We start from the raw sequence: 112625 nt of genomic DNA, 5'->3' as shown, positions 1-112625 counted from the left end.
TTCCGACGGAGCCGAGCTGCACGGATCCGACCTCGCGCGAGCCGCGCTGCAGGCGGCCAAGGAGCAGTCCCAGGGCAACCGCCGCCGGCCCAAGCGGGGCAAGTCTCCGGCCGGTCGGCGCAGGCGCCGCGGCTGGTCCGGTCCGGGCGCCGACGATCGCGATCCGCAGCCGCTGGGCAGGCTGGCCTCCAGGCTGGCCACCGACCACGGCTGGACCGACCGGCTCTCCGGCGGTCAGGTCTTCGCCCGCTGGACCAGCCTGGTCGGCGGGGACATCGCCGAGCACACCAAACCGGTCGCGCTGAGCAATGCGGAGCTGACCGTGCAGGCCGAGTCGACCGCCTGGGCCACTCAGCTGCGCCTGCTGCAGCGCCAGATCATCAAGCGGATCGCAGATGGCGTGGGCGACGGCGTGGTCCGGCGGATCAAGGTGCAGGGCCCGGCCGCGCCGAGCTGGCGGCACGGTCCGCGGCACGTCCCGGGCCGCGGACCCCGGGACACCTACGGCTGAGCCGACGCTCGCGCGAGTCCGCGCAGGAAGCTCGCGGACCCGCTCGCGGGTCTCGGATGGTGTCCTGATCCGAGTTATCGGCTCTGTGAGGAATTCAGGGGTGTCCTTGCCGCACTTCTGTCCGGGACGACCAGTAGACTGGAGCGGTGGGCGTGGCATCCGCGAGTCGCCGCGTTCCCGGCATCGCGCACCCAGCCGCCGTCGAACCGCCGGTCAAGGTCGTGCGCCGGAACGCCACCCGCAGCCGTGCCCACTTCGGTCGGCGCCCGTGCGCGGCCGCCGCTGGCGGCCTCCGGGCTGCCCGATCACCCGACACACAGCCGGTTCGAGGAGACACCGAGGCCCGTGGCAGCGAAGAAGAACGAATACAGCGCGTCGTCCATCACCGTTCTTGAGGGCCTGGAGGCCGTCCGCAAGCGGCCCGGCATGTACATCGGTTCCACCGGTGAACGCGGCCTGCACCACTTGGTGCAGGAGGTCGTGGACAACTCGGTCGACGAGGCGATGGCGGGCTACGCCAGCAAGGTCGAGGTGACGCTGCTGGCCGACGGCGGCGTCCGTGTCACCGACGACGGCCGCGGCATCCCGGTGGACATGCACCCGGTGGAGAAGAAGCCGACGCTCGAGGTCGTGCTGACCGTGCTGCACGCGGGCGGCAAGTTCGGCGGCGACTCCTACGCGGTCTCCGGTGGTCTGCACGGCGTCGGCGTGTCCGTGGTGAACGCGCTGTCCACCGCGCTGGAGGCGGAGGTCTGCCGCGACGGGCACGTCTGGCGGCAGCGCTACGAGGACTCCAAGCCCGTCACCGAGATCCAGCAGGGCGAGGTCACCAAGAAGACCGGCACCACGATCACGTTCTGGGCCGACGGGAACGTCTTCGAGACCACCCGGTTCAACGCGGAGACCATCTCCCGGCGGCTGCAGGAGATGGCGTTCCTGAACAAGGGCCTGACCATCGTGCTGCGCGACGAGCGCGCCGCCGAAGAGGACGAGGCCGGGCAGGACGCCGACGGCAGCTCGGCGCGCGCGCAGGAGCGGACCTTCCACTACCCGGGCGGTCTGGAGGACTTCGTCAAGCACATCAACGCGACGAAGGACCCCATCCACAAGAAGGCCATCGCGTTCAACGCCGCGGGCAACGGCCTCGAGGTGGAGATCGCGATGCAGTGGAACTCCGGGTTCAACCAGTCCGTTTACACCTTCGCGAACACGATCAACACGCACGAGGGCGGCACCCACGAGGAAGGCTTCCGCGCGGCGCTGACCAGGGTGGTCAACGCCTACGCGAAGGAGAAGAAGCTGCTCAAGGACAAGGACGGCAGCCTCACCGGCGACGACGTCCGCGAGGGCCTGGCGGCGATCGTGTCGGTGAAGGTCGGCGAGCCGCAGTTCGAGGGGCAGACCAAGACCAAGCTGGGCAACACCGAGGTCAAGTCGTTCGTGCAGACTGCCGCGTTCGAGTGGCTCAACGACTGGTTCGACCGCAACCCGGCGGACGCCAAGACGATCATCAACAAGGCGGTCGGTTCGGCGCAGGCCCGGATGGCGGCCCGGCGCGCCAAGGAGCTGGTGCGCCGCAAGAGCGCGATGGACATCGGCGGGCTGCCGGGCAAGCTGAAGGACTGCCAGTCGAACGTTCCGGACGAGTGCGAGCTCTACGTCGTGGAGGGCGACTCGGCGGGCGGTTCGGCCAAGGACGGCCGGGAGTCGCGGTTCCAGGCGATCCTGCCGATCCGCGGCAAGATCATCAACGTGGAGAAGGCGCGGATCGACAAGGTCCTCAAGAACAACGAGGTCCAGTCCATCATCACCGCGCTGGGCACCGGCATCCACGACGAGTTCGACCTGTCCAAGCTGCGCTACCACAAGATCGTGCTGATGGCCGACGCCGACGTGGACGGCCAGCACATCCGGACGCTGCTGCTGACGCTGCTGTTCCGGTTCATGCGCCCGCTGATCGAGAACGGGCACGTGTACCTGGCCCGCCCGCCGCTCTACAAGATCAAGTGGCCGCGCGCGGAGCCGGAGTACGCCTATTCCGACCGGGAGCGCGACGGCCTGCTGGAGGCGGGTGCGGCGGCCGGTCGCCGGCTGCCGAAGGACGACGGGATCCAGCGCTACAAGGGTCTCGGCGAGATGAACCCGCAGGAGCTGTGGGAGACCACGATGGACCCGTCGAGCAGGCTGCTGATGCAGGTCTCGCTGGACGACGCCGCCACCGCCGACGAACTGTTCAGCGTGCTCATGGGCGAGGACGTGGAGGCGCGCCGCTCGTACATCACGCGCAACGCCAGGGACGCCGGTCTGCTCGACGTGTGACCCGACGTCCGGGTGGCGACCAGCCGGGTCGCCGCGCCCGCGGCACCTGCGCCGACGGTGCGCGGGACACCTGGCCCGCGCCGCGGCGCCGCCGGAACACGCTGACCTTGCCTGAAAGGAATCTCTACTCGTGACGGAAATCCTGCCGCCGGAACACGGCCGGGTCGAACCGGTCGACATCCAGCAGGAGATGCAGAACTCCTACATCAACTACGCGATGAGCGTGATCGTCGCCCGGGCGCTGCCCGACGTGCGCGACGGCCTCAAGCCGGTGCACCGGCGCGTGCTCTACGCGATGTACGACTCCGGGTTCCGCCCGGACCGGGGTTACGTCAAGTGCTCCCGCGTCGTCGGCGAGGTGATGGGTAACTACCACCCGCACGGCGACTCGGCGATCTACGACGCGCTGGTGCGGCTCGCGCAGCCGTGGGCGATGCGGCACCCGCTCATCGACGGCCAGGGCAACTTCGGCTCGCCCGGCAACGACCCGGCGGCGGCGATGCGCTACACCGAGGCGCGGCTGGACCCGTTGGCGATGCACATGCTCGCCGACATCGAAGAGGACACCGTCGACTTCTCGGACAACTACGACGGGCGCACCCAGGAACCCGACGTGTTGCCGGCGCGCATCCCGAACCTGCTGGTCAACGGCGGGAACGGGATCGCGGTCGGGATGGCGACCAACATCCCGCCGCACAACCTGCGGGAAGTCGCCGACGGCGTGGTGTACCTGCTGGACAACCCCGAGGTCGACGACGAGACGCTGCTCGAAGAGCTGATCAAGCTGATCAAGGGCCCGGACTTCCCGACCCGCGGGCTCATCATGGGCACCAACGCGATCGCCGATGCCTACCGCACCGGGCGCGGGTCCATCCGGATGCGGTCGGTGGTCTCGGTGGAGGAGGACGCCAAGGGGCGGACCTCGCTGGTCGTCACGGAGTTGCCGTACCAGGTCAACCCGGACAACCTGATCGAGAGCATCGCGACGATGCACCGGGACGGCAAGATCTCCGGCGTCTCCGACATCGCCGACGAGTCCAACAGCCGGCGCGGGATGCGCATCGTCATCACCTTGAAGCGGGACGCGATCCCGAAGGTGGTGCTCAACAACCTCTACAAGCACACCCAGCTGCAGACGACCTTCGGCGTGAACATGCTCGCGCTGGTCGAAGGCGTGCCCCGCACGCTGCGGCTGGACCAGGTGATCCGCTACTACGTCAAGCACCAGCTCGAGGTCATCGTCCGGCGCACCCGGTACCGGCTACGCAAGGCCGAAGAACGGGCCCACGTGCTGCGCGGGCTGGTCAAGGCGCTGGACGCGCTGGACGAGGTGATCGCGCTGATCCGCCGCTCGCCGACGGTGGACGAGGCGCGCACCGGCCTGATCGGGCTGCTGGACGTGGACGACGTGCAGGCCAACGCGATCCTGGAGATGCAGCTGCGGCGGCTGTCCGCGCTGGAACGGCAGAAGATCGTCGACCAGCTCGCCGAGCTGGAACGCGAGATCGAGGACTACAAGGACATCCTCGACCGGCCGGAGCGGCAGCGCGCGATCGTGCGCGACGAGCTGATGGCGATCGTCGACAAGCACGGCGACGACCGCCGCACCAAGATCGTGCCCTACGAGGGCGAGGTCTCCATGGAAGACCTCATCGCCGACGAGGACGTCGTCGTCACGATCACCCGCACCGGCTACGCGAAGCGCACCCGCACCGACCTGTACCGGGCGCAGAAGCGCGGCGGCAAGGGCGTGCAGGGCGCGCAGCTCAAGCAGGACGACATCGTGTCGCACTTCTTCGTGTGCTCCACGCACGACTGGATCCTGTTCTTCACCAACAAGGGGCGGGTGTACCGGGCGAAGGCGTACGACCTGCCGGAGGCCAACCGCACCGCGCGCGGGCAGCACGTGGCGAACCTGCTGGCCTTCCAACCGGACGAGCACATCGCCCAGGTCATGCAGATCAAGGACTACACCGCCGCGCCGTACCTGGTGCTGGCCACCAAGAACGGGCTGGTCAAGAAGTCGAAGCTGACCGACTTCGACTCGAACCGCTCGGGCGGCCTCATCGGGGTGAACTTGAAGGACGAGGACGAGCTGGTCGGGGCGGTGCTGTGCTCCACCGACGACGACCTGCTGCTGGTCTCCGCGGAGGGCCAGTCGATCCGGTTCCACGCCACCGACGAGGCGCTGCGCCCGATGGGCCGGGCCACCTCCGGCGTGCTGGGCATGCGGTTCAACCGCGGCGACGAGCTGCTCGCCATGGGTGTCGTGCGCGCCGGGCGGTACGTCCTGGTGGCCACCGACGGCGGCTACGCCAAGCGGACGCCGATCGACGACTACCCGGTCCAGGGGCGCGGCGGCAAGGGAGTGCTGACCATTCAGCACGACGACAAACGTGGGAGGCTTGTCGCGGCGCTCATCGCCGACCTGGACGATGAGCTGTACGCGATCACCTCCACCGGCGGTGTCATCCGGACGACCGCCAAGGAGGTTCGCAAAGCGGGCAGGCAGACGAAGGGGGTGCGTCTGATGAACCTGGGCGACGGGACCTCGGTCGTGGCCATCGCGCGAAACGCCGACGAGGCCGCCGACCCGGACGCCGCCGGGCCTGGCCCCGAGCCGACGAAGTAGCGACACGCCGACCACGATCATGAAGGATCTCTCGTGACCACTTCCGACAAGCCGGAGCGTCCGGAGGGGCATTCGGAGCAGCCGGACGCCGAGCGCAACAGCAGCCAGAACTCCCCGCACACCTCGGTCATGACCGGTGAGGACGGTGCCGGGTCCGGTGCCGCGGACTCGGCGGCCACCGGCGGCGACGGGGAGACCTTCGACGGCACCGACGTCCCGCCGCCGTGGCAACGCGCATCGGCGACCGGCGATGGTGCGGACGGCACCGGCTCCGATTCGGCCGCCACCCAGGCGAAATTCGGCGACGAGCAGGAAACCGTGCGCACCGAGATTCCCGGGCAGGGCTTCGACGGTTCCGGGCGCACTTCGGTGTCGTTCGGCGCCTCCGCGCGAGCCGGTGCGCAGGCGAGCGCCAGCGCGCGCAGGCCGAGCAGGGGACCGCGCCGGGCCAGCCTGCAGATCAAGCGGCTCGACCCGTGGTCGGTGTTGAAGCTGGCGCTGGTGCTCAGCGTCGCCATGTTCTTCGTGTGGATGATCGCGGTCGCCGTGCTCTACGGGGTGCTCGACGGCATGGGCGTGTGGGACTCGCTGAACGGCACGTTCACCGAGCTCACCCAGCCGGAGAACGCGGCAGCCGAACTGATCAGCGCGGGCCGGGTGTTCGGCGTCGCCTCGATCATCGGGGCGATCAACATCGTGCTGTTCACCGCGCTGGCGACGGTCAGCGCGTTCATCTACAACGTGGCCGCCGACTTCGCGGGTGGCGTCGAGGTCACGCTGTCCGAGCGGGAGTGACCGGCCGGGGGTGGCGGCCCGCGGTCGCCACCCCCGCCGAACCGCCGGGACCCCCCGCTACGAAGGCCGCCCGGCGTCCTGTAATCTTTGAAGCACACCAAGGGCCTATAGCTCAGACGGTTAGAGCGCTTCGCTGATAACGAAGAGGTCGGAGGTTCAAGTCCTCCTAGGCCCACTTTCCTTGAGGAATCTCCCTCGCCCGCGGTCGCGGGCCGTGCGCTAGGAGGCGACCGGAAATGAAGAAGCTGCTCGCACTCGCCGTCGTTGCTGGTGCCGTGCTGTTCGTCGTCCGCCGCAACCGCGCCGCCAAGGCCGAGGCCGACCTCTGGCGCGAGGCCACCGCCGGCGAGGTGTGAGCCGCTCGCGGCGCACCGGCACGTAAGGAACCAACCGGCGACCACGTCGAGCGCTCGCCCGCGCGGTGAGCCCGCCGTGGTCGCTGTTCATTGCGGACGGGCCTTCGCTAACATCGGAAAGCCGCCGGACGTGCGTGGCCAGGTGCGACCGGCACCACCGGGGACGTAGCTCAATTGGCAGAGCACCGCCTTTGCAAGGCGGGGGTTAGGGGTTCGATTCCCCTCGTCTCCACTCGATCGGGGGCGTGTCTGCTCGGCGGGCACGCCTTCGGGTTTTTTCGATCTTCGTCGTGTTTGTGCGGGGGGCCGAGCCCCCGCGCCCCCGGCCGGAGGGCTGCGCCCCCGGACCCCCATCCCCGGCCTTGTTGGTGGGTTGCGTTGGGTTGGCCTGTGTCGGTCTCGGTCGGAATTTGCCGCTTTGGCCGGATTCGCTGGGGCGGTCGGATGACCGGGCGGGTGGGATGGATCGGCCGGACCGTCGGGGGCGGGCGGATCGGGTGGAAGTTGGCTGGGGATCTGGATTCGTGAGTTCGGCTTTGCGGGCCTGCGGTGTGAGTCCGGCGGGTTCGTCAGGTGGTGTCGACTTGCTGTTCTGGGGTTTTCGATGAGTGGAATGGTGGGGATGGTCCGGGGGCTGCTGGGGGGCACGATGCTTCGGCAACGGACGCGGTGATCAATCGGGCCGCGCGAACCCGACGGGGGTAGCGATGCCGAACCAGCGCAGCGCCGAAAGATCCGGGTACGCCCGTTGGGTCGTGCCGCTGTGCTGGAGCGCGGTGCTGCTCGAGGGGTTCGACGTCGTCGTGCTCGGCAGTGTGCTGCCGGTCCTGCTCGACCAAGGGCAATGGGGACTCACGCACGCCTCCGGCTCGCTGGTCTCCACCGCCGGGCTGATCGGCATGACCATCGGCTCGCTCGCGATCGGCACGATCACCGACATCATCGGGCGGCGCAAAGCGCTGCTGCTCGCGGTGATCGGCTTCTCGGTGTTCACCGCGCTGTGCGCCGCGGCCCCATCGGTGCTGATCTTCGGGCTGCTGCGGTTCCTCGCCGGCCTCGGGCTCGGCGGCTGCGTGCCCACCGCCATCGCGCTGGTCACCGAAAACGCCCGCGCCGGACGCGGCAGCGGCGCCGCCACCACGCTGATGACCGGCTACCACGTCGGCGCAGTGCTCACCGCCTTGCTCGGCATCGGGGTGCTGCCGCTACTCGGATGGCGGTGGATGTTCCTGATCGGCGCGGCACCCGCGCTGGTGCTGGTGCCGCTGATGTTCCGATACCTGCCGGAATCGTTGCCGTCGGACCACGGCGGCGGAATGCGCGGTGGACTGGCCAACGTCGCCTCGCTGCTGCGAGGAGCCTTCGCGCGCGACACGATCGCCTTCTGGGTCGCCTCGTTCATGGGGCTGCTGCTGGTCTACGGGCTCAACACCTGGTTGCCGGAGATCATGCGCGCCGCCGGCTACCCGCTAGGAGCTTCGCTGGGACTGCTGCTGACGCTCAACGCCGGCGCCATCGCCGGGCTCGTCATCGCAGGCCGGATCGCCGACCGGGCGGGAATCCGGCCGGTCACCATCGGCTGGTTCGCGGCGGGCGCGGTGTTCCTCGCCGCGCTGAGCATCAAACTTCCCGGAGCAGGCGTGTACCTGGCGGTGTTCATCGCGGGCTGTTTCGTGTTCAGCGCCCAAGTGCTGGTTTACGCCTACATCGGACGGGCCTACGAGGTCTCCACCCGAGCGACCGCCCTGGGCTGGGCGGCAGGAGTCGGCCGGATCGGCGCGATCTGCGGTCCGTTGCTCGGCGGCGGACTGCTCACCGCAGGCATCGCTTACCCGTGGGGCTTCTACGCGTTCGCCGCGGTGGGGGCGCTGGGCGCGATAGGGATCGCGGCGGTGCGCCGGACCACCGCCGAACCCGTGGCGGGTTGAACGAACCGGTGCGGCTGCGCCGCCGAACGTGCACGAGGCGGGCGCCCGTGCGGGCACCCGCCTCGTACCGAGCATCAGCGGTCCTGGTCGGAGCCCAGCGCGTCGGACCGTCCGCCGAGCTGGCCGTCCCGCACCGGGCCGCTGCCGTTGCGGGACAGCCCGTCCTCGTGCGTCGGGAAGTCCTCGGCATCGGCCACCGGCAGCTCCTCCGGACGGCGCGACAACGCCACCACGGCGATCCCGGCCAGGCCCGCCAGCGCCAGCAGCACCCACGGCCACTTCCGCCGCGACTTCGGCGCGGGCTCGATCCGGGCGGCGAGCTCCTTGCGCGCCACCTCGGTGTTCTTGGCCAGCCGCTTGCGCGTCTTGGCGGTCTTCTTCTCCCAGTCCTTGCGGGCCTTCTCCCACTGCTTGCGGGCCTTGCGGCCGCGATCGGCCAGATCGTCCCTGGAAAGACCGGTGGCCTTCTGGGTCAGCAGCTCGGGCAGCTGCTCCGCGGACAGCCCGTGCTCGGCGAGTTCCTGCTCGGCCCTGGCAATGGCCTGCTTGCTCGCGGCCCGGCCGGCCTTGCCCGCGCGCACCGCGCCTTCGCGAGCGCTCCGCACCCCCGTGCCGACCGCTCTGCCCACGTTCTCACCAGTTCGGGCCATCGCCTCCACCTCGTCCATCGTGTGCCTCCTTGGCCGGCGTTCGCCGGTCGCCTTGCCGCGCCGGAGCCGCTCCGGCACGTGACGATCACCCCCAATACTGCACCCAGCCACGTGGTTCGCGCTTTCCGATGGCAGGATGGGCGTGTGGCTGAAGACAACGGATCGCTCGTCGGGAAGACCGTGACCGCGACCCTGCACACTTCGCAGGGCGACATCCGCGTCGACCTCTTCCCGAACCAGGCGCCGAAAACGGTGGGCAACTTCGTGGGGCTCGCCGAGGGGACCAAGGAATACAGCAACCCGAACGCGCGCGGGGAGCGTTCCGGGCCGTTCTTCGACGGCGTGATCTTCCACCGGGTCATCGACGGTTTCATGATCCAGACCGGCGACCCGACCGGAACCGGGCGCGGTGGTCCCGGCTACGACTTCGAGGACGAGTTCCACCCGGAGCTGCAGTTCGACCGGCCGTACATGCTGGGCATGGCCAACCCGGGCCGCCCGAACTCGAACGGCTCGCAGTTCTTCATCACGGTGGCGCGCACGCCGCACCTGAACTACAAGCACACGATCTTCGGCGAAGTGGCCGACCAGGAGTCCCGCGAGGTCGTGGACGCCATCGCGCACACCGCCACCGGCCCGCAGGACCGTCCGATGAGCGACATCGTGATCGAGAAGGTCACCGTGGAGCGCGGCGAGTCCTGACGTGAGCACCCCGCCCGGCCCCGCGACCGGCCCGGAACAGGCGGCGCAGCAACCGGCCTGCGTGCGGCACCCGGACCGGCCGACCGGACTGCGTTGCGTGCGCTGCGAGCGCCCGGCCTGTCCGGACTGCCTCCAAGAGGCTTCGGTCGGTTACCAGTGCGTGGACTGCGTCGCGCAGGGCCGGAGCCGGGGTCGCGAGGCGGTGACCGTCGCAGGCGCCCGGCTGGCCAGCCGCCCGATCGTCGTTCCGGTGCTGATCGCGTTGAACGTGGCGGCCTTCGTGGCCACCGCGGTGCAGGCGAAGAGCATCCAGAACAACATCGACTCGCAGCTGTTCGACACGTTCGCGATGTGGCCGGTCGGTGTTGCGGGCGGCGAGTGGGTGCGCCTGATCAGCTCCGGCTTCCTGCACTTCGGGCCGATCCACCTGCTGATGAACATGATCGCGCTGTGGGTGATCGGCCGCGACCTCGAGCTCGTGCTCGGGCGGCTCCGGTTCACCGCGGTGTACCTGCTGTCGCTGCTCGGTGGCAGCGTCGCAGTCTTCCTGTTCGGTGACCTGGGGTCGCCGGTCGCCGGCGCTTCCGGTGCGGTGTACGGCCTGATGGGCGGGATCGCGCTCGCAGCGCTGCGGCTGAAGGTGAGCCTGCGGCCGGTGCTGGTGGTGATCGCGCTGAACATCGTGTTGAGCGTGACGATCCCGGGGATTTCGCTGCTCGGCCACCTCGGTGGTCTGGTGCTCGGCGGGGCTTCCACCGCGGCGCTGGTCTACGCGCCGCGGAACCGGCGGGTGCTGCTGCAATCCGCAGCGCTCGGGGCGTTGCTGCTGGTGTTGATCGCCTTGCTGATCACGCGGGATCTGCAGTTCGGGCCGGTCAGCTGCTTCAACGGTCGCTGCTTCGGGGCGTGAGCCTCAGCGGCGCAAACCCTCGATGGCCTCGGCGACGTCCTCCGGATCTTCCCCGAGGTCGATGCGGCCGAGCACGACCAGCTCCCCGTTGTCCCCGTCCAGCTCCAGGGTTCGCGCCGACCGCCCGAGCCGCTGCCTGCTGCGGACGTGGACCTGGATCCGCGACCACGGGTGGTGCCGGGTCCGGCCGAGCCCGCGCAGCGTGATGCCGGACTCGTCGGCCCGCAGGCGCGGCCGCGCCAGGCTCACGTAAGCCGAGGCGGTCGCCAGCACGAGCGCGAGCACGGCCACGAACAGCCGGTCCGTCGCGCTCTCGGTCAGCCAGCACCACCACGCGGCGGCCGCGGTCAGCAACCAGCCGCAAACGACGAGACCGATCGGCGTGGACCACTCGCGGGACGAATTCACAGGCACCCCCGCAGTCTGCCGCACTCGGGCGCCGGGGGAGTTATCCACAAGGGTTGTCCACAGTGGGGATGACTTACACGCGTGTGATTCCGCGGCCGCACCTGCGGCCGACGCCGCTGCCTGCAGCTTCGCGCAGTGCCGCCGCGCGAGACGGAGCGGTTCCGGTGCGGGTCAGCGCCACTTCATCGTCATCAGCAAGCCGACGATGATGAAGGCGAAGCCGACCGCGAAGTTCCACGCCTCCAGCTCCCGCATGAACGGGATCTGCGGACCGGCGAGGTAGTTGACGACCAGCCACAGCAAGCCGATCAACATCATCCCGAACATGACGACCAGGTAGATCGGGTGGGACGGGCCGACCGACTTCGCCTGCACCGGCGTGCGCCGATCGGCCGCCGGGGTGTACGAGTCCTTCTTGCGGACCTTCGACTTAGGCATGTTGTCCTCGTCGTGCGGGTCGGCGGCGCTCGCGCCTGCGCGGGGTCTGCTGACAGCGCCGCGGAAACGCCCGATGGCCGCTCGCGCGATCGGCCGTGCTGGTCCCGACCGCGATTCCCGGCGAACCGGGCGGGGCGGAACCGCGAACGGCGCTGCTCGTTGTCCATCTACACGTTAACGCAATTGCGCATCCGACCGAACACCCCTTCGCCGGTGCTGATCAGGTCGTGTCGAGAGGAGACCGTGTCAACCTCCGAGGTCGCAGAGTCCCCGCCGCCCGATCGGCGGCCCGAGCGGGTCGGCAAGGTCGTCCGAGGATGCGGAGAGGTGCTGATCACCTTCGGTCTGGTGCTGCTGCTGTTCGTGTTCTACGAGGTGTACGTAACGGACTGGTTCAGCGCTCACCGCCAGGCCGAGGCGGGCAAGCGGCTCCGCGAGCGGTGGCAGCACGGGCCGGCGCAGCAGCCTGCCGTGGTGGACGGCGACGGGTTCGCCGAGCTCTACATCCCCGCGCTGGGGCACGACTTCCGCTACACCGTGCTGGAGGGGACCGATACCCGGACGCTGGCGAACGGCCCCGGGCACTACACCGGCACCGCGCTGCCCGGAGAGCAGGGCAATTTCGCCGTGGCCGGGCACCGGATCGGGCGCGGTGCGCCGTTCGGCGACCTCGACCAGCTGCGCTCGTGCGATGCCGTGGTCACCGAGACCGCAACCGACTGGTACATCTACCGCGTGCTGCCGATGCAGGGCGAAGCCGCCGGCTGGAACCCTGCGCACGATTCGCGGTGCGGAGGCGTCGCGCCGATCGGCGGACCCTATGCCGGAGTGGCCGGCCGAGACATCGTGCGCCCGGACCAGGGCGAGGTGATCTACCCGGTCCCCGGGAAACCGCGTGAGCTGCTGCCGCGCTCCCAGCAAACCCGGATGATCACGCTGACCACCTGTCATCCGCGGTTCTCCGCGGCGCAGCGGTTGATCGTCCACGGCGTGCTGGTCAAGCAGTACCCGAAGGAACCGGCGCAGCCGGAACTGCGCCCGCCCGAGTTGGAGGAGTCCTGATGTACGCCTGGGTCTGGCGGCAGCTGCCGGGACCGCTCGGGGTCAAGATCGCGGAGGCGGTCCTGCTGGTGCTCGCGGTCATCGCACTGCTGCTGTTCGTCGTGTTCCCGTGGCTGGAACCGAAGCTCCCGTTCAGCGATGTGACCACGGTCTGAGCCCGCCGAAATCCGTGGACGCCGCCGGTATGGTGGCCACGTGCGCGTACTAGTCGTCGACAACTACGACAGCTTCGTCTACAACCTCGTCCAGTACCTCGCCCAGTTGGGCGCGGAGTGCGTGGTGCGGCGCAACGACGCGGTCACCGATGCCGACGTCGAAGCCGCCGACGGCATCCTGCTCAGCCCCGGCCCCGGCACGCCGGACCGCGCGGGCCGGTCGGTGGAGCTGGTGCAGCGCTGCGCCCGCGACCGGCGACCGCTGTTCGGTGTGTGCCTCGGGCATCAGGCGATCGGCGCGGCTTGGGGCGGCGTGGTCGAGCGGGCGCCGGTGCTGCTGCACGGCAAGACCTCGATGATCGAACACTCCGCAGCGGGCGTGTTCGCCGGATTGCCGCAGCCGTTCGTCGCCACCCGTTATCACTCGCTGATCGTGCGCGCGACGACCGTGCCCGCGGAGTTCGAAGTCACCGCGCGCACCGCCGACGGCATCGTGATGGGGATGCGGCACCCCGAGCTGCCGCTCGAAGGCGTGCAGTTCCACCCCGAGTCGGTGCTCACCGACGGCGGGCACCGGATGCTGGCGAACTGGATGGCCGCGGCCGGGCACCCGGTTCCGGCGGAGCTGGTGGACGAGCTGGAAGGCGAGATGCGCGCACTCGCCGCCGCGGCGCACCGCTGAGCTTGATCATTCGCGAGTCCCTGCGCTGGGGCGAAGGCGGTTCCACGTGAAACCGCCGGATCGCCGGCCGCGCAGCACGCGGCCCGGCCGAGCGCACTAGGCACGCAAAAAGGCGCCGCCGCGACCCTGCGCGGCGGCGCCTTGAAGTTTTCGATCAGTCGAACGGCGGGAGCAGCCCACCCGTGGTCGGCGGATTGCTGCCGCTCGGGCTGAGGTCGTACTCGCCGATCTGCAACGTCACCGACTGGTTCTTGCTGATCTTCTGACCGGCCGACGGTGAACTGCCGAGCACCTTGTCGTCCATGCTCGTGTCATTGGTCGGCGTCTTCTGCTCGTTGATCGAGCCGTTCCAGCCGAGCTTCTTGAGCTCGGCTTCCGCCTCTTCCTTCGACTTGCCGGTCAACGATGGCATGGTCAACTGGGCGCTGTTCGAGACGACCAGGGTGACCTCGGCGTTGCGCTTGACCTGCGTGCTGCCGCTCGGGTTCTGGTCGATCACCTGGTTGCCGGGCTGCTCGGAGTCGCGCTCCTGGCGCTTGACCTTGAAGCCCGCGCTCTCCAACGTCGCCTTCGCCTGCTCGTAGGGCAGGCCGACCACGGTGGGCAGCAGCGTCTTCGGGATCTCGGCACCGATCGTCACGTTGATCGTGGTGCCCTTGGCCACGGAACTGCCCTTGTTGTCCCACTCCACGATCCGGCCGACCAGGCTGGAGTCCTCGACCGGGGTCTCCTTGTCGTCCAGGCCGATGCTCAGCCCGGCCTGGGCCAGCAGCTGGGCTGCCTCGTTCTTGCCCTTGCCGTAGATGTCCGGCACCTGGACCATCTCGGGGCCCTTGCCCTCGCAGAGGTTGATCCGCGTCTGGCTCTTGAGCACCATCGCGCCCGGCGGCGGGTCCTGCTTCATGACGTGACCGACCTGGTCCGCGGGCGAGAAGCAAGGGGACGTGTCGAAGTGCCAGCCCTGCGAGTTGAGCTGCTCGCGCGCTGCGGCCATCGTCATGCCCTGCACCGGTGGCACCGCGACCTGCTTCGGTTGCTCCGGCCCGCCGAAGATCCCGGTCGCCAGCCAAGCGACCAGCGCGAACACCGCCACGCAGGCGAGCGTCACCAACGCGATCAGCCAGTTCCGGCGGCCCCTGCCCTGCGGCGGGTCGTCGTCGACGACCGCGGTCGTGCCGGTGGGACGGTCCCCGGAACGGTGCCTGCCCGGGGTGAACACCTCGGTGTTGGCAGGCGGGGGAGCCATCATCGAGGTGCGCTCCTCCTCCGACATGACCATCGGAGCCTTCGGGCGCTGCCCGGACAACACCCGCACCAGGTCGGCGCGCATCTCGGCGGCCGACTGGTAGCGGTTGGCCGGGTTCTTGCTCAACGCCTTGAGCACCACCGCGTCCAGCGAAGCGGGCACGGTCTGGTTGACGTCCGAAGGTTTGCGCGGATCCTCCCGCACGTGCTGGTAGGCCACCGCCACCGGCGAGTCACCGGTGAACGGCGGCTCCGAGGCCAGCAGTTCGAACAGCACGCAACCCGATGCGTACACGTCGGAGCGGGCGTCCACCGACTCGCCGCGCGCCTGTTCCGGGGACAGGTATTGCGCCGTGCCGATCACGGCGGCGGTCTGCGTCACCGCCGCTTGCCCGTCGGCGAGCGCGCGGGCGATGCCGAAGTCCATCACCTTCACCGCGCCGGAGCGGGTGATCATGATGTTGGCCGGTTTGACGTCGCGGTGCACGATGCCGTGCCGGTGGCTGAAGTCCAGCGCAGCCGAAGCGTCCGCCATGACCTCCATGGCCCGGCGCGGCGTCAGCGGGCCCTCGGTCTTGACGATGTCGCGCAGCGTCCGGCCGTCCACGTACTCCATGACGATGTACGGCAGCGGCCCGTTCTCCGACTCCGTCTCACCGGTGTCGTAGACGGCGACGATCGCCGGGTGGTTCAGCGCCGCGGCGTTCTGCGCTTCCCGGCGGAAGCGCAGCTGGAACGTGGGATCGCGGGCCAGGTCGGCGCGCAATACCTTGACCGCCACGTCGCGCCCCAGCCGGATGTCCCGGCCGCGGTGGACCTCCGACATACCGCCGTACCCGAGGTTGTCCCCGAGTTCGTAGCGGTTGGAGAGAAGTCGCGGTGAGCTCATCGATGCGTCGTCCCGATCCTTGTCAATGATCGTCCCATCATGCCGACCCGCAGTCCGCTGCCGATCGCCGCCGGATGGTGGCGCCGACCTGCGTGGTGTGTCCCCGTTCCGGCTGTTCCCGTCCTGGTCGGTCCGACGGCGGGAACGATTCCGAACGCCGGCCGCGAAGGCTCCGGTGACCGGCTCCCGGCGCCCGCACGGCGCGCGTGGTCACGACCGGAATGCCGTAGCGCAGTCTGTCTGATCCATCCCGAAGAATCCAGGAGCCTCAGCTCGTCGGCGCACCGACGCGGGTCCACGCGAGTGGCCCCCATCGTTGCAGAGCCGACTGCCGCGGTTCCCGGTACCGCCTTCGGAGTTGCGCCGGTGCGCACGGTCTCGATTCGACGCCGCCACCCCATCGCACCGAGCAGCGGCGAGCCGGCGGCGACGGCCATCGTGCCGGGCATGAGCAACCAGCTCAGCCAGCCGATCAGCACGACGACGATCACGCCGAGCAGCGCGAGCACCACCCACAGCGCGGCCCGGGAACGGCGCTGCGCGGAAGCCTGCACCGGGATTCCCGAAGTCGGGGGCCCGGACTGCTGGGCGGCCGCTGGCAGCTGCACCGACCCCGGGGGATACGTGCCGCCGAGCTGTCCGCCGGGAAGTGCGGGCTGCCCGACATGCAGCGGGGGCACGCCTCCGGAGGGTGCCCCCACGTTCCTCGGTGGTGGTTGCTGCGGCGGGATGCCCAGCGCCGCAGGCGTCGGTAGCGGTAATCCGGCCCGTACCGCGGCCACCGCGGCGGCGAACTCGCCGCCCCCGCCGTAGCGGCGCCGGGGGTCCTTCACCAGCGTCGCTTCGAGCAACGCCCGCACCCCCGGCGGCACGTCCGGCGGCAACGGCGGCGGTAGCTCGCGGATGTGCATCATCGCGACCGTGACCGCGTTGTCCGACAGGAACGGGCGATACCCCTTCAAGCACTCGTAGCCGACCACCGCCAGCGAATACACGTCGCTGGAGGGGGTCGCGTCACCGCCCAGCGCCTGCTCCGGGGCGATGTAGTGCGCAGTTCCCATGACCATTCCCGAACGCGTGACCGGCGCGGCATCCGCCGCCTTCGCGATGCCGAAGTCGGTGAGCTTCACCGTGCCGGTCGGGGTGATCAGGATGTTGCCGGGCTTCACGTCGCGGTGCACCAGGCCACGCTCGTGCGCGGCCTGCAAGGCGTTGCCCGCCTGTTCCAGCATGTCCACGACGTGCTCCGGGGCGATCCGGCCCTCGCGGGCCAGCACCGCCGCCAGCGGCTCGCCCTCGACCAGTTCCATCACCAGGTAGGCGGTGTCCTCCGGCCCGTCCGGGATCGCCGCGGTTTCGCCGTAGTCGTGCACGGCGGCGATCCCCGGGTGGTTCAGGGAGGCGGTGGTGCGCGCTTCGGTGCGGAAGCGGTGCAGGAACTCGGCATCCCCGCACAACTCCGGCTTGAGCACCTTGATCGCGACCGTGCGGTCCAACCGGACGTCGACGGCTTCCCACACCTCGCCCATTCCACCCACGGCGATCCGCAGGCCCAAGCGGTACCGCTCGGCGAGCAACTGGCCGGAGGTCAGCACTGATCAGCCACCTCCCTGCAAGCCCGCGCGGATCACCTCGCGGCCGATCGGGGCGGCGATCGAACCACCGGTCGCCTCGGCGCCCTCGTCGCCACCGTTCTCGACGATGACCGCGACCGCGATCTGCGGGTCCTCAGCGGGCGCGAACGCCACGTACCAGCCGTGCGGCTTGTCGCCCTCGTCGCCGTGCTGGGCGGTGCCGGTCTTGGAGGCGATGTCGACGCCGGAGATCTTGCCGGAGCCCTTCGTGTACTTCTCCGACTGCAGCATCATGTCCTTGATCTGCCGAGCGGCGTTCGCGGACACGGCCTGGCTCATCTGCTCCGGCTGCAGCTGGTCCATGACCTCCATGTCCGGCGCCCGGGTGCTCTTGACCAGCTGCGGCTTCATCAGCTTGCCGTCGTTGGCGATCGCGGCGGCCATCATCGCGTTCTGCATCGGGGTGACGCGCACGTCGCGCTGGCCGATGCCGCTCTGGTACAGCGAGGCGGGATCGGACATCGGGCCGAGGTCGGACTTGGCGACCTCCATCGGGATCTGCAGGTCCTTGCCGAACCCGAACTTGCCTGCGGTTTCGCGCAGCTTGTCGGCGCCGACCTTGCCCGCGACCTCGGCGAACGCGGTGTTGCACGAGTGCGCCAGCGCCTCGGTCAGCGTCCCGCCCTTGCAGGTGTTGCCGCCGTAGTTCGGCAGCTGCGTGTTCGTGTTCGGCAGCGTGATCGACGAGTCGCGGGTGACCGGGCTGTTCGGCTGGTAGCCGCTGTCCAGCGCGGCCGCCGTGGTGATCAGCTTGAAGGTCGAACCGGGCGGGTAGATCTCGGAGACCGAGCGGTTGCTCATCGGCGAGCCCTCGGCGTTCTCCTGCGCCTTCCAGTGCTTCGCGGCGACGTTGCGGTTGTGCGAAGCCAGCGGGTTCGGGTCGTAGGAGGGCGCGTTGGCCATGCTCAGGATTTCGCCGCTCTTCGGGTTCAGCGCCACCACCGAGCCTTGGTAGCCCTTGCTGGTGAGCTGCTGGTAGGCGGTCTCCTGCATGGCCGAGTCGATGGTCAGCTCCACGTCCCCGCCCGCGGGGTCGCGACCGGTGATCATGTCCGAGAGCCGCCCCAAGGCCATGCTGTCGTCCGAGCCGTTGAGGATCTTGTCCTTGGCCCGTTCGATGCCGTTGGAGCCGTGGGAGGCGGAGTAGAACCCGGTCACCGGCGCGTACGCCGGCCCCTTCGGGTAGGTGCGCAGGTACTTCAGCTCGTCCGGGGTCTCCACCGAGTTGGCCACGGACTGCCCGCCCGCGATGATCTGCCCGCGCTGGTGGGAGTACTCGTCGTAGATCGTCCGGCGGTTCTGCGGGTGGTCCCGCAGCTCACCGGCCTGGATCACCTGCACGTAGGTGACGTTGCCCATCAGCAGCAGCACCATCGCCATCATGGCCATCGCCACCCGGCGCAACGGCTTGTTCATCGCGGACGCTCCACCAGCTCGGTATGTGCTTCGGCGATCGGCGCCTGCTGCTGCTTCGGCTTGGCCGGAGTCTGCGGTCGGCGCGCCGCGTCCGAGATGCGCAGCAGGAACGCGATCAGGATGTAGTTCGCCAGCAGCGAGGAACCGCCGTACGCCAGGAACGGCGCAGTAAGGCCGGTCAGCGGGATCAACCCGGTGACACCACCGGCCACCACGAACAACTGCAGGGCGAGCACGAACGACAGCCCGCCGCCGAACAGCTTGCCGAAAGAGTCGCGCACCGCCAATGCGCTGCGCAGACCGCGCATCATCAGCATCAGGTACATCATGAAGATCGCCATCAGGCCGACCAGCCCGAGCTCTTCACCCAGCGACGTGACGATGAAGTCGCTGAACGAGAACGGCACCCGCTCGGGGCTTCCGTTGCCCAGGCCGGTCCCGCCGATGCCGCCGTAACCGAGGCCGAACAGCGCTTCCCGGAGCTGGTAGACGGTGTCGTCCTCGCTGAGCGGATTCAGCCAGCCGTTGACCCGGTCCTGCACGCGGCCGACCAGCTGGAACGCGAGGAAGGCACCCCCCGCGAACAGCGACAGGCCCAGCACCACCCAGATCGCGCGCTCGGTGGCGATGTAGATCATCACCAGCACGATGCCGAAGAACAGCAGCGACGTGCCCAGGTCCTTCTCCAGCACACCGATGCCGATCGCGGCCGCCCAGGCCACCAGGATCGGCATCAGGTCGCGCGGTCGCGGCAGCTCCACGTTCAGGAACTTGCGGCCGGCCGTGGTGAACAGGTCGCGCTTGGACACCAGGAACGACGCGAAGAAGACCATCAGCAGGATCTTGGCGAACTCGCTGGGCTGCACGCCCAGCGGACCGATCTTGATCCACAGCTTCGCGCCGTTGGCCTCGGAGATCGCGCTCGGCAGCACGCCGGGCAGCGCCAGCAGCGCCAGACCGACGAACCCGCAGGTGAAGCTGTACTTCGCCAGCAGCCGGTGATCCTTGACGAAGATCAGCACCAGCAGGAACAGCACCAGGCTCAACGTGAGCCACACGATCTGCCGGATCGTGTAGCTGCTGCCCGATGCGATGTCGATCCGGTGGATCATCACGATCCCGAGCCCGTTCAGCAGCGCCACCAGCGGCAGGATCAGCGGATCCGCGTACGGCGCCCACTTGCGCACCGCGAGGTGCGCGCCGCCGAACAGGGCCAGGTACGCCGCGCCGTAGTAGAACAGCTGGCGCGTGACCGTGTTCTCCTGGCTGATCTCCACCAGCATGATCGCGACCGTGACGATCGCCGCGGAGAACACGAGCATGGTCAGCTCGGTGCCCCGGCGGGTGTTGCCCCGCGGAGCCGGAGCCGACCCGTGGGTCTCGGAGGCGGCTTCCGGCTGTGCCATCAGCTCACCGTCCGGCAGGTGACACCGGGAGTCTGCTGCACCGAGACCAGCGGGGTGTCGGTCGGCGACGGCGGCGGGCTCGGCGGTGACGGCGGCTGGCCCGGTGCGGTGGACGTCGCCGGGGCGCCCGGAGGCGTGCTCCCGGGCGCGGGGTTGTCCGCCGGTGGGGGAGTGGGCTGCTGCGGCGGTTCCGGCTTCGGCTCCTCGCACTGCGGCAGCAGCGAATTCATCCGCAGCCGCCGCATCGACTCGCGAGCCGCTTCCAGCCCGTTCACATCAGTGATCCCGCTGCGCACGTCGGTCCGGCGCGCCTCCTGCAGGTCGTTGATGCCGATCGGCTTGCAGTCGGCCGCCGAGCCCTGCGGGCAGGAGTCCTCCACCTGCCAGCGCAGCGACACGCCCAGCGCACTTCCCTGCAAGCCCTGGAAGATCACCACGTCGTCGGCCTGGTTGACGCCGATGTAGTACTGGTTGAGCACCCACCAGCGCCCCACCAAGGCCGCGATGACCAGCACCGCCAGCACTCCGCAGGTCACGAGCAGCGCACGCAGCCGGCCTCGCCGGTGCGTGCGTTGGTCAGGAGGGGGGGATGTGTCGTACCGCTGCTGCGGCTGCTTCGGCAGCGTCGCCGCGCTGGCGCGGGCGGCCGAAGAGTCCGGCTGCGGATCCTCCTCTCCGACTCCCGCGGCGCCCCCGACGATCGGGGCGTCCTCGCCGAATTCGACGTCCACCACGTCGGCGACGATCACCGTGACGTTGTCCGGGCCGCCGCCGCGCAGCGCGAGCTCGATCATCCGATCTGCGCACGCCTGCGGGTCGGCGATCCGCAGCGCCTCGGCCATCGTCTCCTCGCTGACCGGGCTGGTGAGGCCGTCCGAGCACAGCAGGTAGCGGTCGCCCGCACGGGCCTCGCGCACCGCCAGGCTCGGCTCCACCTCGTGGCCGGTCAACGCCTTCAGCAGCAGCGAGCGCTGCGGGTGGTTGGCGGCCTCCTCTTCGGTGATCCGGCCTTCGTCGATCAGCGACTGCACGAAGGTGTCGTCGTGGGTTATCTGGGAAAGCTCGCCGTCGCGCACCAGGTAGGCGCGGGAGTCGCCGATGTGCACCAGCCCCAGCTTGCTGCCCGCGAACAGCACCGCGGTCAGCGTGGTCCCCATCCCGTCCAGGTCGGGATCGTGCGAGACCAGCTCGGAGATCGCACCATTGCCGGACAGCACTGCCTGCCGCAGGTGCCCGAGCAGGTCGTCGCCGGGTTCGTCGTCGTCCAGCGGCGCCAGCGCCGCGATGACGACCTTGCTGGCGACCTCACCGGCGGCATGGCCACCCATGCCGTCCGCGAGGGCGAGGAGTCGTGGGCCGGCATAGACCGAGTCCTGGTTGTTGGAACGAACCAGGCCGCGGTCGCTGCGGGCTGCGTAGTGAAGGACGAGGGTCATGAGCGCAGCTCGATCACCGTCTTGCCGATTTTGATCGGAACGCCGAGCGGGACCTTGGAAGCTCCCGTGACCTTCGCCCGATCGAGGTATGTGCCGTTAGTAGAGCCTAGATCTTCCACGTACCAGTCGTTGCCGCGCAGCGACAACCTCGCGTGCCGGGTCGACGCGTAGTCGTCGTCCAGCACCAACGTGGAGTCGTCGGCTCGGCCGATCATGATCGGCCGCCCTTCGAGCGAGATGCGCGTGCCCGCCAGCGGGCCGTGCGTCACGACCATCTGCCGTGGCGCCTTGCTCCTGCCGCGGGCCTGCTTGCTCGACGTCTTGCCCGCCCCCGGCATCGACACCCGCATGCCGGAGGCGGAGTACAGATCGGAACGAACCACGCGAAGCGCGGCCAGCACGAACAACCAGAGCAGGGCGAGGAACCCTGCTCTGGTCAGCTGAATAACCAGCTCTGGCACTTGTTGTGAACGCTCCTACTCCGTCGTCGGAGCCAGGCGACCGGGAACCGGTCAGCCCTGGCTGCGGAACACCAGGGACGAGTGGCCGACGCGGACCACGTCCCCGTCCGCCAGCTGCCAAGTCTGCACCGGCGTGCCGTTCACCGTGGTGCCGTTCGTGGAACCGAGGTCCGCCAGCATCGCCGACATGCCGTCCCAGGTGATCTCGATGTGCTTGCGCGAGACGCCGGTGTCGGGCAGCCGGAACTGCCCCTCCTGGCCGCGGCCGATCACGTTGGAGCCGTGCTGCAGCGTGTACGAGCGGTTCGACCCGTCGTCGAGTTGCAGCGTAGCGGTCAGCTGGCGCTGGTCCGGATACCCCGGAGCGTTCGGCGGGTAGCCACCGGGCTGGCCGAAGCCCTGGTCGAAACCGGGCTGCGGCTGGCCGAAGCCCTGGTCGTAGCCCGGCTGCGGCGGCTGGCCGAAGCCCTGGTCATAACCGGGCTGCTGGCCGTAGCCGGGGTCGTAGCCCTGCGGCGGCTGCGCGTAACCCTGCCCGTAGCCCTGGTCGTAGCCCGGCTGCTGCGGGAAACCGCCAGGAGTGCTCGGCGGGTAGCCCCCGCCCGGCTGCGGCGGCTGGCCGTAACCCGGCTGCGGCGGCTGGCCGTAGGGGTCGTAGCCGGGCTGCGGCGGCTGGCCGTACCCGTAACCCTGGTCGTAACCGGGCTGCTGGCCGTAGCCGGGCTGCTGGCCGTAGGGGTCGTAACCCGGCTGCGGCGGCTGGGCGTACCCGGGGGCCTGCTCGTAGCCCGGCGGCTGCTGCCCGTAGCCGGGCTGCTGGCCGTAGCCGTAGTTGGGGTCCTGGCCGTACTGGTTCTGCCCGTAGCCCTGGTCGTAGCCGTACTGACCCTGCTGGCCGTACGGATCTCCCTGGGGATAGTGGCCTGGTGGCTGGCTCATGGGTCGGTCTCCTGCGGTACGAGGGGTGGCCGTCCGACGTTTTACATCGGGGTCGACGGACGACTTGATACGAAACTGTCCCGTGTGCAGCGTCTCAGAGCGCTCCAGGGAGACTACGACGTCACCATATGTGTCCCACCCCTGCTCTGTGAGGTGCTCCTGAACGCAGTCGGTGAGGAGGTCGATAACCCGGTCCTCATCACCGGCGAGCCGCTCGTGATCCGACGGGCTCAGCAGCACGGCGTAGTGGTTGCACGCCAGCAGCCTGCCACCCGCGAGCTCGCGCAACTGCATGTCGGCTTCCCGCTGCAAGTCCTGCGCGACCTCTTGCGGGACGACCTTCCCGCCGAACACACGCGCGAAGCCATTGCCGACCATGCCTTCGAGCCTGCGCTCGAAGCGCTGCACGAGGCCCACGACAATCCCCTCCACACGTACGACTCCGACGACCATCGTATCTGGGTCAACGGGGCGGGACACCGCCCAGTTCCCAACTCGTCGACCCCCTGCCGAAAGTCGTTTGCCGCGTGGTGCTAATGTTCTTCTCGCCAGCACGACGGCGGGCCGGTACCAACCAGGTGCAGCGGACCCCCCGGTGCGAACGGCCGGAGCGGGCAAGATAAGCTTCGGACCGAGCCACGGGCGAGTGGCGGAATGGCAGACGCGCACGGTTCAGGTCCGTGTGTCCGGAAGGACGTGAGGGTTCAACTCCCTCCTCGCCCACTCGAAAAGGCCCTCGGCTGCTGCGCCGGGGGTCTTTTCTCGTCGTATTGGTTGGGGGACCGAGTCCCCCAAGCCCCCTGCGGTGCGGCTGGGCGCGTTTCGCGGGCTCCTTGCGATTGGGACGGTTCCCGGTCTGGGTGGGGGACCAGCCTTCGGCGGTCCTGGGGGACCGGCCTTCGGCGGTCGGTGGGGGTGCTCTGGTGGGGTTTTCGGGGGTGAGACTTTCCTCAGCTTTGGACGAGTGGGGAAGGTCATGGTCGCGGTGCGGGTAGAAGGTGGCGTTGTGCTGGGTTTGGTCGAAGTCGAAGAGGTGGCCCGGAAAGCGCACGCCGGCCAAGTGGACAAGGCCGGTCGGCCGTACGCGGAGCACCTGGCGGCGGTCGCGGCGGGGGTCATCTCCGCCGGCGGCGACGACTGCCAGATCGCTGCCGCCTGGCTGCACGACGCGGTCGAGGACGGCGCGGTCAGCCCGGAATGGCTCGCACGCGCGGACCTGTCGGAGCGCACCAGGAGCATCGTGCTCGCCTTGACCAGGCGCGATGGGGAGGATCAAGCCGAATACGCCCGGCGGATCCTGGCGACTCCCGGCGCACTGCTGGTCAAGCGATCAGATCTCGCGCACAACGCCGACCCGCAGCGGCTCGCCGAACTGGATGCGGCGACCGCGGGGCGGCTGGCCCGCAAGTACGCCGAAATGCGGGAGTTGCTGGGAATCGGGAGCTGACTCAAGCGTTCCAGGTGACTTCGCACGGTTGGTGCGGCCGGACCGCCGACGTGCACTCCGGACAACGCTGGATGATCGACTCGGCGTGTCCGCCGCCCGCGAACGGGATCTTGATCCAGCGGTTGCAGACGGTCGGCAGCAACTGGCCGCCGGGGAACGTCCCGGGTGCGAACTCCACCGCGTGGCGCACTCGCGCACCCGGTCCGACCAGCCAATACACCGTTTCGCGCATAGCGCCTCCCCACGCCGCGGTCCGGTTCGGACACGCTAACGGCGCGACCCGCACCTCCACAGGTATCGGTCGAGTGAACTGAACAGTTTCGGATAGTGCCCGCGGGCATGACCGGCCCGGCCGCGGGTAAGCCGTCGACGACGGAGAAAGGAGCCGGTTTGCGCAGTTGGGAAGAACTGGGTCTGCACGCCGAGGTCGAAGGCCCGGCGGACGGTCCCGCGCTGGTCCTGTCGAACGCGCTGGGAGGCACCCGCGAGATGTGGGGATCGCAACTCCCCGCCCTCACCGAGCACCACCGCGTGGTGCGCTACGACCAGCGCGGTCACGGCTTTTCGCAGGCGCCGCCCGGCCCCTACCTGCTGGAGGACTTGGCCGAGGACGTGCTCGTGCTGCTGGACCACCTGGAAATCCGGTCCGCGTCGTTCGCGGGTTCCTCGCTCGGCGGCATGATCGGGTTGTGGCTGGCCGCGCACGCCCCGGACCGGATCGACACGCTGACGGTGTGCTGCACGTCGGCCTGGCTGGACGGGCGGGAGACCGAGCTGGACCGCGCGCGTGCGGCGCGCGAGCACGGCACCAACGAGCTGGTCTCGCCGACCATCGAGCGCTGGTTCACGCCGTACTTCCGCGAGCACCACAGCGTGGAGACCGCCGATTACGCGGCGATGATCGCGGGCACCGACGACGAGGCGTACGCGCTGTGCTGCGAGGTGATCGCGCACGCCGACCTGCGCGCGGACCTGCCCGCGATCAGCGCGCCGACGCTGGTGATCTCCGGCGCGGACGATCCGGCGACGCCGTCGGAGCACGGCGCCGCGATCGCGGACGGCATCGGCGACAACGCCCGCCTGGAAGTACTGCCGCACGCCGCGCACCTCGCCAACGTCGAACGCGCCGCGGACTTCGACCGGTTGCTCACCGGGCATCTCGCCGTCCGGCCGTGAACTCGCCGGGAAACCCGGTGCCCGCGTCGGAATCCGGGTCTTGGCCGGGGGCGGGGACTGTGCTGGGCTGGACCTTGCGCGGGCGGAGTTGATCGGGTGACGCCGTCCGGTGGTTTCGCCGCGGGAGGTTCGATGGCGGGCAACAGCCGGGATGCCGGGCGGTCGGTGACGGCTCGCGCGTTGAGCGTGCTGACCGCGTTCGACCTCGAGCACAGCCGGCTGACGCTGACCGCGATCGCGCGGCGCGCGGGAATCCCGCTGGCCACGGCGCACCGGCTGGTCGGTGAGCTGGAGCTTTGGGGCGCGCTGCAGCGCGACGCCGACGGGCGCTACGCGATCGGCCTGCGGCTGTGGGAGATCGGGATGCTCGCGCCGCTGAACACGAGCCTGCGCGACGCCGCGCTGCCGTTCATGCAGGAGCTGTGCGAGACGACGCGGGAAAACGTGCACCTCGCGGTGCGCGATCGCTGGGATGCCGTGTACGTGGAGAAGCTGACCGCCCCTCGATCGGTGTCGATCGTTTCTCGGACGGGTGGCAGGTTGCCGCTGCACAGCACCGGAGTCGGCAAGGTGCTGCTGGCCCACGCGCCGGCCGTCGTCGTGCACGAGTACTGCGAGCAGGGACTTGCCCGGCACACCCCGTACACGATCACCGAGCCCGGGCGGTTGGGCCGTGAGCTGCACGCGGTGCGCAGCCGGGGGTTCGCGCAAACGTCCGAGGAGATGACGCTCGGTAATTGTTCGGTGGCGGTGCCGCTGCGGGCCGGGGACGGGGCCGTGATCGCCGCGCTCGGGCTCGTCGCACGCAGCGTCCGCGCCGAGCCTTCCAAGCTGGTCAAGCCGTTGCTGCCGGCGGCGGAGGCGATTCGCAGGCGGCTGCTGGAACAGTCTGGGGCGCACTCCGGAGTGGGCTGACCGGTGATCGGCGCAGGAAGGCTGACGCCCCTTCCGTGCGTCACCTGATTGGCCGCACCGCCGGGCTGAAGTCGGCCAACCGCTCACCGACCGGTCACCGACCGCCCAGCGCCGCCGGTCGCAGGAACACCGCGACGGCGCAGAGGAAACGGCCGGGACCTGTTTTAGTCGAACTGCCCGGCCGGGATGCACATCCGCCGGGTGCGCAAGCGCTTTTTCGCGGACGGTCAGCGCATCGAGGGAGGCGGGGAGCCGTGACCGGAATGCCGGGACGTACCACGGTCGACAACGAGGTCCGGGTCTGCTCGGCCCAGGTGCGGTCGCCGCTCGAATTACCGGCCTCCATCGGCAAGCTCTCGACGCTGGCCGCGGACGCGCTCGGCTGGGCGGGCAGTGTGCTGCCGCCGGTCAAGATGCTGGGCAGGCACGTTGTCCCGGTGGCCGAGCTGGTCCCGGACGCGCACGCCGAGCGGCTGTGCTTCGGCAGCGAGCCGGTGCTGGACCGGGCCGAGATAGCCACCTGGGTGTGGCCGGAGATGGACGGGCGGGTACCGCCGCCCGGAGCGCACCTGGCGGGGATGCTCGCCCCGGCGCGGCACTGGCGGACCGCGCTGACGGCCGCGGTGCCGTTCGCCCGGTTCACCAGCACCGCGATCGTGGTGCCCAAGAGCGTCACCGACGCCAGCGACTTCATGTCCACCTGCCTGATCCGGGCTCGGCAGTTCGGCGTGGCGGTGCTCAGCGCGGACTCGGAGAACGTGCAGGTCCAGCTGCCGGGCAGGTCGTTCGCGGACGCGCCGCCGATCGAGCACACGGCCGTTTCCCGCTGGGTCAACGAGGTCGTCTACCAGCAACTGCTCTGCGCCGAGGCGCCGGCGCCTTCGCGCAGCTGACGCAGCCGCAGCCGAGCCCGATCTGTGCGCGCTGCCGCGGTGCGGTCATAGGGTGCTGGTCATGCGAGTCGTGGTAGCCGGAGGACATGGAAAGATCGCCCGACACCTGACGCGTCGGCTGGCCGACCGGGGTGACGCGGTGACCGGGTTGATCCGCAATCCGGAGCACGCCGACGACCTGCGCGCGGACGGCGCGGAACCGGTGGTGCTCGACTTGGAATCGGCCGATGCGGACACGCTGGCCGGTCACCTCGAAGGCGCTGATGCCGCCGTGTTCGCCGCGGGCGCCGGTCCGGGCAGCGGCGTGGCCCGCAAGGAAACCGTCGACCGCGGCGCTTCCGCGCTGCTGGCGCGCGCCTGCGAGCAGGCGGGCGTGCGGCGGTTCGTGCAGGTCAGCGCAATCGGTACGGCGAATCCGAACCCGCCGGACGTGGGTGAGGTGTTCGGCGCGTACCTGGATGCCAAGCGCGCCGCGGAGCAGGATCTGCGCGAGCGGGACCTGGATTGGACGATCTTGCGTCCCGGCATCCTCACCGATGATCAGCCCACCGGGCAGGTGTTGCTGACCACGGAGCTGCAGCGGGCGGAGATTCCGCGCTCGGACGTGGCCGCGGTGCTGGTCGCGCTGCTGGACGAGCCGAAGTCGACCGGCCACGCGCTCACCTTGATCAGCGGTGCGACTCCCGTCGCGGAGGCGGTTCGCGAGGTCGTTTCCTGAAGCTCGGTGAGCGGGCCGCGCGAATGGCGCGGTTCGCTCACCCCGGGCCGAGGACCCGGGCCAGGTAGGGATTCGCGAACAGGCCGCCCGGGTCGAGTTCGGTCCGCAGTCGGCGGAAGTCGTCGAAGCGCGGATAGCGCTGCTGCAACGCGGCCGCGTCCAGCCGGTGCAGCTTGCCCCAGTGCGGCCGCCCGCCCACCGAGTCCACTATGGACCAGAAGGCGTCGAACCAGGCGCGGTGCGGCATCCCGGCGAACTGGTGCACCGCCACATAAGCCGTTTCCCGCTGGTGCGCGGTGGACAGCCAGATGTCGTCGGCAGCGGCGACCCGCACTTCGACCGGGAACATCACGGGCTCGGCGAGCCGGTCGGCGGCGGTGCGCAGGGCGGTGAGCACGCCGGGCAGCTCGGCGCGCGGGATCGCGTACTCCGACTCGACGAAGCGCACCCGGCGCCGGGTGACGAACACCTTCCGCGCGACGTCGCTGTAGTGCCGGGCCGACCAGGTCGCGGCGCAGAACCGGTTGAGCGGCCGGACCAGGCCGGGCCACGCGCGGCCGAGGTGGCACACCGCGCCGAAGGCCCGGTTCTCCATCAGCTCGTACTCGAAGAACTCGCGCACCCGTCCCAGCGGCTCGGGGTGCCGACCGGCGGGCAACCGGTTGTTGCGCTTGACCAGCGTCCGGCGGCTGTGCGGGAACCAGTAGAACTCGAAGTGGTCGTTGCCATCGGCCAGCTCGTCGAACCGCGCCAGCACGTCGTCCAGCGGTTCCGGGTGCTCGTCGGCTTCCAGGTCGAACGCGGGTACGCAGCGCAAGGTCACCTTGGTCAGCACACCCAGCGCGCCCAGGCCGATGCGGGCGGCGGCGAACAGCTCGGGGTTCTCGGTGGCCGAGCAGCGGCGCAGCGTCCCGTCGGCGAGCAGCAGTTCGAGTCCGGCCACCTGGGTGGCCAGCCCGCCGAGCGCGGCTCCGGTGCCGTGGGTGCCGGTGCAGATCGCGCCTGCGACGGTCTGCCGGTCGATGTCGCCGAGGTTCGGCAGCGCCAGTCCGAGCTCGGCCAGTTCCCTGTTGAGCCGGTGCAGCGGTGTGCCTGCGAGAACGGTGACGTGCGGTGGGCAGGCGTGCTCGATGCCGCTCCACTGGCTCAGGTCGAGCGCGAGCGCGCCGTCTGCGGGCGCGCCGACGCCGGTGAACGAGTGCCCGCTGCCCAGCGGCCGGACGGTGCGCCCGCCGCGCGCGGAGGCGATCAGCAGTTCCGCGGCGTGCTCGGGGTCGCGCGGCCGGGCGGTCGCGGCCGGGTCGCGGCTGACCGTGCGCGCCCAGTTCCGCCAGCTCGGCGTCGTTCGGGACATCCGCGTCCTCCTCGCCCGCGCGGATCGAGCCGCGCTGAGCCAGAAATTATGTGAAAGAGATTCACTTAACAACCCCCTTCGCTTACGGTGTGTCAGGTGGCGAGCAACCGCACCGCAGCATCGGCCCGCGCTGCCGACCTGGACCGGGCGACCGGCGAACTCGACCCGCCGTTCGCCGTCGCCGACCTCGAAGCCTTCCGGCGCAACGCCCGCGATCTGGCCCGCCGGGCGCACGGCACCCCGATCCGGATCGCGACGAAGTCCGTGCGCTGCCGCGAACTGCTCGAGCTGGCGCTGGCCGAACCCGGATACGCGGGGTTGATGGCCTACAGCCTGTCCGAGGCGCTCTGGCTGCACCGGGCGGGCACCAGCAACGACATCCTCGTCGCCTACCCCACCACCGACCGCCGAGCGTTGCGCGAGCTCGCCGCCGATCCGGCCGCGGCCGCCGCGATCACGATCATGGTCGATTCCGCCGACCACCTCGACTACGTCGATGCCGCGACCGGCTCGCGCCGTCCGGACCTGCGGATCTGCCTGGAACTGGACGCTTCGTGGCGGCCGCTGCCCGGCGCGCACGTGGGAACGCGGCGCTCCCCGGTGCACGGAGTCCGCGCAGCGCGGCGGCTCGCCGAGCACGTCGAACGCCGCAACGGTTTCCGGCTGGTGGGGATGATGGCCTACGAAGGCCAGATCGCCGGGCTCGGCGACGCCCCACCCGGTCGTCCGCTGGCAGGCCGGGTGCTGCGCTGGATGCGCCGCCGGTCCGCCGCGGAACTGGCGGAACGCCGCGGCGAAGCGGTGGCCGCGGTGCGCGGCGTCGCGCCGCTGGAATTCGTCAACGGCGGCGGAACCGGCAGCCTGGAGATCACCGGCACCGAGCGGGCGGTCACCGAACTCGCCGCGGGCTCCGGGCTCATCGGCCCGACCTTGTTCGACGCCTACAGCACGTTCCGGCCGCAGCCCGCCGTGCTGTACGCGCTGCCGGTGGTGCGCAAGTCCGCCGGCCGGTTCGCCACGCTGTTCAGCGGCGGCTACATCGCTTCCGGACCGACCGGGCCGAGCCGGGCGCCGAGCGTGCACCTGCCGCCCGGGCTGCGCCTGACCGCGGCCGAAGGCGCCGGTGAGGTGCAGACCCCGGTCGCCGGGGCGGCCGCGCGCGGGTTGCGGCTCGGTGATCGGGTGTGGCTGCGGCACGCCAAGGCGGGCGAACTCGCCGAGCGGTTCACGCACTACCACCTCGTCGAGGGCAGCACGCTGCTCCGCAGCGCGCCGACCTACCGCGGCGAGGGCATGTCGTTCGGCTGACCCGGCGGCAGCCGGTTCGCCAGGTAGCCGCGCACCAGCTCCTTCGCCTCGCTGACCAGCTCGGCGTCCCCGGCGGCGTCGCGGCGGAACGCGAGGTTGAGCACCGCGTCCGCGGCCTCCACCGCGACCGACAGCGGAAGTTGCAGCTGCGCGCCTTCCAAGTCGAATTCCTTGGCCAGCAGCGCGGTCAGCTTCTCCGCGATCACCGCGTTGTTGTCCTGGGTCTCGTCCAGCAGCCGCAGATCCACCACGTCGCCGAAGTGCAGCCTGCTGAACGCCGGCACGTCGCGGTGCATGGTGATGTAGACGTCGATCACCGTGTCCACCGCGTCCCACCAGTGCTGCAGGTCGGCGGTGGTGAACCGCTCGGAGATCGCGGCGACGAAGCGGTCCAGGTTGCGCTGCGTCAACTCCTGCACGACCGCCCGCTTGTCCGGGAAGAACTGGTACAGCGAGCCGACCGCGACACCGGCGCGTTCCGCGATCAGCGTGGTGGTCACCCCCTCGTAGCCGAGCTCGTCGATGAGCTCGGCGCAGGACTCCAGCATCTTCTCCACCCGCTGGGTGCTGCGCTGCTGTACGGGCCTGCGGCGGAGGGGGGCGACTTCGGCGGGCAAGGCGACTCCTTGATCACATGTGCGGACCGTCGCGGGCTGGACGTCGGCGGTGCTGACGATCCCGCTGCGGAGGGTCCCGGTGGCCGACCCGGACCCCGCGTGCTCGGCATCCTGGCGGCCACGAGTGGCGCTTTCACATCTTCCCAGCAACCGGGACCCGTCCGGCTCGCTGGATCTCTTCAGCTCCCGGGCGGTTCCAGCACCGCCAGGTGCGGCCGGCCGGCGGCCGCGCAGCTGGTGAAGCGGCGTGCGCGGATGGCCGGACGCTGCCGTGGCGGCTGGGCAGGCGGTCGGTCTGACTGGTGCGTCCAGATTCGGCCGATCACGTGCAGTGTGCCGCTCGCGCCGGTGCGGCGGGGCGGGGACATGCCGGGGCCGGTGTCGACCGAAGGGGTGGCTTCGCGCGGCCGCGTCCCGCTCGGTGGAACACCTGTGCCCGCGTCAGGCAATTACCGACATAGTGTCGCAGGTCACCCTGGATGGGTTGGAGTTACTGCGTGGCGTATGCATTCGGTCACATTGCTGGCGCACATAGTCACTATCTAGCGTGAGGCGAAGCCTCCCGGTCGCCAACTGGTGTGAGGCGGAACGTCCCGAGCTGTGACGGAAAGGTGATCGTGAGCTACTGCGGCGTCGCGCCCCGTTCTCCCCGTTCCCGAATGCCCTGCACCCCGGGGAACGCCGCCGTCCGGCAGGTCCACCCGTCCCCACCGTCCAGAGAACTCGCCGCGGGCACTTGCCGCCCCGTCACCGGGGGCGTCCCCGCGCACCACCAGTTCGCCCGGTGACCGCGCGAACGCCGGTCTCCCGGCCGGTCCCGACACCGCGAACAACACCGGAGCAGTCCCGCCGCGGCCTTTGGGCGCCGTTGTGCGCTTCGGAAGCGGACGCGATGTTGCAAGCAGGCGGCTACACCGAGCGCGTCCGCTGGTCCGCGGGTGAGCTCCGGCTGGTCGGTTCCCGCGGCCGGGGAGTGCCGCTGGGCGCCGAACCCGCCTGGGCCGACCTGTTCCGCGCGCTGGTCCGCTGCCGGTCCAGGCGCACCCGGCACGATCCGCGTTGGCTCCGGCGGCTGAGCAGGCAACTCCCCGGGCCGGCGCCGGATCTTCCAGCAGCGGACGGCTTCGCGGCAGTGGTGCGCACGGATCCGGTGCTGCGGATGCACTGCGCGGTGCTCGCCGCTCGCGCGGAGCACGCGGAGCCGAGTCCGCAACACCCGGAGCACCCCGGCGGAACCATCGCGGCCGGGTCGCGCGCGCTGGTCGAGCCTGGCCCGGACGGTGCTCCGGCGTTGCTGAAGCTGCTGGTGGACAACCGGTTCGAGCACCGCGAGCACGAGTTCGGGTTCTTCCTCGAGCGCTTCGTGCGCCCGGCGGTGCGCGCTTTCCGCATCGCACTGGAGCAGCACCGCGCGGTGCTGTTCGCGGGCGAGGACGCGCGGCCCGCCTTCGAGCTCTCACCGGAACTCGCGGTCACCGGCCGAGTCGTGGCCACCGGCGTGGTCGCGGACGCCCACCCGGTCGCCGTCGCGCGCGGTGCGCGGTCGTTGCGCGGTGCGCTCGACGAACTAGGCGCCGCTTTCGACCGCATCGGATACCGGCCGTTCGCCGCGGAATCCGCGCGCGCGGGGATCGAACGGGTGCTCACCGAGGAGTTCCGATACCTGCAGCCGCGCACCGCGCGGCTGCTCGGGTCGGTTGCGCAGTTGCGGCCGTTCGCGCACACCGTCGAGTCCGAACAGGACGAACTGCTCCGGCACGTGCTGCACCAGGTGCAGGAGCGCACCCGGAAACGGCGGTGGGACCGCTCGTTGCCCCAGCCCGCGGTGGTGATCGACCTGGACCTGTGCGGCATCGTGCCGTTGCGCCGCACCGTCGAAGCCACTCGCGCGATCGCCGGGCCGCGGCCGGGCGCACCGGAGGGCATACCGGAGCTCGCCGGCCCGGACTCGCTGCCGGTGCTGCCGACCTGCGCCGAAGCCACCTGGCAGCGGTTCGTCGAGCTCAGCGGGCTCGGCGCGCAGTATCCGGCGGTGGACTGGCCGGCGGTGCACACCGAGTTCTCCCGCGCTCTAGCCCGACCCCGGGAACTGCTGCGCACCGACGTGGTCAACGCGGGCCTTGCCCGGTTCGCGTGGGACGTGCGCGACGCGGGCGGCCAGGTCGTGTTCTGCACCGGACGCGACGAGCAGTTGCGCGAGCACACCGAGGCGGTGCTGGCGTCCGCGGGCGTGCCGACCGCTCCGCTGCTGTGCATGCCGGACGGGAAGGCCGAGGCACTACCGGAACTGCGCGAGCTCGACGTGATCGCGGTGTTCGGCGACCAGCGGGAAGGCCGGATCGCGCTGGGCGAGGCGTTCCCCTCCGCGTTGACCATCCGCGTGCAAGTCCCCGGACTGGTGGCCGAACGCGAACAGCCGCACGCGCAGCGCGCGATCGCGACGTTCGAGACGACGCCGCGCGCGCCCGCGCCCGGTCCCCGGTTGTCGCACACGCACTCGCTGGAGGAACTGCAGATCGGCGAACTGCGGGCGAACCGGTCCGCGCAGGACTGGGCCGTCCGGCTGGACCACGCGGAATCGCTGGAGGTGGTCCGGTCGGTGCGTGCCGACGCCGACCGCGCCGCCGACCGCCTCGCGAGCAGCGCGCGCAGCACCTTCGCGCTCGACGAACCCGGAACGCAGGAGCAGCGGGTGGAACGCACCTTGCGGGCGCTGCACCACGTGCTCACCCGCAAGCAGTTCCGCAAGGGGGCGCGCGCGAACTACCAGGTGGCCGACCTGCGCCGCGACGCCGAACCGTTCGTGCGCGGCGACCAGCCGATCGACGTGGTGCTGCTGGGCTTCCCGGTCAAGCAGCACCTGAACGGGCTGAAGGCCTCCGGGCCGCTGCCGGACCTCGCCGAGCTGGGCTCGCTGCTGCGGCTGCGGGAGATGCACCGGGCGGCGAGCGCTGTGCACCCGCCGGGGCTGCGGTTCCGCATCCTCACCGACGGCAGGCACTTCCGGCCGCGGCCGGCGTCGATCACCGGTGCCTACGTCCGGAAGCTGCGGGAGTACGCCGAACTGGCAGGCATCGCCGAGGCTTGCGCGATCGAAGAGGTGGACGCGGCCGCGGCACGCAGGATCGGCGGCGACCTGACCGCCGAACGCGCGGTCCGCGCCGCCCGCTACCGGCGGCTGCTCACCGAGGCGTTGCGGGGCCTGGACATCACCGACGACCCGCTGCGCACCTTGGACAGCGCGCACGCGCGAGCGTCCGAAGTGGACGATTCGGTGGCGCCCGCGCTGGTGTTGTTCCGGGAAATGCTGATGTCGCTGGTGTACTCGGTGCCGCTGCCGGTGCCCTCCGGGATGCGGCGCGGCACCTGGGCGCGGCTGGTGTATTCGGACGTCTACGACCTCGCGGGCAGCGCGGTGCCGCCCGCGGTGCGGCAGGCGCGCGCGGACGTCCTGCGCCGAGCCTGGCACATCGTGATCCGCTACCTGGCCACGCTGCGGGTCGACGAGGAACTCGGGTACGAGGAGATGTTCCCGAACCGGATCCGCCTCACCGTCAGCGCCGCGCGCCGCGGGCGGTGCGGGTTCACCTACCTCGGCGGTTCCGGCCTGTTGCCGTGGCAGGGGACGGGGGCGGTGGATGCGCGCGGAACGGTGGGTGCGGACTTCGCGGTTTCCTTGCAGGACCAGGGATTCGTGCCGGTCTACTCCGCGCTGCTCGGGCCGCGCCAACCGTGGTTCGCGGTGCCCGCCGGGTGCACCGTTCCCGGGCGCGGGGAGGTGCGGCTCGATCCCGAACTGGTCGCCCGGGCGCGGCTAAGGCGCAAGTAGCGCGTGGTCGTGCGAAATAGAAAGGCCCCGGCGCCCATCCGGGGAAACGGACGCCGGGGCCCCTCGTCCACTCCGGTCCCCTTCGGGGATAGGGGACCGGAGCCGTTGGAATCCGCGAACCGGTACCGGTCGGGGGAGGGGAGTTGCTCAGCACCGGCCCGCGGAAGACTGGGATGTCCACTGTGGAGTTTTTCCTACGTGGTGGCCGGCGACCACGCCGTGGTCGGGGGAGCACGGCGGAGTGCGCCGGCCACCAGGCGGTTGCTCGGCGGCGATCCGGTTCGGGGAGGGAGTGGTGCTGACCGGACCGCGCCGAGGCCGCCGGCCTAGGGCACCGGCGCGGCCGGGCGCAGCTCGTGCGCCGGGCGCTGGTGCCTGGCGGGACGGGGTGCGAGGGCACCGGCGACCAGGTGCTCGTAGGCCGAGCGCCACACCGAGCACGGTGCGCTGCGGGGGCGCCATCGGGTCGAGCACTCCGTGCAGTTGCCCTTGTCGTCGGTGTCGTGAGCGGCCAGCAGCGTTCGCCACCCCTCGGTCAGCCGAGGGAGCTCGGAACGCGCCACGGACAGCAGGGACGGGGCGTCCGCGCGGTTCGCCAGCTCGCTCAGCACGTCGAGCCGCTCCCACACCGCGTTGCGCAGCACCTGACCCAATACCTCGTCCACCGAAACGTCACCGTCACTCTCTCGCCTGCTCAGCGGCCTTCCGCAGTGCGTTGCTCAACTCGCCGACTCCGTCGGTCGACAGCACCACGGTGCGGCCGGGCGGTCCGACGAGAACCACCCTGTCCCGGTTGACCAGCACGGTGAGGTAGCGGCGGATGTGCAGCACGTCGCGGCACAGCACCCGCCACCAACGGCGGCGGCCGGCAGTTCCGGACTCCGGTCCGGCCTGCGCGGGCACCGGGACGCTGCCGGTGGGCTCCGCGCCGGACCGCGGGTCCGACTCCTTGATGCCGTCCACTGCCGATCGGGTTCCTCTCCGTACTCGGTTGCTTACCGATGACTAGATTGGAACGGGTCGGCCGCGGGCGGTAGCGGGTAGGCGACGACCGGCCCGACCGCGACGACGAACGGTCGGCGGAGTTCACCTCGGCCGATCACCTTTGCCGAATCGCACTTCACCGCTTTGTCGAAGTGCCCTTACTCTGCGATCGACGCCCGTGCAGAGCGTGAGGGGTCTAAATGAACACCATCGGTTCGAACGGCTCGCTCGTTACACCCGACGTGTGGAACGAGCGAAGGATGCGGGACGCGTTGGCGGCCCGGAACGTCAGCGAGATCTACCGGCAACTGCGCCGGGTCGGCGTTTCGCAGCGCCAGATCGCCGCATCGACGGGCCAGTCGCAGTCCGAGGTGTCCGAGATCCTCAAGGGTCGCCAGGTCATGGCCTATGACGTGCTGGCCCGCATCGCCGACGGGCTCGGAATACCGAGGGGGTACATGGGCCTCGCCTATGACGGGGCGACGGCGATGAGGGTCGCGAACTCCAGCGACCCCCAGGCTGAGGAGGACGAGTCGGTGAAGCGTCGGAAATTCCTGTCCCACGCCGCGGCGGTGACCATGGGGGCAGCGGTCTTCGGTGCCGAGGAGAGCACCTGGGTGCCGAGCAATGTGCAGACGCCGGCCCCGGGGCGCATCGGCATGACCGACGTGCAGCAGATCCAGGCGGCGACCAAGGCGTTACGCGACCTGGACTACCGCTACGGCGGCGGCACCTGCCGGGACGCCGTGGTCGCCCAGCTTTCCTGGGCGCAGCAGCTGCTGGATGCGAACGCATCCGACCAGGTCAAGCAGAAGCTCTACGTGTCGCTGGCGGACATGCACAGCCTCGCCGGGTGGACTTCGTTCGACACCGGGCTGCTGGATCCGGCGCGCGGGCACTTCGGCAAGGCGCTGGAGTTCGCCAAGCAGGCCGAGGACGACAGCCTGGTGGCCAGCGTGCTGTACCGGATGGGCCGCGTCTACCTGCACTACCAGGAGCCGAACGAGGCGCTGAAGCTGTTCCAGCTCGGCCAGATCGCCGCGCAGGAGTCCGGTTCGGCGCTGACCGTCGCGGTGCTGTGCGCGAACGAGGCCTGGGCCTACGGCATGTTGAACAAGCCCGACCAGGTGCAGAAGATGGTCGGCCGCACCAAGGACGAGTTCGCCCGCGCGAACGTCACCGAGGCGCCGGACTGGGTGCGGTTCTTCAACGAGAACGACCTGCACGGGATGATCGGCTCCGCGCACGACGCGCTGGCCGTGTTCGACCCGGACCGGTACGCACCGCTGGCGGTGGCCGAGACGATCAAGTGCAACGAGGCGTACGGCGCGGACATGCAGCGCACGCACGTGTTCGGGCTGAGCTTGCAGGCCACCAACCACATCCGGGCCGGCGACCTGCAGCAGGGCATCAAGGTCGGGCGGCAGGCGCTGCAGATCGGCGAGCGGGTCAAGTCGGCCCGGGTCGCCGACCGGATCAAGCCGCTGCAGGTGGAGGCGGGCAAGCACCGGATGAACTCCGATGCCCGGGACCTGTCCGAAGAGATCCGCCGGTTCCGCGAGACGTGAGTCCGGTGAGCGCGGGGCCGCCGCCCCGGAAGCAGGCCGCTGCGGCGGCGGTGCGCGGCCGCACTCCGATGGGTTCTCGATGACGTCGCGCACCCGTGCCGCGGAAGGCCGCTACACCCGGCCGAAGCTGGCGATGGCGCTGGCGGAGATCTGCGCCGCCGCGGGGTTGGACCCGCGCGGGGCGAAGCTGGTGCGGTTCGTCAACAACGGGGTGTTCCTGCTGCGGGAGCATCCGGTGATCGTGCGGATCGTGCTGGCTCCGTCGTTCTCCTACCGCGCGGTCAACGTTGTGGAGGCCGGTCGCGTGCTGGCCGAGCACCAGGTGCCCGCGGTGCGGCTGCTGCCGGGAGTTGCGCAGCCGGTGCGCGCGGGAGGGCATCTGGCGACGCTGTGGCAGGCGGTGCCGGAGGTCGGCCCGGCGCCGGGCGGTAGCGACCTGGGCGGGTTGCTGCGGCAGGTGCACGCGCTGCCGGTGCCGTCCACGTTGCCCGAATGGCGCCCGATGGAAGACGTGCGCAGGCGCATCGCGGACGCGGAGGAGCTGGACGCCGCCGACTGCGCGTTCCTGCAGCACTACTGCGACGACGTCGAGGAGCGGTTGGGACGGCTGGAGTTCCCGCTGGCCCGCTCGGTGGTGCACGGCGACGCGCACCTCGGCAACCTGATCGCAGGTCCGGAGGGGCCGCTGCTGTGCGATCTGGACTCGTTGTGCGCTGGGCCGCCGGAGTGGGACCTCACGCCGATGGCGGTCGGCATGTTGCGGCTCGGCGCACCGCCGGAGCGCTACCGGGAGCTGGCCGCGGTCTACGGCTTCGACGTGACGGCCTGGCCGGGCTTCCAGGTGTTGCGCGACCTGCGCGAGCTGAAGATCACGGCCAGCGTGCTGCCGATCCTGCGCAGCAATCCGGGTGTGCGGGAGCAGCTGCGGATCCGGCTGCGTTCGATGCGCGAGGGTGATCGCACGGTGCAGTGGGAGCCGTATCGCTAGGAAGTTGATACGTACGATCGGGCGAACTTTGTCGACCCAGGTTGTTCGTGCGGTGATTCTTGGTGAAAGACGTGACCCTGGCGTGGTAGTCAGACGTGGATGTCGGCGGCTGTTGGGGGGCCGAGTGGACGGATCGGGCGGAAGGGCCGCATGGCTGCGGCGGATGGGCCGGAAGGTGACGCTGCGCGGCCGCAAGGCGCTGCACTCCGCGCGAGTGCTGGACGACGTGGTGGACACCGAGGTCGTGCTGGTGCCCGGGCTGAGCGAGCAGGCGCGGCAGCGCGCCGTGGATCACCTGGCCGAGCTGGTGATGCTCAGCCACGCTTACCGGATCTATGCCGATGGCCGGATCAGCCGGCGTGAGCTCGCGCGGCGCGGGCGCGGTGCCGTGGGGCGGCTGGAGACGCTGCAGATGCCGACCGCCCAGCAACTCACCGAGCGCGAATGACCGTTCGGCGACAGGGCACGGACTTTCGCATCGCGGAAGAATCGGGTCCGATTCGGCGCGGCTGAAGCTCTGCGCGCCTGCCGGGGCCGCCGATGATCGCACGGTTCGCGGCGCAGTGCTCGACTCTAGTTCGCGCTGCGCCGCGTCATACCGCCGAACGTGCCAGTCGGAGCCCGGCGGATCAGCCCTCGTCGGTCGGCTTGCCCAGCCGCAGCGCCAGCACCAGCCCGGCGACGACCAGCACGACCGCACCCGCGATCCACGGCCAGATCGGCATCGCGCCGCCGGAGTGCTGCTGCGACCCGTCCGCGGCGGCCGGTGGCGGGGCCGGGGTGCCGCCGCCGGGTTCGGTGAGCGTGAACGACACCTTGCCGGGCACCGGATGTCCGTCGTTGGACAGCACCCGGTAGCCGACCGTGTAGACACCTGCCGGACCGAGCGGGCGCACCGGCGCGCTGACCGAGTTGCCGGTCACCCGCACCTGGCCGTCGGTCCAGTAGCTGCCGTCCGGCCCGACGACGTTGACCGTGTTGTAGCCCTCGCCCGCGCGCACCGGCTGGTCGAAGGTCAGCCGCACCTCGCCGGGGCCGGTGGCCAGCTGTGCGCCCTCGGCCGGGTCGCTTCCGACCAGCGTGTTGTGCGCGGCCGCCGGGCCGGCAAGGCCGAGCAGTGCGGTGCAGGTCAGGGCCGCGGTAGCCAGCAGCCGCCTCATGAGTCGGCCCGCCCGCGCCGGCCGCGCAACAGTGCACCGATGCCCACGCCGAGGCCGAGCGCGCCGACGAGCAGGCCCGCGCCGCCGAGCACGCGCGCGGTGTCGTCCGATGCGGGCGCGGGCTCGCCGGAACTCGGTGCGGCGCTGTCCGCGGGCGCGCCGTGGGAGTGCTCCTCGGTCGCGGGCAGCAGTTGCAGGCTGGGGGCCGGGCGCTCGGGTTCGGAACCGTCCGGTCCCTGCGACTGGTCCCAGCGCACCACTTCGCCGCTGTCGTAGGTCTGCTCGGCGGGAAGCAACACCTCGCCGGTGTCGGTGGGCAGGGTGCCGAGGGTCGCCTCGAACTCCTCGAACTGGTCCGGGGCGATCCTGGTGCCGGGCCGGGCGGTCCAGGTGATGCCGGAGACGGCCTCGGTGACCTCGGCGCCCGCCACGTTGACCGGCCGGTCCAGCCGCACCTTCTGCACCTGCGCCGTCCAGCCGGGCAGCGGGCGGGTGCGCACCGAACTCAGCGGGTGCTCCAGCGGTAGCGCCACGTGCACGCGGACGGTGCCCGCGTCCGGTCGTTCGTTCGGCACCCGGAAGGTGACCTTCGCGGTGCCGCCTTGCTCGGCTTGTTCCGGCTGCACGTGGACGTGCGCGGTGGCGGTGCCCGCGCCGGCGAGGGCGCTGAGCCCGATGGCTGCGGCGGTGACCGCGAGCCGCGCGGCGGGTCTGGATTCGTTCATGGTCTTCGGGACTCCTTGCACTGCGCGAGTGCGTTCGCGCGGATATCGCGCTGAGGACACATGTCGGAAACGATCGGACGACGTTCCTTGATCTTTGTCGGGAATTCCGCCCGCGGGTTCGGAGGGCCGCGCGAAGCGTGAATTCTCGGGTGGATCAATTGCCCGAGCAAACGAAAGTTCTCGGTGGGCACGCGGCACGTCCGCCACGATGTCACCGATCGTAACGGCGAGGGCTTTTCTCTCGGACGGGTGAAGACTAAGGTTCCATCGGCTACGAAGCGTGCAGGATGATCCGGATGCCTGCGCGCCGTGGCTCGCAGCACCGACGGGGCGTGGATCGAGGACGCGGAGGCCGTGCCGGGCGCTTCGCGCGTTCCCGGAGGATCCCCCGCTGCCTGGAGAAATACCCGAAATGCGAGCCGCCTGGCTCCCAGTGCACCTACAATGCGAAATACCCGTCGCCTGCGACGGGCGAGCGCCGAACCGGCGGCGGCGAACAGAACAGCGATCACGGTGGGGCTCCCGGGGCCGGGAGTTGAGCCACCGGAGGCCGGGTGCGTTGCTACGGACAGTGACTCCGTGGCGGCCGCCGGGACCGGACTGCGCAGCCGGCGCCGAGCGCCTCGTGCATGGCCGGAATTGGTCGCCACGGCGGCCGAGTCTAGATGTCGGTTCGGCCACGCTCAGCGCAGGCGTGCTTGCCTTGATCCGCCGAATGGGTCACGGTTTACGGGTTGCAGACGGCCGGAACCAGTTCCTGTACGAGCAGGTTGTGACAGCTGAATAGGTCCCGGCGGTCGTGACATGAGGACGGAGAGGAGGGGGCGTCGCGAGTGGGCGCCGGTACCTGTGTCTACTGAAACAGATCAAGGAAGGGGTGGCTCGGCCGCATCGAGCCATCCACCGGAGCTATCCGGACAGTCCCAGTTCATCGAGAAGCCGAGGACCGACTGGGTCGTCTTCGGCACCACCGCGGCCATCATGTTCATCCTGGTGGCCTGGGGTGCGCTGAGCACCAATTCGCTGAAGGCCTTCGCGGACGCCGCGCTGGACTGGCTGGTGCTCAACATCGGCTGGGGCTTCGTGCTGGCCGCGACCGGTTTCGTCATCTTCGCGCTGTTCCTGGCGTTCAGCCGGTACGGGCGCATCCCGCTGGGGGAGGACGGCGAGAAGCCGGAGTTCAGGACGGTGTCCTGGATCGCGATGATGTTCAGCGCCGGCATGGGCATCGGCCTGATGTTCTACGGCGTCAGCGAGCCGTTGTCGCACTTCACCGAACCACCGCCGGGAACGGTGGCGCCGGAGTCCGACCCCGCGGTGAACACCGCGATGGCGACTTCGCTGTTCCACTGGACGTTGCACCCGTGGGCGATCTACGCGGTGGTCGGCCTCGCCATCGCCTACAGCAGCTTCCGCCGCGGCCGCAAGCAGCTGATCAGCGCGGTGTTCCTGCCGTTGATCGGCAAGCGCAACGCCGAAGGCCCGCTCGGCAGGCTGATCGACATCCTCGCGCTGTTCGCGACGCTGTTCGGCTCCGCGGCATCGCTGGGCCTGGGCACCCTGCAGATCCAGGCGGGGATGCAGGCCGCCGGGTGGATCGGCGCGACGAGCAAGATCCTGCTCGTGGGGATCATCGTCGTGCTGACGATCTGCTTCATCCTCTCCGCGGTGTCCGGTGTCGCCAAGGGCATCCAGTGGCTGTCGAACATCAACATGGTGCTCGCCGCGCTGCTGGCGATCTTCGTGTTCGTCGTCGGCCCGACCGTGCTGATCCTGAACCTGCTGCCGACCTCGCTGGGCGCGTACATCAGCGACTTCGGCGACATGGCCTCCCGCGCCGGAGCGACCGGCGGCGGCGAGATGCACGAGTGGCTGTCCACTTGGACGATCTTCTACTGGGCGTGGTGGATCTCCTGGACGCCGTTCGTCGGGATGTTCATCGCGCGGATCAGCCGCGGCCGCACGATCCGGCAGTTCATCGGCGGCGTGATGCTGGTGCCCAGCGTGGTCAGCCTCGTGTGGTTCGCCATCTTCGGTGGCGCGGCCATCGGCAGCCAGCAGGCCGGGCAGAACCCGGCCGGCAGCGGTGAGGCCGAGGCGCAGACCTTCTCCGTGCTGGAGAACATGCCGTTGTCCGTGATCACTTCGGTGCTGGTCATGGTGCTGGTGGCGATCTTCTTCGTCTCCGGTGCCGACGCCGCCTCGGTCGTGATGGGCACGCTCTCGCAGCGGGGTTCGATCGAGCCCAGCCGCTGGGTGGTCATCTTCTGGGGTGCCGCCACCGGTGCGGTCGCCGCGATCATGCTGGTGATCGGCGGGAACAACGCGTTGGAAGGCATCCAGAACCTCACGTTCATGGGCGCGCTGCCGTTCGCGATCGTCATGGTGTTCCTGTGCGTCGCCCTCACCAAGGACCTGCGCAGCGACCCGATCACGCTGCGCGACGAGAAGGGCGCTGAGGTCCTCGAGCAGGCGGTCATCGCGGGCACCGAGGAGCACGAGGGTGACTTCCAGCTGGTCACCACGCCCGCCGAGGACGAGGGCGAGGAAAGCGGCGACGCCGGGAATTCGGAGAAGAACGGTTCGTGAGTTTCCTGGACTACGTCGCCTCCAGGTGGCAGCAACTGCTGGTCGATTCCTACCAGCACGCCAGCATGGTGGTGCAGTGCATCCTGCTGGCGACCATCGTCGGCGTCCTGGTCGGGGTTGCGGTCTACCGCAGCCCCGCCGGGGCGGCGGTGGCCACCGCCCTTTCCAGCGCGGTGCTGACCGTGCCATCGTTCGCCCTGTTCGGGCTGCTCATCCCGGTTCTCGGGCTGGGCGTCGCGCCGTCGGTGGTGACCTTGGTGCTGTACGCGCTGCTGCCGATCGTGCGCAACACCATCGTCGGGCTGTCGTCGGTGGACCAGCCCGTGCTGGACGCCGCCCGCGGCATCGGCATGAACCGGCTGCGGGTGCTGACCAGGGTCGAACTGGCGTTGGCATGGCCGGGGATCCTCGCCGGGATGCGGGTCAGCACGCAGATGCTGATGGGCATCGCGGCCATCGCCGCCTACGCCAAGGGACCCGGGCTCGGAAACCTGATCTTCAGCGGGCTGTCCGGGCTGGGCAGCGCCAACGCGCTGAACATGGCGCTCGCGGGCACGCTCGGCGTGATCGTGCTGGCGCTGCTGCTGGACGGGGTGTTCGTGCTGCTCGGGCGCCTGACGACTTCGAGAGGTATTCGTGGCTGACAACGAAGTGCCCGGCTCCGACGACTCCGGCAACGGACACGGGGTGGAGATCCGCCTGGAGGAGGTCTCCAAGCGTTATCCGGGTCAGAAGCTCGCCGCGGTCGAATCGGTCACGATGACCATTCCGGCTGGCGAGACGGTGGTGCTGGTCGGTCCGTCCGGCAGCGGCAAGACCACCACCATGCGGATGATCAACCGGTTGATCGAGCCCAGCTCCGGGCGGATCACCATCGGCGGCCAGGACGTGCTGAACCTGGACCCGGACAAGTTGCGCCGCGAGATCGGCTACTCGATCCAGCAGGCCGGGCTGTTCCCGCACATGACCGTCGGCGAGAACGTCGGCATGGTGCCGGGCCTGGTCGGGTGGAGCAAGCAGCGGACCGGCGAGCGCGTGGACGAGATGCTGGACCTGGTCGGGCTGGACCCGGCGGAGTACCGCAAGCGCTACCCGCGCCAGCTCTCCGGCGGCCAGGCACAGCGCGTCGGGGTGGCCCGCGCGTTAGCCGCGGATCCGCCGGTGCTGCTGATGGACGAGCCGTTCGGAGCGGTGGACCCGATCACCCGCGGGGTGCTGCAGGACGAGCTGATGCGGCTGCAGGCCGACCTGGGCAAGACGATCGTGTTCGTCACGCACGACTTCGACGAGGCCGTGAAGCTGGGCGACCGGATCGCGGTGCTCGGTGACCAGTCCAAGATCCTGCAGTACGACACGCCGGACGCGATCCTGGCCAACCCCGCCGACGACACGGTCGCCGGGTTCGTCGGGGCGGGCGCCGCGCTCAAGCAGCTCACGCTGCGCCGGGTCCGCGAGATCGAACTCGGCCAGGTGCCGACCGCCGCGGTCGACGAGGAACCCGGTTTGCTCCGGGACCGGCTGGGCACCCGGCGCGGCGCGATCGGATTGGTGCTGGACCGCCGGAAGCGGCCGCTGCGCTGGACCACCGCTCGCGAAGCCGGTGCGGTGTCCACGCTGTCGCGGGCCGGGCGCCCGGTGGAGGACAGCGTCTCGCCCGCCTCCACGTTGCAGGACGCGCTGGAAGCGATCCTGACCGACGACGACGGGGTCGCGGTGGTCACCGGCTCGCGCGGGGAGTACATCGGCGTGGTCGACATCGACACGGTGATGACCACGATCAAATCGCTGCGCGAGGAACACGCGGACAGCGGTGCGGACACCGGCGACGCTGCGGCCGCGGACACCGGCGACGCCGGTGCCGCCGACGCCGGTGCCGCGGATGCCGAGGCGCGGTCATGACCAGCGCCTACTCCTCGGACTCCGGATCGCGCGGAGCGGAACGGCTGCGGCTGTTCGCCCAGCCGATCGTGGCCGCGGTGCTGGTCGCGGTGGTGCTCGGCGTCGCGTACGCGCACCGGGACAACGTGATCACTTCGCGGAACATCACCGCGTCCGCGTTGCTGACGCTGACCTGGCAGCACTTCCTGATCAGCCTGGCCGTGGCGCTGATCGTGGTGCTGCTGGCGGTCCCGCTGGGCGTGCTGCTGAGCCGTTCCTGGGCGCGGCGGCTGAGCCCGATCGTGATCGGCATCGCGAACGTCGGCCAGGCAGCCCCGTCGGTCGGCCTGCTGGTGCTGTTCTTCCTGCTCACCAACGGCACCACCGGTTTCTGGATCGCCACGTTGCCGATCGCCGTCTACGCCCTGCTGCCGGTGCTGCGCAACACGCTCGTCGGGCTGCAGCAGGTGGATCCGGCGCTGATCGACGCGGGCCGGGGCATCGGCATGTCCGGGACGAAGGTGCTGCTGCGGATCGAACTGCCGCTGTCGGTGCCGTTCATCCTCGCCGGGCTGCGCACCGCGCTGGTGCTGGCCGTCGGGACCGCCTCGCTGGCGTGGTTCGTCGGCGCGGGCGGTGTCGGGGAGCTGATCGACACCGGTTACAAGCTCAGCAACTGGACGGTGCTGTCGGTCGGCGCGGTGCTCGCGATGGCACTGGCGCTGCTGGTGGACTGGCTCGGCGGCGTCGCCGAGCAGTACCTGTCTCCGAAGGGACTGCGATGAACACACGGATGTCCCGGCGGAGCGCGTTGAAACTCGCCTCGGCCGCGGCGGCGGGCGCGGCGCTGAGCGGTTGCGGGCTCAGCTCCGGCTCGTCGGTGCCGCTGCGGGTCGAGCCGGGCTCGATCCGGCCGGTCCCGGAGCTGGAGGGCGTGCGGTTCACGGTCGGCTCGAAGGACTTCACCGAGCAGATCGTGCTCGCCTACCTGGCCGAGTTCGCGCTGCTGGCCGCAGGCGCCGAGGTGCGCGACCTGAGCAACATCACCGGCTCGGCCAGCGCCCGCAACGCACTGGTCAGCAACCAGATCGACGTGCTGTGGGAGTACACCGGCGCGTCCTGGATCAGCTACAACGGCAACACCGAGCCGATCCCGGATCCGATCGCCCAGTACGAGGCCGTGCGCAAGATGGACCTCGAGCGCAACGGGGTCGCCTGGTTCGCCTTGGCGTTGCAGGCGGACAACACCTACTCGTTCGCGTTGAACCAGCAGAACGCGCGGCGGCTCGGGGTGGAGACCTTCTCCGACCTCAAGCGGCTGGGCGCCGAGCGGCCGCAGGAGCTGAGCTTCTGCGTGGAGACCGAGTTCGCCAGCCGCAACGACGGCCTGCCCGGGGTTTCGCAGACCTACGGTTTCGAGGTGGACCCGTCCCGGGTGGAGACGCTGAACACCGGCACCATCTACGCGGCGACCGCGTCGGGCAACACCTGCAACTTCGGCGAGGTGTTCACGACCGACGGGCGGATCCGCTCGCTGGACCTGAAGGTGCTGACCGACGACAAGGGGTTCTTCCCGCGCTACAACCTCGGGGTCACGGTGCGGGCCGGGATGCTGCAGCGGTATCCGCAGTTGCAGCAGGTGTTCCAGCCGATCTCGGACCGGTTGAACAACGCCGAGCTGATGGAGCTCAACGCGGGCGTCGACGTCGACGGCCGGGACCCGGCCGACGTGGCCAGGGACTGGATGGTCAAGCACGGTTTCGTGACCTTGCCGAACAACGCCGCCTGACCATTCCGGGCGGGGCCGGCGGCCCGTCGTCGCCGCTCGGGCTGGGTAAACGCCCCCGCTGGGCAAAACCGCTTTCGCAACGTCCCTGGACCAGCACGTCCGGAATCGAGACCGCGATGGCACTCGGCTTTGCTCGGTGGGTGGCGGCGTCGGAGGGTCGTTGGCCCTTGCGGGCGCATGCCGCGCCCATTCGTGCTCAAACCTGCGCACGAGGCTTGGGGTGTCGCCCGCATCGTGCTTGGGTCCAGCGCGAGCCAAGTCGGTAATCACACCTGGGAGAACGCGATGCCGGAGAAGCTGACCGTGGATCTTCACCCGATCTTCCGCAGCGACAGGGACATCGACAACGCAGTGCGCAACGGGATCTTCCGTGCGGCCGGCGAGAACGTGCCGCTCGTCGAGATCATTCCGGGCAAGGGTGCAGGCAAGCTCAAGAAGCGCGTTCTCGCGATGCTGAAGCAGCCCCACATCAAGAAGCTGTACCGGAGTGTGGAGGTGGCCCCCGGCAACGACGGGATGGTTGCTGGTGCACTTGAGGTAGGCGGACACACGGCCACATCCAGGGTGGCATCCGGGAGACGGGCGGAAGATATTCGAGATCAGTTCAAGCAGACCGATCCGAACACCTTCGCACCGCGCTCTGCGGCAAAGATCGATGACTATCCCGGCAGGCCTGTGCTAACCGGGAATCCGCCCCGCCTGACCGACGCCGGAGTGGCATCTGCCCGGAGCTTGTCGCTATTGCCGGTCCGATCCGGCTATGAACACTAGATGCCGAGGCGGTTGAGCAGGTCGTCCTCGATGCGGTCGAGTTCGCCGGTCACCGCCCGATGCGCCGCCCGGCGGCGTTGCGCGGGCATCCGCTCGGCGGCGCGCACGGCGCCGGCCAGCTGGCCCAGGCGGGCTTCGGCCCGCTCGGCGAACTGCTCGGTGGTGCTGCCGTCCTCGGCCGACCGGCCGGTGCGCAGCTCGCGCAGCGCGTCGGTGTCGCCTGCGATCCGGGCTTGCAGCCCGGCGCCTCTGCCGGTGAAGCGGCCGGCATCGGCCGCGTCGATGCCGAGCCTGCGGGCGCGCGCCCGCTCGTAGCCGTCGCGGGCCATGCCGAACGCCTGCCGCGCGTACGGTGCGACGGCCGGTCCAAGCACCCGTACGACACCGACCAGCTTCTTCGCGTTGCCCGGGGTGAGCCTGCCGTGCTCGCCCTTCGCGACGGCCTTCGCCTCCCGCTTGGCCTTCTTCTCCGCGGCCTTCGTCTCGCGTTTGGCCTTCTTGTCAGCGGTTTTGTTGTCGTCGTGCACGGCCTTGGTGGCCTGCTTCGCGATCTTCGTGTCCTGCTTGGCCGCCCGCTCTTCCCGCTTGCTCGCCTTCGCTTCCAGCTTCGCGGCGCGTTTGGCGTCGTGGACCACCCAGCGCGTGGCGGCCGGCTCGATGGCTTCCGCTTGGTCCTCGGTCTTTCGGGTCATCGCCGCCTCCTGCTCTCGCCGGTGGTCCTCGCGTTCGCGGATCACGGTAAGGAGTGTGTGCGTTCGCCGCCGTCCGCGCAGATTGACCGAGCGGGGGAGCCGGAGCCGGGTTGAACACGCTGCGTACTCGATCGACGTGCTGCGTCACCGGGGTGATGGGCGCGATTGTCGGGGGCACGGCCTACGCTGCTGGACGTGGATGACGGGGTGCAGCTGGACGCGGGCGTGGTGACTCGCTGCCGCAGGCGGGTGCACCTGGAGAACGACCCGGCTGCTCGTGACCTGCCGAAATCCCCGATGGACGCGGGCGTCGAGCAGCGCATCGCGGACGCCGCCGAGCACCGCCGCGCGGTTGCCGGGCAGCTGGCCGCCTTGCTCGGCGAGCAGTGGGTCGCGGTCTCGCGGGAAGGCACCCGCCGCGAGCGGGAGCGCGCCACCGCGGAGGCGATGCGCGCGGGCACCCGGTTCATCTCCGGCGCCCAGCTGCCCGCGGATCCGGACGGCGGTCGTCTCGGCGCCATCGACCTGCTCGTGCGCAGCGGCGCCGGCTACGTCCCGGTGCTGGTGGTGCGGCACAAGACCGCCGATCCGGGCAACGGCGCGCGCACCGCACCGCTGAGCGATCCGACGCCTGCCGCGGCGCGTCCCGACCCGGACCGCAAGGTGCGTTCGCAGCCGCGCGACCAGCTCCGGCTGGTGCACGTGCGGCGGTTGCTCGAGGCGTGCGGGATGGCGGCCGGCGATCCCGTCGGCGGCGTCATCGGTGTCGAGGCGGACGTGGTCGTCTGGCACGACCTGCGGGCGCCGAACTGGCCGGGCGGGCGCACCGCGCTCACCGAGTACGACGCGCGGTTCGCCGACCGGCTCGACGTCGCCACCGCGGCCGCCGCGGGCGCCGAGCCGCTGGCGCAGCCGTCCCGGATCACCGAGTGCAAGGGCTGCCCCTGGTGGCCCACCTGCGAAACCGAGCTGCGCGAGCGGCGCGACGTGAGCCTCGTCGTGCGCGGCGAAGAAGCCACGGCGATGCGGGATGCCGGGGTCGGCACCGTCGACGAGCTCGCCGCGCTGCCCGCGGAACGGCTGCCGGAGGTGCAGCTGTCGCCGGGCCGCGGCGCCGACGCGGTGCTGCTGGCCAAGGCGTGGCTGCGGGAGCTGCCGCTGGTGCGCCGGGTGCGGCGGCTGGCGGTTCCGCGCGCCGACGTCGAGGTCGACGTGGACATGGAGAGCTACGCCGACTCCGGCGCCTACATGTGGGGCTGCTGGTTGTCCGGCGCGGACGTCGGCGAAGAACCGGGCTACCGCGCGTTCGTGACCTGGGATCCGCTGCCGTCCGATGACGAGGCGCGGTCCTTCGCCGAGTTCTGGACCTGGTTCACCGAGCTGCGCGCGAAGGCGCACGCGCGAGGGCTCACGTTCCGCGCGTACTGCTACAACGAGCTGGCCGAGAACCGGTGGATGCTGTCCTCGGCGGAACGGTTCGCAGGCAAGCCCGGTATTCCCGAGGTGGCCCGGGTCCGCGAGTTCATCGGCTCGGACGAGTGGGTCGACCTGTTCGCGGCGGTCCGCGACCAGTTCCTGTGCCCGCACGGCAAGGGGTTGAAGGTGATCGCGCCGAGCGCCGGGTTCCACTGGCGCGACGACGAGGCCGGCGGCGAGAACTCGATGCGCTGGTATCGCGACGCGGTGGGCCTGGACGGCTACGCGCCGGTGCTGTCGCAGCGCCGTCGCCTGCTGGAGTACAACGAGGACGACGTGCGGGCCACGTGGACGATCCGGCGCTGGATGACCTCCACCGCCGCGGAGCAGGTCCCGTACGCCGAGGATCTGTGAGCTGGTTCGTCAGTGCCCGTCTCGGAACCTGCGTTCGGCACTGCCGAGCGACGACCTGGGCAAAACGAGTTGCTCAGGGCACGATCACGGCGCGGCCGGTGATCTCCCCGCGGTGCAGCCGCTCGTACGCCAGCGGCGCCTCGTCGATGCCGTAGGTCTCGGTGTGCACGGTCAGCGCGCCGGAACGCGCCATTTCCAGCACCTCGATCAGCTCGTCGCGGGCGCCCCAGTACGGCGCGGCGACCGACACCTCGAACGGCGGCGAACCGAACCCCACCTGCAGCCGCCCGCCTGCGACACCGACGATCGTGACGTCGCCTTCCACTGCGACGCAGCGGCTGGCGATCTGCACGGTGGGTTCGGCACCGACGAAGTCGAGGACGACCTCGGCGCCGAGTCCGCCGGTCAGCTCCAGCACCTTCGCCGGTGCCGACTCGTCCGAGCGCAATGCGTGGTGCGCGCCGACCTCGCTCGCTAGCTGCAACGCGCTGTCCGCGACGTCCAGTGCGATGACCTGCGCCGGAGTCATCTCGCGCAGCATCTGCACGCCCAGGTGCCCCAGGCCGCCGGTGCCGATGACGACCGCGGTGCTGCCCGCGACCAGCTTCGGCAGCGAGCGCTTGATCGCGTGGTACGGGGTGAGCCCTGCGTCGGTCAGCGGCGCCGCAGCCACCGGGTCCAACCCGCGCAGCGGCACGACGTGCCGCGGGTCGTCGACGAGCATGTACTCGGCCATCGCCCCGGGCGAACCGAGGCCCGGCGGCATGATGCCGAGGTCGGCGGCCCGCGGGCAGTAGTTCTCCTTGCCCGCGGCGCACTTGTGGCACGCCCCGCAGCCCCACGGGCCGTACACCGCGACCTGGTCGCCCTCGGACAACGTGCGGACCCCGGGCCCGAGCGCGGCGATCTCGCCGACGCCTTCGTGGCCCAGCGTCAGCGGCATCGGGTACGGGAGGTCTTCCGCCGGCCAGCTCATCACCGTGATGTCCGAGTGGCACATGCCCGCGGCGAGCACGCGCAGCAGCACCTGCCCGGGGCCCGGCTGCGGGATCGGAATCTCGACCACCTGCGGCTTTCCGCCGACTTCGGTGTACTGGACGGCATTCATCGAGCTCATCGCCGAGTCCCTTCAGCGCCGTGACCGCTTTGGCGATCATTTTGGCGCCATTCGCAGCCCTCCGTCCATGCGCACGACCTCGCCGTTGAGGTAGTCGTGCTCGATGATGTTCGTCGCCAGCAGCGCGTAGTCGCCGGGCACGGCCAGCCGCTTCGGGAACGGCACGCCTTCGGCGAGCCCGCTGCGGTACTCCTCGCTGACCGTGGCCAGCATCGGGGTGTCCACGATGCCGGGGGCGATGGTCATCACCCGGATCCCGGAGGAGGCGAGGTCCCGCGCGGCGGGCAGCGTCAGGCTGGCCACTCCGCCCTTGGACGCTGCGTAGGCGGCTTGGCCGATCTGGCCGTCGTAGGCGGCGACGGAGGCGGTGTTCACCACCACCCCGCGCTGACCTTCCTGGTCAGCTTCGGTGGCGCGGATCGCCGGCGCGGCCAGCCGCAGCACGTTGAACGTGCCGAGCAGGTTGACCTCGAGAACCTTGCGGAACATGTCCAGGTCGTGCGGCCCCTGCTTGCCGCTGATCCGCGCGGACGGCCCGATGCCCGCGCAGTTGACCACGATCCGCAGCGGCACGCTCGCACCGGCGGCCTGCTCGACCGCGGTCTGCACCTGCTCGGGGTCGGTGACGTCCGCGCCGCTGTAGGTCACGCCGTCCACGAGCGGCGCCTTGCCCACGGTGTCCGGCAGGTCGATGCCGAACACGCGCGCTCCCCGCTCGGCGAGCGCCCGCGCCGTCGCCGCCCCGAGCCCCGATGCCGCGCCGGTCACGATCGCCGCGGTACCGCTGATCTGCATGGGAATCCTCCTAGTCGATCGGTGCGCACCGAACGGTACTGCGAGCCTGCTTTCCAGTACTGGTCGCCTTGGGTCGACCCCACCTCGGATAGTTCCGCAAAGTTGCCATTTCTGCGGGCAGATCCCCTGCTAGCGTTCCGCCCGAAGTCGACCAGTCTTGCGGAGGGATGCACCCGGCTATGGGGATGTTCGATTGGCTCACCGGCACGAAGCGACCGGGGACCGGCGTGCAACCGCGTCCCGTGCACGAGGTGCACGAGGCGCTGCTGACGGTGAACGATCCGGCCGCGCCGTACCTGGTCCGGGACGGCTCGGCGGAGTCGGTCGACCTGGTAGCGGAGTGGCGCATCGTTGATGCCGACTGGTACACGTTTTTCGCTAAAGTCGGCCTCACCAGGACGTTCAAGGTGCTGATGCGATACGACCCGCAGCAGTGCGAAGTCCGCTCGGTCGATGAGGAATGGCAGGTCGAGTGGAAATCCGGCGTGCCGGAGCTGTCCCGCTCTGTGGAGAAGCATCGTGGGCAGAAGCGTGAGGTTTCGTTCCAGAAAACGTTCGCCTTCAATAAGAAAGGCGAATACGACAAGGTCGTGGACTACAAGTTTTCCACGGGTGAGCTGAAGAACCCATTGCAGGACGCAGTGATCGGGTGCGGCTGGACCTGGCGTGCGGTCAGCTTTGGAAAGCTCTGAGGATCGACGGGCCCGAAAAGCTCCGCGTTGGTTCCGAAGCAACACGATGGTCAGCGGTAGCGGTAGTCCGCGTCGGGATATTCACGAGCTGCGGGGTCGTTCCCCGGGGGAAGGTTAGGCGTATCCGGAATCGGTCAATTTGAACGGGGTCCGGGTATGCTCTGAAAGAAGAGGATTTGCGCATGGGGGAAGGCTTCGATGTGGGCCCCGAAGAATTGCGGAAGCTGGCGTCGAACATATCCGAAGTGGTGAGCGAATCCGATGCTGAAGTATTCGCGCGGATCGGCCGCGACGGAATGGATTTCGGGCACGGCGCGCTGAGCGCGGCTTTCCGCGACTTTTGCTCGGGTCTGGAGTCCTCGGTGAACGTGCTGAAACAGACCGCGGAATCGGCGGGCGATTCGCTGCGCGAATCCGCGCGGACTTACGAGGTGGGCGACGACGCGGCACGGCAGTCAATCCAGCAATCCGATGGGGGCGTCTGATGGCGGCGGAACTGGGGCAGACCACCGATCCGAAGGCGCTCGTGCCGGGCGAACCGGACGCGATCGATGGGAAGGCCCGCGAACTGCGCGTCGAGGGACACAAGCTGTCCGGCATCGGCGATGAGTTGAAGCGGGTCGATGTCGGCAGCTGGAAGGGCGAGGCCAGCGAAGGGTTCACGACTGCTTTCAGCAAGGAACCGCCGAAATGGCTCAAGAGCAGCGATGCGGTCGAAGACGCTTGCCGTGCCTTGATCGAGTACGCGCACACGTTGCGCTGGGCACAATCTCAGGCGGCTCAAGCCGTTGAACTCTGGGAGCAGGGCGAAGTGGCGACAGGGCAAGCCACCGCAGCGCACCAGGCGGCGATGGAACGCGCTAACGCGAACGAAGCGGCGGGTGGCCCGTCGAGCGTTCTGGGTGCCTCCTCGGACCCGGGAGAGAAGCTGCGGCAAGAAGCGCGTGAACAGCTCGACCGGGCTCGCAACCAGGTCGACGAGGTGGGGATGCGTACCGCTGGCGCCGTCGGCGGTCGGCCGGGTGCAGGACAAGGCGCGCTCGGTGCGCTTGTCGATGCTGTGACCAGTACATGGAAAACGGACGGCAAGGCCGGGGTCAGCGGGCCGGGCGCCGGGGTCGCAGCCTCCGGAGCAGGACCGAAAGGCCAGCTGGGGCAGATTCGTGCCTATGCCGAACTCGCCAAGGCCAGTGCCGAGGGGTCGGTGAGCAACGACCTGTTCAAACTCAGCGGCAAGGCAGAAGCGGGCGTGCTGGCCGAAGCCACAGCGTCCGCGTCCTTCAGCAAAGACGGCGTCGCGGGAACCGCCGAAGCGATGCTCGGGGCGAAAGCTAGTGCGGAGACCAAGGCCGAGGCTGGTCCGCTGGCGGTCGGCGGCAAGGCCGAAGGGATGGCAGGTGCACGCGCCGGCGCCAGCACGACGCTGGGCAAGGGCGGGCTTTCCGCGGAGGCCGACGCGTTCGCAGGCGCGAAGGGTAGCGTCGAAGGAAGCGCCGATGTCGGCGGTATCGGTGTGACCGGCAATGCCGAGGGATGGGCCGGTGCGGGCGCCGAAGCCGGAGTTGATTTCGGCATGAACGAGGACGGGGAATTCGAGATCGGCGCAAACGCGGGGTTGGCCCCGGGGCTCGGCGGCAAACTGGGGTTCGAAGTCACCGTCGACCCGGCCAAGGTCACCAAAACCGCTGGCGATGCCGCCGGTGCCGTCGGCGATTTCGTCGGACTCTCCTGACCGCCACAGCGCATGGCCGCCCCGCCTGTACCACCGAATGGAGTTCGAAATGGTCACGTCGATGCCGGTGCCGCTCAACTTCCGGCTGCCGGACGGTTGGACGCCTGCCCGCCCGGACGACGTCGGCGCCCCGGGCGCCGCCTTCGTCGCACTGCGCACGGCCTCGCAAGGTCCCGGCTTCACCACCAACATCACGATCGACGGCGAACATCGTTCGGATGAAGTGGAGCTGCCGACGATTGCCGACGAGTCGGTGCAGCAGCTGGCGGACGCCGGTTCCCAGGTTTCCGTGCTGAAGCGGACCGAAGTGGGGGATGCGGAATCCCCCGGGCTCACCCAGTTGCTGAAGATCGTCACGATGACCGGTGACGAGGTGCAGGACTTGACGCAATGCCAGGTTTACTTGGAAATGCCTGATGTGCACCAGCCGCAGCATCGCGCTGTGGTGCGGCTGGTGCTCACTGCCCCGGCCGAGGAGATCGACGGGTTGCTGCCACAGTTCCAGCTGTTCGTGGACTCGGTGCGGTCGAAGAACTGATCGGTCGCCTGCTGCACCGGGATTCGGTGCTGGGGGGTGTTGAACGGCCGGATACCGGGTTGCCACCGTGCGGGCAGCAGTGCGTGAACAGTTTTCAAAAGGGCTTCCCGGTGCGTCGAACTGTGCCACGATCCGATCGGATCAGCTTTCCGGCCTGGGGTTTCCCGGCCGGGCCGCGTGCTGGGAGGTCGGTGCACCGTGTTCGCTCGCCGGATCGTGGTCGTCGGAACCGGTTACGTCGGGTTGACCACCGGGGCGTGTCTGGCGTCGCTGGGGCATCGGGTGGTGTGCAGCGATGTGGACGCGGCGAAGGTGGCGCGCTTGTCCCGCGGTGAGGTGGGGATCCTCGAACCCGGGCTCGCCGAGCTTGTCGCCGAGGGGATCGCGGCGGGGCGGCTGGAGTTCGCGGTCGGTTCGGCGGGTGCGGTCGTCGATGCCGAGGTGGTGTTCCTGTGCGTGCCGACTCCGATGGGGGCCGACGGCGCGGCGGATCTGGCGGCGGTGGAGTCGGTCGTGTCCGAGGTCGCCTGCGCGCTGCCTTCCGGGTGCGTGCTGGTGTGCAAGTCGACCGTGCCGGTCGGTACCTCGGCGCGGGTGGCCGAGCTGGTCGGGCGACCGGACGTGCCGACCGTGTCCAACCCGGAGTTCCTGCGCGAAGGTTCCGCGGTGCACGACTTCCTCAACCCCGACCGGATCGTCGTCGGATCCGACTCGCAGGACGCCGCCGAGCGGGTCGCCGCGCTCTACGCGCGCCTCGGAGCGCCGACCGTGCTGACCGACGCCGCCAGCGCCGAACTGGTCAAGTACGCGGCGAACTGCTTCCTGGCCACCAAGTTGTCCTACGTGAACGCGGTGGCCGAGCTGTGCGAGCGGCTCGGCGCGAACATCTCCGACGTCACCGAGGGCATGGGCTACGACCGGCGGATCGGGCAGTCCTTCCTGCAGCCCGGGCCGGGCTGGGGCGGCTCGTGCCTGCCGAAGGACACCGCGGCGATGATGCGGGTCGCCTCGTCGGTGGGATTCGAGTTCGAACTGCTCGGCGCGGCGATCGACTCGAACGCGCGGCAGCGCGAGCGCGTGGTGGACAAGGTCGCCGACGCGTGCGGGGAAGGCTTGCGGCGCTCGCTGGAGGGGGTGCGGCTGGGCCTGCTCGGGCTCACTTTCAAGGCGGGCACCGACGACCTGCGGGATTCTCCGGCGCTGGCGGTCGCGGAGCTGCTGGCCGCGCGGGGTGCGGAGCTGGTGGCCTGCGACCCGGGGTTGTGCGGTGACGAGCCGGGCCTGCAGGGCGTGGTTTCGCTGGTCGACGACCCGTACGAGGCGGCGAAGGGATCGGCGGGGCTCGTGGTGCTGACCGAGTGGCCGCAATTCCGGGCGCTGGAGTGGCCGCGCGTGGCCGGGCTGCTGGCCGGGCCGGTCGTGGTGGACACCCGCAACCACCTCGACCCGGACATGCTGCGCCGCGCGGGAATCACCTGCCACGGCGCCGGACGGGTCGCCGTGGGTTGAGTCCGCTGAGCACTGCTCTGTTGATCGACCCGGGCGCCGTCGGAGGGCGCCCGCGATCAGCTCGCAACCTGTGGACGGTGCCGTTCCAGACGTCTCCGGACGCTTCCGCGGGAACGGGCGGTGGACAGCTCGGCGAAGCGAACGTGAACGGTTGACGAGTCGTCCTTCAGCTTTCCGCACTGTGCGGCTTCGCCAGCGGAAACATGCCGTCCACAAGTTGTGGACAAATCCCGTTTCCACAGGTCCGGCCTGTGGATGAACGGGGTTGTGGGCCGGGTTGTGCACAGCTGTGGATCGAGTTGTCCACAAGTGTGCACAACTGCGATTCGCGCCGCGCCGGCGAGCACCGCAGGCTCACGCCCCGAGCCGGTAGCCCATGCCGCGCACCGTCCGAATCCGGTCGCTGCCGATCTTGCGCCGCAGCGCGCGGACGTAGACGTCCACGACGTTGGAACCGGGATCGAAGTCGTAACCCCACACGTGCGAGAGGATCTGCTCCCGGGACAGCACCTGCCCGGAATGCCGCAAGAACAGCTCCAGCATCGCGAACTCCCGCGCCGTGAGGTCCACCGTCGAATCCGGCAGCTGCACCCGGCGGGTCCGCAGGTCCAGCGACAGCTCCCCCTCGCGCAGCACCGTCACGTCCGGCGTGCGCTCCGCCGAGCGCAGCCGCAGCCGCACCCGCGCCAGCAGCTCCTCGAACCGGAACGGCTTGGTCATGTAGTCGTCCGCGCCGCCTTCCAGCCCGGCGACCGTGTCGCTGACCGAGTCCCGCGCCGTCAGGATGATCACCGGGATGCTCACCTGCCGCGCCCGGACCTGCTGCAGCACCGCGAAGCCGTCCGGACCCGGCAGCCCCAGGTCGAGCACCGCCAAGTCGAAATCACCACTGATCAGGTGCCGGAACGCGCTGTCCCCGTCGCCGACCGAGGTGGTGCTGAACCCGTTCGCGCGCAGCCCCTTCTCCAGGAACGCCGCGATCCGCCCCTCGTCCTCGATGATCAGGATCTTGCTCATCAGTGCGCCTCCTCGGCGGTCGGGGAAGGGGCGGTCGCCGGCGGCCGGGCGGGCAGCTCGAGGGTGAACGTGGCCCCGGACCCGGGTTCGGAGCGCACCCGGACGGCGCCGTGGTGCGCTTCGGCGATCGCGGCCACGATCGCCAGCCCCAGCCCGGCACCGCCGCGGCGCCCGGAGCTGCCGTGCGCGAACCGGCCGAAGATCCGCTCCACCTCGGCGGCCTCGACGCCCGGCCCGCGGTCGGTCACCCACAGCGCCAGGCGCCCGCGGTCCAGCGCGGAGCCGAGCCGGATCTCCGATCCGTCCTCGGTGTGCTGCACCGCGTTCTGCGCTAGCTGCACCATCGCCTGGGTCAGCCGTTGCGGGTCGACCACCACGTCGCCCTCGCCGATGCTCTCCAACACCCATCTGCGGTCCCCGAGCGAGCGGACCTTCGCCTCGATGTCGCTGGTCAGCTCCGCCAGCGGGAATTCGGTGGGCGTCACGAAATCCGGCCGGTCGGCCTTGGCCAGCATCAGCAGTTCCTCGACGATGCGGGTCATCCGGTCCAGCTCGTCGGTGCACAACCGGACCACCTCGTCGCGCTCGGCCGGGTCGTCCCCGAGCAGTTCGAGGTGTCCGCGCACGATCGTGATCGGGGTGCGCAGCTCGTGGCTGGCGTCGTCGACGAACTGCCGCTGGGTGCGGAACGCGGCCTCCAGCCGGTCCAGCATCGCGTTGAACTGGTAGGCCAGCGCGGCGATGTCGTCGCGCCCCTCGACCGGGATGCGCCGGGTCAGGTCGTGCTCGCTGATCTCGGCCGCGGTGTGCCGCACGGTGCGCACCGGCGCCAGGATGGCGCCCGCGACCACCCACGAAGAACCGGCGGCCAGCAGCACGCCGAACGCGCTGACCAGCGTGAGCGTCTGCGCCGCGCGGCGGACCTCGGCGAGTTCGTGCTCGGTGAAGTGCGCGGTGACGAACCACGCCCGCCCGCCCTGGGCGGTCACCGCCTGCACCTTCACCCAGCGCACCGGTCCGGCACCGGTCTGCGCGGTGCCGTGCGCGCGGGGGTCGGCGGTGATGCGTTCCAGCAGGCCGGGTTCCTGCACCGCCCGCTTGGTGCCGGTGTCCTGCGACTGCATCCGCCAGTCCAGGCCGGTCGGGGTCTGCCACGCCCCGATCAGCGCCTCCCAGGCGTCCGGGTACTGGCGGCCGAGGTGGGAGTCGAACAACTGCGCCGGGTCGCCGAGCAGCGCGCCGGTGGCGGGGTCGCGCCCGGTGCGGGCGTAGTTGACGAACTCGCCGACTTCCTGCTCCATCGAGCCGGTGACCTTGTTCATCGCCTCGTTGTGCAGGAACTGCCACACCAGCAGGACCACCGCGGTCAGCACCGCGACCAGCACGAGCAGCATCCACGCCATGATCTTCGCGCGGGCGGGGAGGCGGATGCCGCGCAGCGGCTCAGTCATCGTCGGGGTCGTCCGGTTCGGGCTCGTCGTCATCGTCCGGTTCGGGTGGCGGCAACTCCGCGGTCGGGGCGGGGCCGGTGCTCGGCGCGGGCGCCGTCGGCACCGGCGTGGACGGACCGGGGGAGATGCCGACGCGCACTTCGGCGGGCACCTGCGGAGTTCGCGGGCCTTCGGTCAACGCGTAGCTGAGCACGACGACGAGCAGCGGCAGCGCCAGCGCGGCGAGCAGCAAGGACAACCGGGGCACCGACCGCATGGCTCCACCCTCCCGGTCGCGTCGGGGGTGCGCGATGAATTGTGGATGAGAACTCCTTCATGCGAACCGGGTCCGGGGCGCCACGGCGAGGCGCTAGCCTGCTCGGCGAACGGCGCGCGAGGGGTTTGGACATGGACGAGGACGGCGACCGGTTGCTGGACTGGACCGGGGAGCGCTGCGTGCCCTGGGCAGACGACGTGCAGGTGATCTACGAGCACTACCACCGCTACGCGCTGGCCGCCCGGTTCGTGCGCGGCAAGCGGGTGCTCGACCTGGCCTGCGGCGAGGGCTACGGCGCTGCGCTGCTGGCCGCCGAAGGCGCCGAGGTGGTGGGTCTCGACGTCGACCCGGCCGCGGTGCAGCACGCGACGCGGCGCTACGGCGGCCGCGGCGTCTCGTTCCGCACCGGCTCGATCACCGATCCGGCGGCGCTGGCCGAGGAGAAGCCGTTCGACGTGGTCGTGTGCTTCGAGGCGATCGAGCACGTCGAAGATCACGACGCGGTGCTCGCACTGGTCCGCTCGAGCCTGCAACAGGGCGGGTTGTTCCTGGTCAGCACGCCGGACACGACGATCTACCAGCACGCGCACGGCAACGACAACCCGTTCCACGCCAAGGAGCTCTCCGCCGCGGAGTTCGATTCGCTGCTGGAGGGCGCGTTCCGGCACGTGGCGGTGCTCAAGCAGAACACCGCGGTCGGTTCGGTGCTCGCGCCCGCCGACCACGGCGATCCGGACACCGCGATCGAGGGCGTCCGGTTGCAGACCTTGCACCGCGAGAGCTCCGAGTCGTGGACGGTGCACCAGGGCCTGCCGCACACCTACCTGCTCGGCGTAGCGTCGGATCGGCGGTTGCCGAAGCTGCCTGCCGCGGCGGTGCTGCTCGACGACGAGCTGACGCTGGCCCGCGGTGCGCAGGACGTGCGCCCGGTCGTCGAGCAGCGCGACGAGGCCGTCGCCGACGTGGCCAAGCTCAACGAGCTCTACCGAAGCAGCCGCGCGGAAGCGGACGAGCTGAAGGGCGCGGTCGCCCGGCTCGAAGAGCTGCGCAAGGCCGAGGAACGGCGCGCCGTGGCGGCCGAGTCCGAACGCGAACGCTTCCGCGCCGAGTTGGCGCAGGTCAACGAATTGGTCGAAGGCGCTCGCCGGAACGCGGAACGCGACGGGGCCCGCATCGAGTGGTTGCGCGAAACCGTCGCTCGGCTGGAGGAGCGCGCCGCCGGAGCCGAGCACCGCGCCGGTGAGCTGACCACCCGCAACGCCGAACTGGAAGCGCAGAACTCCGCGCTGGTGCAGCGCGCCGTGCGCAAGTACCGCACCGTCGTGGAGCGCGTCGCGCCGCGCGGCACCACCCGCCGCGACGTCTACGAGATCGCCCTGGGCCGCGAGCCCGGTTCGGCGCGCCCGGCCGTGCAGCAGGAGACCGGCCCGATCGCGGTGCCGCGCAGCGACGAGCCGGTGGTCAGCGTGATCGTGCCGGTGCACGGCAAGTGGCCCTACACGCGGCAGTGCCTGCGGTTCCTCGCCGGGCACCTGGTGTCGGTGCCGTTCGAGGTGGTCGTGGTGGACGACGCCTCGCCGGACGACAGCGCGGCCAAGCTCGCCGCCTGCGACGGGGTGCGGCTGGTGCGCGCGGAGCGCAACCTCGGGTTCATCGGTGCCTGCAACCTCGGGGCCGAGCACGCGCGCGGCAGGCACCTGTTCTTCCTGAACAACGATGCCGAAGTCACCGAGTCCTGGTTGGACACCCTGATGTCCACGATGGACTCGGACGAGCGGATCGGGCTGGTCGGCGCGAAACTCGTCTATCCCGACGGCAGGCTGCAGGAGTGCGGCGCCGTCGTGTGGTCCGACGGCACCGGCTGGAACCTCGGCCGCGGCGGGGATCCGGACGCCGCCGAGTACAACGACGTCCGCGACGTCGACTACTGCTCCGGTGCGGCGATCCTGGTGCGCGCCGGGGTGTTCCGCGAGGTCGGCGGTTTCGACGGCCGGTTCGCGCCCGCCTACTACGAGGACACCGACCTCGCGTTCGCCGTGCGCGCGGCCGGCTACCGCACCGTGGTGCAGCCGAAAGCCGTGGTGGTGCACCACGAGGGCATCTCGAACGGGACCGACGCGTCCACCGGCGTGAAGCGGCACCAGGAGCTCAACCGGCAGGTGTTCGTGGACAAGTGGGCCGACGCGCTCGCCGACCACCTGCCGGAAGCCTCGCCGCGCAACCTCTGGATGGCCCGCAACCGCGGCACTCGCGGGCATCGCGGGCCGATCGTGCTGGTCAAGGACCACCAGGTACCGCGGCCGGACTTCGACTCCGGGTCGGTGCGGATCCGCCGGATGCTGGCGCAGCTGGTCGAACTCGGCGCGCGGGTGGTGTTCTTCCCCGGCAACCACGCCCGGCTGGAGCCCTACACCGGGGACCTCCAGCAGCTCGGCGTGACCGTGCTGCCCGCACCCGAGCTCCAGCAGGCGTTCCTGGCCGAAGCGGGCGCGGAGATCTCGCTGGCGCTGCTGTCCCGCCCGCAGGTCGCGTGGAGCCTGGTGGAACAGCTGCGCACCGACGCGCCGCAGGCGCTGATCGCCTACGACACGGTGGACGTGCACTTCCTGCGGTTGCAGCGGCAGGCCGCGCTGGCCGCGGAGCAGGCGGAGCCGGAGCTGGCGAAGTCGTTGCGGCGCAAGGCTCTCGCGTCCCGCGAGATGGAGCTCGGGCTGACCCGGGCCTGCGACGTGACGCTGGTGGTCTCGGAGGCCGAGCAGGAGCTGCTCGCCGAACTCGTCCCGGACGCCGACGTGCGCGTGCTGTCCAACGTGCACGACGTGCGCGCGGAGCCCGCGCACCCGTGGGGACGCCGCGACGTGCTGTTCGTCGGCAGCTTCGACCACCCGCCGAACCGGGACGCGGCCTTGTGGGCGGCGCGCGGGATCATGCCGCTGGTCCGCGAGCAGTGCCCGGACGCGGTGCTGCACGTCGTCGGCTCCAACCCCACCGAGGACGTGCTGGCGTTGGCCGGGGACGGCGTGCAGGTGCACGGCTGGGTGCCCGACCTGCGGGCGCTCTACGACGGCGCGCGGGTCACGCTCGCCCCCTTGCGGTTCGGCGCCGGGGTGAAGGGCAAGGTCGGCGAGAGCGCCGGGTTCGGGGTACCGGTGGCCGGCACGACGCTCGCGCTGGAAGGCATGCACCTGGAACCGGAGCGGGACGTGCTGGTCGCCGACGACGCGCCGGGACTGGCCGCGGCCGTGGTGCGGCTGCTCACCGACGACGCCACCTGGTCGCGGCTGTCCGCCGCGGGCATGGCCGGAGTGTCCGCGCAGTTCGGTCCGGCGGTTTCCGCCGCCGCCCTCGCCGAGCTGCTGGGGACGGTCAGCGCGCCGTGATGCGCGCCCGCGCCCAGGAGTTGTTCACGTAGCCCTTCGGATTCCACAGCTGCGCGGCGCTTTCCGGCTGCACGGCCGCGGAGGTGTCCCACGCGCGAGCGGTGCTCGGCACACCTTCCGCGCGGTTCCGCCTCGCCGGATACCCGCTGCGGCCGCGTCGAACAGGGGGAGTCAGCCGCGCACGGTCGGCGGGGTCTGCGAGAGCTGCTGCGTGAGCAGCTGCTGGAAGGTGTTCTCCGCGTTCTGCTCGTTCGGGTCGCTGGTCTCCACGATGACCACGAACCCGTGCGCTACGTAGGCGGTGCGGAACACGCCGCCGCCGGTGGTCACCACCTGCACGCCCTGGTACGACAGGTCCTTGTCGGGGCTGAGTCCCTGCTGGTCGTTCAGGTACGCCTGCGCGACGGCCGAAGCGGCACCGTCGTTCGGCATCCGCACGGTCAGCAGCACCACCGAGGGCGGCCCGTCGGTGCGGTTGATCCAGCCGTCGATCATGCCGCCCTGCAGCGCCGCATTGCGCACCGGATCGCGCAGCACACCGGCCTTCGGGCCCTCCAGGGCGGGACGGTCCAGCGGGCCGTTGAACGGGTGCGGCGGCCCGGGCGGGGTCGGCACCAGGACGGCCTGCGAAGCCGCGGGCGGGGCCTTCGCGGGAGGCGGCTCGGGCAGCGGTTTCGTGGTCGGAGCCGGTGGCGGTGGCGCCGGCTGCGCGGTGGGGGCCGGAGCCGGCTGCCCGCCTCCGCCGGAAGTGGTGAAGTAGAAGACGCCCGCGACCACCACGACGACCAGCAGGACCGAACCGATGACCACGCCGGTGATCATCTTGCCCTTCGAGGCCCCTTCGGAGACCTCGAAGACCTCCGGCCCCTGGCGCATCCAGCTGGTGTCGCCGTGCTCCGGCGGCTGGCCCCATGCCGTGTTCGCGTTCCAGCCCTGATTCCACTGCTGCTGGTCCGGCCACTGCTGCTGGGAGCCGACGTTGACGGTCTGCGTGCTGTCCGCCCCGGTGAGCGGGTTCGGCACCACGTGCGTGGGTTCGTTCGACGGCTGCGGCTGGTTCTGCTGCTGGGCGGCCTGCGCTCCCTGCGCGGCGGCGGCTCCCCAGCTGAACGCGGGCGGGAACGGGCTGGACTGCTCACCCTGCTGACCGCCCGGCTGGGCGAACCCGCCGGAGGGGGTACCGGGACCGGATGCGCCCGGGGTCTGGTTGCCCGGGGACTGGCCACCCGGCTGCTGCGCGGAACTCCCGGCGGAGCCTTCCTGCCCCTGCGCCCGGCCGGCCAAAGCGTCCCGCCGGGACCGGTACTCCTCCGCGGAGATCCTGCCCGCCGCCAGTTCGGCATCCAGGTTCTGCAGCTCGTCTTGCCAGGTCACCGATGCGCCCTTTCCGGATTTACCGAGTCGTGATCACCGGCCATTCTGCACCAGGCAGCGCATCGCGGGAGCCACCTCCCGGATAACGATCCAGCGGGTGTGACCACTCGCTCCCGCCCGCGCGCGACGATCGCACTTCCGATCTCGACGGCACCCGATACGCTACCCGGCGTCGCGGATGCGCCGGGCGGCACGTCGTGGGGGTGAAACGGGTGGGCACAGCGCGTGTCGAGCACGCTCATCCGGAGCGTTTCGCCGCCCCCGCGCACGGTTTCGCGTGGATCCGCATGATCGGCGCGCTGCTGGTGATCTACGGGCACAGTTCTCCGCTGGTGGGCAGCGGCGACCTGTTCCCGCCGGAATGGCCGCTGCAGCCCGATGAGGCCGTGCTCATGGGATTCTTCGCGATGAGCGGTTTCCAGATCACCGAGAGCTGGATCCGCGATCCGCACCCGCTGCGCTTCGCCGCCAAGCGGGTGTTGCGGCTGTGGCCGCCGATGCTCACCGTCTCGGTGGGCATGGCGCTGATCGTCGGGCCGCTGGTGACGACGTTGTCGGTTGGGGAGTACTTCGCCGCGCACGGCACCTGGGCCTACATCGTCAACAACACCGGGCTGCTGACCCTCAACCACCACTTGCCGGGTGTGTTCACCGGCAATCCCTGGCCGGGCGCGGTGAACGGTGCGCTGTGGACGTTGCCGATGGAGCTGCTGGCCTATGCCGGCCTGTACGCGTTGCTGCTGGTGGGCGCTGCCAAGCAGCGGTTGCGGTGGCTCGCGGTGCTCGCGCTGTGCGCGATCGTGGTGTGGGACCGCTACCTGGAGCAGGACCCGGGCGCGGAGTCGGCCGGTTCGCTGCTGAGCGTCCCGGTCGAGTCGCTGGTGGCGTTCCTGGTCGCGTTCGCCTTCGGCGTGGTGCTGAACCTGTACCGGATGCCGCTGTCGGTGCTGGCCGCCGGTGCCGGGGTGGCGGTGCTGGGCGCGATGCCGAACAGCATCGCCGCGTCGTTCCTGATGGCGTTCGTGGTCAGCTACGCGGTGGTGGTGGCGGGTCATTTCTGGCCCGCCCGGCTCACCGTGCCCGGGCACTGGGTCAACGGCAGCTACGGCGTTTACGTCTGGGGCTTTCCGGTGCAGCAACTGCTGGCGATGGCCGGAGTCGGCAACCAGTACGTGATGGTGCTGTGCGCGGCGCCGATCTCGTACGTGCTGGGCACGTTGTCGTGGATGTTCGTCGAAGAGCCGGTGATGCGGCTGCGCCACTACATCGCTCCGCAACGCCGCAGCCGCCCGGCGGGTGCTGTTCCTCCCGAGGAGCTGTCCGACACCGAGGAACGGGTCGACACCGAGGAACGGTCCCCGGAAGGACCGGACAGACCGCTCGACCCGATTTCCGGGCGGCCGGAGCGGTTTTGATGCGGGCGTAGCATCGGGACCATGGTGCTGTTCAAAGCTAGGCGCATGATCACCCCCGATGAGGCGCTGCCGGGCCGCAGCACTCCGCTTTCCGTGCCGGAGCGGCACGCGGTGTTCGGCGACCGCCCGATCAAGCCACCGTTCCCGGAGACCACCTCGACCCTGGTAGTGGGCATGGGCTGCTTCTGGGGCGCGGAACGCATCTTCTGGCGCACCGACGGGGTGTGGACCACCGCGGTCGGCTACGCGGGCGGGTACACCCCCAACCCCACCTACGAAGAGGTCTGCACCGGCTTGACCGGGCACACCGAGGCGGTGCTGGTGGTCTTCGACCCCTCCGTGATCACGCTGTCGCAGGTGCTGAAGGTGTTCTGGGAGAACCACGACCCGACGCAGGGCCTCCGGCAGGGCAACGACGTCGGCAGCCAGTACCGCTCGGCGATCTACTACGCCGACGACGCCCAGCGCGAAGTCGTCGAACGCAGCCGCGAGCAGTTCCAGGAGGCGCTGAGCACCGCGGGCCACGGCGAGATCACCACCGAGATCGCGCCGCTCGGCGAGTTCTACTACGCCGAGGGCTACCACCAGCAGTACCTGTCGGAGTCCAAGAACCCGAACGGCTACTGCGGCATCGACGGCACCGGCGTCTCCTGCCCGATCGGCCTCGGCACGGCCTGACCGCCCGGCCACCCGATTCAGCGAACCTAATTCTGGCAAAGATCTTTTTCCCAGAATTCCTGGACCTCGGAAACCATTTTCGGGCGCCGTGCGATTCCGCTGTCCGGAAGGTTCCGCGCCCGGTGCGCCTCGCGCGCACCGGGCCACGGAGCCGGGGGACGGAAACGCGGGTCAGCCGAAGTTCACGTCCGCGCAGGAATAGAAGGCGTTGCTGGTGTCCGCGACGTCCCACACGCCGAGGATCAGGTGCTTGCCGGTCTTGTCCGGCAGTTTCCCGGTGTGCGTGTACACGTCCGGCGGCTGCTGCCCGCCGTAATCGACGTTGACGAACGGCGCCGGTTCGAGCTGGTCGCGGGTGAGCGGCTGGCTCGGGTCCCAGCCGTCCTTGGTGATGAAGTACCGCCACGACGACGTCGAGTGGTTCGCGGTGATCTTCCACTGGAACTGGAAGTCCTGGCCGGCCTGCACGTCGGTCGCTGGCCATTGACCGCCGCGCGGGTCGTCGAGCTCGCTGAACTGCTCCAGACCGGCCGAGCAGATGCTGCCGTCGACCGGGCCCGCCTCCGGGAAGCCCTTCGGGCCTTCGACGCTCTGCGGTTCCCACTGGATCGCGCCGCAATTCGTCGCCGCGCCGGTCGAGCAGGCGTCCTGGCGGCTGGAAGGGCTCTGGGTGAATCCGTGCGAACTCGCGACACCGGATGTGAAAATCGGTAATGCCAGGGTGGCGATGCCGACGGCGGCGATACCGATCTTGCTTTTCACTTTCGACATGGAAGTACTCCCTTCCTGGATCGGTGCCGGAGAAATTTACACTCGCGTTATTCGCGGAAAATAGCACCGTTCTGCGCAACATCGCGGGGGCCGCGGCTCGGCTAGTGGTCCAGACCTTGAGGCCGTTCGGAGCAGCGCAAGATCGCGTTCGGCTTGCGGGCGGGTGCGTCCGTACGCACGATGCCGGGATGGGAGACAACATCTACCGCGTAACCGAGATCGTCGGAACGTCCGCGGACGGCGTCGACGACGCGATCCGCCGCGGTGTGCACCGCGCGTCGCAGACCCTGCGGGACGTGGACTGGTTCGAAGTCACCGAGGTCCGCGGCCACGTCGAGAACGGCGAGATCGCGCACTTCCAGGTCGGGCTGAAGGTCGGCTTCAAGCTGGAGGAGTGAACCGGCCCGGCGAGCACCACGAACGCGGAAAAGCCCCGCCGTCCTGCGGCGGGGCTTTCTCACTGCGGAGCGGATGACGGGACTCGAACCCGCGACCCTCACCTTGGCAAGGTGATGCGCTACCAGCTGCGCTACATCCGCAAGCGAACGATCTCTCGATCGCTGTTGAGCACTACTTTAACCCATCGTTCGCGCACCGTTCCAAGGGGGTCAGCGCCGTGCCGGTCCGACCCGCGACGGCTCGATGCGCAGCAGCACGCGGTCCTCTTCGCGCATCGCGCGCCGGTAGTCCTCCCAGTCGTCGTGCTCGCCGGAGACGCGGCGGAAGTAGTCCTCCAGCAGCGGCATCGCCTCGGGCAGCCGCACGACCTCCGCGGTGCCGTCGACCTGGATCCAGTCGCCGAAGAACTCGTCCGGCAGCACGCACAGCCAGGCGCGCGGGTCGCGGACCAGGTTGTGCACCTTGGCGGTGGCCGCGCGGGTGCTCACCACGATGCGCCCGGCGTCGTCCACGGCCGCCAGCACCGGGCTCAGCTGCGGTGTCCCGTCCCCGCGAAGCGTGCCCAGCACCGCGCGGTGGTGTTCGCGGACGAACGATCTTGCCTGTTCGAGGTCCATGCCCCGCCCTTCGCCGGGTGTCAGGTCGACGGGCACACCTTAGTCACCGCGCGCGAGGTCGCGAGCGCATTGGCGGGACCGGGGTGGTCCGGCGCGGCGGTGTGATCGACAATGCCTCGGGTGCCGTGCGCTTTCACCCGTGAGGCCGATGACGGTCGCGATACCGTGTCGGCACGCTCGGTCCCGGTGCGTGGCCGCTCAGGCGGGCTCCGCGGTGCCGGGCGGCGCTCCCGGTGCCGATGGCGGTACGGCTTGCAACGACCGAACGGAAACGCCCGGCGCCGGGCGAGGAGGCGACGATGAACCGCGTGGTGCGGGGCTCCGACGGCAGGTTGTGGAACGTGCGCTCCAGCCTGGAGTGGTCGAACCCGATCGCCGGCGACGACTTCGAGCACGACGTCAACGGTGGCCGCGGCCCGGGGATCATGATGTTCGGCATCCTCATCCTGCTCGCGCTGCTGTTCGTGCTGTGGACGCCGGAGGGCGTGCACGTGCCGATCTGGCTGGTCCTGGCGCTGATCGTGGCGGCGATGTTCTTCCCGGTGCGCTGGCTGCTGCACCGGCCGTGGACGATCATCGCGGAAACCCCCGGCGACGAGGAGGAGCACCAGCCGGAGCGCTGGGTCGGGGTGCAGCGCGGCTTCCTCAACGTCCGGCAGGAGACCGCGAAGGTGGCCCGCCAGATCGAGCTCTACGCCGAACCGGACATGAACGGCTCGCTGCAGCCCACGGAGTGACGGCCGCCGCAGGCCGATCGATCTTGGCAGACTGGTGGGGTGCCCGAACTGCCCGAAGTCGAGGCGCTGGCCCGGCACCTGCGCGAGCACGCCGTGGGCAGCACCCTCGCCCGCATCGACGTCGCCTCGCTGAGCGTGCTCAAGACCGCCAGCCCGCCCTACACCGAGCTGCACGGCCGCCCGGTGACCGGCGCGGCACGGCACGGCAAGTACTTGGACCTGGACTGCGACGGGCTGCACCTGGTGGTGCACCTGGCCCGCGCGGGCTGGCTGCGCTGGTCCGACGAGCTCTCGCCCGCACCGCCGAAACCCGGCCGCGGGCCGATCGCGCTGCGCGTGCACCTCGGCGGTCCCGGCTTCGACCTGACCGAGGCCGGTACGCAGAAGAAGCTCGCGGTCTGGGTGGTGGCCGATGCGGCGGAGGTGCCCGGTGTGGCCCGCCTGGGCCCGGACGCGCTGGCGGTGACCGCCGATGAGTTCGCCGGCCTGCTGCGCGGCCGATCGGAACGGGTGAAGACGCTGCTGACCGACCAGTCCGCGCTGGCCGGGATCGGCAACGCCTACTCCGACGAGGTCCTGCACCGCGCGCGGCTGTCCCCGTTCGCGACCGCGGGCAAGCTCGCGGAGGAGTCGGTGGCCCGGCTGCACGAAGCGATGCGCGAGGTGCTCGGGGACGCGGTGCAACGTTCGCTGCAACAGGACGCAGCGCGGTTGAAGGCGGAGAAGCGCTCCGGGCTGCGGGTGCACGGGCGCACCGGGCTGCCGTGCCCGGTCTGCGGGGACGCGGTCGGCGAGGTGTCGTTCGCGGATCGCTCGTTCCAGTACTGCCCGACCTGTCAGACCGGCGGCAAGCGGCTCGCGGACCGGAGGATGTCGAAGCTGCTGAAGTGACTTCCGGGGGAGCAGGGCGCCCGCCGATTGCAGCTCTGATGCAACCCATGCGATGTCATGCAAACCTGTGCCGTTCGGCGGTGCGGGTTGCGCCATGCGGCCCGCTCATCGACCGCTCACCGAGGGGTTGTGCACACTGAGCGTAGCGTTCTTGATTCCTTGCGTACCGACATCGAATACTGGTGCGGTGCAGGGGTTGTTGACCGAGCGGACCGTGCTCACGGCGCTCGCCGCGCTCGCCGTGCTCGGCATGTTCGTGCTGTTGTGCCGATCGCGCCGGGTCAGTACCTCGGTGGAAGACGCCATGCTGGCGGCGTTGCATCGTGTCACCAGCGCTGCGCCGCACCTGCGGTCGGGCATGACGCAGGATTCGGCGGACCGCACGGCGCCGCACCTGCGGGAGCTGCTGGCGTGCGTGGCGGTCGGCGTCGTCGATGCCGACGGCACGCTGCTGAGCTGGGACGGCGAAGCGAACCAGCACTACGCGGACATGCGCGGCAAGATCGAGGCGGTGCTGCGCACCGGCAAGCGCGAGTACGTCGACCACACCGACCTGCTCTGCGACGAGCGCCCGTGCCTGATGCGGCACGGCGTGGTGGTCCCGCTGGAGGTCTCCGAGGAGATCAAGGGCGCGCTGGTGATCATCAGCGACGGCGACCGGCGCCGGCTGCTGCGCGCGGCGGGCGAGGTCGCGCACCACGTGTCCACCCAGCTGGAGCTGGCGCACCTGCAGGAGTCCAAGGAGAAGCTGGCGCGGGCCGAGGTGCGGGCGCTGCGCGCGCAGATCTCCCCGCACTTCATCTACAACGCGCTGAACACCATCTCCTCGCAGATCCGCAACGACCCGGAGCAGGCCCGCGACCTGCTGATGGAGTTCGCCGACTTCACCCGCTACTCGTTCCGCTCCTCCGGGCTCTACACCACGCTGGCCGACGAGATCCGCAACATCGACCGCTACCTGACCCTGGAGCGCGCCCGGTTCGGCCCGGACCGGCTGAAGGTGCAGCTCAAGATCGCGCCCGAGGTGCTTCCGGTGGTGGTGCCGTTCCTGGCGCTGCAACCGCTGGTGGAGAACGCGGTGCGGCACGGGCTGGCCACCAAGCCCGGTGGCGGCACCGTCTCGGTGGTCGCCGAGGACCGCGGCTCGGAGGCGCTGATCAGCGTGGACGACGACGGCATCGGGATGGATCCGGAACGGCTGGACGAGGAGCTGGCCAACGCGCACCTCAGCGGCGCGCACGTGGGCCTCGGCAACATCAACAACCGGATGCGGGCGACCTTCGGCGACGACTACGGCCTGGTGGTGGAGACCGAGCAGGGCGAGGGCATGAAGGTGATCATGCGGGTGCCGAAGTTCGCGCCCGGAGTGCTGCCGCTACCAGCCACGTCCCTGGACGAACCCGCGTCGGGGGCCGCCGCGCAGTCGAGCCGGTAGCGTCGAAGCATGAACGACAAAGCGCCGCAGAAGTTCACCGACGTGCTGACCGGCAAGCTGTCCTCGAAGCTGCCGCCCAAGCTGGCCGAGCGCGCCGAACGCGGGCCGGTGGTCGCCACGGTCAAGCTGCACGGCGCGATCACCGCGAACCCCTCGCCGGTAAACCGCGGCACGATCTCGCTGCAGGCCGTGGACTCCGCGCTGACCAAGGCGTTCGGCCACGACCGGCTCGCCGCGGTGGCGCTGACGATCAACTCGCCGGGCGGTGCGGCGACGCAGTCCGCGCTGGTCGCCGACCGGATCCGCGGCCTGGCCGAGGAGAAGAAGGTGCCGGTGCTGGCGTTCTGCGAGGACGTCGCCGCTTCCGGCGGGTACTGGCTGGCCTGCGCGGCCGACGAGATCTACGCGCACAGCACTTCGATGGTCGGGTCGGTCGGCGTGGTCAGCGCGACGTTCGGGTTGAACGGCCTGCTGGACCGCATCGGAGTGGAGCGCCGGGTCTACACCGCCGGGCAGAACAAGGTGCGGCTGGACCCGTTCAGCCCCGAGAAGGACGACGACGTGCAGTGGCTGCGCGGCTTGCAGACCGAGCTGCACGAGCAGTTCGCCGACTGGGTGCGTTCCCGGCGCGGGAAGAAGCTCTCCGAGACCGAGGAGCTGTTCACCGGCGAGGTGTGGACCGGCAAGCGCGCGCAGCAGCTCGGTCTGGTCGACGGTGTCGGCACCTTGCGCGGGATCGTCAAGGAGCGGTTCCCGGAGGCGCACATCGTCGGAGTCGAACCGCGCAAGCCGCTGCTGGCTCGGTTGAGCGAGCGCGGATCGGCCGCCGGGCTCGGCTCGGGCGGTTCGGCGTCGTCGCTGCTGGACGCGTTGGAGCAGCGCGCGCTGTGGTCGCGTTTCGGGTTGTGATCGGCTTCGGCGGGCGTGCGTGGTGCGCCGCGCCGTCCGCCTTCTGCCACCCCGCCGTTCACATGCCGGGCCGAACACCGTAAGTTGATGTCACGGCGTGACACACCTCACTCGCGGGCACGGCCCGGTGTGCCCTGTGTCGCTGGGCCGGGTGATGTCAGGATGATCTGCGCAGCGCGCCCGACATGTCACCGTCCGGCGGCACCGCAGGTGCGGGCAGCCGGTCCGCGCCCGGCGCGTGTGACAGCGCTGTCGCGGTGCTCGACGCCGAGCGGACCCGAAGTCGTGGACAGTGCGCCCCCGGCGCGGCAGGATGTGGCGTTACAGTGAGTATTCAACCGGACGTGAGCGGTCGACCCGGCGACTCGGGGCTCGTCGTGCTGGCGGTGGACGACGAGATGGCCGGGCTGGACGAGATGGATTTCCTGCTCCGGAACAACCCGCGGGTCGCGCAGGTGCTCACCGCTTTCGACGCAGCCGACGCGCTGCGGCTGCTGCGCAGCGACGACCAGGTGCGCGCCAAGGACGGCGACGAGTCCGTGGTGGACGCGGTGTTCGCCGACGTGTCCATGCCGGGGCTGAGCGGCATGGAGCTCGCGCGGGTGCTCAACGCTTTCAAGCAGCCCCCGTCGCTGGTGTTCATCACCGGCCACGAGGAGAACGCGCTGGAAGCCTTCGAGGTCGGCGCGCTGGACTACATCATGAAGCCCGCCGACGCCGACCGGGTGGACCGCGCGCTGCGCACCGTCGAACGCGGCAAGGCCGAGCGCGGCAGCACCGACGGCGCCACCGGCACCGTCGAGCCCGCACCGGAACTCCCCGTGGCCGACGATGACGAGGTGATCCCCGTGGAGCTGGCCGGCACGACGAAAATGGTCTCCCGCAAGAACGTGCGCTGGGTGGAAGCCCAGGGCGACTACGCGCGGCTGCACACCACCGACGGCGGGTCGCACCTGGTGCGGATCCCGCTGGCGCAGCTGGAGGAGCGCTGGGCCGACGCCAACTTCATCCGCATCCACCGCTCCTACCTGGTGTCGATGTCGCTGGTCAGCGAGCTGCGGATGTCGTCGTCCGGTTATTCGGTGCTGCTCGGCGGCGGGGAGCCGAAGGAGCTGCCGGTCAGCCGCAGGCACACCCGCGAACTCAAGGACCGCCTGGTGCGGGCGCCCAGGCAGGGCTGGGGCCAGGCATGACGCCGCGCGGGCAGCAGCACTCGCCGGCCGGGCGGGCATGACGCCGGAGCAGGGGACCCCGGCGGCCGGGCGCCGCCGTCCCCGCCGCAAGCGCGTCGTGCTGGCCGACCGGTACCGCACCGCTCCGATGAGCCGTACGATCATGGAGCTGGAGGAGCAGACCAGCGTCGGCGAGATGGTGGTCGGCCACCTGGTGCGGGCGCAGCTGCGCAGCGCGCTGGTGCTGACCGGGCTGGTCGCGGTGGGCCTGTTCGGACTGCCCTTGTTGTTCTACCTGCTGCCGTCGCTGGGGGACGCGGTGATCTTCGGAGTCCGGCTGCCGTGGCTGGCGCTGGGGGTGCTGCCCTACCCGTTCATGGTGCTGGTCGGCTACTGGTATTCGCGTTCCGCGGCTCGGCACGAACGCGATTTCCTGCACATGATCGAGCGGTAGCTCGGCGATGGTCTCCGCTTCCTGGGCGCTGGGCGGCATCGCGCTCGTCGCCGTGGCCACTTTCGCGATCGGCATCTGGGGTTCGAGCACGGCGCGCACCACTTCGGATCTGCTGGTGGCGCGGCGGCTGGTGCGGGAGGAGCGCAACGCCGCAGCCATTTCCGGGGAATACCTCTCGGCCGCCTCGTTCCTCGGCATCGCGGGTTTGATCCTGAAGGACGGCGTGGACGCGCTGTGGTATCCGATCGGTTTCGCTTCCGGGTATCTGGCGGTGCTGTTGTTCGTCGCCGCGCCGCTGCGCCGGTCCGGCGCTTACACGATTCCGGATTTCGTCGAGGCCCGGCTGGATTCGCTGCGGCTGCGCTGGTTCAGCACGGTTTTCGTGGTGCTGATCGGCGTGCTGTACCTGATTCCGCAGTTCCAGGCCGCCGGATTGACGCTGGCCACCGTTTCCGGCGTGCCGTTCTGGGCGGGTGTGCTCGCGGTGGCCGTGCTCGTGATGGCAGGCGTGCTCAGCGGCGGGATGCGCGCGGTGACGCTGGTGCAGGCGTTCCAGTACTGGGTGAAGCTGTTCGCGATCACCGTGCCCGCGTTCGTGCTGTTCGGGGTGTTCTTGACGGGTGGATCCCACGGCGTGCGGCTGGAATCGCCCGGACCGGAGTTCCAGCACGACACGGTCGTCCAGGTGCAGACCCCGGTCCGGCTGCACGTCGCCGAGCCGGTGTGGGTCGACGTGACCGGTTCGCCCGCGCCGAGCGGGGACGGGCCGTTGCAGCCGCGGGGCCACGCCGAGGTGTTCGTCTCTGCCGGGGACTACCAGGTCGACAAGGGCACCCAGCTGCGGTTCCCGGCGCACAGCCCGGTGCCGGTGGTCGCCGACGCGGACCCGGACAACGCCTCGTGGCTGCACCCGCAGGACGGCGGGCCGGATTCGCTGGTGGAGACGTACTCGCTGATCTTGGCGACGTTCCTGGGGACGATGGGTCTGCCGCACGTGCTGATCCGCTTCTACACGAACCCCAGCGGGCACGCCGCCCGCCGCACGGCGCTGTTCGTGCTGTTGCTGCTGGGCATGTTCTTCCTCTTCCCGACCATCTTCGGATTGCTGTCCCGGTTGTTCGTGCCGGAGTTGCTGGTCACCGGAACCACCGACGCCGCCGTGCTGCTGCTGCCGAACGCGATGCTCAGCGGCTGGCCGGGGACGCTGCTGACGGTGCTGACCGCGGCGGGCGCGTTCGCGGCGTTCGTGTCGACCTCGTCCGGTCTCGTGGTCAGCATCGCCGGGGTGGTCTCGACCGACCTGCTGCGGGACCGGGGAGTCGACGCGCGGCTGGTGCTGGTGGCCACTGCGCTGCTGCCGGTGGCGCTGTCGCTGGTGCTGCCGCAGGACGATCTTCCGCGCGGAGTGGGACTCGCGTTCGCGCTGGCGGCCTCGACGTTCTGCCCGCTGCTGATCCTCGGCGTGTGGTGGCGCGGGCTGACCGCCGCCGGGGCCGGAGCGGGCCTGACCACCGGGGGAGTCCTGGTGCTCGCGGCCATGGGCGCGAGCGCGATGTGGCCGGAGACCGACGGCATCGCCGGTGCGCTGCTGCGCCAGCCCGCGCTGGTGACGGTGCCGATCGCGTTCTCGACGGCGGTGCTGGTCAGCTTCGCCACCCGCGCTCGCCTTCCGGGCGGCGTCTCGCGGATCATGCTGCGGATGCACGCCCCGGACCGGCTCGGGTTCCAGGACGGCCCGGCGACCCGGGCGAGCGGCCGGGGGCGCAGGTCGGTCCCGGAAGGACGGCACCGGCGGCGCTGAGCGTTCCGCAATGTCCGGAATGTCGCCCGATCGTTATTCACCGTCGGCAGAAGTGCCGGTGACAACCCCCACAGCACGTGCCAAGCTCTGCTTTCGCAAGTCCGCCTGATGGTCATCCACCCGGTTTGGGAAATTCCTCATTCCGGCGGATTCCGCGAAGATCATCGGGTGGTTAGCGTTCGCGCGTTCACAGCTCGAGCTCCGCCCGGCGCCGGCGGGCGGGAGCGCACCGATGCAGGAGGAAAAGACAACCGTGAACTCCACGGGCCAAAGCGATCCGAGCCCCGGCACCGATGCCGAAGTCTGGATCGAGACCCAGCGCAGTCCCGATTTCCGCACGCTCCGGCAACGGTTGCGTAAATTCGTCTTCCCGGTATCGGCGATCTTCCTCGCCTGGTACTTGATCTACGTGCTGCTCGCGGACTACGCGCACGGCTTCATGAGCATCAAGCTCGCCGGGAACATCAACGTCGGCCTGGTCCTCGGGCTGTTGCAATTCGTGTCCACGTTCGTCATCACGACGCTCTACGTCCGGTTCGCCAACAAGAACCTGGATCCGGTGGCCGAGCGGATCCGCGAGAGCGTCGAAGGAGAGCAGCGGTGAGCGCCACTACGACCGCGCTGGGAATGCACCTGGCGCAGAACCCGAACACCGACACGGCGTCCAACCGCTGGCTCAACATCGGCATCTTCGCGGTGTTCGTGCTGGTGACGCTGGTGATCGTGTTCCGGGCGAGCCGGAACACCAAGACCGCGTCGGACTACTACGCCGCGGGCCGCTCGTTCAGCGGCCCGCAGAACGGCATCGCGATCTCCGGCGACTACCTGTCCGCGGCGTCGTTCCTCGGCATCGCGGGCGCGATCGCGGTGTACGGCTACGACGGATTCCTGTACTCGATCGGCTTCCTCGTGGCCTGGCTGGTGGCGTTGCTGCTGGTCGCGGAACTGCTGCGGAACACCGGCCGGTACACGATGGCCGACGTGCTCAGCTTCCGGATGCGGGAGCGTCCGGTGCGCACCGCGGCCTCGCTGTCGACGCTGGCGGTGACGTTCTTCTACCTGCTGGCCCAGATGGCGGGCGCCGGCGGCCTGATCGCGCTGCTGCTGGGCGTGACGGACAAGGGCCAGCAGGCCATCGTGATCGCCGTCGTCGGCGTGCTGATGATCGTGTACGTGCTGGTCGGCGGCATGAAGGGCACCACATGGGTGCAGATCATCAAGGCGGCGCTGCTGATCGCGGGCACGTTCGTGATGACGGTGTGGGTGCTGGGCCTGTACGGCTTCAACCTGTCCGGGCTGCTCGGATCGGCCGTGGACACCGCGGGCGCGAACGGCGAGAAGCTGCTCAACCCGGGTGCGCAGTACGGCAAGACCGAAGCCAGCAGGCTCGACTTCGTGTCCCTGGGGCTGGCGCTGGTGCTCGGCACCGCGGGCCTGCCGCACGTGCTGATGCGCTTCTACACCGTGCCCACGGCCAAGGAGGCGCGGCGCTCGGTGGTGTGGGCGATCTGGCTGATCGGCCTGTTCTACCTGTTCACGCTGGTTCTCGGGTACGGCGCCGGGGCCATGGTCGGGCCGGACGTGATCAAGGAGGCCCCTGGCGGGGTCAACTCGGCAGCGCCGCTGCTGGCGCTGCAACTCGGCGGGCCGTGGCTGCTCGGGTTCATCTCGGCGGTCGCGTTCGCCACGATCCTCGCGGTCGTCGCGGGCTTGACGATCACCGCTTCGGCGTCGTTCGCGCACGACATCTACGCCAACGTGATCAAGAACGGGCAGGTGGACGACAAGCAGCAGGAGGTGAAGGTCGCGCGGATCACCGCGGTGGTGATCGGCGTGGTCTCGATCCTCGGCGGCATCGCGGCCAACGGGCAGAACGTGGCGTTCCTGGTCGCGCTCGCGTTCGCGGTGGCGGCCTCGGCGAACCTGCCGACGCTGCTGTACTCGCTGTTCTGGAAGCGGTTCAACACCACCGGCGCGCTGTGGAGCATCTACGGCGGGCTCGCGGTGACCATCGTGCTGATCATCTTCTCGCCCGCGGTGACCGGCGACGAGGAGGCGATGTTCCCGTCGCTGGACATCGCGCTGTTCCCGCTGAAGAACCCGGGCCTGGTGTCCATCCCGATCTCGTTCCTGCTCGGCTACCTGGGCACGGTGCTGAGCAAGGAGCCGCACAACGCGGAGAAGTACGCCGAGATGGAGGTCCGCTCGCTGACCGGTGCCGGCGCGGAGAAGTCGACCGCGCAGCACTGAGAAGTGCTCCGTCACTGATAAGTGCTCGGACAACCGCGCAGTCCAGGAACGCCCCGCCCACCCGGCGGGGCGTTCCGCTGCGCGGTGCGAGTCACGGCACGGGCGAGTCGCGGCACGGGGACGTGGGCACCTCACGACATGCCCACGGCCGGCGTGGCAGCATCGTGGCGTGACTACCCCGATGCAAGTGCCCGGTGTCCCGCCGGAGGAGCTGCCCGCCGAACTGCCCGGTGCGGGCAACGCGCTGCTGGACGTCCGGGAGCACGACGAGTGGGCCGCAGGGCACGCGCCCGGCGCGGTGCACATCCCGATGAGCGAGATCCCGCAGCGGCTCGACGACCTGCCCGAGGCCGACCAGCTCTACGTGGTGTGCCGCTCCGGTGGCCGTTCGGCGCGCGTCACGGCGTACCTGAACGCGAACGGCTGGGACGCGGTGAACGTGGAGCGCGGCATGAACGGCTGGCACACCAGCGGCCGCAGCGTCGTCTCCGACGACCCCGGCACCGAGCCGTACGTGCTGTGACTCCTCCCGAGCCGGGTCCGCCGCCGCGGCCGGAGTGGGTGGCCACTCCACCGGGCGGACCGCGCACGCGCAGGCGCCCGCGCCCGGCTCGCCCCTACGCCGGACCGCCCGCGTACCCGGCGGTTCCGCGCTGGGGCTTCCCGCCGCTGGGATGGCGCTGGCCGCTCGCGCTGCCGACGCAGCCGCGGGCCGATCCGGTGCAGCGGGTCGCGTCGTGGTCGGCGACGACGATCTCGGCGCTGCGGCTGACCGCGGGCATGGCCGGTGTGGCCGCCGCGGCGGAGCTCTGGCGCTACGTGCTGCTGCTGATGAGCCGGGACACCGCGCTGTCGAAAACCGCGTTGGACGTCTCGGACGCCCTGGTGCTCGCAGCGGGTTCGCTGAGCTGGCTGCTCGGTTTCTGCAGCGGAGTTTTCGCCGTGCTGTGGCTGCTGTGGGCGCGCGTCGCCTCCGCGGATCGGATCGGGGTGCTTCCGCGCCGCCCGGATTGGCAGGTCGTGGCGGGGGTGCTGGTGCCCGGCGCGAACCTGGTGCTGCCGGGTTCGGCGCTGGCCGAGGTCGAACACGCCGTGCTGATCGGTGCGGGCACCCGCGGTTCCGGCGAGCGTCCCCGTCCCTCGCGGCTGGTGCTGGCTTGGTGGGCCGCGTGGGCGGTGAGCCTCGTGCTCGGCTGGATCGCGTTCCTGTGGGGTTTCCGCAGCGGAGTACAGGCGCTTGCGGACGGCGTGGTGCTGCACTTCTGGACCGATGTGGCCGTGGTGGCCGTGGCAGTGCTGACGTTGCGCGTCGTGCACTACCTGTCCAGCTTGATCGTGCCGCTGGATCCGGCGGGGCTGGCGCGCTGGCGCGTCCTCGACGTCCGGGGTGCGCCGACGCCGCAGCGCGCCGAGCGGCCGTCCACCGCCGCGCGCTGAGCGAGCTTCGCCCAGCGGGCGGTTGGCACAGCGGGCGGCTGGCACAGCGCACGGCGGTTGCCCCGGGGAATCGCCGGTGTCCGCGGCTCGGTAGCGTCGGTGGGTCCGATCACACGACTCGAGCGAGGAGGCTTCGAGTGTCGAAGCGAACGGCCACCCGGTCCCAGGCCGCAGAGGGCGCTGTCGGCCCGAGGCAGCCTTGCCCGTGCGGGTCCGGCAAGCGCTACAAGAACTGCCACGGCACCGCCCGAGGTGCCGGCGACGTGATCGTGACCAGGCCGTTCGAGGGCCTGGCCGCGGAGGGCGACCTGGTGGCCCTGCGCGAGTTCGTCCCGTCGGCCACGGCGAAGCTGCCGTTGCGCGACGGCGCGGACGTGACGGTGGCCTCGGTGCTGCCGATGGCGGCCGCGGCGGTCAAGCGCTCCGACGAGGAGGCGTTCGTCGGGCTGCAGGTGCAGACCCGCTCCGGCGATCTCAGCCGCGACCTGGCCCGCGCGGTCGAGTGGGTGCGCGAGGCCGAGGCGGGCGAGTCGCTGCCGGTCGTCGGCCCCGAGACGCCGCAGCCGGACGCGACCCGGTTGCAGGACCTGATCGACCCGGACGCCGAGCTGGACGTCGAGCTGCACGAGGACTTCTCGTGGTGGCTGCCGGAGGGCACCGAGCCGACCGGTGAGATCAAGCTGTCCCTGGAGCGGGCGAACGCCGCGATCATGCCGACCGCCCGGCTCTCCACCGCCCGCTCGGCGTACTGGGTGGACACCGGCGAGAAGGCGCATCTGCGCTGGGTGCGCCCGGAGCCGGAGGAGAAGCTGCTGGCCGCCTGCGCGCGCCTGTCCGCGCGCGGTGAGCTGGCGCTGGACGACGACAGCCGGTTCGCCGGGTCGTTCCGCGCGCACGGCGTGCTGGTGCCGGTGTGGGACCTGGACCGCGACAAGCACCCGCGGGAGTGGGACGAACCCGCTGCTGCGCTGGGCGAACGGCTCACCGAGGCGTTGCAGTCGCTGGAGAGCACTCCGCTGGACGCGACCGAGCGGCGTTCCCGCGACGGGTTGCGCGGTCGCCAAGTCACGCTGCGCTGAGGCGATGCCGGAGCGCGAAGTGCCCGAGGAGCTCCCGCGCGTCCTCGCCGACGTGGGGGAGCTCGCCGCGGACGAGTCATCCGGTGTGCGGTGGAAGCTCGCTGAAGCCGGGCGGCAGTTGGACGCCAACGTCGTCCGGTTGGCCCCGCACCAGCGTGTGGACGCGCACGCCGAACCGGACCTGGACGTGCTGCTGCTCGTGCTCGGCGGGAACGGCGTGCTCGAAGCCGCGGACGGCTCGCACCCGATGACCGGGGGCGCGCTGCTGTGGCTCCCGCACGGCTCGCGCCGCGCCTTCACGGCCGGGGAAGCCGGGCTCACTTACCTGACCACGCACCGACGGCGTCCCGGGATGTGGATCGGCTCCGCGCCCTGATCTCCGCTGGGCCGTTCGGGTGGTCCGGAACCGGAACGGCAACCCTGCCGACCGCGGGCGCGTACCTCCGTAAAGCGACAGTGCTGCGGAGGGGAGTGGTGGCGTGACCGCTCGATCGCCTGCTGTGCCACCCGCCGCGGAGTCGGCGGTGAGCTGGTCGCGCCCGGTGCGAGCGCGGGACGTGGCCGAGGTGGAGGACGACTTCGCGGAGTTCGTCCGGGCCGCCCTGCCCGGGTTGATGCGCTACGGCCACGCGCTGACCGGCAATCCGCACGACGCGGCGGACCTGGTGCAGACGGTGCTGGAGAAGGTCGGCGCCCGCTGGTCGAAGATCAGCCAGAGCTGCCAGGAACCCCGCGCCTACGTGCGCAAGGCGATGGCCAACGCGCACGTCAGCCGCTGGCGCAGAACTCGCAGGGAAACGCTGCTCGCCGAGTTCCCGGACGTCCCGGCCGCCGATGCCCCGGACCGGCTGGAGAACGAGCCGCTGTGGCAGGCGCTGCGGGACCTGCCGCCGCGGCAGCGCGCGGTCGTGGTGCTGCGCTACTACGAGGGCTTGTCCGAAGCGGAGATCGCCCGCTCGCTGGGCGTCAGCCCGGGCACGGTGAAGAGCCAGGCCAGCAAGGCGCTGGCCGCGTTGCGCCGCAAGCTCGGCCCGCTGTTCGAGGGCGGTGAGGTGTGATGGGGCTCGACGACGAGCTGCACCGCTTGTTCGCCGACGACCGGCTGGAAGTGCCGGTGCGCACGGGCGCCGAATGGGCGTTGGTGGCGTCCGCGCGCCGTCGCCGCAGGCGGCAGACGGCCCTCGCCGCGGTGGGCAGTGCGATGGCGTTGACGGCGCTGGTCGGTGGCGGTGCCACGCTGGTCGCCCGGTCGCCGCAGGAGCCCGTGCGCCCGGCGGCGCCGGTGGTCGTCACGCCCAGCTCGACGCAGCAGCGGACGCATCCGCACGTGGTCCCCACGTCGCCGCCGCCGGACCGGCCGAGCCGGATCGAGCAGCCGGGAGCACCGCCCGAGGTGCCGCGCGGCAGTTCGACGCACGAGATCCCGTCGATCCTGCGCGATTCGGAGTCCTCCCGGCCGGAGCCGACGACGTCCAGTCCGTCGAGCTCGGAATCATCGACCTCGCAGTCGACGTCCTCGGCCCCCAGCGGCGACGCGGACTAGACCAGCGGCGAACCGCGCGAAAAGGGCGGCCGGACAATCCGGCCGCCCTTCGTAATCGCGCCTTGGTCACACGGCGCCGCCCGCCACGGGCGGAGCGGTGGCGTCGAGGCCTTCGTCGCCCACGTTCTCGCGGGCGAGGAAGTTCTCCACGTCGAACAGGTTGCCGTTGGAACGGTCCACCACGGCCAGCAGCGTGGACATCTGCGAGACCTCTTCGACCTGTTCCTTCAGGAACCACTGCAGGAACTGCTCACCGAGGAAGTCGCCTTCGTTGCGGGCCTCCTTGGCCAGCGTGAAGAACTCCTGGGTGACTTCGCGCTCCTGTTCCAGCGCCAGCGCGACGAGTTCGCGGGTTTCGGTGAAGTCGTTGCGGACCTCGTCGATGGCCGGGATGGCCACCTTGATGTCGTTGTCCATCAGGTACTGCACGATCATCATGCCGTGGTTGCGCTCTTCCAGCGCCTGCCGGTAGAAGTGCGCGGCCAAGCGGGGCAGGTCCTCGTTGTCGAACCACACCGCTGCCGCGAGGTACTGCTGCGATGCGTTCAGCTCGTTGCGCACCTGGTCCTGCAGCAGCTGGTGGAATCGGGATTCGCGGGGCTGGAGCTTCTTTGCGGTGACGTTCATGCTGCCGATGGTACGCCGAATTCGCGCCCTCACAATTTGGCGAGGAATACCTGGAGGAACCTTCGCCTCGCCTTTCCCAGGTTCCCTTCACCTAATTTCGGCAAGGCGATCCTTACCGGTGTTCGTGGTGGTTATCCGGCTGCGGCCCGACTTCGCGCGGGATTTTGCTCCGGCAGCTTCGCGATGACTTCCGGGAGGCCGCCCGGCACAACGTGGATCGGGTGAGCGAAATCATTTCGCAGCCGTCAAAGCGCCTCGCGGACGAGCGGGCAGGACATGCAGCGCGGGCCGCCGCGGCCGGAGCCGAGTTCGGTGCCGCTGATGCGCAGCACCTCGACGCCGGCGGCTTCCAGGCGGGAGTTCGTCTCGACGTTGCGCTCGTAGGCGACGACGACGCCGGGGGACAGCGCGAGCGTGTTGTTGCCGTCCTCCCACTGCTCGCGTTCCGCGGTGACCGGGTCCAGGCCGGTGTCGATGACGCGGAGGCGGTCGATGCCCATCGCGCGCGCCGCCGCGTCGAGGAACGGCTCCGGGTCGGAGACGTCCAGGTCGCCGTCCTTGGGGCGCAGCGCGTACGCGGTCAGCGAATGCTGCACCGCCGGGTACATCACCACGGCGTCCGCATCGACCATCGTGCACACCGTGTCCAGGTGCATCGACGCGCGCTGCTGCTCGATCGGCACGGCGAGCACGGTGTGCGCGAGGTCGTCGGCGAACATCGAGCGGGCGAAGGACTCCGCGCCCGCCGGGGTGGTGCGTTCGCCGACGCCGATCGCGACCACGCCCGGCGCCAGCAGCAGCACGTCGCCGCCCTCGACGGGGGCGGAGTGCGCGCCGTACGCGCGGGCAGAGTGCGAGAAGCGCGGGTGGTAGGCGTAGATCAGGTCGGTGAGCGCGGACTCGCGGCGGCGGGCGGGCATCGCCAGCGCGGCGATCGCCGCGCGGTCACCCACCCACACTGAGGAGTCGCGGGTGAACAGCAGGTTCGGCAGCGGCGTGAGCGCGAAGTCGTGCGAGTGGTGCATCCGGCGCACCAGCGAACGGCCTTCCGAACCGGGTAGTTCCTCGAAGGTCATGCCCGCGGTCAGCGCCTCCGCGAGCACCTGTTCGGGCACTGTGGACAGGTAGGAGCGGAGGGTGTCGGCGACGTCCTGGCCCAGCCGCAGCTCGTCGACGCCGGAATGCACCGCCGCGGCCCGCGCCCGCGCGTCGCCGAGGGTCTGCACCAGCAGGTCGCGCAGCAGCACGACCTCGATGCCGCGGCCGCGCAGCACATCGGCGAAGGCGTCGTGCTCGGCCTGCGCGCGGTCCACCCACGGGATCGCGTCGAACAGCAACTGGTCGCTGTTGCGCGGCGTGAGGCGTTTGAGCTCGTTGCCCGGGCGGTGCAGCAGAACGCTGTGCAGGCCGCCGACCTCGCTGCGCACGTGCGGTTCACTCACGTCGCGGAAGCCTAGTCGGCGTAGCCGAAATCGGAACCGCCCCGGCTTCCGGAAGATCGATCCTTGCGCAGAAAAGTCGATCTACGGCGGGATCGTTGCGTTCAGGGCAGCCAACCGACGTGCCCGCGCAGCGCCGCGTAGCCGACGAACGCGACCACGTCGATCAGCGCGTGCCCGGCCACCAGCGGCCACAGCCGGTTCGTCCGCTGCCACACCCGGCCGTAGACCAGGCCCATCACCAGGTTGCCCACGAACCCGCCGAACCCCTGGTACAGGTGGTAGCTGCCGCGCAGCACCGCGGACAGCCACAGCGACCGGTTCTCCGACCAGCCGAGCTGCCGCAGCCGGGTCAGCAGGTAGGCGACCACCAGCGCTTCCTCGGCGAAGGAGTTGCCGAACGCGGAGAGCACCAGCACCGGCGCCCGCCACCACGCGTCGTCCAAAGTGGACGGCTGCACGGTGAGGCTCAGGCCCAGCGCGTGCGCGACCAGGTAAAGCCCGAGCCCCGGAACGCCGATCAGCGCCGCCAAGCCCGCGCCGCCCGCGAGGTCGCGCCACGGGCGCGAACGGTCCATGCCGATCCGGGCCAGCGCGATCCCGCCGCGCCACAGCAGGAAAATCCCCAGCGCGCCCCAGGAGAGCAGCCGCAGCACGCTCGCCAGCTGCTCCAGCAGGTTCAGCAGGCCCAGCTGCGCCTGCGGCCGATTGATCGCTACCGACTGGTCGGCCAGCGGCGCCTGCTGCGAGAGTGCGTCCAGCAGCGAGAGCAGGCTCTGCAGACCCGACATGCCCAGCGTCACGGTGAACACCACGACCAGCTCGACACCGATCATCCGGCGCTGGGCCGGGTCGGTGAGCTCGCCGGGTTCGGCCGGCCGGGCCGGGAACGACCAGGTGCGCACGATGCTCACCCGGTGCACCGTACCGGCCCGCGATTCGCGGAAGATTCCCCGGACGATACGGGGAAAATCGGCGGCGGTCCGGCGGAACCGCACGCGGACGTGAGACATCCGAGCGGGGGGCCGCCGATCTGCGGTCCGGCAGGACACGGGCCGACGAAGCGCGGCCGACGAAGCACGGGGGCCGAGACACGAGGGGGACGGGCGATGACCGGCTACCGGGTTTTCCTGCGCGGAGAGCCCTCCACCGAGCACGTGCTGGCCGCATTGGAGCTGGTGCACCCGTTGCTGGCGCTGGACGGGCCGATCGGTCCTGCGGACCTCGTCGGGGTGCGCGGATCGCTGCTGATCGAGCTGCGCGAGGACCACGAGGAGACCGATCACGCCGGGCTGGCGCGCTATCCGCTGCTGGTGCGGTTCGTGCCCACCGCGAACGAGATGTCGGCGTGGATCGCCGCGCACGCGTTCCTGTGGCGGGTCACCCGCGGCGGACACGTGGACGAGGCGCTGCTGCTGGGAGGCGACGCGGAGCCGCTGCGCTACAAGCGCGGCCGCATCGAGCCGTTGCACGGCAGCCGTTCGCGGACCGAGGACTGACCGACAGCGCCGGTGAGCGCTGCTACCCGGCCTGCTGAGCGGCCAGGAACGGGCAGCCGACCAACCGGCGCAGCTCCAGGCCCAGCGCCTTGGCGTCGGCGACCGGGCCGGAGAACGCCAGCCGGACGTCGTGATCGCCGTCCGCGGACTCCACCCGCAACCGCAGGCCGAAGCGGTCCAGCCCGAGCGGGCGGATGTGCCCGCCGCGCAACTCCTCCGGCAGGTGCCGGGCCAGCAGGCCCACCACGTCCCGGTGCGAGCTCTCCAAGTGCCGCAGCCAGCCGTCCTCCAGCAGGCAGAACGGGTCCGGGCGGGCCGCGCTGAAGTCCGCGGCGGGCACCGAGCAGGTGCCTTCGGCGTCCGCGAGCACCAGCGAGGCCGGGTCCAGCTTGAGCACCGAAGCGCCGTGCCCGGCGTCCAGCAGCCTGCTGTCCGGGCGCTGCTCGGCCACCGCGAGCACGTCCTCGCGGGCCTGCTCGCCGCTGAGCAGCCGGATCGTGCCGGTCAGCCACAACAGGCCGCGCACCGGTTCGCGCAGTTGCACCGGAGTGGGATCGGCGAGCTCGAGCACCGCGGTCAGCTCCGCACGCGGCGACTGCCACGCGGTCCCGACCAGCGGGTGCTCGTCGGCGAGCAGCACCGTCGCGGAGCCGTCCGGGTGCACGTGGTGCAGCAACGGGGAGATCCGCGCGGCGGTCTCGCCGGAGGGCATCAGCGCGGCCCGCCCACCGCGCCGGGCAATCGTCCTGGCCCGCTCCGCCGGGTTCGGCTTCGCCGGGCGACGTGTCGTCCTCTCGCGCACCGCTCACCTCCTACTTAGGTAAGCCTAACCCAATCGCTCCGGTGGGGGAAAGTCGTTTCCGTCTTACCAGGTGATCGGTTCCTGCTGCGCGCATCCGACGGGTGAATCCCGGGTGCTGAGCACGCTCCGTCCCTTCCCCCGGGGGAACCGCCGCACGAGTGATCGGCGCTCGAAGCCGGTTCGGCAGCGGCCGCCCGCGCGATCAGCTCCGAGCGGAGTCCGCGCGGCCTGTCGCCCGCCCGGATGAGGCGGCTTCGCAACGCGCACACCAGGGCCGATGATCGGCCGGTGGGAGGCTGGTCAAGTCCGCCGAACGTTCGTATATCGGCCACCTTTGTTCACTGAACGGCGCGGCATTAGCGTGTTCGCCGTGTCAAGCGCTGTTGAGCTTCGCGCGCCGGGTCCGCGCGGCATACCGCCCCTGTTCTCCCGACTGGTCGACGACGCCGCGCTGTTCCCACCGGGCAGCGCGCCGGCCCCGGAGGCGGTGTCCGCCCACCTCGCCGCCCGCGGCGGGCAATACAGCGGGCTGCTCGGGCCGATGCTGTGCCAGGCGTCCCGGCTCGCCGAGCTGATCACCGAGCTCGCCAAGGCCAAGCCCGCCGAACCGGTGCCGCTGTCGCTGGTGTGCGACACCGGCCTCGGCGGCGTGCCGAAATCGCTGTCCATCATCGAGGGCCGCCAGGAGCTGCTGGCGCTGCGGATGGTGGAGATGCCCGCGCCCTCGGACGTCGACGACATCTGGCTCGAGCGGGTCTCCGAGTTCGTTCCCGAGGACGTGGTGCGCGTCGTGGAACCCCGCCGCAGCACCGAGGACGGCTGGCTGGACGGGGTCAAGCGGGTCGCCGAGCACGGCTGCTGGCCGAAGCTGCGCTGCGGCGGGCCGACCTCCGAGTCGGTGCCGCCGGTCGACGTCGTGGCCGACTTCCTGGCCACCATCAGCACCCTGTCCGTGCCGTTCAAGACCACCGCGGGCATCCGCTCGGCGGTCCGCGGCGAAGACCCCGACAACGGGTACGTGCGGCACGGGTTCCTGAACATGCTGGTCGCCACCGCGCGCTGCCTGTCCGGCAAAGACGTGCGAGATGCGCTGGCCAGCACCGACGCGGAGGCGCTCGCGGAGGAGGCGAACTCGCTGTCGGACGAGGCCGCCACCGCGGTGCGCGACGTGTTCTCCTCCTACGGCTCCGACTCGCTGACCGACCCGGCGACCGACCTGGAAGGGCTGGGGCTGTTGTGACCTGGATCGAGGATCCCGAGTTCGCCGCGGACAAGCCGTTCGGGCCGCAGACGCTGCCCTACGGCGTGCTGGTCACCTCCAGCGGCCCGGTGATCTGCGCGCGCGTCGGCAAGCACGCCTTGCCGCTGCGCGGGATCGCCGACTCGCTCGGACCGCGGCTGGCCGAGCTGGTCAGCGCGAACTCGCTGGATCCGCTGCTGGCCGCGGGCCACCAGCGGTGGCGGGAGCTGCGGGAACGGCTCACCGAGCTGGTCACCGCGGATTCCGCGCCCGCGGGCGCCGGGCTGCTGCGTACCGACTGGCACACGCTGGTGCTGCCGTTCCGCGTCGGCGACTACGTCGACTTCTACTCGTCGCGGCACCACGCCGAGAACGTCGGGCGCATCTTGCGGCGGAGTTCGCCGGTCCTGCCGGAGAACTGGACGCACCTGCCGATCGGCTACCACGGCCGGTCCGGCACCGTGCAGGTTTCCGGCACCGACGTGCCGCGGCCCAGCGGGCAGCGGCGCACCAGCGGCGACCTGCATCCCGCGTTCGGCCCGACGCGGCGGCTGGACTTCGAAGCCGAGGTCGGGTTCGTCTGCGGCGGGGAACCGGCCGCGCAGGTGGCCACCGCCGACTTCCCGGCGCACTGCTTCGGGGTGGCGCTGGTCAACGACTGGTCCGCGCGGGACCTGCAAGCTTGGGAGGCGCAGCCGCTCGGGCCGTTCCTGTCGAAGTCGTTCGCCACCTCCATCGCCGGGTGGATCACGCCGCTGGAGGCCTTCGAGCAGGCCCGCGTTCCGCTGCCGGAACGCGAGCACGGGCTGCACGACTACCTCCTCGAGATCGACCCGTGGGGCCTGGACCTGGCGCTGGAGGTGCGGTGCAACGACATCCCGCTGTCCCGGCCGCGGTTCGCCGCGATGCACTGGTCGCCCGCGCAGCAGCTGGCGCACATGACGGTGAACGGCGCGCAGGTGCGGCCGGGCGACCTGTTCGCCTCCGGGACCGTGTCCGGGCCGTCCCGCGAGGAACGCGGGTGCCTGCTCGAACTCACCTGGGGCGGGGCGGAACCGATCACCCTCGACGACGGTGAGCAGCGCACCTTCCTGCAGGACGGGGACCGGGTCACGCTCGGCGGGACCGCGCCGGGGCCCGATGGCTCGGTGGTCGGGCTCAGCGAGGTCACGGGCACCGTGCTGTCCGCGGCCTGGCGGTGACGCCGGTGAGCCGCCCGCCCGTGCCCGAGCCTGCACGCGCACCCCGCTCGCAGGTGCCGCGCGAAGCCCCGGCCGCGCCGAAGGAGACTTCGCTGACGCTGGAGCGCGGCCTGAACCTGCTGCAGGCGGTGGCCGACGCGGAAGGTTCGGCACCGACCATCAGCGATCTCGCGCACGCCGCCGGGGTCAGCAGGGCCGCGGTGTACCGGCTGCTCGGGCCGTTGCAGAGCCGCGGCCTGGTGCGCCGGGAAGGGACCCGGGTGCGGCTCGGGCTCGGCGTGCTGTGGCTGGCCGGGCGGGTGCTGCCGCAGCTGCGGTTCGCTTCGCTGCCCGCGCTGCGCGGACTGGCCGAGCGGGTCGGCGCGACCGCGCACCTGACCGTTGCCGACGGCGGGGACGCGCAGGCGGTCGCGGTGGTCGAACCGTCGTGGACGAGTTGCCACGTGTCCTACCGGGTGGGGACGCGGCACCCGGTGCAGCGCGGCGCGGCCGGGCGAGCGGTGGATCTGCCCGCGGGCGGGCCGCGGTGGGTCGCCGCGGGCGGGGAACCGCACGCCGGGACGTCCGGCGTGGCCGCACCGGTTCGCGGGGTGCCGGGATTGCGGGCGAGCGTCGGCGTCCTGTCGCTCGAACCGCTGCCCGCCGACGAGATCGGGCCGCTGGTCTTCGACACCGCGCAAGCGGTGGCCGACGCGCTGCGCTGATCGGCCGCCGAATTCGTTTCATTCCGTATTTCGCCTTTTCGTTCCGGCAGGCTCGGCGGAGAAGGGTTCCGCGCGGCGCGGGTTATTGGTAGAAAAGAGTGGCCCGAGCCACCTGCCAGGACCAAAGTCCCGGGTGGTGCCGGGACCAAAAGTCCCTTCGTGCAGGACGCCCGTCCCTGATCGGGCCGATTCCGGCGGCGGCAGACTGGCCGCGTGGACCTCCTCGACATCGCCCGCTGGCAATTCGGGATCACGACCGTCTACCACTTCCTGATGGTTCCGCTGACCATCGGGCTTTCGCTGCTGGTCGCCGGAATGCAGACGGCTTGGGTGCGCACCGGGAAGCAGCGCTACCTGCGGATGACCCGGTTCTGGGGCAAGTTGATGATGATCAACTTCGCGATGGGCGTGGTCACCGGGATCGTGCAGGAGTTCCAGTTCGGCATGGCCTGGAGCGAGTACTCGCGGTTCGTCGGCGACGTGTTCGGCGCCCCGCTGGCCATGGAGGGCCTGGTCGCGTTCTTCGTCGAATCCACCTTCCTGGGGCTGTGGATCTTCGGTTGGGACCGGCTGCCGAAGCGCGTGCACCTCGCGTGCGCCTGGGCGTTCTCGCTGGCCACGGCCGCGTCGGCGTACTTCATCCTGGCGGCGAACTCGTGGATGCAGCACCCGGTCGGCATCGAGTTCGCCGACGGGCGCCCGCGGCTGAACTCGATCTGGGCGGTGCTGGGCAACAACACCGTGCTGGCCGCGTTCCCGCACACCGTCTTCGGCTGCTTCGCGGTGGCCGGTTCGTTCCTGATCGGCATCGCCGCCTACAAGATCGCCAAGCACCACCGGAACTCGGACCCGGACGACGAGGACCGCAAGCTCTGGCACGTCTCGATGCGGCTGGGCGCATGGGTCGGCGTGATCGCGTTCGCCGGGCTCGCGCTGTCCGGCGACGTGCAGGGCAAGCTGATGTTCGAGCAGCAGCCGATGAAGATGGCTTCGGCCGAGGCGCTGTGCCACACCGAGCAGCCCGCCAGCTTCTCGATCTTCGCCTACGGCGACGTGGGGCAGCCGAACTGCGAGGACGTCAAGAGCTTCACCGTGCCCTACATCCTGTCGTACCTGGCCAACGGCGACTTCAGCAGCGAGGTCAAGGGCATCCAGCAGCTGGTGCCGGAATACCAGGCCAAGTACGGCACGCACCTGCCGGACGATCCGCGGATGGGGCAGTACGCCGGGGCGCCGATCGACTACGTGCCGAACCTGCCGGCCACTTACTGGGGATTCCGGTTCATGATCGGCTTCGGGGCGATGGCCGCGCTCGGTTCGGTCGCGGTGCTGTGGCTGACCCGCAAGAACCGGTTCCCGAAGGGACGCTGGTGGGCGCCGCTGGCCGTGGCCAGCATCGCGACGCCGTTCCTGGGCAACGCGTTCGGCTGGATCTTCACCGAGCTCGGCCGCCAGCCGTTCGTGGTGGCGCCGAACCCCAATCCGTCCGGTGTGGACGGAGTGTGGATGTACACCGCGCAGGCGGTCTCCTCCGGGGTGTCGCCGGGCGAGATGCTGACCTCGCTGATCGCGCTGACCAGCATCTACGGCGTGCTGGCCGTGGTGGAGATCTTCCTGATCGTGCGCTACGTCCGGGCCGGGGTGGACGCCGCGATGCCGCACGAGCCGTCCGAGGACGAGAAGTCCGACGACACCCTGTCGTTCGCGTACTGACCGGAGTGGATGAGTGATGGACCTGCCCACGTTCTGGTTCGCCCTGATCGCCGTGCTGTGGTTGGGCTACCTGTTCCTGGAGGGCTTCGACTTCGGCGTCGGGATGCTGCTGCCGATCCTGGGCCGCGAGGAGCGGGAACGCCGGGTGCTGATCAACACGATCGGCCCGGTCTGGGACGGCAACGAGGTCTGGCTGATCGTGGCGGGCGGGGCGACGTTCGCCGCGTTCCCGGGTTGGTACGCCTCGCTGTTCAGCGCCGCGTACCTGCCGTTGCTGTTGCTGCTGCTGGCGCTGATCGGGCGCGGGGTGGCGTTCGAGTACCGCGGCAAGGTGGACACGGCGCGGTGGCGGCGCAGCTGGGACACCGTGATCGTGCTGGCCTCGTGGCTCTCGCCGATGATGGTCGGGCTGATCTTGTCGGCCAGCGTGTTCGGCCTGCCGCTGGATGCCAACGGCGATCGGGTCGGTGGGCCGCTGGGCATCCTGACCACCTCGAACGTGCTCGGTGCGCTGGCGGTGTGGGGGTTCTCGTTCCTGCACGGGGCGGCGTTCCTGTCGTTGAAGACCGCCGGTGAGGTGCGGGAGCGGGCGCGGGCCTTCGCGCTGCGCTTCGGTGTGCCGCTGCTGCTGCCGGTGGTCCTGCTGGTGCTGGTCGCGCAGTTCGCGGCGGGTTCCGCGTGGACGTGGGTTCCGCTGGTCGCCGCGCTGGTGGCGGCGCTGGCCGGACTGGTGCGGATGTACTCCTGGCGGGACGGCCAGGCGTTCGCGCTGCAGGGCCTGGCGCTCGCGGGCGTGGTGGTGACGTTGTTCGGTGCGCTGTGGCCGGACGTTCTCCCGTCCACTTTGGACCCGGCGTGGTCGTTGTCCGTCGCGGACACCGCATCGAGCCCGTACACGCTCACCGTGATGACCTGGGTCGCCGCGTTCGGCACCCCGGCGGTGCTGGTCTACCAGGGCTGGACTTACTGGGTGTTCCGCAAGCGCATCGGCGCCCACCACATCCCGCCGGTGCACGCGCCGTGAGCGGGCCGCTGGGCGCGCTGCCCCGGCTTTCCGGTTCCGCTCGCCGAGCCCTCGTGGCGGGCGGTTCGCTGGCCGTGGGCAATGCCGCCGCGCTGGTGGTGCAAGCCTGGGCGCTCGCGAGTGCGCTGGCCGAGGTGGTGGCACATGGCGTCGGTGGTGCCGCGATCAGCGATCGGCTCGGTGTGCTGGCAGGCGCGATCGTCGCGCGTGCCGTTCTGGGCTGGGCGACCGAGACGGTTTCCGCGCGGGCCGCGGCCGGGGCCAAGGAGGAGCTGCGGGCGCGGCTGGTCGACGTGGCGCTGCGCCGCGGGCCGGAGTGGATCCAGCGGCGCGGTCCGGCGGAGCTGACCGCGCTGGCCACCAAGGGGCTCGACGCGCTCGACGCCTACTTCACGAAGTACCTGCCCGCGCTGGTCACCGCCTCGGTCGTGCCGCTGCTGGTGGGGGCGTCGATCCTGTACGCCGATCCGCCTTCGGCGCTGGCGATCGCGATCACCGTGCCGCTGATCCCGCTGTTCGCCTGGCTGGTCGGGCGGTTCACCGAGCAGCGGACCGCGCGGGCGACGGAGTCGATGCAGCGGCTTTCCGGGCAGTTGCACGAGCTGGTGCGCGCACTGCCGGTACTCAGCGCGTTCGGGCGCGCCAGGGCGCAGCGCGAGGTGGTGCGCCGGGTCAGCGACCGGCATCGCACCAGCACGGTCGCCACGTTGCGGATCGCGTTCCTGTCCGCGCTGGTGCTGGAGCTGGCCTCGTCGCTGTCGGTGGCGCTGGTCGCGGTCGGCATCGGGTTGCGGCTGGTTTCCGGTGAGCTCGACCTGGCCACCGGGCTGCTGGTGCTGGTGCTCGCGCCGGAGTGCTACCTGCCGCTGCGGGCCGCTGGTGCGGCGCACCACGCCAGCGAGGACGGCGTCGAAGCGGTGCGGCGGGTCGACGAGATCGTCTCCGCGGCCGAGGACGAACGTGCCGGGACGGCGCAGGTGCCGACCTCCGGGCCGCTGCGGGTGCGCGATCTCGCCGTGGCGCGGCGCGGTGGCCGGGCACCGGACGGGCTCAGCTGCACCGCGGAGCCGGGGCGGGTGCTGCGGCTGGAAGGGTTCGACGGCATCGGCCCCAGTGGCAGCGGTAAGTCCACGACGTTCTCAGTGCTGCTCGGGTTCATCCGGCCGGAGCGCGGCACGGTGACCTACGGGGGCATCGACATCGCGGAGTTCGATCCCGCGCAATGGCGCGGGAACCTCGCGTGGGTGCCGCAGCGGCCGGTGTTCACCGGCGGAACCGTCGCCGACGAGCTCGGGCTCGCGGTGACCGATCAGCCCGCGGGCACCGCTGCGGCGATCCCGGTCGTGCTGCGGGAAGTCGCCGCGGCGCACCTGCACGATCGCCGCGTCGACGGACTGTCCACAGGGGAGCGCCAGCGGGTCGCGGTGGCGCGCGCGTTGCTGCGGCTCGAAGGCGATGCGCGCGTGCTGCTGCTGGACGAACCCACCGCGCACCTCGATCAGGCCACTGCGCACAAAGTCGACAAAGCCATTAAGCGCGTTGCCGACCGCGGTGTGACGGTGGTGCTCGCCAGCCACCGGCCGGACGCGGTACCCGCCGAACCCGAGGCCGCGCACGCCGCGGAACCTGCGGAAGTGCCCGGTTTGGAGCCGGCGCGCGGGCGGCTGCGCGAGCTGATCACGCCGCGCACCCTGGCCGGAGTCGGGTTCGGCGCGTTGTCGCTGATGGCGGGGTTGGCGCTGACCGCGGCCTCCGCGTGGCTGATCGCTCGGGCCTCCCAGCAGCCACCGATCCTCACACTGTCCGTGGCCGTTGTCGGAGTGCGCACGTTCGCGCTCTCGCGCGCCGCGCTGCGCTACGTCGAGCGCCTCTGCACGCACGACGCGGCGTTCCGCCTCTCCGGCGTGCTGCGGCTGCGCCTGTGGGATGCGCTGGTGCGCCTAGGCCCGGCGCGCTCCGCCGCGCTCCGCCGCGGCGACGGCGCCGCGCGCCTCGTCGACGACGTCGACTCGGTGCGCGACCTGGTGCCGCGGGTCCTCCTCCCACCGCTGATCGCGGTGCTCGTCGCCGCGGCGGCGGTCGCCGTGCAGTCCGTCGTGCTGCCCGCAGCAGGTGCACTGCTCGCCGCCGCGCTGCTGCTCGCCGCCTTCGGCGGCTGCGCTGCCGCGCTGTTCGCGGAGCGGCGCGCGAGCGCCGCGGTGGCCGATGGCCGTCGCCGCATCGCGGCTCGGCTGCTGGCGCTGCTGGACGGCGCGGGTGAGCTGATCGCGTTCGGTGCGCACGCCGATCGGCGTGCGGAGCTGGCGGATGTCGATGCGCGGCTGGCCGCTCGCGCGCGCCGCGCGGCCTTCGGCGCTGGTGCGGCCACGGCGGTGCAGGTGCTCGCGGTGGGCATCGCGGTGCTCGGTGGCGCGTGGTTCGCGGCTCAGGCGGTGGCCGCCGGACGGCTCGCGCCGGAGCTGGCGCCGTTGCTGGCGCTGGTGCCGCTCGCCGCGGCGGAGGCGGTGGCGGAGCTGCCCGCCGCGGTGCAGCAGTGGCGGAATCTGCGCACCGCGCACGATCGAGTCGCTCCGCTGCTCGAGGCGGGCGCACCGGCATCGAGTCATGAGTCCGAAGTGGACACGACGGCCGAGCGCGCGGAGACCGGCGACATCGAGCTCCGCGACGTCCATGTCCGCTGGCCGGGTGCACCCGCGGCCGCGCTGCACGGCGCCACGGTTCGGATCCCGGCGGGCGCGCACGTCGCGATCCTCGGGCCGTCCGGAAGCGGCAAGTCGACATTTTTGGCTCTGCTGCTGGGGATGCTGCCGGTGGAACGCGGCGAAGCGCGCGTGCCGCAGCGGTTCGCCTGGTGCCCGCAGGAACCTGGCCTGGTGGCCACCACGGTCCGGGAGAACCTGCGGATGGCCGCACCCGAGGCCGATGACCGGCGGCTGGCCGAGGCGCTGCTGCTGGCCGGGTTGCCGGACTGGGGCGAGCGGCTGGGCGAGTTCGTCGGCTCCGGAGGCACCGCGCTGTCCGGTGGTGAGGCGCAGCGGCTCGCCCTGGCTCGCGCTTTGCTCGGCGAGGGGCCGCTGCTGCTGGACGAACCGACCGCGCACCTCGACGTCCCGACCTCGGACGCACTGCTGCGGCGCCTGCACGGCGACGCCGCCGGACGAACCGTGCTGCACGTGACGCACCGCCCCGCGGAGACCGAGCACGCCGACATGGTCCTGCGCATCCGCGACGGCCTGCTCACCGTTGCCCGTGACGACGCGCTCGAAGTCCGACCGTGAACCGACCCGGCCCGGGTGAACGGCCGGTTCGTCCCGGTAGGCCGGTCGAAAAGTCCGTTCGCTCCAGCACGATTTCGAGTGAACGGCCTGTCTGCCCGATCTATTGGGACGAACGGTCCGTTCACTCGGAGGCTCCGGGTGCGGGTTCGGCCGGTGGGCGCCGCCGGGCGAGGACTAGCCTCGGGATCGTCATGGATTCCACGCTCGCCCAGCGAATGCTCGCGGCGTCCACCGAGATCACCAAGGCCGCGCTGTCCTCCGAGGAGCCCGACGCGGTGCTGCCGATGGTGGTGCGCCGCGCCGCCGCGCTGGCCGAAAGCGACCTCGGCCTGGTCATGGTGCACGCCGACGACGGCCGCCTCACCGTCGAAGCCGCGCACGGCGCCTCCACCGCGTCCAGCGACCCGGTGGGCGCGGTGCTCTCCGCCCGGTCGGCCGCGGCGCGGGCCGCGCGCAGCGGCGTGCCGGTGGTCGTCGACGACCTGATCGACGACCCGATCACCGCGCCTTACGTGCCGCCCGCGCTGCGGGCTTACGGGCCGTTCGCGGTGGCCCCGTTCGGCACCCGGGAGCGCAAGCTCGGCGCGATCGCGGTGTACCGCAAGCGCGGTTCGCCGACGTTCAACCGGGTGGCGGTGGAGGTGCTGACCGGGTTCGCCGCGCAAGCCGGTCTCGCCCTGGTGCTGGCCGAAGGCTCCACCGCGCGCCAGCGCATCGCCGTCTACCAGGAGCGGGAACGCATCGCGCGGGACCTGCACGACGTGATCGTGCAGCGGCTCTACGGCGCGGGCGTGCAGCTGGAAGTGCTGGATCGCAAGCTCGCCGGGCGGCTGGCGGCCGAGGACTCCGAACGGCTCACCGAGACCATGGACCAGCTCGACCAGACCATCGCCGAAGTCCGCGCGACGGTGCGGGCGCTGCGCTCGTCCGACCCGGAGACCGCCGAGGAGGCCCCGGACCTGGCCGACTCGATCCGCTCCGAGGTGCACACCGCGGGGGAACTGCTCGGCAGGCCGCCGAAGCTGGACATCGACGGGGATCTCACCGGCGTGCCCGTCGCGATCGCCGATCACGCGCGGGCCGCGCTGCGCGAAGCGCTGTCCAACGTGGTGCGGCACTCGGGCGCCCGCACCGTGCTGGTGCGGGTGCGGCGCGCTCCGGAGTCGATGCGCCTGCAGGTCGTGGACGACGGGTGCGGGATTCCACGGGACGTCAGCAAACGCGGGCTGCGGCACCTGGAGGAACGCGCCGCGGCCGCGGGCGGGCGGTGCACCGTGAATTCCTCGCCGGACAGCGGCACCACGGTCACCTGGGAAGTTCCGTTGACCTAGAGAGTTGTTTAGCACGTGGTTTGCGTAGGTGGTCGGGCTGAGTCCTCGGGCACCGCAAGCGGCTTCGTCGCTTTCTGAACAGAACTAGCTGGCTGTGCGCGTGCGGCTGCCCGGCCTGAAAGAGCATCGGAGCCTCGTGCGGCTCAGCCCGTGCCGCTCAGCCCTGCCTGCGGGCGACCCAGGCGGCGGCCTGGGTGCGGCGTTCCATGCCGAGCTTGGCCAGCACCGCCGTGACGTAGTTCTTCACCGTCTTCTCCGCCAGGAACAGCCGCTCGGCGATCTGCCGGTTCGTCAGCCCTTCGCCGATCAGGTCCAGCACCCGGCGTTCCTGCTCGGTCAGCGCCTCCAGCTCGTCGGCCGGGCGGTCGCCGCCGCGGCGCATCCGCTCCAGCACCCGCGCGGTCGTCACCGGGTCCAGCAGCGAGCGGCCCGCGGCGACTTCGCGCACCGCGTTGACCAGGTCCTGCCCGCGCACCTGCTTGAGCAGGTAGCCGGACGCGCCGGCGTTGATCGCGCCCACCAGCGCCTGCTCGTCGTCGAACGCGGTGAGCACCAGGCAGCGCGGCGGCACCGGCAGGTCCCGCAGCCGGCGGCACAGGTCCAGCCCGTCCCCGTCCGGCAGCCGCATGTCCACCACCGCCACGTCCGGCTCCGCGGCCCGCGTGCGCACCACCGCCTCGTCGACGCCGCCGGCTTCGGCGACGACGTCCACGTCCGCTTCGGTGCTGAGCAGGTCGCGCAGGCCGCGACGGACCACCTCGTGATCGTCCACGAGCAGCACGCGCACCGGCACGCCCTCACGCTACGACCGCGTGCCCGATCACCTTCGGTAAGGGTGCCCTGATCAGGACGTGAAAAAGCGGACCGCCGGGTGGGCGGTCCGCTCCTCGGGCGGTTCGCGTCAGCGCCGCTTGCGGGCGGTCTTCTTGGCGACCTTGACGCCTTGCTGGGTCTGCTCGGCCACGACGTGCGCGCCGTGCCTGGCGCGGTAGGTAACCGACGGTTTGCCCTCGGTGTCCACCGCCGCGATCAGCAGGCCGCCGAGCAGGCCGAGGTTCTTCAGGAACTGGGTCTGCTGCGCACTGCGCTCCTGCGGATCGTCGATCTCCCAGAAGGCGTGCCCGACCAGCGTGGTCGGCACGACGCTGCCCGCCAGCAGCAGCGCCGCCAGCCGGGGTGCCTTGCCCAGCGCCAGCAGCGTCCCGGCGCCGATCTTGACCGCGCCGTCCAGCCGCACCAGCGTCTCTGCGTCGGTCGGCACCTGGTCCGGCAGCGAGTCCTGGACGTTGCCCACCGTCTTGTCCACCAGCGGACGGGCGGCCTTCGCGTGACCTTCGGCGTCGCGGAGGGCGCCGATCCCGCCGTAGATGAACACGGCGGCGAGCAGGGGACGGGCCAAGCGGCGGATGAGCATGTGGACCTCCTCGGTGTTGCCGCGGATCCCGACGGTACTCACCCCGGCCTCGACACGCTCGCATCAAGGCGCAGAAGTTGATCCCTACTTCGGGAACAATCCGCAAAGTTGAGTCGTTTGCACTCATGTAAGCGGCGTCGGCAGATGGGAACCGGCGCCAAGTGCACTAGTGGAGTGATGCAGCGATGGCTCTTGCCGTTCGAGGATGGGATCCGTTCACCGGCCTGAACCGCCGGTTCGACCGCGACTTCGACGCGCTGGTGCGCCGTTCCTTCGGCGGTCGTGCTGCGCAGCCGTTCGTCCCCGCGGCCGACGTGGTGCGCGACGGCTCGGACGTGCTGATCCGGCTGGAGCTGCCGGGCGTGGACGTGGACCAGGACGTCGACGTGGAGGTCTCCGGCGGGGTGCTGACGATCAGCGGCCGGCGGGCCGAGACGTCCGAGCAGACCGAGACGTCCGGGCAGGACGACTCGGGCGTGCTGGTGCGGGAGATCCGCAGCGGCTCGTTCCAGCGCCGGTTCAACCTGCCGGATGGCGTGACCGGTGAGCGGGTCGAGGCCGACTACGACCGCGGTGTGCTGCAGGTCCGGGTGCGCGAGGCGGTGCCGCAGGCGCCGAGCCCGACCAAGGTGGCGATCCGCGACCGCTCGGCTGAAGAGTCCCGGGAAGCTGAGCAGGCCCGGGAAACCGGGGAGTGAGCGATCGGGCGGCCGCCCGCCGTGCCGCACGGCGGGCGGCGCCGGACGTTCAGCGGAGCACCGTTCGCCCGGCGATGTGATCGCGGGGTCCACCGCGACGTCGTCGTGCAGCGCCCGGCTCAGACGTGGTCGGCGCGGGCGAAGATCTCGTCCCACGCCGCACCGACCTGGTGCGCGCACAGCTCGGGGGTCACCCCGCCGACACCGGTCCCGAGCCCGGGCAGCGCGATGCTGCGCACGACGTCGCGGACCGGCATCCCGTTCTCCAGCACCCCGCGCGACCACAGCTGCAGCACCGCACGCGCCGCGAGGTACGGGTGCACGGTGTCGGCGGGCAGCTGCTCGCCGGGCTCGCGCATGGTCGGCGCGCTGACCAGCCACGCCGGGCCGGGTGCGCCGGTGGGCACCAGCAGCGCCTCACCGACCGGCAGTTCCCCGCCGTGGTAAGCGAGCACGGCGCTGCGCACGTTCTGCTCGACCTCGGGAAAAACGCGCGCGTACATCGCGTCCACGCCGCCGCGCATCCAGCCGTAGGAGTTCGCCGGGCTCACCACGGCGTCCACCCGAAGGTCCAGCACCGAACCCTGGTGCACGTCGAGCCCGGTGCGGTCGCCGGCGATGCCGCGCCAAGCTGCGGCCAGCGGCTCGTCCAGCGCGCTGAGGACGAGCCGCAGCTCCGGTTCCGCTCGGTCCGTTGAGCGCTCCGAATCCGCGGTCACGCCCACAGCATCGCAGGAAAGGGCCACTGCATGTAATTGGGTGCGTCACACATTCGTAGATCAACCCTCACCGAACCGGGGCGAGGTGGTAGGAATCGGGCGCCCCGTAGGCTGGTCGCCGTGCCGCAAATCGCCTACCTGGGACCGCCGGGAACCTTCACCGAGCAGGCGACCCGGGTCCTCACCGCCGACTTCGACGCCGAACCGGTGCCGTTCGAGACGGTGCCGCAGGCGTTGAGCGCGCTGCGCTCCGGGGACGTGCTGGCCGCCGGGGTGCCGGTGGAGAACTCGGTGGAAGGCGCCGTGCCCGCGACGATGGACGCGCTGGTCAGCGGCGAACCCCTGATCGCCGTCGGCGAGGCGATGATCCCGGTGCGGTTCGACGTGCTGGTGCGCGCGGGCGCCACCGCCGACCAGGTCGGCACGGTCGCCAGCCACCCGCACGCCATCGCGCAGGTCCGCGAGTGGCTGGCGGACAGGTTGCCGCAGGCCGAGGTCCGGGCCGCGGGTTCCACCGCGGCGGCCGCCCGGTCGGTCGCCGCGGGCGAAGTCGATGCGGCGATCTCATCGCCGCTGGCGATCGAGCAGTTCAGCGGGCTGGAACGGCTCGCGACCGGGGTGGCCGACGTCCCCGACGCGCTCACCCGGTTCCTGCTGCTGCGCAGGCCGGGCGCGCTGCCCGAACCGACCGGCGCGGACCGCACGTCGATCGCCGCGGTCATCGGCGACGAGGTCGGGTCGCTGACCGAGCTGCTGATGGAGCTGTCGCTGCGCGGCATCAACCTGTCCCGCATCGAGTCGCGGCCCACCAAGGACCGGCTCGGCGAGTACCGGTTCTTCCTGGACTTCGACGGCCACGTCGCCGACGCCCGGGTCGGGGACGCGCTCACCGGCCTGCGCAGGCGATGCAGCGAGGTGCGGTTCCTCGGCTCCTACCCGAAGGCCGACCATTCCCCGGCCAGCGTGCGGCCGTCCGCCTCGGAGCAGGCGTTCCAGGCATCGGCCCGCTGGCTGGAACGCATCCGGGCAGGAGGTTCCCCATGACCGAGTTCGCGCTGCGCGCCCGCGCCGACGGGCTGCGGCTGCTGCTGGTGCGGCACGGCCAGACCCCGTCGAACGTGCGGGGCGCGCTGGACACGCTGCCGCCCGGTCCCGGGCTCACCGACGAGGGCTCGCAGCAGGCGGAGGCGCTGGCCGGGCGGCTGGCCGACGAGAAGGTCCTGTCCATCCACGCGAGCCGCGCGTTGCGCGCGCAGCAGACCGCCCGCCCGCTGGCCGACCGGCACGGGCTGGACGTGGAGGTCGCCGACGGCACCCACGAGATCCACGTGGGTGAGCTGGAAGGCAACGCCGACGCCGCGTCCCGGCAGCGGTTCGACGAGGTCTACGCGGGCTGGCACCTGGGTTCCCCGGACGTGCCGATGCCCGGCGGGGAAACCGGCGAGCAGGCGCTCGCCAGGTTCTTCGGCTCGGCGCAGCCACTGCTGGAGGACGTGCTGACCGGCTCAGTGGTGCTGGTCAGCCACGGCGCGATGATCCGCCTCGTCGCCGGGCGCCTGGCACCGGAGGTCGACGGCGAACGCGCCAACGCGGCTTACCTGCCGAACACCGGGCTCATCGCGCTCGAAGCCGATTCCTCCTCGCCGACCGGCTGGCGCTGCACCCAGTGGGACGATCTCCCGGCCTGATCGAAGAGTTGTTCAGGGATCGGTTCGGGTAGCTGGTCGGATGGCGGCGCCGGCTGACGCCGCTTCTTGACAGAGCCAGCGGTTCCGCGAGCACGCCCGCTGTTCCGATCAGACCCGCGATCAGGCCCAGCCCAGCGAGTGCAGCGTCTCGTCGTCGATGCCGAAGTGGTGCGCGATCTCGTGCACGCAGGAACTACCAATGCACACCTGTGGTCCGTTAAGCTGATCACGGGGGGGAGGAGCGAAATGTCAGGCACCGGACAGGGCGCATCGTCGCTTCTGGCAGTGCTTTACCTGCGGATTTCGGATCTCACCGACACGTCGACCTCGATTCCCCGGCAGGAGGATGCCGGTAGGAAGAAGGCCGAGTCGATCAACGCCCAGGTCATGGACGTCTTTAAGGACGAGGACAAGTCTGGTTACCTCGCCCACGTCGAGCGGCCTGGGTTCGAGAACGCCCTGAACTCGCTTCGAGATCGCCGTGCGCACGTGTTGATCGTGTACAAGGTCGACCGTGCGACCCGGCAAGGGATTCCGCAGGCTTCCGAGATCATCAAGGCGGTCTACGAGATGGGCTGCCGCTTCATCTCCATCGCCGACGGGATCGACTCGAACAACCCAGGATGGGAACTACAGCTCACCATCGTCGCTCACCAAGCGCACCAGGAATCGAAGAACACAGCGACGCGCGTGAGCGACCTTCGGGTGTGGGAGCGGAACGAGGGCCGGTGGATGGGGCACCGCCCGTACGGCTATCGGGTGACCCCCGCCAGGAAGTTGGAGCAACATCCCGAAGAGGCCGCGGTCGTCGCGACGGTGGTCGATAAACTACTGCGTGCTGACCCGCCCTGGTCTCTACGCGCAATCGCTCGGTGGCTGAACGAGCAGGGGTATGACTGCCCTCGATGGGCCAGCCGTAAGGAGAGGATCGCGCAACTGGAGTCGAAGGGCGAGCCCCTGAAGGCCCAGAAGCTTCGCGAAAAGCCGATGAAGTACGCGAACTCCTGGTCCTGGACCGTCGTGCGCCAGCTCGTGACCTCGCCCGTAATGGTCGGCTATTTGCCGCACAAGGGCGAGATCTATCGCCATACGGACACCGGTGAGGAGGTCCGGGTGGGCTCCGAGATCATCTCGCTGGCTGACTACACAAGACTTCGCGCGAAGTTCGGGCAACGCACTCCGGTCTACTGGAACCGGGGAGTGGGCAGCAGCAAGCCGGCACCGACGACATCGCGTCCTGCGCGGGGGCTCCTTGTCGATCTGCTCCACTGCGCAGAGTGCGGCGGTCGGATGACCTATGACACCACGCTGATGCGTCAAGGGAAGATTATCCCTCGATATCGCTGTGGCCGTCGAGCGAGGGGCGGTCGTTGCCCGGGGACGGTCATCAACGGCCCCGCCGTGGAATCGCTCGTATTCAGCGCGGTGATTTCCCGTCTTACCTCCCGTACACCCGACGACCCGGCGGTGCTCGCGATTGCCGAGCGGTGGGACGACGTACATCATCCTGATCGAGCGGCCCGCAGAGCCGAACTCGAAGCCGCCATCGGTGAAGAAGAAGCCTTCTTGGAACGTATGGAGGATGAGAAGCTGAAGGGTCTGTTCACCGGGGAGCGTGGCGAGAAGCGGTTCAGGCGACGATACGACACGAGCAACGAGCGTCTGACTCAGTACGAGGCCGAGCTTGCGTTGATCCCGGACGGCCAGTCATTGGATGTTGGCTTTATCAACATCTTGGAAGAGTTCGCTCAGTCCTGGGCAGACTACCCCTTCGCTGAGCAGCGCACCTTCCTGGGCATGGTCGTGGAGCGCGTTTGGGCGCACAAGGCGCGTGTCTCGGGAGTCCGGCCATCGCTCGATCGACTCAAGTTCTGGTTTGTTGGCGAGCCCGAGCCGCCGCCTGTTGGTGTCACGATGTCCCTCACGACCGTGTGATTACTCAGAGCATTCGAACTGTGTGTTCCGAAGCCAGTGTTGCGGATACGGCCGTAACACTGGCTCTGTCCTGTTACAGCCGTGCATCTCCATGCGCTGCCCGGTTACGCGCGTTACGGGGGTTACGGTCCTTGGGGCAAGGTCATTTCGAAGTCGCCCCCGTGCACCTACTGTGATCGCGCCGCCCGGTCGGGCTTTCGTCTTCTCTTCTTATATTAAAAATATAAGAAGAGAAGCGTACTTGCTGGCTCTGCTCCCTCAAGTCGTAACAACGTAACTTCCGTAACTACGCGGATCGCAAGGCCGATTTTGCCCCAACAAGACTAGGCCGTGTTACGGCCCTCGGCCTTCATCAACACATGGTGATACAGATCACTGTTCGGTCTGTGCCCCTTCCGGAAGTCCAGCACCCACTACTAGGGCGAGGGTGCATTCTCTGTGCCTGTCGGGGACGATCCGTGTCCGCGACCTCTGCGGCATACCCCCGACGCCTCGCCGCGTCGTCCCGTAAAGCGCTCCATGCCGCCGTTCTTGCCGCGTGGTCGGTTGACGGCGCGGCCTCTCTCTCTTGCGGTATCGCTGCTGGCAGGACGCCAACACCGGCGCCGAGTTGACGCGAGGCGCGTTGACGGTCGTTTCGGCTAATGGCAAGCCGCCCGGCTGGCACTGAGTCCGTTGTATCTGGGCCTTGGGTAATCCGGGTTCGAGTCCCGGCGCGACCACGTGTGCACGGAACTCCGTGCAGTCCAAGAGAAGTTGGAGGTCAGTGTGACCGAACAGGTCAAGATGGATCAGCTCATCAAGGGTGTCAACGAGGCGTCCGACTGGTACGAGCGCGACTGCAAGCAGGTTCGCGCTGTGCCGGTGGACGCCGTGTATCGAATCGTCGCGGCGGAGGTCGCCCGCGGTGCCACCGCCGCGCAGCAGCGTGCGGACGAGATCGTTCAGGAGATCCCGCGCGAGGTCGGCTGACCCGCCCGCTCCTCTCGTGTCTGCCACGTCGAGAACGTGGCCCCCGACAGCCACGAGGGACGCGGCCCTCCCGTGCCGCCGCGCGGGCTCCTCGGCGGGCCGCGCGTGCGTGGGGCTCTCACCTTCGACTGGTGGTGAGAGCTGCTGCCTGGCTGACGGGGCGATCCCGCGCCTGATCAGTGCGGTTCCCCGGCCCAGGCACACGCGGGCGGGCGTGGCCTCAACTGGCCGCGCCCGCCCACGAGGCAATGGGGGCACACGCCGGCCAACCAGTGATGAAGGACCTGGACAACTGAATACGGACTCACGCGCGACTTCACGGGAGGTACCAGCTATGGCCACCGACACCAGCGACAGCGAGGACCGTAAGTCCTCGTCCTCGGACAGCTCCGACAGCGACTCGGACTCGGGTTCGTCGCGGAAGCGCAGCAGCGAGTCGGACTCCGGGTCGAAGAAGCGGGACAGCGACTCTAAGAAGAGGAGCGACAGCGACTCGGGCTCGAAGGACAGCGACAGCGGCTCCAGCTCCCGTAAGAAGGACTCCGACTCGGACTCGGGTTCCAGCTCGTCGAAGAAGAAGAGCAGCGGCGGGTCTGGGTCGAAGAAGAGCGACAGCGACTCCGACTCTGGCTCGGACAGCAAGAGCGGCAGCGACCGCGGCTCGGGCTCGTCGAAGCGGAGCGGCTCCAGCTCCGACGACTGACAGCCGGGCGAGCAACGCAAACGGCCCGGCAACATCCGTGGTGGATGCTGCCGGGCCGTGCAGCTCGGTTCGGTTTGCGTCTCCGCTAACGCCGTACCTCCGCGGGCGGTCCGCACTTCCTGTTTCCCATTGTCATGCAGTCCCACCCGGGGTCGTCTTCTTCGATCCGGCGGGACTCGTCCGGTGCGGGAACGATCGTGGTTTCACTCCCGATCGGCGGATCAGCCAGGGCGGCACCGACGACCAGGACGAGAACAACGCTGGCAACGCACGCTCTGAGCATCGCGTCAGCCGTCGACTTCGGCTTCGTAGTGAGAACACCCGCGCTCCAGTAGCGCATCGAAATCGTGGCCGAGCGCGTCGCACAGGTGCAGAAGGTCTCCGAGCAAGTCAGAGATAACAGTGTCAACGTCTTCACCGTGCAAGCGCACGGTGTCGCTGAAAGCTCGTAAAGCTGGGACCGTGAAACCGGCACGTCGTGTGTTGTCCTGAACTTGCGCCTCGGGCGAGGCCCCGTATGACAGGTCGCGTCCGCCGAAGTCCGCTTCGTTTAGAGCCTCGATCGAGATGACGTTGACTCGCTGCGCCGGGTACCGCGCGCGCGGCTTCGCCAGGTCGACTTCTTCACAGCTCTCCCAGTCGTAGATTCCGGGACCGATCCAAGTGATTCGTTGGCCGCATTCCTTGCAGCGATTCCCCTGCTCCGGCAAGTCATCGGGACGGTGCACTCCGTCTCGTCGGCAGCTCGGCACCTCGTCCGCCGCGGCGGTAATAGTCGCATCATTCTCGGACATGATTTTCCCCTTCATTCGGATGCGATGGATCAATGCTCGTAATCAAATCGTGAGCACCACGGATACTGCTTCAGCGGTCGCTATGCAGAGTGGGTCTGGTCGGATGTGGCGGCATGATCTCGAATTGAATGCGCGAAAGCGCGAAAGAGTAGAATCGGCGGTGCCCGGTCTGCTCCACGTGCCGGGTGTCCCACCCGTTGCCGTCGTCCGCCGTGAAAACCCACTCCGAGAACTGCCCGCAATCGAGGCAATCCGTCCGCAGCCACGTCGCGTGCGGCCAGTCGGCCGGGGCCTGCGAGAGATTCGGGACGGTGAGGATGTAACCGGCGGGCGACACGCGAGCTTCCTGCGCCCAGGTAGGAACCTGGGGATTCTCTGGCTGTAAGCCGGGGAAAAGCTCGGTTTGCTCCGCTTGCTGATTGATAAGCTGTTCGTCAGCCATTGGAATCTAGCTCCGATGGTCAGCGAGCTGCCCTGGTCCATGCCCGGGGCAGGGCAGCTCGCGCGTACAGATTCGCTGCGCTGCGTTCGCGGCGCGGTATCCCGTTGGGACACCGCAACGCTCAGGGCGAGCCCTGAGCGCCACGGCATGTCTCAACGGGTCAGGACTGCTGAAAGCGCTGGCGAGCGGTCGCGATGTACGCGGCAGGATCCTCGCCCACGTAGTACAGGCGGCCGCCGTGTTCCCACGTCCCGTTCGAAACGTCGGGGTCTTCGCCGGTCTCCTGCATGTGAAGCGTCATCGCGTGGATGCGCTCTTCCCACTCGTGCCAAGGGGGGTAGTACCGCTGCGAGAACTTGCGCAGGGCGTCATAGCGCTTGCGGTCGGTCTCTGTGAACTGGTCGTAGATACCCATGAGCCGGGCGCGGGCGTCTTCAGCGGGTGACATGTTCAAACTGGTTCCCCACTGCTGTACGTGCTCGTTGTGGTCGAGGTACATCACCTTCAGGTCCGAGTACGTCGACGCTTTCGGCTTGTTCCACACCTCGCCGGACATCTTGGGGTTCGTGGTCTGCGACACGAACCGCATCTGTCCCTTCGTCGCACCCTTGGTGCCAAACTCGATCCAGTAGCGAATCTTGCACCGCAAACGACGGCCGTACGGGTAGTCGTCGACTACATAGGCCGTTTCCCTGCTGGTGTGGCCGTTGAGGACGTGCACTCGCTCAATGGACATGTTGCTCTGCCCGTCATCCATGATCGTTTCCTCTCGATAGCAACCGGCGGCATGCGCCCGCCGTGTTCTAGGGCCATGAAAAGGCCCCTGCCCAAATCGGATGGAACCGTTGGGACACCGCAGCACGCGGACGAGTCGACCGCGTGCCACGGCATATCTCAACGGCTGCGATCAGCCGTAAACGACGTCACCCAAGACAGCTACCTGAACTATTGCGTCAAAGGCGATAGCGTCGAGCTGGCACAGTCCTTCTTCAGCTTCGGTGCCGCTGCCTGCTTCAATGACGGCGCGAATTTGCTTGACATAGAAATCGGCGAGCTTGGTTTTCCCGTCCGCGATATTCTGCATCGCCTTAACGATCTCGCCATGGCCGATGGTGGCCGTACGGCGATAATCATTGGCATCCGTGACGGTCGCCGTCCATGCGCCACTTCCTGATTTTCCGCATGGCTCGCTGTAAAAGAACCACTCTGAACCGAACAGCATAGAGTCGGTAAGAATGTCATAGGTGTCATGCTGGGTAAGATGTGTACCCGTGATCCGCTCATAGAGCGTTATTACGGGGGAAGGCTGAGACATGTTCTCCGGCCGGACATAGTCGCCGGTAGATGGGTCGTATTCTGTGCCGCGTTCCTGCTTCCATGCGGAACCGGTCGTGTCGACGTGGTGTACGCCGTTGCAGTCGGCCGCAATACAAAATGCATTCCAACAGTTTCCCATTTTCCTCTTCTTCCCGTATTCGTTGGGACACCGCACGGCACGGACCACAGTCCATGCCTCACGGCGTATCTCAACGGGTTACGCGCATTGCACGCACGGACACTTGTGTTCTGTGTGCTCGCACGGTTCGCCGTATTCAGTGCAGGGACGGCCGTTGTCGTTTTCGCAATGCCGCTCGTATCCGTGCACGAGGTCTGTCCGTCCTGTGCACTCCTGGGGCTCTTCGCCACTAGCGGTTTGGTATGCGCCGTGCGTCGGGTTTTCCGGATCATCGTTAACGAGTCGGTAGCGAGCGCCGCAGGTAAGGCATTGCTCTTCGTGGACGGACTCGGTTTCCATGAACCGGTGCCCGTAGCTGCTCCACACTGCCGTGATCATGTAGTTCCTCTCTAGAGCTGAACCCTTTAGGCGTGAGCGCATATCGATATGCGCTCCACCTGAAACGTTCAGTTGACGGAGTAAATGAAGCCTTCTTCGGCTTCGATGTTGTGTTCGCCGTAGACCTTGGCGGATCTGGTCAGTCGGTCGCCCTTGGCGCCGAGACCGCGATCCCAGAATCCGGTTCCGTGTCCCTGACGGGTGAGCATGAAGTCATGGCCTGCCTGATGCGGGTCAATGTCTCCGAGATCTGGCCAGTTGGAGTCGAAGAAGTTCTTGCAATCCTCGTTGATTGTGTCGCGCAGATCATCGCTGAAGTCTTCAGTGCTGAAGTCTTCGTCCATCTGCGTGGTCTCGCATTCGCACTCTTGGCGATTGCAGTCCCAATCGTGGTCGTCCACGTAGTGCGCCTGCCACAGAAGGCAATCGGAGTAGCCTTCGGCCATTGCTTCGATGTACTCTTCGACGCTCATTTCATCCCCTTAGATTGATGTGTCCGGAAAGTTCCTTGCCGAATCACTGCCATTCGGTGACCGCTTTTTACGGGTCAAGGCTCTTGCGGCAGAGATGAGCGAATATGGAGTTCTCAAACAACCTGCAGACCTCGGAGGGTCTTGGGATTTTCGGATGGGTGATAACGACGGAGGCAACACTACAGTCAACGTGTAATCCGTCAAGCAAGTATGACGTGGATCATATATAGCCAGGTAGGGGAGTCTCTTGACCAGGGAAAACGCGCGTATGGATGCATGGGGTAGCAGCACTCGAAAGCCCCGGTTGCCGCGTACCTGGTCGCGCCTGCGATCGCAGGTGATGCGCAGGGACGCCTACACCTGCCACATCAAGGGACCGGACTGCGTGGGTGTGGCTACCGATGTGGACCACATACGTCCTGGTGATCGGCATGAACTGTCCAACCTGCAAGCAGCGTGCAAGCCATGCCATGCACGCAAGTCCGCTCGTGAGGGTGTGCAGGGCCGCGCCCGGCGTGCCGCGCTGCGGCTGCGTCCGGCCGAGCGGCACCCGGGGCTGACCGGCGAGCAGTGACCAGGGGAGGGACCCCTACCCCTGCCTATTCGGGCTCGGTGGGCATAGCGGCCCAGCAGTTGTACGGGTTTTCAGGTCACGAGGACCCGGTTCGCTAGTGAGGAATGGAGATCAATGACGACCGGGTACGTGTGGCATTCGCTGTATGGCTGGCATGACACCGGAAGTGCGGCAGGGCTGTTCGGCGCTTCGCCGCTCCGCGGCATTCAACCGGGCCAGCACTTCGAGCATCCGGACACCAAGCGTCGACTGCACGAGCTTGTCGAATCCTCTGGCTTGTTGGAGGAACTGACGCGCATCGAGCCGGTGTGCGTCGAGCCTGAGCAGGTTCTCCGAGTCCACGACGGTTCCTACCTGGAGAAACTGCGGGAAGCGAGCGCAAGCGGGGGCGGTGCCCTCGGCAAACAGGGATCGAGCCCATTCGGCAGGGACTCCTACGACATCGCGCTGTTGGCCGCCGGCGGCACGCTGTCCGCGGCGTCGGCGGTTCTGTTCGGCGCGGTCGACAACGCCTACGCCTTGGTGAGACCGCCGGGACACCACGCGACCCGGACGCACGGCATGGGCTTCTGTCTGCTGAACAACATCGCCATCACCGCGGCCGAGCTGCTTGACTCCGAGGAGGTCGGCCGCATCGCCGTGGTCGACTGGGACGTTCATCATGGCAACGGGACACAACAGATCTTTTACGACGACCCGCGCGTGCTGACGATCAGCTTGCACCAGGACAATAACTACCCCGCCAACTCCGGCGGGGTGGCCGAGAACGGCGAGGGCGCTGGCACAGGCACATCGATCAACGTGCCCTTACCCCCAGGCTCGGGGAACGGTGCCTACCGCGACACATTCGACCGTGTCGTACTCCCGGCGTTGGAGCGATTCGACCCAGACCTGATCATGGTCGCCGCTGGGTACGACGCCGGTGCCGGCGATCCACTCGGCCGACAGATGTTGTCGACCTCGGCCTACCGCGTCCTGACACGGCTACTGCTCGACGCCGCATGGGAGCTGTCCGCGGGTCGCCTCGTGTTCAGCCATGAAGGTGGCTATGACCCGAACACCGTGCCATTTCACGGTTTGGCGGTCATCGAGGAATTGGCCGGCATACGTACCGGGATCGTTGACCCGTACGAGCCGTCGCACACGGCAATGGGGCAGCAGGACCTCCAGTCGCACCAGCGTGTTGCGATCGACGCTGCCGCGGGGCTGGTAGGCAAAGTGCCTTCGTGCCGGGGCCTACGGTGAAGGCGTAGACGACTCCGTCATGCCTTCGCGCACGCGGCGCAGCATCTCGGCCTTGGAGGACAGTGCACGAAGCAGCTCGGCTGCGTGCTGATGGCGCAACCGTGCCTCGGCTTCGGTATCGGCCGAGGACACGGTGTCGAACGTGCCACCGTCTCGGCAGACGCCGATGAAGAACATCGCCGAGGGCACGTCGTCGATGCCTTCCCACACGGTTCGGAGAACGACGTCATCCACCCGATCCTCAGCGACGACGCGGTAGCTCATGTCCTCCCACAGGTCCGCCCACTTTTCGCGCCCGGACCGGTCTCGCATGGTCATGGGCGCAGCCTAGCGGCCTAGCCGCGGCCAGCAGGTCACAATCGCTCATTTCCCGCAGCGACACGGAAGGAGGGCCGCGGAATGGGAACACGCGGCCCCGTTCCGAAGCGGGCCGATCAGCGCATCCGCCGTAACCACGCCGACATCGATACCGTCACCGTGACAGAAGAGGGTCAAGGGGTCGCTTGCCCGGATCTCGGTCTGGAAGACCCGCACCCGTTGGTCGTCGACTGGTACCGGGCGCTGACCGAGTCGGCGCAGTCGAAGTATTTTGAGCCCAGCGACTGGCAGACCGCGCGCCTTGTCGCGCACGAGGTGGACCGCTACCTCCGCTCGGCGCGGCCGTCGTCGCAGATGTTCGCTGCACTGATGAGCGCGATGTCCGACCTGCTGGTCACCGAAGGTGCGCGACGCCGGGCACGTATCGAGATCGAGCGCGGACAAGTGACGGAGAAAGCGAGCGTGTCGGCGATCGAGGAATACCGACGCCAGCTCGGTGTGTAGCCGTTAAGATCGCTGGAGTGACTGGTATTGATTGGGGAAATGTCCCCACGTGGATCTCGGCAATATTCTCTATATGCGCTTTTGGTACTGCCCTTTGGGCTGCCCGTGCCGCATGGAAACAGGTCAAGTTCTCAGCAGACGAGCAAAAGCGGCGTGACGAGAAAGACGAGCAAGAGCAGGCGAGTAAGGTAGCTGCGTGGCTTGTTGTGGACGAGAAAAGAAAAACAGCCGCTGTTAGATACGTCAACAACAGTGGTGTGCCGGTCTACTTCCTTACTGTTACTCCGATGCTCGCCCCAGATCGCAAACTATTGATTAACATAGCAGAGCCGGGAGAGGGGCCTAGGTCGGTAGAGTTCGATACACTTGCTGACTGGCTGCGAAGCGATGCGGACTATCCTGCCAGGTATGTGCAATATGCGGGTCTTGAAGTCGAATTCTTGGACTCGAATAACAATATATGGACACGTGGTTCGAACGGCTACCTCCGCAGGTCGGAGGGTCACGAACTTTGGAATTGGGTCAATGACCTAAAGCGCGACGAGGGGCAGCATGAAAGGGCGGAAAATTCCTATCAGGTTAGGGTTGTTAATGTCAATTAACGGACTCGAAGGTTAGCGTATTCGAGTTTCAGGTCGCGGGGGTCCTGGTGGAATCGGTACTGCTTGGTCCTCCTGGTTTGCCTAAGATGACCATGGGATGGGATTTGCTGGCCTGGACGGCGGGCTACTTGCAGCAGCCGGATGGCGACAATGCCGGCCAGTCGTGGCGCTTCACCGCGGAGCAAGCCCGGTTCCTTCTGTGGTGGTACGCCGTTGACGACGCGGGCCGTTTCGTCTATCGCAATGGCGTACTGCGTCGAATGAAGGGCTGGGGCAAGGACCCGCTCGGGGCGGTGCTTTGCGCGTTGGAGTTGTGTGCTCCTGTGCGTTTCGACGGGTGGAACTCGAACGGTGAGCCGGTGGGACGTCCGGTGGCGGCGCCATGGGTGATCACGGCCGCGGTGTCGAAGGATCAGACGCGCAACACGATGCGGCTGTTCCCGTCGCTGCTGTCGAATGCCTGCATCGAGGAGTATGGGCTCGACATCCATCACGAGATCATCCACAAGTCCGGCGGTGGGCAGATCGAGTCGGTGACCAGCTCCCCGCGGGCTCTCGAAGGCGCTCGGGCCTCGTTCAGCCTTATTAATGAGTCGCACCACTGGCTGGCGAACAACGATGGCCACGAGATGTACAAGGTGATCGTCCGCAACGCGGTGAAGACGAAGTCCCGGCATCTTCAGATCACTAACGGCCACGTTCCCGGTGAGGAGTCGGTCGCCGAGCAGGCATGGGAGGCGTACCAGAAGATCCAGGCGGGCCAGGCCCGCGAGACCGGGATGCTCTACGACGCCCGCGAAGCCCCGCCCGAGACTGACATCCACGATGAGGAGTCGCTGCGGGCGGGGCTTCTGGCCGCTCGTGGTGATGCGGTGTGGCTGGATGTGGACAGCCTTGTGGATGAGATCCACGACATTCGCAACCCACTGTCAGTGAGCCGCCGGTTCTACCTGAACCAGATCGTCGCCAGCGAAGACAGCTGGATGGCCTCGCACGAGTGGGACCGCTGCCGGGTTGACGCCGAGCTGAAGCCCGGCGAGCGGGTCACCCTCGGCTTCGACGGCAGCCGTAGTAACGACTCCACCGTCCTGATGGCCTGCCGCGTCGATGACGGGGTGCTGTTCCGGCTGGCCGCGTGGGAGCACCCAGCGCACCAGCCGGACTGGGAGGTCCCGCGGGAGGACGTCGACAACCACG

Annotated in this window: 111 protein-coding genes, 5 tRNA genes and 1 pseudogene (2 of these 117 running past the window's edge); 75 read left to right on the top strand and 42 right to left on the bottom strand. The window is 69.8% G+C overall.

Annotation, left to right across the window (positions count from 1 at the left end):
• The 8 genes and pseudogenes from V1457_RS07640 to V1457_RS07605 form a co-directional block, all read left to right on the top strand.
• Positions 1-511, top strand: partial view of a DciA family protein gene (locus V1457_RS07640; protein ID WP_295151233.1) — the 3' portion only. The gene continues 35 nt to the left of window position 1, outside the view; the window shows 511 of its 546 coding nt (coding positions 36-546); its start codon lies beyond the left edge, outside the window; it ends in the stop codon at positions 509-511.
• A 345-nt stretch (positions 512-856) separates the two neighbouring features.
• A complete protein-coding gene (gene gyrB, locus V1457_RS07635) occupies positions 857-2830 on the top strand; it encodes a DNA topoisomerase (ATP-hydrolyzing) subunit B (protein WP_338601850.1) in 1974 nt (657 codons plus the stop codon).
• Positions 2831-2960: 130 nt separating this feature from the next.
• A complete protein-coding gene (gyrA, locus tag V1457_RS07630; protein ID WP_338601847.1) occupies positions 2961-5462 on the top strand; it encodes a DNA gyrase subunit A in 2502 nt (833 codons plus the stop codon).
• A gap of 33 nt (positions 5463-5495) precedes the next feature.
• Positions 5496-6257: a DUF3566 domain-containing protein gene (locus V1457_RS07625; RefSeq protein ID WP_307849830.1), complete on the top strand. Its 762-nt coding sequence runs from the start codon at positions 5496-5498 to the stop codon at positions 6255-6257.
• A 101-nt stretch (positions 6258-6358) separates the two neighbouring features.
• Positions 6359-6432 (top strand) — tRNA-Ile (locus V1457_RS07620).
• Between the two features lie 61 nt (positions 6433-6493).
• Positions 6494-6601: pseudogene (locus V1457_RS07615) on the top strand (DLW-39 family protein); the annotation flags it as partial.
• 171 nt (positions 6602-6772) lie between these two features.
• A tRNA-Ala gene (locus tag V1457_RS07610) sits at positions 6773-6845 on the top strand.
• A 475-nt stretch (positions 6846-7320) separates the two neighbouring features.
• The gene (locus V1457_RS07605) at positions 7321-8541 is read left to right on the top strand and encodes an aromatic acid/H+ symport family MFS transporter (protein ID WP_200068042.1); all 1221 of its coding nucleotides are present in this window, start codon (positions 7321-7323) and stop codon (positions 8539-8541) included.
• Positions 8542-8615: 74 nt separating this feature from the next.
• On the opposite strand, the gene V1457_RS07600 is transcribed toward V1457_RS07605, so the two are convergent.
• On the bottom strand, positions 8616-9209 hold the full coding sequence (locus V1457_RS07600) for a hypothetical protein (RefSeq protein WP_200068043.1): 594 nt from the start codon (positions 9207-9209) through the stop codon (positions 8616-8618).
• Between the two features lie 126 nt (positions 9210-9335).
• Between V1457_RS07600 and V1457_RS07595 the strand changes: the two genes are divergently transcribed.
• Together V1457_RS07595 and V1457_RS07590 are read left to right on the top strand one after the other, a co-directional pair.
• Positions 9336-9893, top strand: coding sequence for a peptidylprolyl isomerase (locus V1457_RS07595; protein WP_200068044.1), 558 nt, complete (start codon positions 9336-9338; stop codon positions 9891-9893).
• A 1-nt stretch (position 9894) separates the two neighbouring features.
• A complete protein-coding gene (locus V1457_RS07590) occupies positions 9895-10803 on the top strand; it encodes a rhomboid family intramembrane serine protease (RefSeq protein WP_338601840.1) in 909 nt (302 codons plus the stop codon).
• Between the two features lie 3 nt (positions 10804-10806).
• On the opposite strand, the gene V1457_RS07585 is transcribed toward V1457_RS07590, so the two are convergent.
• Together V1457_RS07585 and crgA are read right to left on the bottom strand one after the other, a co-directional pair.
• Entirely contained in the window at positions 10807-11217 is a 411-nt protein-coding gene (locus tag V1457_RS07585; protein ID WP_200068046.1) for a PH domain-containing protein, read from the bottom strand.
• A gap of 165 nt (positions 11218-11382) precedes the next feature.
• Entirely contained in the window at positions 11383-11649 is a 267-nt protein-coding gene (gene crgA / locus V1457_RS07580) for a cell division protein CrgA (RefSeq protein WP_200068047.1), read from the bottom strand.
• Between the two features lie 243 nt (positions 11650-11892).
• On the opposite strand from crgA, the gene V1457_RS07575 reads away from it, so the two are divergent.
• Genes V1457_RS07575 through V1457_RS07565 form a run of 3 tightly spaced genes read left to right on the top strand, consistent with a single transcriptional unit; the run spans position 11893 to position 13548 of the window.
• Positions 11893-12711 carry a class E sortase gene (locus V1457_RS07575; RefSeq protein ID WP_338601831.1) on the top strand — a complete coding sequence of 273 codons (819 nt, stop codon included), beginning with the start codon at positions 11893-11895 and terminating at the stop codon, positions 12709-12711.
• Complete coding sequence (locus V1457_RS07570; protein ID WP_295142104.1) at positions 12711-12866, top strand: hypothetical protein; 156 nt, start codon at positions 12711-12713, stop codon at positions 12864-12866. Before V1457_RS07575 ends, V1457_RS07570 begins: the two co-directional genes overlap by 1 nt.
• Positions 12867-12906: 40 nt before the next feature.
• On the top strand, positions 12907-13548 hold the full coding sequence (locus tag V1457_RS07565) for an aminodeoxychorismate/anthranilate synthase component II (protein ID WP_295142107.1): 642 nt from the start codon (positions 12907-12909) through the stop codon (positions 13546-13548).
• A gap of 154 nt (positions 13549-13702) precedes the next feature.
• Here V1457_RS07565 and pknB read toward each other — a convergent pair whose 3' ends face one another.
• Genes pknB through V1457_RS07530 form a run of 7 tightly spaced genes read right to left on the bottom strand, consistent with a single transcriptional unit; the run spans position 13703 to position 23391 of the window.
• A complete protein-coding gene (gene pknB / locus V1457_RS07560) occupies positions 13703-15682 on the bottom strand; it encodes a Stk1 family PASTA domain-containing Ser/Thr kinase (protein WP_338601825.1) in 1980 nt (659 codons plus the stop codon).
• Positions 15679-17277 carry a protein kinase domain-containing protein gene (locus V1457_RS07555; protein ID WP_407074755.1) on the bottom strand — a complete coding sequence of 533 codons (1599 nt, stop codon included), beginning with the start codon at positions 17275-17277 and terminating at the stop codon, positions 15679-15681. The genes pknB and V1457_RS07555 overlap by 4 nt, the downstream gene beginning before the upstream one ends.
• Positions 17278-17280: 3 nt before the next feature.
• Positions 17281-18732 carry a penicillin-binding protein 2 gene (locus tag V1457_RS07550; protein WP_200068052.1) on the bottom strand — a complete coding sequence of 484 codons (1452 nt, stop codon included), beginning with the start codon at positions 18730-18732 and terminating at the stop codon, positions 17281-17283.
• The gene (locus tag V1457_RS07545; protein WP_200068053.1) at positions 18729-20138 is read right to left on the bottom strand and encodes an FtsW/RodA/SpoVE family cell cycle protein; all 1410 of its coding nucleotides are present in this window, start codon (positions 20136-20138) and stop codon (positions 18729-18731) included. The genes V1457_RS07550 and V1457_RS07545 overlap by 4 nt, the downstream gene beginning before the upstream one ends.
• Positions 20138-21574 carry a PP2C family serine/threonine-protein phosphatase gene (locus V1457_RS07540; protein WP_200068054.1) on the bottom strand — a complete coding sequence of 479 codons (1437 nt, stop codon included), beginning with the start codon at positions 21572-21574 and terminating at the stop codon, positions 20138-20140. The genes V1457_RS07545 and V1457_RS07540 overlap by 1 nt, the downstream gene beginning before the upstream one ends.
• Positions 21571-22035, bottom strand: coding sequence for an FHA domain-containing protein (locus V1457_RS07535; RefSeq protein WP_200068055.1), 465 nt, complete (start codon positions 22033-22035; stop codon positions 21571-21573). The genes V1457_RS07540 and V1457_RS07535 overlap by 4 nt, the downstream gene beginning before the upstream one ends.
• A 51-nt stretch (positions 22036-22086) precedes the next feature.
• Complete coding sequence (locus V1457_RS07530) at positions 22087-23391, bottom strand: FhaA domain-containing protein (RefSeq protein WP_295142127.1); 1305 nt, start codon at positions 23389-23391, stop codon at positions 22087-22089.
• A gap of 223 nt (positions 23392-23614) precedes the next feature.
• Between V1457_RS07530 and V1457_RS07525 the strand changes: the two genes are divergently transcribed.
• Together V1457_RS07525 and V1457_RS07520 are read left to right on the top strand one after the other, a co-directional pair.
• Positions 23615-23697, top strand: a tRNA-Leu gene (locus V1457_RS07525).
• A gap of 241 nt (positions 23698-23938) precedes the next feature.
• A complete protein-coding gene (locus V1457_RS07520) occupies positions 23939-24421 on the top strand; it encodes an HD domain-containing protein (protein ID WP_307849832.1) in 483 nt (160 codons plus the stop codon).
• A 1-nt stretch (position 24422) separates the two neighbouring features.
• On the opposite strand, the gene V1457_RS07515 is transcribed toward V1457_RS07520, so the two are convergent.
• Positions 24423-24653 (bottom strand): hypothetical protein, encoded by a 231-nt coding sequence (locus V1457_RS07515; RefSeq protein ID WP_200068057.1) that lies wholly within the window; start codon positions 24651-24653, stop codon positions 24423-24425.
• Positions 24654-24811: 158 nt separating this feature from the next.
• Between V1457_RS07515 and pcaD the strand changes: the two genes are divergently transcribed.
• The 4 genes from pcaD to V1457_RS07495 all read left to right on the top strand — a co-directional run bounded on the left by pcaD (position 24812) and on the right by V1457_RS07495 (position 28123).
• Complete coding sequence (gene pcaD / locus V1457_RS07510; RefSeq protein ID WP_338601809.1) at positions 24812-25597, top strand: 3-oxoadipate enol-lactonase; 786 nt, start codon at positions 24812-24814, stop codon at positions 25595-25597.
• 132 nt (positions 25598-25729) lie between these two features.
• Entirely contained in the window at positions 25730-26512 is a 783-nt protein-coding gene (locus V1457_RS07505) for an IclR family transcriptional regulator (protein ID WP_338601806.1), read from the top strand.
• A gap of 263 nt (positions 26513-26775) precedes the next feature.
• Entirely contained in the window at positions 26776-27405 is a 630-nt protein-coding gene (locus tag V1457_RS07500; RefSeq protein ID WP_233626540.1) for a hypothetical protein, read from the top strand.
• 61 nt (positions 27406-27466) lie between these two features.
• Positions 27467-28123 carry an SDR family oxidoreductase gene (locus tag V1457_RS07495; RefSeq protein ID WP_338601801.1) on the top strand — a complete coding sequence of 219 codons (657 nt, stop codon included), beginning with the start codon at positions 27467-27469 and terminating at the stop codon, positions 28121-28123.
• A gap of 37 nt (positions 28124-28160) precedes the next feature.
• Here the strand turns inward: V1457_RS07495 and V1457_RS07490 are convergent, their stop codons facing one another.
• Entirely contained in the window at positions 28161-29477 is a 1317-nt protein-coding gene (locus V1457_RS07490) for a D-arabinono-1,4-lactone oxidase (protein WP_338601798.1), read from the bottom strand.
• A 96-nt stretch (positions 29478-29573) separates the two neighbouring features.
• Between V1457_RS07490 and V1457_RS07485 the strand changes: the two genes are divergently transcribed.
• On the top strand, positions 29574-30785 hold the full coding sequence (locus tag V1457_RS07485) for an amino acid deaminase/aldolase (RefSeq protein WP_338601795.1): 1212 nt from the start codon (positions 29574-29576) through the stop codon (positions 30783-30785).
• Here V1457_RS07485 and V1457_RS07480 read toward each other — a convergent pair.
• Entirely contained in the window at positions 30755-31333 is a 579-nt protein-coding gene (locus V1457_RS07480; RefSeq protein ID WP_338604880.1) for a TetR family transcriptional regulator, read from the bottom strand. The two genes, V1457_RS07485 and V1457_RS07480, sit on opposite strands and share 31 nt — an antisense overlap.
• Positions 31334-32294: 961 nt before the next feature.
• On the opposite strand from V1457_RS07480, the gene V1457_RS07475 reads away from it, so the two are divergent.
• Positions 32295-35231 carry an L-tyrosine/L-tryptophan isonitrile synthase family protein gene (locus tag V1457_RS07475; protein WP_338601792.1) on the top strand — a complete coding sequence of 979 codons (2937 nt, stop codon included), beginning with the start codon at positions 32295-32297 and terminating at the stop codon, positions 35229-35231.
• A 326-nt stretch (positions 35232-35557) separates the two neighbouring features.
• Here V1457_RS07475 and V1457_RS07470 read toward each other — a convergent pair whose 3' ends face one another.
• On the bottom strand, positions 35558-35896 hold the full coding sequence (locus V1457_RS07470; RefSeq protein WP_200068065.1) for a hypothetical protein: 339 nt from the start codon (positions 35894-35896) through the stop codon (positions 35558-35560).
• A 13-nt stretch (positions 35897-35909) separates the two neighbouring features.
• On the bottom strand, positions 35910-36194 hold the full coding sequence (locus V1457_RS07465; protein ID WP_233626543.1) for a hypothetical protein: 285 nt from the start codon (positions 36192-36194) through the stop codon (positions 35910-35912).
• Between the two features lie 221 nt (positions 36195-36415).
• On the opposite strand from V1457_RS07465, the gene V1457_RS07460 reads away from it, so the two are divergent.
• The 3 genes from V1457_RS07460 (at position 36416) to V1457_RS07450 (ending at position 39219) form a co-directional block, all read left to right on the top strand.
• Positions 36416-37783, top strand: coding sequence for a helix-turn-helix transcriptional regulator (locus V1457_RS07460; RefSeq protein WP_200068066.1), 1368 nt, complete (start codon positions 36416-36418; stop codon positions 37781-37783).
• A gap of 79 nt (positions 37784-37862) precedes the next feature.
• The gene (locus V1457_RS07455; RefSeq protein WP_200068067.1) at positions 37863-38771 is read left to right on the top strand and encodes a phosphotransferase family protein; all 909 of its coding nucleotides are present in this window, start codon (positions 37863-37865) and stop codon (positions 38769-38771) included.
• 163 nt (positions 38772-38934) lie between these two features.
• Positions 38935-39219, top strand: coding sequence for a hypothetical protein (locus tag V1457_RS07450; protein WP_200068068.1), 285 nt, complete (start codon positions 38935-38937; stop codon positions 39217-39219).
• Between the two features lie 181 nt (positions 39220-39400).
• Here the strand turns inward: V1457_RS07450 and V1457_RS07445 are convergent, their stop codons facing one another.
• Together V1457_RS07445 and V1457_RS07440 are read right to left on the bottom strand one after the other, a co-directional pair.
• A complete protein-coding gene (locus V1457_RS07445) occupies positions 39401-39931 on the bottom strand; it encodes a copper resistance CopC family protein (protein WP_338601781.1) in 531 nt (176 codons plus the stop codon).
• A complete protein-coding gene (locus tag V1457_RS07440) occupies positions 39928-40656 on the bottom strand; it encodes a YcnI family protein (RefSeq protein WP_200068070.1) in 729 nt (242 codons plus the stop codon). The genes V1457_RS07445 and V1457_RS07440 overlap by 4 nt, the downstream gene beginning before the upstream one ends.
• 804 nt (positions 40657-41460) lie before the next feature.
• On the opposite strand from V1457_RS07440, the gene V1457_RS07435 reads away from it, so the two are divergent.
• The 6 genes from V1457_RS07435 (at position 41461) to V1457_RS07410 (ending at position 47683) form a co-directional block, all read left to right on the top strand.
• Entirely contained in the window at positions 41461-43245 is a 1785-nt protein-coding gene (locus V1457_RS07435) for a BCCT family transporter (protein ID WP_200068071.1), read from the top strand.
• A complete protein-coding gene (locus V1457_RS07430; protein WP_200068072.1) occupies positions 43242-43889 on the top strand; it encodes an ABC transporter permease in 648 nt (215 codons plus the stop codon). Before V1457_RS07435 ends, V1457_RS07430 begins: the two co-directional genes overlap by 4 nt.
• Entirely contained in the window at positions 43882-45144 is a 1263-nt protein-coding gene (locus V1457_RS07425) for an ATP-binding cassette domain-containing protein (protein ID WP_338601776.1), read from the top strand. The genes V1457_RS07430 and V1457_RS07425 overlap by 8 nt, the downstream gene beginning before the upstream one ends.
• Positions 45141-45908 carry an ABC transporter permease gene (locus tag V1457_RS07420; protein ID WP_200068073.1) on the top strand — a complete coding sequence of 256 codons (768 nt, stop codon included), beginning with the start codon at positions 45141-45143 and terminating at the stop codon, positions 45906-45908. The genes V1457_RS07425 and V1457_RS07420 overlap by 4 nt, the downstream gene beginning before the upstream one ends.
• Positions 45905-46912 (top strand): glycine betaine ABC transporter substrate-binding protein, encoded by a 1008-nt coding sequence (locus V1457_RS07415; RefSeq protein ID WP_233626552.1) that lies wholly within the window; start codon positions 45905-45907, stop codon positions 46910-46912. The genes V1457_RS07420 and V1457_RS07415 overlap by 4 nt, the downstream gene beginning before the upstream one ends.
• Before the next feature lie 285 nt (positions 46913-47197).
• Positions 47198-47683, top strand: coding sequence for a Smr/MutS family protein (locus tag V1457_RS07410; RefSeq protein ID WP_338601770.1), 486 nt, complete (start codon positions 47198-47200; stop codon positions 47681-47683).
• On the opposite strand, the gene V1457_RS07405 is transcribed toward V1457_RS07410, so the two are convergent.
• Positions 47680-48375: a DUF6474 family protein gene (locus V1457_RS07405; RefSeq protein WP_338601767.1), complete on the bottom strand. Its 696-nt coding sequence runs from the start codon at positions 48373-48375 to the stop codon at positions 47680-47682. The two genes, V1457_RS07410 and V1457_RS07405, sit on opposite strands and share 4 nt — an antisense overlap.
• Positions 48376-48570: 195 nt before the next feature.
• Here V1457_RS07405 and V1457_RS07400 point away from each other — a divergent pair, with 195 nt between their 5' ends.
• Entirely contained in the window at positions 48571-50205 is a 1635-nt protein-coding gene (locus tag V1457_RS07400; protein ID WP_338601764.1) for a TM0106 family RecB-like putative nuclease, read from the top strand.
• A 73-nt stretch (positions 50206-50278) separates the two neighbouring features.
• On the opposite strand, the gene V1457_RS07395 is transcribed toward V1457_RS07400, so the two are convergent.
• Both V1457_RS07395 and V1457_RS07390 read right to left on the bottom strand, forming a co-directional pair.
• Positions 50279-51322: an NAD(P)-dependent alcohol dehydrogenase gene (locus tag V1457_RS07395; protein WP_307849834.1), complete on the bottom strand. Its 1044-nt coding sequence runs from the start codon at positions 51320-51322 to the stop codon at positions 50279-50281.
• A 36-nt stretch (positions 51323-51358) separates the two neighbouring features.
• Positions 51359-52117: an SDR family NAD(P)-dependent oxidoreductase gene (locus tag V1457_RS07390; protein WP_200068076.1), complete on the bottom strand. Its 759-nt coding sequence runs from the start codon at positions 52115-52117 to the stop codon at positions 51359-51361.
• 179 nt (positions 52118-52296) lie between these two features.
• Here V1457_RS07390 and V1457_RS07385 point away from each other — a divergent pair, with 179 nt between their 5' ends.
• From V1457_RS07385 to V1457_RS07365, 5 genes are all read left to right on the top strand, one after another.
• Complete coding sequence (locus V1457_RS07385; RefSeq protein ID WP_200068077.1) at positions 52297-52809, top strand: hypothetical protein; 513 nt, start codon at positions 52297-52299, stop codon at positions 52807-52809.
• Positions 52810-52991: 182 nt separating this feature from the next.
• The gene (locus V1457_RS07380) at positions 52992-53294 is read left to right on the top strand and encodes a type VII secretion target (RefSeq protein WP_200068078.1); all 303 of its coding nucleotides are present in this window, start codon (positions 52992-52994) and stop codon (positions 53292-53294) included.
• Positions 53294-54541 (top strand): putative T7SS-secreted protein, encoded by a 1248-nt coding sequence (locus V1457_RS07375; RefSeq protein ID WP_200068079.1) that lies wholly within the window; start codon positions 53294-53296, stop codon positions 54539-54541. The genes V1457_RS07380 and V1457_RS07375 overlap by 1 nt, the downstream gene beginning before the upstream one ends.
• Positions 54501-55079 carry a hypothetical protein gene (locus tag V1457_RS07370; RefSeq protein ID WP_338601757.1) on the top strand — a complete coding sequence of 193 codons (579 nt, stop codon included), beginning with the start codon at positions 54501-54503 and terminating at the stop codon, positions 55077-55079. Before V1457_RS07375 ends, V1457_RS07370 begins: the two co-directional genes overlap by 41 nt.
• Positions 55080-55277: 198 nt before the next feature.
• Positions 55278-56588 carry a UDP-glucose/GDP-mannose dehydrogenase family protein gene (locus V1457_RS07365; protein ID WP_338601754.1) on the top strand — a complete coding sequence of 437 codons (1311 nt, stop codon included), beginning with the start codon at positions 55278-55280 and terminating at the stop codon, positions 56586-56588.
• Between the two features lie 354 nt (positions 56589-56942).
• Here the strand turns inward: V1457_RS07365 and V1457_RS07360 are convergent, their stop codons facing one another.
• The 3 genes from V1457_RS07360 to V1457_RS07350 are packed head-to-tail and all read right to left on the bottom strand — an operon-like array spanning position 56943 to position 59312.
• Positions 56943-57605, bottom strand: a complete 663-nt coding sequence (locus V1457_RS07360) for a response regulator transcription factor (RefSeq protein WP_200068082.1) — start codon at positions 57603-57605, stop codon at positions 56943-56945.
• Complete coding sequence (locus tag V1457_RS07355) at positions 57605-59056, bottom strand: cell wall metabolism sensor histidine kinase WalK (RefSeq protein WP_233626556.1); 1452 nt, start codon at positions 59054-59056, stop codon at positions 57605-57607. Before V1457_RS07355 ends, V1457_RS07360 begins: the two co-directional genes overlap by 1 nt.
• The gene (locus tag V1457_RS07350; RefSeq protein ID WP_200068084.1) at positions 59049-59312 is read right to left on the bottom strand and encodes a hypothetical protein; all 264 of its coding nucleotides are present in this window, start codon (positions 59310-59312) and stop codon (positions 59049-59051) included. Before V1457_RS07350 ends, V1457_RS07355 begins: the two co-directional genes overlap by 8 nt.
• A 131-nt stretch (positions 59313-59443) precedes the next feature.
• On the opposite strand from V1457_RS07350, the gene V1457_RS07345 reads away from it, so the two are divergent.
• Entirely contained in the window at positions 59444-62692 is a 3249-nt protein-coding gene (locus V1457_RS07345) for a glycosyltransferase (RefSeq protein ID WP_338601747.1), read from the top strand.
• Here V1457_RS07345 and V1457_RS07340 read toward each other — a convergent pair.
• Both V1457_RS07340 and V1457_RS07335 read right to left on the bottom strand, forming a co-directional pair.
• Entirely contained in the window at positions 62679-62804 is a 126-nt protein-coding gene (locus V1457_RS07340) for a hypothetical protein (RefSeq protein ID WP_338601744.1), read from the bottom strand. The genes V1457_RS07345 and V1457_RS07340 overlap by 14 nt on opposite strands.
• Before the next feature lie 59 nt (positions 62805-62863).
• The gene (locus tag V1457_RS07335; RefSeq protein WP_338601741.1) at positions 62864-64066 is read right to left on the bottom strand and encodes a hypothetical protein; all 1203 of its coding nucleotides are present in this window, start codon (positions 64064-64066) and stop codon (positions 62864-62866) included.
• 212 nt (positions 64067-64278) lie between these two features.
• On the opposite strand from V1457_RS07335, the gene V1457_RS07330 reads away from it, so the two are divergent.
• A complete protein-coding gene (locus V1457_RS07330; protein ID WP_338601738.1) occupies positions 64279-65481 on the top strand; it encodes an acyltransferase in 1203 nt (400 codons plus the stop codon).
• 21 nt (positions 65482-65502) lie between these two features.
• Complete coding sequence (msrA, locus tag V1457_RS07325) at positions 65503-66159, top strand: peptide-methionine (S)-S-oxide reductase MsrA (protein WP_338601735.1); 657 nt, start codon at positions 65503-65505, stop codon at positions 66157-66159.
• Between the two features lie 171 nt (positions 66160-66330).
• On the opposite strand, the gene V1457_RS07320 is transcribed toward msrA, so the two are convergent.
• Positions 66331-66930 (bottom strand): lytic polysaccharide monooxygenase, encoded by a 600-nt coding sequence (locus tag V1457_RS07320; protein WP_200068088.1) that lies wholly within the window; start codon positions 66928-66930, stop codon positions 66331-66333.
• A 188-nt stretch (positions 66931-67118) separates the two neighbouring features.
• Between V1457_RS07320 and V1457_RS07315 the strand changes: the two genes are divergently transcribed.
• Positions 67119-67328 (top strand): dodecin, encoded by a 210-nt coding sequence (locus V1457_RS07315; protein ID WP_200068089.1) that lies wholly within the window; start codon positions 67119-67121, stop codon positions 67326-67328.
• A gap of 68 nt (positions 67329-67396) precedes the next feature.
• On the opposite strand, the gene V1457_RS07310 is transcribed toward V1457_RS07315, so the two are convergent.
• Positions 67397-67469, bottom strand: a tRNA-Gly gene (locus V1457_RS07310).
• Positions 67470-67538: 69 nt separating this feature from the next.
• The gene (locus V1457_RS07305) at positions 67539-67982 is read right to left on the bottom strand and encodes a PPOX class F420-dependent oxidoreductase (RefSeq protein WP_338601728.1); all 444 of its coding nucleotides are present in this window, start codon (positions 67980-67982) and stop codon (positions 67539-67541) included.
• Between the two features lie 263 nt (positions 67983-68245).
• On the opposite strand from V1457_RS07305, the gene V1457_RS07300 reads away from it, so the two are divergent.
• The 15 genes from V1457_RS07300 to V1457_RS07230 all read left to right on the top strand — a co-directional run bounded on the left by V1457_RS07300 (position 68246) and on the right by V1457_RS07230 (position 81654).
• Positions 68246-68683 carry a DUF983 domain-containing protein gene (locus V1457_RS07300; protein WP_200068090.1) on the top strand — a complete coding sequence of 146 codons (438 nt, stop codon included), beginning with the start codon at positions 68246-68248 and terminating at the stop codon, positions 68681-68683.
• Positions 68684-68722: 39 nt separating this feature from the next.
• Positions 68723-69574: a DNA-formamidopyrimidine glycosylase family protein gene (locus V1457_RS07295; protein WP_338601725.1), complete on the top strand. Its 852-nt coding sequence runs from the start codon at positions 68723-68725 to the stop codon at positions 69572-69574.
• Between the two features lie 187 nt (positions 69575-69761).
• Positions 69762-71009, top strand: coding sequence for a histidine kinase (locus tag V1457_RS07290; RefSeq protein WP_295143348.1), 1248 nt, complete (start codon positions 69762-69764; stop codon positions 71007-71009).
• 9 nt (positions 71010-71018) lie between these two features.
• Complete coding sequence (locus V1457_RS07285) at positions 71019-71918, top strand: S49 family peptidase (protein ID WP_338601719.1); 900 nt, start codon at positions 71019-71021, stop codon at positions 71916-71918.
• A gap of 344 nt (positions 71919-72262) precedes the next feature.
• Entirely contained in the window at positions 72263-73111 is an 849-nt protein-coding gene (locus tag V1457_RS07280) for a LytTR family DNA-binding domain-containing protein (RefSeq protein WP_338601716.1), read from the top strand.
• Positions 73112-73148: 37 nt separating this feature from the next.
• Positions 73149-73544 carry a hypothetical protein gene (locus tag V1457_RS07275; protein WP_200068094.1) on the top strand — a complete coding sequence of 132 codons (396 nt, stop codon included), beginning with the start codon at positions 73149-73151 and terminating at the stop codon, positions 73542-73544.
• A gap of 7 nt (positions 73545-73551) precedes the next feature.
• Positions 73552-75345: a cation acetate symporter gene (locus V1457_RS07270; RefSeq protein WP_338601713.1), complete on the top strand. Its 1794-nt coding sequence runs from the start codon at positions 73552-73554 to the stop codon at positions 75343-75345.
• 253 nt (positions 75346-75598) lie between these two features.
• On the top strand, positions 75599-75949 hold the full coding sequence (locus tag V1457_RS07265; RefSeq protein WP_338601711.1) for a DUF485 domain-containing protein: 351 nt from the start codon (positions 75599-75601) through the stop codon (positions 75947-75949).
• 23 nt (positions 75950-75972) lie between these two features.
• Positions 75973-77595, top strand: a complete 1623-nt coding sequence (locus tag V1457_RS07260) for a cation acetate symporter (protein ID WP_338604879.1) — start codon at positions 75973-75975, stop codon at positions 77593-77595.
• Between the two features lie 181 nt (positions 77596-77776).
• Positions 77777-78118 carry a rhodanese-like domain-containing protein gene (locus V1457_RS07255; protein ID WP_200068648.1) on the top strand — a complete coding sequence of 114 codons (342 nt, stop codon included), beginning with the start codon at positions 77777-77779 and terminating at the stop codon, positions 78116-78118.
• A 38-nt stretch (positions 78119-78156) separates the two neighbouring features.
• Positions 78157-79032, top strand: coding sequence for a DUF4328 domain-containing protein (locus V1457_RS07250; protein ID WP_200068097.1), 876 nt, complete (start codon positions 78157-78159; stop codon positions 79030-79032).
• Positions 79033-79169: 137 nt separating this feature from the next.
• Positions 79170-80111, top strand: a complete 942-nt coding sequence (locus V1457_RS07245; protein ID WP_200068098.1) for a DUF5926 family protein — start codon at positions 79170-79172, stop codon at positions 80109-80111.
• Between the two features lie 4 nt (positions 80112-80115).
• Positions 80116-80487: a hypothetical protein gene (locus tag V1457_RS07240; RefSeq protein WP_200068099.1), complete on the top strand. Its 372-nt coding sequence runs from the start codon at positions 80116-80118 to the stop codon at positions 80485-80487.
• Positions 80488-80590: 103 nt separating this feature from the next.
• Positions 80591-81169: a SigE family RNA polymerase sigma factor gene (locus tag V1457_RS07235; protein WP_200068100.1), complete on the top strand. Its 579-nt coding sequence runs from the start codon at positions 80591-80593 to the stop codon at positions 81167-81169.
• Positions 81169-81654, top strand: a complete 486-nt coding sequence (locus tag V1457_RS07230; RefSeq protein WP_200068101.1) for a hypothetical protein — start codon at positions 81169-81171, stop codon at positions 81652-81654. Before V1457_RS07235 ends, V1457_RS07230 begins: the two co-directional genes overlap by 1 nt.
• A gap of 66 nt (positions 81655-81720) precedes the next feature.
• Here the strand turns inward: V1457_RS07230 and V1457_RS07225 are convergent, their stop codons facing one another.
• The 3 genes from V1457_RS07225 to V1457_RS07215 form a co-directional block, all read right to left on the bottom strand.
• Positions 81721-82281, bottom strand: coding sequence for a ferritin (locus tag V1457_RS07225; protein ID WP_200068102.1), 561 nt, complete (start codon positions 82279-82281; stop codon positions 81721-81723).
• Between the two features lie 245 nt (positions 82282-82526).
• A complete protein-coding gene (locus tag V1457_RS07220; protein ID WP_338604877.1) occupies positions 82527-83708 on the bottom strand; it encodes an arginine deiminase in 1182 nt (393 codons plus the stop codon).
• 116 nt (positions 83709-83824) lie between these two features.
• Positions 83825-84634: a CPBP family intramembrane glutamic endopeptidase gene (locus V1457_RS07215; protein ID WP_407074754.1), complete on the bottom strand. Its 810-nt coding sequence runs from the start codon at positions 84632-84634 to the stop codon at positions 83825-83827.
• A 195-nt stretch (positions 84635-84829) separates the two neighbouring features.
• On the opposite strand from V1457_RS07215, the gene V1457_RS07210 reads away from it, so the two are divergent.
• Positions 84830-85219, top strand: a complete 390-nt coding sequence (locus V1457_RS07210) for a hypothetical protein (protein WP_200068104.1) — start codon at positions 84830-84832, stop codon at positions 85217-85219.
• Between the two features lie 22 nt (positions 85220-85241).
• On the opposite strand, the gene V1457_RS07205 is transcribed toward V1457_RS07210, so the two are convergent.
• Positions 85242-86021, bottom strand: coding sequence for a DUF2470 domain-containing protein (locus V1457_RS07205; RefSeq protein ID WP_295148744.1), 780 nt, complete (start codon positions 86019-86021; stop codon positions 85242-85244).
• A 370-nt stretch (positions 86022-86391) separates the two neighbouring features.
• Between V1457_RS07205 and V1457_RS07200 the strand changes: the two genes are divergently transcribed.
• The 7 genes from V1457_RS07200 to V1457_RS07170 all read left to right on the top strand — a co-directional run bounded on the left by V1457_RS07200 (position 86392) and on the right by V1457_RS07170 (position 96513).
• Positions 86392-87261 (top strand): hypothetical protein, encoded by an 870-nt coding sequence (locus V1457_RS07200; RefSeq protein WP_295148747.1) that lies wholly within the window; start codon positions 86392-86394, stop codon positions 87259-87261.
• On the top strand, positions 87258-88463 hold the full coding sequence (locus V1457_RS07195; RefSeq protein WP_338601697.1) for a fumarylacetoacetate hydrolase family protein: 1206 nt from the start codon (positions 87258-87260) through the stop codon (positions 88461-88463). Before V1457_RS07200 ends, V1457_RS07195 begins: the two co-directional genes overlap by 4 nt.
• 20 nt (positions 88464-88483) lie before the next feature.
• Complete coding sequence (locus V1457_RS07190) at positions 88484-89167, top strand: helix-turn-helix domain-containing protein (protein ID WP_338604873.1); 684 nt, start codon at positions 88484-88486, stop codon at positions 89165-89167.
• Positions 89168-89380: 213 nt separating this feature from the next.
• On the top strand, positions 89381-90880 hold the full coding sequence (locus V1457_RS07185; protein WP_338601694.1) for a cytochrome ubiquinol oxidase subunit I: 1500 nt from the start codon (positions 89381-89383) through the stop codon (positions 90878-90880).
• A 16-nt stretch (positions 90881-90896) separates the two neighbouring features.
• Complete coding sequence (cydB, locus tag V1457_RS07180; protein ID WP_338601691.1) at positions 90897-91904, top strand: cytochrome d ubiquinol oxidase subunit II; 1008 nt, start codon at positions 90897-90899, stop codon at positions 91902-91904.
• Complete coding sequence (cydD, locus tag V1457_RS07175) at positions 91901-95182, top strand: thiol reductant ABC exporter subunit CydD (protein ID WP_338601688.1); 3282 nt, start codon at positions 91901-91903, stop codon at positions 95180-95182. Before cydB ends, cydD begins: the two co-directional genes overlap by 4 nt.
• 191 nt (positions 95183-95373) lie before the next feature.
• Complete coding sequence (locus tag V1457_RS07170; protein WP_200068123.1) at positions 95374-96513, top strand: GAF domain-containing sensor histidine kinase; 1140 nt, start codon at positions 95374-95376, stop codon at positions 96511-96513.
• Positions 96514-96670: 157 nt separating this feature from the next.
• On the opposite strand, the gene V1457_RS07165 is transcribed toward V1457_RS07170, so the two are convergent.
• Complete coding sequence (locus V1457_RS07165; RefSeq protein ID WP_200068124.1) at positions 96671-97306, bottom strand: response regulator transcription factor; 636 nt, start codon at positions 97304-97306, stop codon at positions 96671-96673.
• A 108-nt stretch (positions 97307-97414) separates the two neighbouring features.
• Positions 97415-97927: a DoxX family protein gene (locus V1457_RS07160; RefSeq protein WP_200068655.1), complete on the bottom strand. Its 513-nt coding sequence runs from the start codon at positions 97925-97927 to the stop codon at positions 97415-97417.
• 185 nt (positions 97928-98112) lie between these two features.
• Here V1457_RS07160 and V1457_RS07155 point away from each other — a divergent pair, with 185 nt between their 5' ends.
• On the top strand, positions 98113-98625 hold the full coding sequence (locus V1457_RS07155; RefSeq protein ID WP_338601682.1) for an Hsp20/alpha crystallin family protein: 513 nt from the start codon (positions 98113-98115) through the stop codon (positions 98623-98625).
• A 119-nt stretch (positions 98626-98744) separates the two neighbouring features.
• Here the strand turns inward: V1457_RS07155 and V1457_RS07150 are convergent, their stop codons facing one another.
• Positions 98745-99344 carry a macro domain-containing protein gene (locus V1457_RS07150; RefSeq protein ID WP_407074753.1) on the bottom strand — a complete coding sequence of 200 codons (600 nt, stop codon included), beginning with the start codon at positions 99342-99344 and terminating at the stop codon, positions 98745-98747.
• A gap of 120 nt (positions 99345-99464) precedes the next feature.
• Here V1457_RS07150 and pheA point away from each other — a divergent pair, with 120 nt between their 5' ends.
• A complete protein-coding gene (pheA, locus tag V1457_RS07145; RefSeq protein WP_200068127.1) occupies positions 99465-100388 on the top strand; it encodes a prephenate dehydratase in 924 nt (307 codons plus the stop codon).
• Complete coding sequence (locus V1457_RS07140; protein ID WP_233626565.1) at positions 100385-101032, top strand: histidine phosphatase family protein; 648 nt, start codon at positions 100385-100387, stop codon at positions 101030-101032. Before pheA ends, V1457_RS07140 begins: the two co-directional genes overlap by 4 nt.
• Before the next feature lie 120 nt (positions 101033-101152).
• Here the strand turns inward: V1457_RS07140 and V1457_RS07135 are convergent, their stop codons facing one another.
• Complete coding sequence (locus V1457_RS07135; RefSeq protein WP_338604870.1) at positions 101153-101239, bottom strand: metallopeptidase family protein; 87 nt, start codon at positions 101237-101239, stop codon at positions 101153-101155.
• Positions 101240-101278: 39 nt separating this feature from the next.
• Between V1457_RS07135 and V1457_RS07130 the strand changes: the two genes are divergently transcribed.
• The 4 genes from V1457_RS07130 to V1457_RS07115 all read left to right on the top strand — a co-directional run bounded on the left by V1457_RS07130 (position 101279) and on the right by V1457_RS07115 (position 104642).
• The gene (locus tag V1457_RS07130) at positions 101279-102967 is read left to right on the top strand and encodes a recombinase family protein (protein ID WP_338601676.1); all 1689 of its coding nucleotides are present in this window, start codon (positions 101279-101281) and stop codon (positions 102965-102967) included.
• Between the two features lie 630 nt (positions 102968-103597).
• A tRNA-OTHER gene (locus tag V1457_RS07125) sits at positions 103598-103689 on the top strand.
• Between the two features lie 46 nt (positions 103690-103735).
• Entirely contained in the window at positions 103736-103939 is a 204-nt protein-coding gene (locus V1457_RS07120) for a hypothetical protein (RefSeq protein WP_338601674.1), read from the top strand.
• Positions 103940-104273: 334 nt separating this feature from the next.
• On the top strand, positions 104274-104642 hold the full coding sequence (locus tag V1457_RS07115) for a hypothetical protein (RefSeq protein ID WP_338601672.1): 369 nt from the start codon (positions 104274-104276) through the stop codon (positions 104640-104642).
• A 287-nt stretch (positions 104643-104929) separates the two neighbouring features.
• Here the strand turns inward: V1457_RS07115 and V1457_RS07110 are convergent, their stop codons facing one another.
• The 5 genes from V1457_RS07110 to V1457_RS07090 form a co-directional block, all read right to left on the bottom strand.
• A complete protein-coding gene (locus V1457_RS07110) occupies positions 104930-105436 on the bottom strand; it encodes a hypothetical protein (RefSeq protein WP_338601670.1) in 507 nt (168 codons plus the stop codon).
• A gap of 70 nt (positions 105437-105506) precedes the next feature.
• On the bottom strand, positions 105507-105878 hold the full coding sequence (locus V1457_RS07105) for a hypothetical protein (protein ID WP_338601668.1): 372 nt from the start codon (positions 105876-105878) through the stop codon (positions 105507-105509).
• Between the two features lie 160 nt (positions 105879-106038).
• Complete coding sequence (locus V1457_RS07100) at positions 106039-106635, bottom strand: hypothetical protein (RefSeq protein ID WP_338601666.1); 597 nt, start codon at positions 106633-106635, stop codon at positions 106039-106041.
• Positions 106636-106785: 150 nt separating this feature from the next.
• Positions 106786-107334 carry a hypothetical protein gene (locus V1457_RS07095; protein ID WP_338601664.1) on the bottom strand — a complete coding sequence of 183 codons (549 nt, stop codon included), beginning with the start codon at positions 107332-107334 and terminating at the stop codon, positions 106786-106788.
• Between the two features lie 446 nt (positions 107335-107780).
• The gene (locus V1457_RS07090) at positions 107781-108185 is read right to left on the bottom strand and encodes a hypothetical protein (protein ID WP_338601662.1); all 405 of its coding nucleotides are present in this window, start codon (positions 108183-108185) and stop codon (positions 107781-107783) included.
• 340 nt (positions 108186-108525) lie between these two features.
• On the opposite strand from V1457_RS07090, the gene V1457_RS07085 reads away from it, so the two are divergent.
• Both V1457_RS07085 and V1457_RS07080 read left to right on the top strand, forming a co-directional pair.
• Entirely contained in the window at positions 108526-108759 is a 234-nt protein-coding gene (locus tag V1457_RS07085; protein WP_338601660.1) for an HNH endonuclease signature motif containing protein, read from the top strand.
• Positions 108760-108873: 114 nt separating this feature from the next.
• Positions 108874-110004: a class II histone deacetylase gene (locus V1457_RS07080; protein WP_338601658.1), complete on the top strand. Its 1131-nt coding sequence runs from the start codon at positions 108874-108876 to the stop codon at positions 110002-110004.
• Here the strand turns inward: V1457_RS07080 and V1457_RS07075 are convergent.
• Complete coding sequence (locus V1457_RS07075; protein WP_338601656.1) at positions 109996-110322, bottom strand: hypothetical protein; 327 nt, start codon at positions 110320-110322, stop codon at positions 109996-109998. The genes V1457_RS07080 and V1457_RS07075 overlap by 9 nt on opposite strands.
• Positions 110323-110403: 81 nt before the next feature.
• On the opposite strand from V1457_RS07075, the gene V1457_RS07070 reads away from it, so the two are divergent.
• The 3 genes from V1457_RS07070 to V1457_RS07060 all read left to right on the top strand — a co-directional run.
• On the top strand, positions 110404-110826 hold the full coding sequence (locus tag V1457_RS07070) for a hypothetical protein (RefSeq protein ID WP_338601654.1): 423 nt from the start codon (positions 110404-110406) through the stop codon (positions 110824-110826).
• A 17-nt stretch (positions 110827-110843) separates the two neighbouring features.
• The gene (locus tag V1457_RS07065) at positions 110844-111428 is read left to right on the top strand and encodes a hypothetical protein (protein ID WP_338601652.1); all 585 of its coding nucleotides are present in this window, start codon (positions 110844-110846) and stop codon (positions 111426-111428) included.
• Positions 111429-111514: 86 nt separating this feature from the next.
• A protein-coding gene (locus V1457_RS07060; protein WP_338601650.1) for a hypothetical protein crosses the window boundary here: on the top strand, positions 111515-112625 show its 5' portion. It continues 428 nt past the right edge of the window; the window shows 1111 of its 1539 coding nt (coding positions 1-1111); its start codon is at positions 111515-111517; its stop codon lies off the right edge, out of view.

The organism is Saccharopolyspora sp. SCSIO 74807, assembly GCF_037023755.1.
GTDB lineage: Bacteria > Actinomycetota > Actinomycetes > Mycobacteriales > Pseudonocardiaceae > Saccharopolyspora_C > Saccharopolyspora_C galaxeae.
Note: the sequence above shows the minus strand (reverse complement) of the source record. Positions and strands in the feature narration are given on the sequence as shown.

What these genes read in the sequence shown, in the direction of transcription:
- V1457_RS07605 (WP_200068042.1), top strand. Translation starts at nt 7,321, where the DNA reads ATGCCGAACCAGCGCAGCGCCGAAAGATCCGGGTACGCCCGTTGGGTC.
- V1457_RS07600 (WP_200068043.1), bottom strand. Translation starts at nt 9,209, where the DNA reads ATGGACGAGGTGGAGGCGATGGCCCGAACTGGTGAGAACGTGGGCAGA.
- crgA (WP_200068047.1), bottom strand. Translation starts at nt 11,649, where the DNA reads ATGCCTAAGTCGAAGGTCCGCAAGAAGGACTCGTACACCCCGGCGGCC.
- V1457_RS07570 (WP_295142104.1), top strand. Translation starts at nt 12,711, where the DNA reads ATGTACGCCTGGGTCTGGCGGCAGCTGCCGGGACCGCTCGGGGTCAAG.
- pknB (WP_338601825.1), bottom strand. Translation starts at nt 15,682, where the DNA reads ATGAGCTCACCGCGACTTCTCTCCAACCGCTACGAACTCGGGGACAAC.
- V1457_RS07550 (WP_200068052.1), bottom strand. Translation starts at nt 18,732, where the DNA reads ATGAACAAGCCGTTGCGCCGGGTGGCGATGGCCATGATGGCGATGGTG.
- V1457_RS07545 (WP_200068053.1), bottom strand. Translation starts at nt 20,138, where the DNA reads ATGGCACAGCCGGAAGCCGCCTCCGAGACCCACGGGTCGGCTCCGGCT.
- V1457_RS07540 (WP_200068054.1), bottom strand. Translation starts at nt 21,574, where the DNA reads ATGACCCTCGTCCTTCACTACGCAGCCCGCAGCGACCGCGGCCTGGTT.
- V1457_RS07515 (WP_200068057.1), bottom strand. Translation starts at nt 24,653, where the DNA reads ATGCGCGAAACGGTGTATTGGCTGGTCGGACCGGGTGCGCGAGTGCGC.
- V1457_RS07505 (WP_338601806.1), top strand. Translation starts at nt 25,730, where the DNA reads ATGGCGGGCAACAGCCGGGATGCCGGGCGGTCGGTGACGGCTCGCGCG.
- V1457_RS07500 (WP_233626540.1), top strand. Translation starts at nt 26,776, where the DNA reads ATGCCGGGACGTACCACGGTCGACAACGAGGTCCGGGTCTGCTCGGCC.
- V1457_RS07495 (WP_338601801.1), top strand. Translation starts at nt 27,467, where the DNA reads ATGCGAGTCGTGGTAGCCGGAGGACATGGAAAGATCGCCCGACACCTG.
- V1457_RS07490 (WP_338601798.1), bottom strand. Translation starts at nt 29,477, where the DNA reads ATGTCCCGAACGACGCCGAGCTGGCGGAACTGGGCGCGCACGGTCAGC.
- V1457_RS07480 (WP_338604880.1), bottom strand. Translation starts at nt 31,333, where the DNA reads ATGCTGGAGTCCTGCGCCGAGCTCATCGACGAGCTCGGCTACGAGGGG.
- V1457_RS07475 (WP_338601792.1), top strand. Translation starts at nt 32,295, where the DNA reads ATGTTGCAAGCAGGCGGCTACACCGAGCGCGTCCGCTGGTCCGCGGGT.
- V1457_RS07460 (WP_200068066.1), top strand. Translation starts at nt 36,416, where the DNA reads ATGAACACCATCGGTTCGAACGGCTCGCTCGTTACACCCGACGTGTGG.
- V1457_RS07455 (WP_200068067.1), top strand. Translation starts at nt 37,863, where the DNA reads ATGACGTCGCGCACCCGTGCCGCGGAAGGCCGCTACACCCGGCCGAAG.
- V1457_RS07450 (WP_200068068.1), top strand. Translation starts at nt 38,935, where the DNA reads ATGGGCCGGAAGGTGACGCTGCGCGGCCGCAAGGCGCTGCACTCCGCG.
- V1457_RS07445 (WP_338601781.1), bottom strand. Translation starts at nt 39,931, where the DNA reads ATGAGGCGGCTGCTGGCTACCGCGGCCCTGACCTGCACCGCACTGCTC.
- V1457_RS07440 (WP_200068070.1), bottom strand. Translation starts at nt 40,656, where the DNA reads ATGAACGAATCCAGACCCGCCGCGCGGCTCGCGGTCACCGCCGCAGCC.
- V1457_RS07435 (WP_200068071.1), top strand. Translation starts at nt 41,461, where the DNA reads ATGAGGACGGAGAGGAGGGGGCGTCGCGAGTGGGCGCCGGTACCTGTG.
- V1457_RS07420 (WP_200068073.1), top strand. Translation starts at nt 45,141, where the DNA reads ATGACCAGCGCCTACTCCTCGGACTCCGGATCGCGCGGAGCGGAACGG.
- V1457_RS07415 (WP_233626552.1), top strand. Translation starts at nt 45,905, where the DNA reads ATGAACACACGGATGTCCCGGCGGAGCGCGTTGAAACTCGCCTCGGCC.
- V1457_RS07410 (WP_338601770.1), top strand. Translation starts at nt 47,198, where the DNA reads ATGCCGGAGAAGCTGACCGTGGATCTTCACCCGATCTTCCGCAGCGAC.
- V1457_RS07405 (WP_338601767.1), bottom strand. Translation starts at nt 48,375, where the DNA reads ATGACCCGAAAGACCGAGGACCAAGCGGAAGCCATCGAGCCGGCCGCC.
- V1457_RS07395 (WP_307849834.1), bottom strand. Translation starts at nt 51,322, where the DNA reads ATGAGCTCGATGAATGCCGTCCAGTACACCGAAGTCGGCGGAAAGCCG.
- V1457_RS07390 (WP_200068076.1), bottom strand. Translation starts at nt 52,117, where the DNA reads ATGCAGATCAGCGGTACCGCGGCGATCGTGACCGGCGCGGCATCGGGG.
- V1457_RS07385 (WP_200068077.1), top strand. Translation starts at nt 52,297, where the DNA reads ATGGGGATGTTCGATTGGCTCACCGGCACGAAGCGACCGGGGACCGGC.
- V1457_RS07380 (WP_200068078.1), top strand. Translation starts at nt 52,992, where the DNA reads ATGGGGGAAGGCTTCGATGTGGGCCCCGAAGAATTGCGGAAGCTGGCG.
- V1457_RS07375 (WP_200068079.1), top strand. Translation starts at nt 53,294, where the DNA reads ATGGCGGCGGAACTGGGGCAGACCACCGATCCGAAGGCGCTCGTGCCG.
- V1457_RS07370 (WP_338601757.1), top strand. Translation starts at nt 54,501, where the DNA reads ATGCCGCCGGTGCCGTCGGCGATTTCGTCGGACTCTCCTGACCGCCAC.
- V1457_RS07360 (WP_200068082.1), bottom strand. Translation starts at nt 57,605, where the DNA reads ATGAGCAAGATCCTGATCATCGAGGACGAGGGGCGGATCGCGGCGTTC.
- V1457_RS07355 (WP_233626556.1), bottom strand. Translation starts at nt 59,056, where the DNA reads ATGACTGAGCCGCTGCGCGGCATCCGCCTCCCCGCCCGCGCGAAGATC.
- V1457_RS07350 (WP_200068084.1), bottom strand. Translation starts at nt 59,312, where the DNA reads ATGCGGTCGGTGCCCCGGTTGTCCTTGCTGCTCGCCGCGCTGGCGCTG.
- V1457_RS07345 (WP_338601747.1), top strand. Translation starts at nt 59,444, where the DNA reads ATGGACGAGGACGGCGACCGGTTGCTGGACTGGACCGGGGAGCGCTGC.
- msrA (WP_338601735.1), top strand. Translation starts at nt 65,503, where the DNA reads ATGGTGCTGTTCAAAGCTAGGCGCATGATCACCCCCGATGAGGCGCTG.
- V1457_RS07320 (WP_200068088.1), bottom strand. Translation starts at nt 66,930, where the DNA reads ATGTCGAAAGTGAAAAGCAAGATCGGTATCGCCGCCGTCGGCATCGCC.
- V1457_RS07315 (WP_200068089.1), top strand. Translation starts at nt 67,119, where the DNA reads ATGGGAGACAACATCTACCGCGTAACCGAGATCGTCGGAACGTCCGCG.
- V1457_RS07300 (WP_200068090.1), top strand. Translation starts at nt 68,246, where the DNA reads ATGAACCGCGTGGTGCGGGGCTCCGACGGCAGGTTGTGGAACGTGCGC.
- V1457_RS07285 (WP_338601719.1), top strand. Translation starts at nt 71,019, where the DNA reads ATGAACGACAAAGCGCCGCAGAAGTTCACCGACGTGCTGACCGGCAAG.
- V1457_RS07275 (WP_200068094.1), top strand. Translation starts at nt 73,149, where the DNA reads ATGACGCCGGAGCAGGGGACCCCGGCGGCCGGGCGCCGCCGTCCCCGC.
- V1457_RS07270 (WP_338601713.1), top strand. Translation starts at nt 73,552, where the DNA reads ATGGTCTCCGCTTCCTGGGCGCTGGGCGGCATCGCGCTCGTCGCCGTG.
- V1457_RS07260 (WP_338604879.1), top strand. Translation starts at nt 75,973, where the DNA reads ATGCACCTGGCGCAGAACCCGAACACCGACACGGCGTCCAACCGCTGG.
- V1457_RS07255 (WP_200068648.1), top strand. Translation starts at nt 77,777, where the DNA reads ATGCAAGTGCCCGGTGTCCCGCCGGAGGAGCTGCCCGCCGAACTGCCC.
- V1457_RS07240 (WP_200068099.1), top strand. Translation starts at nt 80,116, where the DNA reads ATGCCGGAGCGCGAAGTGCCCGAGGAGCTCCCGCGCGTCCTCGCCGAC.
- V1457_RS07230 (WP_200068101.1), top strand. Translation starts at nt 81,169, where the DNA reads ATGGGGCTCGACGACGAGCTGCACCGCTTGTTCGCCGACGACCGGCTG.
- V1457_RS07225 (WP_200068102.1), bottom strand. Translation starts at nt 82,281, where the DNA reads ATGAACGTCACCGCAAAGAAGCTCCAGCCCCGCGAATCCCGATTCCAC.
- V1457_RS07210 (WP_200068104.1), top strand. Translation starts at nt 84,830, where the DNA reads ATGACCGGCTACCGGGTTTTCCTGCGCGGAGAGCCCTCCACCGAGCAC.
- cydB (WP_338601691.1), top strand. Translation starts at nt 90,897, where the DNA reads ATGGACCTGCCCACGTTCTGGTTCGCCCTGATCGCCGTGCTGTGGTTG.
- V1457_RS07170 (WP_200068123.1), top strand. Translation starts at nt 95,374, where the DNA reads ATGGATTCCACGCTCGCCCAGCGAATGCTCGCGGCGTCCACCGAGATC.
- V1457_RS07160 (WP_200068655.1), bottom strand. Translation starts at nt 97,927, where the DNA reads ATGCTCATCCGCCGCTTGGCCCGTCCCCTGCTCGCCGCCGTGTTCATC.
- V1457_RS07155 (WP_338601682.1), top strand. Translation starts at nt 98,113, where the DNA reads ATGGCTCTTGCCGTTCGAGGATGGGATCCGTTCACCGGCCTGAACCGC.
- V1457_RS07140 (WP_233626565.1), top strand. Translation starts at nt 100,385, where the DNA reads ATGACCGAGTTCGCGCTGCGCGCCCGCGCCGACGGGCTGCGGCTGCTG.
- V1457_RS07130 (WP_338601676.1), top strand. Translation starts at nt 101,279, where the DNA reads ATGTCAGGCACCGGACAGGGCGCATCGTCGCTTCTGGCAGTGCTTTAC.
- V1457_RS07115 (WP_338601672.1), top strand. Translation starts at nt 104,274, where the DNA reads ATGGCCACCGACACCAGCGACAGCGAGGACCGTAAGTCCTCGTCCTCG.
- V1457_RS07110 (WP_338601670.1), bottom strand. Translation starts at nt 105,436, where the DNA reads ATGTCCGAGAATGATGCGACTATTACCGCCGCGGCGGACGAGGTGCCG.
- V1457_RS07105 (WP_338601668.1), bottom strand. Translation starts at nt 105,878, where the DNA reads ATGGCTGACGAACAGCTTATCAATCAGCAAGCGGAGCAAACCGAGCTT.
- V1457_RS07100 (WP_338601666.1), bottom strand. Translation starts at nt 106,635, where the DNA reads ATGGATGACGGGCAGAGCAACATGTCCATTGAGCGAGTGCACGTCCTC.
- V1457_RS07095 (WP_338601664.1), bottom strand. Translation starts at nt 107,334, where the DNA reads ATGGGAAACTGTTGGAATGCATTTTGTATTGCGGCCGACTGCAACGGC.
- V1457_RS07090 (WP_338601662.1), bottom strand. Translation starts at nt 108,185, where the DNA reads ATGAGCGTCGAAGAGTACATCGAAGCAATGGCCGAAGGCTACTCCGAT.
- V1457_RS07085 (WP_338601660.1), top strand. Translation starts at nt 108,526, where the DNA reads ATGCGCAGGGACGCCTACACCTGCCACATCAAGGGACCGGACTGCGTG.
- V1457_RS07080 (WP_338601658.1), top strand. Translation starts at nt 108,874, where the DNA reads ATGACGACCGGGTACGTGTGGCATTCGCTGTATGGCTGGCATGACACC.
- V1457_RS07075 (WP_338601656.1), bottom strand. Translation starts at nt 110,322, where the DNA reads ATGACCATGCGAGACCGGTCCGGGCGCGAAAAGTGGGCGGACCTGTGG.
- V1457_RS07070 (WP_338601654.1), top strand. Translation starts at nt 110,404, where the DNA reads ATGGGAACACGCGGCCCCGTTCCGAAGCGGGCCGATCAGCGCATCCGC.